This is a genomic window from Nocardioides ginsengisegetis, assembly GCF_014138045.1.
Classification (GTDB): domain Bacteria; phylum Actinomycetota; class Actinomycetes; order Propionibacteriales; family Nocardioidaceae; genus Nocardioides; species Nocardioides ginsengisegetis.
This window is the reverse complement of sequence record NZ_JACGXA010000001.1, coordinates 1,535,001-1,648,699: the sequence shown is the minus strand read 5'-3', so window position 1 is coordinate 1,648,699 and position 113,699 is coordinate 1,535,001. Positions and strand designations below refer to the sequence as shown.

The 113,699-nt window shown below is 69.3% G+C and carries 114 protein-coding genes, 1 tRNA gene, 2 rRNA genes and 1 riboswitch (2 of these 118 cut by a window edge); of the genes, 56 read left to right on the top strand and 61 right to left on the bottom strand.

Features of this window, described 5'->3' with window-relative positions; translation table 11 throughout:
• The 5 genes in view from FB382_RS07815 to FB382_RS07795 are tightly spaced (at most 1 nt apart) and all read right to left on the bottom strand, a layout consistent with a single transcriptional unit that may run on beyond the window.
• Positions 1–1,099: the 5' portion of a CaiB/BaiF CoA transferase family protein gene (locus FB382_RS07815; RefSeq protein ID WP_182538146.1), read on the bottom strand. Its footprint begins 68 nt before the window's first position; only the first 1,099 of its 1,167 coding nucleotides appear in the window; it begins with the start codon at positions 1,097–1,099; its stop codon lies off the left edge, out of view.
• Position 1,100: 1 nt separating this feature from the next.
• Positions 1,101–2,090 carry an HpcH/HpaI aldolase/citrate lyase family protein gene (locus FB382_RS07810; protein WP_182538144.1) on the bottom strand — a complete coding sequence of 330 codons (990 nt, stop codon included), beginning with the start codon at positions 2,088–2,090 and terminating at the stop codon, positions 1,101–1,103.
• Complete coding sequence (locus tag FB382_RS23080; RefSeq protein WP_182538142.1) at positions 2,083–2,574, bottom strand: MaoC family dehydratase; 492 nt, start codon at positions 2,572–2,574, stop codon at positions 2,083–2,085. The genes FB382_RS07810 and FB382_RS23080 overlap by 8 nt, the downstream gene beginning before the upstream one ends.
• Positions 2,571–3,758: an acyl-CoA dehydrogenase family protein gene (locus FB382_RS07800; RefSeq protein ID WP_182538140.1), complete on the bottom strand. Its 1,188-nt coding sequence runs from the start codon at positions 3,756–3,758 to the stop codon at positions 2,571–2,573. Before FB382_RS07800 ends, FB382_RS23080 begins: the two co-directional genes overlap by 4 nt.
• Positions 3,755–4,240, bottom strand: coding sequence for a MaoC family dehydratase (locus FB382_RS07795; protein WP_220481292.1), 486 nt, complete (start codon positions 4,238–4,240; stop codon positions 3,755–3,757). Before FB382_RS07795 ends, FB382_RS07800 begins: the two co-directional genes overlap by 4 nt.
• A 146-nt stretch (positions 4,241–4,386) precedes the next feature.
• On the opposite strand from FB382_RS07795, the gene FB382_RS22835 reads away from it, so the two are divergent.
• Positions 4,387–5,001, top strand: a complete 615-nt coding sequence (locus FB382_RS22835) for a TetR/AcrR family transcriptional regulator (protein ID WP_182538136.1) — start codon at positions 4,387–4,389, stop codon at positions 4,999–5,001.
• A 264-nt stretch (positions 5,002–5,265) separates the two neighbouring features.
• On the opposite strand, the gene FB382_RS07785 is transcribed toward FB382_RS22835, so the two are convergent.
• Genes FB382_RS07785 through paaA form a run of 8 tightly spaced genes read right to left on the bottom strand, consistent with a single transcriptional unit; the run spans position 5,266 to position 11,756 of the window.
• On the bottom strand, positions 5,266–6,090 hold the full coding sequence (locus tag FB382_RS07785; protein WP_182538134.1) for a 3-hydroxyacyl-CoA dehydrogenase family protein: 825 nt from the start codon (positions 6,088–6,090) through the stop codon (positions 5,266–5,268).
• Positions 6,087–6,824, bottom strand: a complete 738-nt coding sequence (locus FB382_RS07780) for an enoyl-CoA hydratase/isomerase family protein (protein WP_182538133.1) — start codon at positions 6,822–6,824, stop codon at positions 6,087–6,089. The genes FB382_RS07785 and FB382_RS07780 overlap by 4 nt, the downstream gene beginning before the upstream one ends.
• Positions 6,821–7,987: a thiolase family protein gene (locus FB382_RS07775; RefSeq protein ID WP_182538131.1), complete on the bottom strand. Its 1,167-nt coding sequence runs from the start codon at positions 7,985–7,987 to the stop codon at positions 6,821–6,823. Before FB382_RS07775 ends, FB382_RS07780 begins: the two co-directional genes overlap by 4 nt.
• A 24-nt stretch (positions 7,988–8,011) precedes the next feature.
• Complete coding sequence (paaE, locus tag FB382_RS07770; protein WP_182538129.1) at positions 8,012–9,082, bottom strand: 1,2-phenylacetyl-CoA epoxidase subunit PaaE; 1,071 nt, start codon at positions 9,080–9,082, stop codon at positions 8,012–8,014.
• On the bottom strand, positions 9,082–9,582 hold the full coding sequence (gene paaD / locus FB382_RS07765) for a 1,2-phenylacetyl-CoA epoxidase subunit PaaD (RefSeq protein ID WP_343055525.1): 501 nt from the start codon (positions 9,580–9,582) through the stop codon (positions 9,082–9,084). The genes paaE and paaD overlap by 1 nt, the downstream gene beginning before the upstream one ends.
• Positions 9,579–10,514 (bottom strand): 1,2-phenylacetyl-CoA epoxidase subunit PaaC, encoded by a 936-nt coding sequence (gene paaC, locus FB382_RS07760; protein WP_182538127.1) that lies wholly within the window; start codon positions 10,512–10,514, stop codon positions 9,579–9,581. Before paaC ends, paaD begins: the two co-directional genes overlap by 4 nt.
• Positions 10,515–10,521: 7 nt before the next feature.
• Positions 10,522–10,824, bottom strand: a complete 303-nt coding sequence (gene paaB, locus FB382_RS07755; RefSeq protein ID WP_425490060.1) for a 1,2-phenylacetyl-CoA epoxidase subunit PaaB — start codon at positions 10,822–10,824, stop codon at positions 10,522–10,524.
• Entirely contained in the window at positions 10,821–11,756 is a 936-nt protein-coding gene (paaA, locus tag FB382_RS07750; protein ID WP_182538125.1) for a 1,2-phenylacetyl-CoA epoxidase subunit PaaA, read from the bottom strand. Before paaA ends, paaB begins: the two co-directional genes overlap by 4 nt.
• An 89-nt stretch (positions 11,757–11,845) precedes the next feature.
• On the opposite strand from paaA, the gene paaZ reads away from it, so the two are divergent.
• On the top strand, positions 11,846–13,876 hold the full coding sequence (gene paaZ, locus FB382_RS07745; protein ID WP_182538123.1) for a phenylacetic acid degradation bifunctional protein PaaZ: 2,031 nt from the start codon (positions 11,846–11,848) through the stop codon (positions 13,874–13,876).
• Positions 13,873–14,175, top strand: a complete 303-nt coding sequence (locus tag FB382_RS07740; protein WP_182538121.1) for an EthD family reductase — start codon at positions 13,873–13,875, stop codon at positions 14,173–14,175. The genes paaZ and FB382_RS07740 overlap by 4 nt, the downstream gene beginning before the upstream one ends.
• Before the next feature lie 34 nt (positions 14,176–14,209).
• Here the strand turns inward: FB382_RS07740 and FB382_RS07735 are convergent, their stop codons facing one another.
• From FB382_RS07735 to pdhA, 6 genes are read right to left on the bottom strand one after another with little or no spacing between them, the layout of a single operon-like run.
• Positions 14,210–14,956: a lipoate--protein ligase family protein gene (locus tag FB382_RS07735; RefSeq protein WP_343055524.1), complete on the bottom strand. Its 747-nt coding sequence runs from the start codon at positions 14,954–14,956 to the stop codon at positions 14,210–14,212.
• A 45-nt stretch (positions 14,957–15,001) separates the two neighbouring features.
• Positions 15,002–15,793, bottom strand: a complete 792-nt coding sequence (locus FB382_RS07730; protein ID WP_182538118.1) for an enoyl-CoA hydratase/isomerase family protein — start codon at positions 15,791–15,793, stop codon at positions 15,002–15,004.
• A 16-nt stretch (positions 15,794–15,809) separates the two neighbouring features.
• Positions 15,810–17,186, bottom strand: coding sequence for a dihydrolipoyl dehydrogenase (gene lpdA / locus FB382_RS07725; RefSeq protein WP_182538116.1), 1,377 nt, complete (start codon positions 17,184–17,186; stop codon positions 15,810–15,812).
• Positions 17,186–18,484 carry a dihydrolipoamide acetyltransferase family protein gene (locus tag FB382_RS07720; protein WP_182538114.1) on the bottom strand — a complete coding sequence of 433 codons (1,299 nt, stop codon included), beginning with the start codon at positions 18,482–18,484 and terminating at the stop codon, positions 17,186–17,188. Before FB382_RS07720 ends, lpdA begins: the two co-directional genes overlap by 1 nt.
• On the bottom strand, positions 18,484–19,470 hold the full coding sequence (locus tag FB382_RS07715; RefSeq protein ID WP_182541409.1) for an alpha-ketoacid dehydrogenase subunit beta: 987 nt from the start codon (positions 19,468–19,470) through the stop codon (positions 18,484–18,486). Before FB382_RS07715 ends, FB382_RS07720 begins: the two co-directional genes overlap by 1 nt.
• Before the next feature lie 14 nt (positions 19,471–19,484).
• Positions 19,485–20,570, bottom strand: a complete 1,086-nt coding sequence (gene pdhA / locus FB382_RS07710) for a pyruvate dehydrogenase (acetyl-transferring) E1 component subunit alpha (RefSeq protein WP_182538112.1) — start codon at positions 20,568–20,570, stop codon at positions 19,485–19,487.
• 130 nt (positions 20,571–20,700) lie between these two features.
• Here pdhA and FB382_RS07705 point away from each other — a divergent pair, with 130 nt between their 5' ends.
• Both FB382_RS07705 and FB382_RS07700 read left to right on the top strand, forming a co-directional pair.
• Complete coding sequence (locus tag FB382_RS07705; RefSeq protein WP_343055523.1) at positions 20,701–21,150, top strand: Lrp/AsnC family transcriptional regulator; 450 nt, start codon at positions 20,701–20,703, stop codon at positions 21,148–21,150.
• Between the two features lie 531 nt (positions 21,151–21,681).
• Entirely contained in the window at positions 21,682–21,846 is a 165-nt protein-coding gene (locus tag FB382_RS07700; protein ID WP_182538108.1) for a hypothetical protein, read from the top strand.
• A gap of 453 nt (positions 21,847–22,299) precedes the next feature.
• Here FB382_RS07700 and thiC read toward each other — a convergent pair whose 3' ends face one another.
• The 7 genes from thiC to FB382_RS07665 all read right to left on the bottom strand — a co-directional run bounded on the left by thiC (position 22,300) and on the right by FB382_RS07665 (position 27,891).
• Positions 22,300–23,991, bottom strand: coding sequence for a phosphomethylpyrimidine synthase ThiC (thiC, locus tag FB382_RS07695; RefSeq protein WP_182538106.1), 1,692 nt, complete (start codon positions 23,989–23,991; stop codon positions 22,300–22,302).
• On the bottom strand, positions 23,988–24,770 hold the full coding sequence (gene thiD / locus FB382_RS07690; RefSeq protein ID WP_182538104.1) for a bifunctional hydroxymethylpyrimidine kinase/phosphomethylpyrimidine kinase: 783 nt from the start codon (positions 24,768–24,770) through the stop codon (positions 23,988–23,990). Before thiD ends, thiC begins: the two co-directional genes overlap by 4 nt.
• The gene (locus FB382_RS07685; protein WP_182538102.1) at positions 24,767–25,327 is read right to left on the bottom strand and encodes a thiamine phosphate synthase; all 561 of its coding nucleotides are present in this window, start codon (positions 25,325–25,327) and stop codon (positions 24,767–24,769) included. Before FB382_RS07685 ends, thiD begins: the two co-directional genes overlap by 4 nt.
• Entirely contained in the window at positions 25,324–26,088 is a 765-nt protein-coding gene (locus tag FB382_RS07680) for a thiazole synthase (protein ID WP_182538100.1), read from the bottom strand. The genes FB382_RS07685 and FB382_RS07680 overlap by 4 nt, the downstream gene beginning before the upstream one ends.
• The gene (thiS, locus tag FB382_RS07675; protein ID WP_182538097.1) at positions 26,085–26,273 is read right to left on the bottom strand and encodes a sulfur carrier protein ThiS; all 189 of its coding nucleotides are present in this window, start codon (positions 26,271–26,273) and stop codon (positions 26,085–26,087) included. The genes FB382_RS07680 and thiS overlap by 4 nt, the downstream gene beginning before the upstream one ends.
• On the bottom strand, positions 26,270–27,298 hold the full coding sequence (locus tag FB382_RS07670; protein WP_182538095.1) for an FAD-dependent oxidoreductase: 1,029 nt from the start codon (positions 27,296–27,298) through the stop codon (positions 26,270–26,272). The genes thiS and FB382_RS07670 overlap by 4 nt, the downstream gene beginning before the upstream one ends.
• On the bottom strand, positions 27,298–27,891 hold the full coding sequence (locus FB382_RS07665) for a thiamine phosphate synthase (protein ID WP_182538093.1): 594 nt from the start codon (positions 27,889–27,891) through the stop codon (positions 27,298–27,300). The genes FB382_RS07670 and FB382_RS07665 overlap by 1 nt, the downstream gene beginning before the upstream one ends.
• Positions 27,888–27,997: riboswitch (TPP riboswitch) on the bottom strand. It overlaps the preceding gene by 4 nt.
• Positions 27,998–28,253: 256 nt before the next feature.
• Between FB382_RS07665 and FB382_RS07660 the strand changes: the two genes are divergently transcribed.
• From FB382_RS07660 to FB382_RS07650, 3 genes are all read left to right on the top strand, one after another.
• The gene (locus FB382_RS07660) at positions 28,254–28,454 is read left to right on the top strand and encodes a hypothetical protein (RefSeq protein ID WP_182538091.1); all 201 of its coding nucleotides are present in this window, start codon (positions 28,254–28,256) and stop codon (positions 28,452–28,454) included.
• A 12-nt stretch (positions 28,455–28,466) separates the two neighbouring features.
• On the top strand, positions 28,467–28,715 hold the full coding sequence (locus FB382_RS07655) for a hypothetical protein (RefSeq protein WP_182538089.1): 249 nt from the start codon (positions 28,467–28,469) through the stop codon (positions 28,713–28,715).
• A gap of 155 nt (positions 28,716–28,870) precedes the next feature.
• The gene (locus FB382_RS07650; protein WP_182538087.1) at positions 28,871–29,068 is read left to right on the top strand and encodes a hypothetical protein; all 198 of its coding nucleotides are present in this window, start codon (positions 28,871–28,873) and stop codon (positions 29,066–29,068) included.
• Between the two features lie 1,637 nt (positions 29,069–30,705).
• Here FB382_RS07650 and mobF read toward each other — a convergent pair.
• Entirely contained in the window at positions 30,706–34,233 is a 3,528-nt protein-coding gene (gene mobF, locus FB382_RS07645; RefSeq protein ID WP_343055522.1) for a MobF family relaxase, read from the bottom strand.
• 282 nt (positions 34,234–34,515) lie between these two features.
• Here mobF and FB382_RS07640 point away from each other — a divergent pair, with 282 nt between their 5' ends.
• The 26 genes from FB382_RS07640 (at position 34,516) to FB382_RS07515 (ending at position 58,398) form a co-directional block, all read left to right on the top strand.
• Complete coding sequence (locus tag FB382_RS07640; protein ID WP_182538085.1) at positions 34,516–35,133, top strand: hypothetical protein; 618 nt, start codon at positions 34,516–34,518, stop codon at positions 35,131–35,133.
• On the top strand, positions 35,118–36,077 hold the full coding sequence (locus tag FB382_RS07635) for a hypothetical protein (protein ID WP_182538083.1): 960 nt from the start codon (positions 35,118–35,120) through the stop codon (positions 36,075–36,077). The genes FB382_RS07640 and FB382_RS07635 overlap by 16 nt, the downstream gene beginning before the upstream one ends.
• A gap of 94 nt (positions 36,078–36,171) precedes the next feature.
• Positions 36,172–36,777, top strand: a complete 606-nt coding sequence (locus tag FB382_RS07630) for an SAF domain-containing protein (RefSeq protein ID WP_343055521.1) — start codon at positions 36,172–36,174, stop codon at positions 36,775–36,777.
• Positions 36,777–37,541, top strand: a complete 765-nt coding sequence (locus tag FB382_RS07625; RefSeq protein ID WP_182538079.1) for a CpaE/TadZ family protein — start codon at positions 36,777–36,779, stop codon at positions 37,539–37,541. Before FB382_RS07630 ends, FB382_RS07625 begins: the two co-directional genes overlap by 1 nt.
• Positions 37,538–39,001: a TadA family conjugal transfer-associated ATPase gene (locus tag FB382_RS07620; protein WP_182538077.1), complete on the top strand. Its 1,464-nt coding sequence runs from the start codon at positions 37,538–37,540 to the stop codon at positions 38,999–39,001. The genes FB382_RS07625 and FB382_RS07620 overlap by 4 nt, the downstream gene beginning before the upstream one ends.
• Positions 38,998–39,855: a type II secretion system F family protein gene (locus tag FB382_RS07615; protein WP_182538075.1), complete on the top strand. Its 858-nt coding sequence runs from the start codon at positions 38,998–39,000 to the stop codon at positions 39,853–39,855. Before FB382_RS07620 ends, FB382_RS07615 begins: the two co-directional genes overlap by 4 nt.
• Positions 39,852–40,754, top strand: a complete 903-nt coding sequence (locus FB382_RS07610; RefSeq protein ID WP_182538073.1) for a type II secretion system F family protein — start codon at positions 39,852–39,854, stop codon at positions 40,752–40,754. Before FB382_RS07615 ends, FB382_RS07610 begins: the two co-directional genes overlap by 4 nt.
• A 54-nt stretch (positions 40,755–40,808) precedes the next feature.
• Complete coding sequence (locus FB382_RS07605) at positions 40,809–40,994, top strand: hypothetical protein (RefSeq protein ID WP_182538071.1); 186 nt, start codon at positions 40,809–40,811, stop codon at positions 40,992–40,994.
• Positions 40,963–41,370: a TadE family protein gene (locus FB382_RS07600; protein ID WP_182538069.1), complete on the top strand. Its 408-nt coding sequence runs from the start codon at positions 40,963–40,965 to the stop codon at positions 41,368–41,370. The genes FB382_RS07605 and FB382_RS07600 overlap by 32 nt, the downstream gene beginning before the upstream one ends.
• 5 nt (positions 41,371–41,375) lie before the next feature.
• Entirely contained in the window at positions 41,376–41,804 is a 429-nt protein-coding gene (locus FB382_RS07595) for a TadE/TadG family type IV pilus assembly protein (RefSeq protein WP_343055520.1), read from the top strand.
• Positions 41,801–42,223: a TadE/TadG family type IV pilus assembly protein gene (locus FB382_RS07590; RefSeq protein WP_182538067.1), complete on the top strand. Its 423-nt coding sequence runs from the start codon at positions 41,801–41,803 to the stop codon at positions 42,221–42,223. Before FB382_RS07595 ends, FB382_RS07590 begins: the two co-directional genes overlap by 4 nt.
• Entirely contained in the window at positions 42,220–45,282 is a 3,063-nt protein-coding gene (locus tag FB382_RS07585) for a LysM peptidoglycan-binding domain-containing protein (protein WP_182538065.1), read from the top strand. The genes FB382_RS07590 and FB382_RS07585 overlap by 4 nt, the downstream gene beginning before the upstream one ends.
• A gap of 189 nt (positions 45,283–45,471) precedes the next feature.
• The gene (locus FB382_RS07580) at positions 45,472–46,377 is read left to right on the top strand and encodes a bifunctional DNA primase/polymerase (protein ID WP_182538063.1); all 906 of its coding nucleotides are present in this window, start codon (positions 45,472–45,474) and stop codon (positions 46,375–46,377) included.
• Complete coding sequence (locus FB382_RS07575; RefSeq protein ID WP_182538061.1) at positions 46,374–46,655, top strand: hypothetical protein; 282 nt, start codon at positions 46,374–46,376, stop codon at positions 46,653–46,655. Before FB382_RS07580 ends, FB382_RS07575 begins: the two co-directional genes overlap by 4 nt.
• Entirely contained in the window at positions 46,652–47,488 is an 837-nt protein-coding gene (locus FB382_RS07570; protein WP_182538059.1) for a serine/arginine repetitive matrix protein 2, read from the top strand. The genes FB382_RS07575 and FB382_RS07570 overlap by 4 nt, the downstream gene beginning before the upstream one ends.
• The gene (locus FB382_RS07565; protein ID WP_182538057.1) at positions 47,481–48,431 is read left to right on the top strand and encodes a ParB N-terminal domain-containing protein; all 951 of its coding nucleotides are present in this window, start codon (positions 47,481–47,483) and stop codon (positions 48,429–48,431) included. The genes FB382_RS07570 and FB382_RS07565 overlap by 8 nt, the downstream gene beginning before the upstream one ends.
• A gap of 90 nt (positions 48,432–48,521) precedes the next feature.
• On the top strand, positions 48,522–49,133 hold the full coding sequence (locus FB382_RS07560) for a cell wall protein (protein ID WP_220481291.1): 612 nt from the start codon (positions 48,522–48,524) through the stop codon (positions 49,131–49,133).
• Between the two features lie 3 nt (positions 49,134–49,136).
• Entirely contained in the window at positions 49,137–50,735 is a 1,599-nt protein-coding gene (locus FB382_RS07555) for a M23 family metallopeptidase (RefSeq protein WP_182538054.1), read from the top strand.
• A 33-nt stretch (positions 50,736–50,768) separates the two neighbouring features.
• A complete protein-coding gene (locus tag FB382_RS07550) occupies positions 50,769–51,059 on the top strand; it encodes a DUF6112 family protein (protein ID WP_182538052.1) in 291 nt (96 codons plus the stop codon).
• Between the two features lie 61 nt (positions 51,060–51,120).
• Complete coding sequence (locus FB382_RS07545; RefSeq protein WP_182538051.1) at positions 51,121–51,426, top strand: DUF6112 family protein; 306 nt, start codon at positions 51,121–51,123, stop codon at positions 51,424–51,426.
• Between the two features lie 24 nt (positions 51,427–51,450).
• Entirely contained in the window at positions 51,451–52,743 is a 1,293-nt protein-coding gene (locus FB382_RS07540) for a TrbL/VirB6 family protein (RefSeq protein WP_182538050.1), read from the top strand.
• Positions 52,744–52,748: 5 nt separating this feature from the next.
• Positions 52,749–54,215, top strand: coding sequence for an SCO6880 family protein (locus FB382_RS07535; protein ID WP_182541405.1), 1,467 nt, complete (start codon positions 52,749–52,751; stop codon positions 54,213–54,215).
• Positions 54,216–54,230: 15 nt separating this feature from the next.
• Complete coding sequence (locus FB382_RS07530; protein WP_182538049.1) at positions 54,231–54,638, top strand: hypothetical protein; 408 nt, start codon at positions 54,231–54,233, stop codon at positions 54,636–54,638.
• Between the two features lie 101 nt (positions 54,639–54,739).
• Positions 54,740–56,122 carry an ATP-binding protein gene (locus FB382_RS07525; protein ID WP_425490059.1) on the top strand — a complete coding sequence of 461 codons (1,383 nt, stop codon included), beginning with the start codon at positions 54,740–54,742 and terminating at the stop codon, positions 56,120–56,122.
• Between the two features lie 30 nt (positions 56,123–56,152).
• On the top strand, positions 56,153–56,638 hold the full coding sequence (locus FB382_RS07520; RefSeq protein ID WP_182538048.1) for a hypothetical protein: 486 nt from the start codon (positions 56,153–56,155) through the stop codon (positions 56,636–56,638).
• A gap of 32 nt (positions 56,639–56,670) precedes the next feature.
• Positions 56,671–58,398 carry a type IV secretory system conjugative DNA transfer family protein gene (locus FB382_RS07515; RefSeq protein ID WP_343055518.1) on the top strand — a complete coding sequence of 576 codons (1,728 nt, stop codon included), beginning with the start codon at positions 56,671–56,673 and terminating at the stop codon, positions 58,396–58,398.
• A gap of 158 nt (positions 58,399–58,556) precedes the next feature.
• Here the strand turns inward: FB382_RS07515 and FB382_RS07510 are convergent, their stop codons facing one another.
• Positions 58,557–59,600, bottom strand: a complete 1,044-nt coding sequence (locus tag FB382_RS07510; RefSeq protein WP_182538046.1) for a hypothetical protein — start codon at positions 59,598–59,600, stop codon at positions 58,557–58,559.
• A 6-nt stretch (positions 59,601–59,606) separates the two neighbouring features.
• Positions 59,607–60,728 carry a hypothetical protein gene (locus tag FB382_RS07505; protein WP_220481290.1) on the bottom strand — a complete coding sequence of 374 codons (1,122 nt, stop codon included), beginning with the start codon at positions 60,726–60,728 and terminating at the stop codon, positions 59,607–59,609.
• A gap of 445 nt (positions 60,729–61,173) precedes the next feature.
• Here FB382_RS07505 and FB382_RS07500 point away from each other — a divergent pair, with 445 nt between their 5' ends.
• The 5 genes from FB382_RS07500 (at position 61,174) to FB382_RS07480 (ending at position 64,320) form a co-directional block, all read left to right on the top strand.
• A complete protein-coding gene (locus FB382_RS07500) occupies positions 61,174–61,473 on the top strand; it encodes a hypothetical protein (RefSeq protein ID WP_182538043.1) in 300 nt (99 codons plus the stop codon).
• A 209-nt stretch (positions 61,474–61,682) separates the two neighbouring features.
• Positions 61,683–62,093 (top strand): single-stranded DNA-binding protein, encoded by a 411-nt coding sequence (locus tag FB382_RS07495; RefSeq protein WP_182538042.1) that lies wholly within the window; start codon positions 61,683–61,685, stop codon positions 62,091–62,093.
• Between the two features lie 6 nt (positions 62,094–62,099).
• Positions 62,100–62,597: a hypothetical protein gene (locus tag FB382_RS07490; RefSeq protein WP_182538041.1), complete on the top strand. Its 498-nt coding sequence runs from the start codon at positions 62,100–62,102 to the stop codon at positions 62,595–62,597.
• Between the two features lie 112 nt (positions 62,598–62,709).
• The gene (locus tag FB382_RS07485; protein WP_182538040.1) at positions 62,710–63,012 is read left to right on the top strand and encodes a hypothetical protein; all 303 of its coding nucleotides are present in this window, start codon (positions 62,710–62,712) and stop codon (positions 63,010–63,012) included.
• A gap of 9 nt (positions 63,013–63,021) precedes the next feature.
• Positions 63,022–64,320 carry a hypothetical protein gene (locus FB382_RS07480; RefSeq protein ID WP_182538039.1) on the top strand — a complete coding sequence of 433 codons (1,299 nt, stop codon included), beginning with the start codon at positions 63,022–63,024 and terminating at the stop codon, positions 64,318–64,320.
• A 26-nt stretch (positions 64,321–64,346) separates the two neighbouring features.
• Here the strand turns inward: FB382_RS07480 and FB382_RS07475 are convergent, their stop codons facing one another.
• Both FB382_RS07475 and FB382_RS07470 read right to left on the bottom strand, forming a co-directional pair.
• Positions 64,347–65,540, bottom strand: a complete 1,194-nt coding sequence (locus tag FB382_RS07475) for a tyrosine-type recombinase/integrase (RefSeq protein WP_182538038.1) — start codon at positions 65,538–65,540, stop codon at positions 64,347–64,349.
• A 6-nt stretch (positions 65,541–65,546) separates the two neighbouring features.
• Entirely contained in the window at positions 65,547–65,777 is a 231-nt protein-coding gene (locus FB382_RS07470; protein WP_182538037.1) for a helix-turn-helix transcriptional regulator, read from the bottom strand.
• Between the two features lie 452 nt (positions 65,778–66,229).
• Here FB382_RS07470 and FB382_RS07465 point away from each other — a divergent pair, with 452 nt between their 5' ends.
• Positions 66,230–66,448 (top strand): helix-turn-helix transcriptional regulator, encoded by a 219-nt coding sequence (locus FB382_RS07465; protein WP_182538036.1) that lies wholly within the window; start codon positions 66,230–66,232, stop codon positions 66,446–66,448.
• A 3-nt stretch (positions 66,449–66,451) separates the two neighbouring features.
• A complete protein-coding gene (locus FB382_RS07460) occupies positions 66,452–67,633 on the top strand; it encodes a tyrosine-type recombinase/integrase (RefSeq protein ID WP_182538035.1) in 1,182 nt (393 codons plus the stop codon).
• A 103-nt stretch (positions 67,634–67,736) separates the two neighbouring features.
• On the opposite strand, the gene FB382_RS07455 is transcribed toward FB382_RS07460, so the two are convergent.
• A tRNA-Pro gene (locus FB382_RS07455) sits at positions 67,737–67,810 on the bottom strand.
• Positions 67,811–68,052: 242 nt separating this feature from the next.
• Between FB382_RS07455 and FB382_RS07450 the strand changes: the two genes are divergently transcribed.
• The 13 genes from FB382_RS07450 (at position 68,053) to FB382_RS07390 (ending at position 80,440) form a co-directional block, all read left to right on the top strand.
• A complete protein-coding gene (locus FB382_RS07450; RefSeq protein ID WP_182538034.1) occupies positions 68,053–68,466 on the top strand; it encodes a TadE family protein in 414 nt (137 codons plus the stop codon).
• Position 68,467: 1 nt separating this feature from the next.
• Entirely contained in the window at positions 68,468–70,096 is a 1,629-nt protein-coding gene (locus FB382_RS07445) for a TadE/TadG family type IV pilus assembly protein (RefSeq protein WP_182538033.1), read from the top strand.
• 49 nt (positions 70,097–70,145) lie between these two features.
• The gene (gene cpaB, locus FB382_RS07440; protein ID WP_182538031.1) at positions 70,146–70,919 is read left to right on the top strand and encodes a Flp pilus assembly protein CpaB; all 774 of its coding nucleotides are present in this window, start codon (positions 70,146–70,148) and stop codon (positions 70,917–70,919) included.
• Entirely contained in the window at positions 70,916–72,109 is a 1,194-nt protein-coding gene (locus tag FB382_RS07435) for a CpaE/TadZ family protein (protein ID WP_182538029.1), read from the top strand. The genes cpaB and FB382_RS07435 overlap by 4 nt, the downstream gene beginning before the upstream one ends.
• A 1-nt stretch (position 72,110) precedes the next feature.
• On the top strand, positions 72,111–73,511 hold the full coding sequence (locus tag FB382_RS07430) for a TadA family conjugal transfer-associated ATPase (RefSeq protein ID WP_182538027.1): 1,401 nt from the start codon (positions 72,111–72,113) through the stop codon (positions 73,509–73,511).
• Positions 73,508–75,409 carry a type II secretion system F family protein gene (locus FB382_RS07425; protein ID WP_182538024.1) on the top strand — a complete coding sequence of 634 codons (1,902 nt, stop codon included), beginning with the start codon at positions 73,508–73,510 and terminating at the stop codon, positions 75,407–75,409. Before FB382_RS07430 ends, FB382_RS07425 begins: the two co-directional genes overlap by 4 nt.
• Position 75,410: 1 nt before the next feature.
• A complete protein-coding gene (locus tag FB382_RS07420) occupies positions 75,411–76,343 on the top strand; it encodes a type II secretion system F family protein (protein WP_182538022.1) in 933 nt (310 codons plus the stop codon).
• Entirely contained in the window at positions 76,340–77,953 is a 1,614-nt protein-coding gene (locus tag FB382_RS22830; protein WP_182538020.1) for a histidine kinase, read from the top strand. The genes FB382_RS07420 and FB382_RS22830 overlap by 4 nt, the downstream gene beginning before the upstream one ends.
• The gene (locus tag FB382_RS07410) at positions 77,925–78,569 is read left to right on the top strand and encodes a response regulator transcription factor (RefSeq protein ID WP_182538018.1); all 645 of its coding nucleotides are present in this window, start codon (positions 77,925–77,927) and stop codon (positions 78,567–78,569) included. The genes FB382_RS22830 and FB382_RS07410 overlap by 29 nt, the downstream gene beginning before the upstream one ends.
• A 275-nt stretch (positions 78,570–78,844) precedes the next feature.
• Positions 78,845–79,042: a Flp family type IVb pilin gene (locus FB382_RS07405; protein WP_246377118.1), complete on the top strand. Its 198-nt coding sequence runs from the start codon at positions 78,845–78,847 to the stop codon at positions 79,040–79,042.
• Between the two features lie 275 nt (positions 79,043–79,317).
• Positions 79,318–79,515 carry a Flp family type IVb pilin gene (locus FB382_RS07400; RefSeq protein WP_182538016.1) on the top strand — a complete coding sequence of 66 codons (198 nt, stop codon included), beginning with the start codon at positions 79,318–79,320 and terminating at the stop codon, positions 79,513–79,515.
• Positions 79,516–79,820: 305 nt separating this feature from the next.
• Positions 79,821–80,018: a Flp family type IVb pilin gene (locus FB382_RS07395; protein ID WP_246377116.1), complete on the top strand. Its 198-nt coding sequence runs from the start codon at positions 79,821–79,823 to the stop codon at positions 80,016–80,018.
• 224 nt (positions 80,019–80,242) lie between these two features.
• A complete protein-coding gene (locus tag FB382_RS07390; RefSeq protein ID WP_182538014.1) occupies positions 80,243–80,440 on the top strand; it encodes a Flp family type IVb pilin in 198 nt (65 codons plus the stop codon).
• 10 nt (positions 80,441–80,450) lie between these two features.
• Here FB382_RS07390 and FB382_RS07385 read toward each other — a convergent pair whose 3' ends face one another.
• From FB382_RS07385 to FB382_RS07300, 18 genes are all read right to left on the bottom strand, one after another.
• Entirely contained in the window at positions 80,451–81,401 is a 951-nt protein-coding gene (locus FB382_RS07385) for a hypothetical protein (RefSeq protein WP_182538012.1), read from the bottom strand.
• 3 nt (positions 81,402–81,404) lie between these two features.
• Positions 81,405–82,796, bottom strand: coding sequence for a ribosome biogenesis GTPase Der (gene der, locus FB382_RS07380; protein WP_246377115.1), 1,392 nt, complete (start codon positions 82,794–82,796; stop codon positions 81,405–81,407).
• A complete protein-coding gene (locus FB382_RS07375) occupies positions 82,793–83,566 on the bottom strand; it encodes a lysophospholipid acyltransferase family protein (RefSeq protein ID WP_343055517.1) in 774 nt (257 codons plus the stop codon). Before FB382_RS07375 ends, der begins: the two co-directional genes overlap by 4 nt.
• A complete protein-coding gene (gene cmk, locus FB382_RS07370; RefSeq protein ID WP_182538010.1) occupies positions 83,563–84,255 on the bottom strand; it encodes a (d)CMP kinase in 693 nt (230 codons plus the stop codon). The genes FB382_RS07375 and cmk overlap by 4 nt, the downstream gene beginning before the upstream one ends.
• Before the next feature lie 58 nt (positions 84,256–84,313).
• Positions 84,314–85,393 (bottom strand): prephenate dehydrogenase, encoded by a 1,080-nt coding sequence (locus FB382_RS07365; protein WP_182538008.1) that lies wholly within the window; start codon positions 85,391–85,393, stop codon positions 84,314–84,316.
• Positions 85,386–85,790, bottom strand: coding sequence for a chorismate mutase (aroH, locus tag FB382_RS07360; RefSeq protein ID WP_182538005.1), 405 nt, complete (start codon positions 85,788–85,790; stop codon positions 85,386–85,388). The genes FB382_RS07365 and aroH overlap by 8 nt, the downstream gene beginning before the upstream one ends.
• Positions 85,791–85,903: 113 nt before the next feature.
• A complete protein-coding gene (locus FB382_RS07355) occupies positions 85,904–88,150 on the bottom strand; it encodes a spermidine synthase (RefSeq protein WP_182538003.1) in 2,247 nt (748 codons plus the stop codon).
• A 153-nt stretch (positions 88,151–88,303) separates the two neighbouring features.
• Positions 88,304–89,074 (bottom strand): pseudouridine synthase, encoded by a 771-nt coding sequence (locus tag FB382_RS07350; RefSeq protein ID WP_182538001.1) that lies wholly within the window; start codon positions 89,072–89,074, stop codon positions 88,304–88,306.
• Complete coding sequence (scpB, locus tag FB382_RS07345) at positions 89,071–89,736, bottom strand: SMC-Scp complex subunit ScpB (protein WP_182537999.1); 666 nt, start codon at positions 89,734–89,736, stop codon at positions 89,071–89,073. The genes FB382_RS07350 and scpB overlap by 4 nt, the downstream gene beginning before the upstream one ends.
• Positions 89,733–90,596 carry a segregation and condensation protein A gene (locus tag FB382_RS07340; RefSeq protein ID WP_182537997.1) on the bottom strand — a complete coding sequence of 288 codons (864 nt, stop codon included), beginning with the start codon at positions 90,594–90,596 and terminating at the stop codon, positions 89,733–89,735. Before FB382_RS07340 ends, scpB begins: the two co-directional genes overlap by 4 nt.
• A complete protein-coding gene (locus tag FB382_RS07335; RefSeq protein ID WP_425490133.1) occupies positions 90,593–90,937 on the bottom strand; it encodes a hypothetical protein in 345 nt (114 codons plus the stop codon). Before FB382_RS07335 ends, FB382_RS07340 begins: the two co-directional genes overlap by 4 nt.
• 2 nt (positions 90,938–90,939) lie before the next feature.
• Positions 90,940–91,755 (bottom strand): ParA family protein, encoded by an 816-nt coding sequence (locus tag FB382_RS07330; RefSeq protein ID WP_246377721.1) that lies wholly within the window; start codon positions 91,753–91,755, stop codon positions 90,940–90,942.
• 456 nt (positions 91,756–92,211) lie between these two features.
• Complete coding sequence (locus tag FB382_RS07325; protein WP_182537993.1) at positions 92,212–92,511, bottom strand: GNAT family N-acetyltransferase; 300 nt, start codon at positions 92,509–92,511, stop codon at positions 92,212–92,214.
• 14 nt (positions 92,512–92,525) lie between these two features.
• Positions 92,526–95,060, bottom strand: a complete 2,535-nt coding sequence (locus tag FB382_RS07320) for a DUF3516 domain-containing protein (protein ID WP_182537991.1) — start codon at positions 95,058–95,060, stop codon at positions 92,526–92,528.
• The gene (locus FB382_RS07315) at positions 95,057–96,013 is read right to left on the bottom strand and encodes a site-specific tyrosine recombinase XerD (protein WP_182541399.1); all 957 of its coding nucleotides are present in this window, start codon (positions 96,011–96,013) and stop codon (positions 95,057–95,059) included. Before FB382_RS07315 ends, FB382_RS07320 begins: the two co-directional genes overlap by 4 nt.
• Complete coding sequence (gene ald / locus FB382_RS07310) at positions 96,010–97,134, bottom strand: alanine dehydrogenase (RefSeq protein WP_182537989.1); 1,125 nt, start codon at positions 97,132–97,134, stop codon at positions 96,010–96,012. The genes FB382_RS07315 and ald overlap by 4 nt, the downstream gene beginning before the upstream one ends.
• A gap of 80 nt (positions 97,135–97,214) precedes the next feature.
• The gene (locus FB382_RS07305) at positions 97,215–98,069 is read right to left on the bottom strand and encodes an MBL fold metallo-hydrolase (protein ID WP_182537987.1); all 855 of its coding nucleotides are present in this window, start codon (positions 98,067–98,069) and stop codon (positions 97,215–97,217) included.
• 95 nt (positions 98,070–98,164) lie between these two features.
• On the bottom strand, positions 98,165–98,767 hold the full coding sequence (locus tag FB382_RS07300) for an NUDIX domain-containing protein (protein WP_182537985.1): 603 nt from the start codon (positions 98,765–98,767) through the stop codon (positions 98,165–98,167).
• A 63-nt stretch (positions 98,768–98,830) separates the two neighbouring features.
• On the opposite strand from FB382_RS07300, the gene pepN reads away from it, so the two are divergent.
• Complete coding sequence (gene pepN / locus FB382_RS07295; protein WP_220481289.1) at positions 98,831–101,290, top strand: aminopeptidase N; 2,460 nt, start codon at positions 98,831–98,833, stop codon at positions 101,288–101,290.
• A 104-nt stretch (positions 101,291–101,394) separates the two neighbouring features.
• Here pepN and pyrG read toward each other — a convergent pair whose 3' ends face one another.
• From pyrG to FB382_RS07255, 8 genes are all read right to left on the bottom strand, one after another.
• Positions 101,395–103,086 carry a CTP synthase gene (pyrG, locus tag FB382_RS07290; protein WP_182537983.1) on the bottom strand — a complete coding sequence of 564 codons (1,692 nt, stop codon included), beginning with the start codon at positions 103,084–103,086 and terminating at the stop codon, positions 101,395–101,397.
• 11 nt (positions 103,087–103,097) lie between these two features.
• Positions 103,098–103,964 (bottom strand): copper transporter, encoded by an 867-nt coding sequence (locus tag FB382_RS07285; protein WP_182537981.1) that lies wholly within the window; start codon positions 103,962–103,964, stop codon positions 103,098–103,100.
• Positions 103,961–105,151: a putative cytokinetic ring protein SteA gene (gene steA, locus FB382_RS07280; RefSeq protein WP_182537979.1), complete on the bottom strand. Its 1,191-nt coding sequence runs from the start codon at positions 105,149–105,151 to the stop codon at positions 103,961–103,963. The genes FB382_RS07285 and steA overlap by 4 nt, the downstream gene beginning before the upstream one ends.
• Positions 105,152–105,221: 70 nt before the next feature.
• Positions 105,222–106,982, bottom strand: a complete 1,761-nt coding sequence (gene recN / locus FB382_RS07275) for a DNA repair protein RecN (protein WP_182537977.1) — start codon at positions 106,980–106,982, stop codon at positions 105,222–105,224.
• Positions 106,975–107,958, bottom strand: coding sequence for an NAD kinase (locus FB382_RS07270; protein WP_343055516.1), 984 nt, complete (start codon positions 107,956–107,958; stop codon positions 106,975–106,977). The genes recN and FB382_RS07270 overlap by 8 nt, the downstream gene beginning before the upstream one ends.
• Positions 107,955–108,794, bottom strand: a complete 840-nt coding sequence (locus FB382_RS07265; protein WP_182537976.1) for a TlyA family rRNA (cytidine-2'-O)-methyltransferase — start codon at positions 108,792–108,794, stop codon at positions 107,955–107,957. The genes FB382_RS07270 and FB382_RS07265 overlap by 4 nt, the downstream gene beginning before the upstream one ends.
• A gap of 6 nt (positions 108,795–108,800) precedes the next feature.
• Complete coding sequence (locus FB382_RS07260; protein ID WP_182537974.1) at positions 108,801–108,992, bottom strand: hypothetical protein; 192 nt, start codon at positions 108,990–108,992, stop codon at positions 108,801–108,803.
• 30 nt (positions 108,993–109,022) lie between these two features.
• Positions 109,023–110,024, bottom strand: coding sequence for an HAD-IIA family hydrolase (locus FB382_RS07255; RefSeq protein ID WP_182537972.1), 1,002 nt, complete (start codon positions 110,022–110,024; stop codon positions 109,023–109,025).
• A gap of 47 nt (positions 110,025–110,071) precedes the next feature.
• Here FB382_RS07255 and FB382_RS07250 point away from each other — a divergent pair, with 47 nt between their 5' ends.
• On the top strand, positions 110,072–111,196 hold the full coding sequence (locus FB382_RS07250; RefSeq protein WP_182537969.1) for a DUF1015 family protein: 1,125 nt from the start codon (positions 110,072–110,074) through the stop codon (positions 111,194–111,196).
• Here FB382_RS07250 and FB382_RS07245 read toward each other — a convergent pair.
• The 3 genes from FB382_RS07245 to FB382_RS07235 all read right to left on the bottom strand — a co-directional run.
• Positions 111,171–111,548 carry a single-stranded DNA-binding protein gene (locus tag FB382_RS07245; protein ID WP_182537968.1) on the bottom strand — a complete coding sequence of 126 codons (378 nt, stop codon included), beginning with the start codon at positions 111,546–111,548 and terminating at the stop codon, positions 111,171–111,173. The two genes, FB382_RS07250 and FB382_RS07245, sit on opposite strands and share 26 nt — an antisense overlap.
• A gap of 174 nt (positions 111,549–111,722) precedes the next feature.
• Positions 111,723–111,839, bottom strand: a 5S ribosomal RNA gene (rrf, locus tag FB382_RS07240).
• Positions 111,840–111,994: 155 nt separating this feature from the next.
• Positions 111,995–113,699 (bottom strand): 23S ribosomal RNA (locus FB382_RS07235); it runs 1,425 nt beyond the window's last position.

Here is a 113,699-nt window from a genome sequence, read left to right as displayed (position 1 = left end):
GACAGCCGGCGACCACCGCCGAGAGGCCGGAACCCGGATCGATCAGTTCGACCAACATCCCGCGTGCCTTGAAGTAGGGGTCCTGGAAGATGTCTGCGGCGCTGTTGACCCGTCCGATCGGCACTCTCCCCCCGAGCAGCTTCAACGCTTCGGCTGTCGTAACCGTGCCCGCCCAGGCGGAGATCGCTGCACGCACTGTCGCGGCGTTCTCGGTACGCGCGGAGTTCGACGGATAAGCGGCGCTCAGGTCGGCCCGCCCGATGGCTAGGGTCAGTTCCGCCCAGAACTTCTCGGTGGTAGCTGCGAGGGCGATCCACCCATCCGACGTCTCGTAGGCGCCGAACGGCTCGAAGTACGGGTGGGTATTCCCTTGTCGTATCGGGACCTCTCCCGCGTACGAGTACTGATGCACGATGCGCTCGGTCATGCTCAGAACCGAGTCCAACATCGAAACTTCGACGAACTCGCCGACACCCGACTCGCGCGCGCGTACCACCGCCGCAAGGACGCCTATCGCGAGGTGCGCTCCGGGCAGAATGTCCCCGATCCCGACGCCAACCTTCTGCGGGGGGCCGTCGGCCTCCCCAGTCATCCACTGAACGCCACCCATCGCCTGGGCGACGATGTCGAAAGCCGGCCAGTCGTCGTATGGTGTTTCGCCGAACCGCGGATCGCCGAAGCCGCGCACTGCTCCATAAACGAGCTGTGGGTTGCGCCCGCGCATCCGTTCGTAGGACAGCCCGAACCGGTCCATCACACCTGACCGGAAGTTCTCCAAGACGATGTCTGCGGTTCCGACCAGATCCATGACCGCAGCAATTCCGTCAGGCGTCTTGAGATCCACCACGAATCCCCGCTTGTTCCGGTTCACGCTCATGAAGTAGCCACCGAGTTCGGTGTCCTCATGCCCGGCGTGGAACGGACCTGCAGTCCTGATGATGTCGCCTGTAGGCGGCTCAACCTTGACGACGTCGGCACCGAGATCGGCGAACAACATGGAGCAGTACGGACCGGCCAGCATCTGCGTGAAGTCGATGACACGGAGCCCCTCGAGTGGCCGTGACGTGTGCCGCCCCTCGCGCTCCCGAAGACTCTTCATCTCAGCGACTCAAGGTCGCGGCATGCGCCTCGGCCTGACCCTCGGGAGTGAAGTAGGTGGTGCGACGGAGCTTCGCGACCCTGCCTTTGAGAGCGACCGGGAGGGCCATCTTCCTCGAAGCCTCATCGATCATTTCGTCCCCCAACATGACCGCACCACGGGCACCTCCTGCAGCGGACGTGAAATAATCGTACGCGTCGAGGATGTACTCCGCGCGGTCGTAGTCCGATTGTCGCGGCGAGTACACCTCGTTCGCCACATCGATCTGGGCCGGGTGCAGCACCCACTTTCCATCGAAACCCAAGGCGGCCGAACGTATTGCGGTCTCGCGATAGCCATCGACGTCCTTGATACGGCCGAATGGGCCATCGATCGCCTGCTTGCCGTGGGCTCGGGCAGCCATAAGGATTCGCATCAGGATGTAGTGATACGCGTCGGCCTCGTACCCCTCGGGCTGCGCACCGACGACCAGACTGCGCATGTTGAGGCTGGCCATGAAGTCCGCCGGCCCGAAAACAATGGTCTCGACCCGCGGCGACGCGGCCGCAATCTCATCGACGTTGATGAGGCCCTTTGCGTTCTCGATCTGAGCTTCGATGCCGATACGGCCGATCTCGAGGCTCTGCGCCTTCTCGATCTGGGTGAGGAGAAGATCGAGCCACGCCACCTGGGCAGCGGATTCGACCTTGGGGAGCATGATGCAGTCCAGCTGGGAGCCGGCGCCCTCGACGACTCCTACGACGTCCTGGTAGGCCCATTCAGTCCTGACATCGTTGACTCGGACGACTTTGGTCGGCGCCTTCCACTCACGCTCAACAAGAGCCGCGACAACCCGTTCGCGAGCCTCTGCCTTGGCGATCGGCGCGACGGAATCCTCGAGGTCGAGGAAGATCTGATCCACGTCCAAGCCAGACGCCTTGGCGATCATCTTGTCGCTTGAGCCGGGCACTGCCAAACAGGATCGTCGGAGCCGGGTGATCGATTCAGGCATCTGGAGCCTCTTCCGTATGGTCAATGAGCGGATTCCGTCGACGGACCCGAAGACTTCGATCGGCCTCGAAGACGGCCTCGCCATGCTGGTTGACACCCCAGTGGTGGCAACGCACGACACCGGAATCCGACCTGTCCGCGTCGACATCAGTTATCTCGGTGTAGGCGTAGAGCGTGTCTCCGTGAACGACTGGAGACTGCAACCGCATCCCGGTCAGGCCAATCTCTTGGATGCAGTTCTCGGACACGTCCTGACTCGCGAGGCCGATCACGATGGACGCTGTCACTCCCCCGAACACGACGCGTTCTCCGACTGGGTGCGTCTTCATAGCGTGCTCATCAAAATGGGCCGATGCAGTGTTCACCACCAGGTTGGTGATCAGGACGTTCTCGAGCTCGCTGACCGTCTTGCCACGCGCGTGTCGGAATTGTCGACCTACTGAGTAGTCCTCGAAATACGTACCGACCGCAGTAAGGCCATTCATCGGCCGGTCCCAGGAGCCTTGCCCAGAACGTCGTCCGACAAGATCTTCAGCTGGATTTCGGACGTCCCTTCGAAGATCTTCGTGAGTCGGGCCTCCCGCCAGTACCGCTGGGCAGCGAAGTCCGTGGTGTAACCCGCCCCCCCGTGGATCTGAAGACCCTCACTGGTGACCTTTTCAGCCATCTCCGAGGCGATGTACTTGGCGGCGGAGGCGAGCGCTCCACATTTCTCGCCAGCGTCGATTGCACGAGCGGCCGCGTAGGTGAGCTGTCGAGCCGCCTCGATCTGGGCAGCCATATCGCCGATCTTGAAACGAAGTGCCTGGAACTCTGAGATCGGATGCCCGAATTGGAGACGGCGCTGAGCGAAAGTCACTGCATCTTCCAGGGCGGCGCTTGCGAGCCCGACGGCGCGCGCCGCCGTGTGAACCCGGGCGAGTTCCAGACTCGACATTCCAGCGTAGAAGCCCTTGCCTTCATCTCCGAGAAGGGCATCGGCAGGTACACGGAAGTTGTCGAAGACCAGCTCGAAGGTGTCCCACCCGGTGTAGCCGATCTTGCGAGCCGCTGCGGCGTGGATACCCGACGGGAATCCGCCGGGCTCCTTCTCTACGAAAAACGCGCTGATTCCAAGGTGCCGCTTGTCCTCCGTCGGAGGCGCTGATGTCCGGGCGAACACGACGATGTAATCCGCTCTGTCAGCGTTGGTGCACCACATCTTGGCGCCGTTGATGACCCACTCGCTCCCGTCGAGGACGGCGCGACAGGTGATGCTCGCGGCATCGGATCCGGTGTCCGGCTCAGAGAGGGAGAACGCACCGAGATATTCGCCCATGACGGCACGATGCATGTACTTCGCGCGTTTCTCGACGCTCAGTCCTCGAGGCAACATGCTGCTACGGATGATGCTGGACACACTCATCCACGCGCGTGCGAGCTCCTCGGTCACAAGGATGTACTCGAGCGCACCGAGCCCCAGCCCACCGTCTTCGACCGAAGTCATGATCGCGAAGAACCCGACCTCACCCATTCTCTGGATCAAGGTTGGCGGGATCTTGCCACCGATCGGGTCCAACTCGTTCGCCAGCGGGAGGACCTCATCCATCGCGAACTGTCGAGCGAGCCGCTGAATATGCTGCTGCTCCTCAGTCAGTTGGGTCGTTCGTCCCCACGTGGTCGCGCTCATGACGTGGTCGTACTTCCCACGATGTTGGTCCTGGTGAACGCCAGCACCTTGTTCCCGTGCTGGTTGAAGCCCCGTGTGCGCCAGGTGACGACTCCCGAACCCGGACGGCTCTCGGACGGGCGCATGCCAACGACTTCGCTCCGTGCGACCAGGGTGTCTCCGGCAGTCACGGTTTCGTAGTAGGCGAGGTCATCGATCCCGAGGAACGCGCCCTCGACGCTACCCTCGCTCAGGTCCTCGACCGACAGTCCGAGAACCGTCAGAAACGCGAGATACGGATTGAGGGGGCGCACGTGGTGACCCCGCTCAGCGGCGAACTCGGCATTCAAGTAGATCGGGTTGTAGTTCAAGGTGAGGCAACCGAACGCTGTCCCGTCGGACTCGCCGAGTGTCCGCCCCCAATGATGCACGAACGTTTGGCCGAGAGTGAAGTCCGCAAACACTCGCCCCTTCCGCGCAGGAGTGATGTCGGCGAACGTCAACTTTGTCATCGCAGCTCTAGTACCTGTCTCCTATGCGTCTACCTATTTACTTCGAGGCCATATTATTCGATCTCGATTGATTTGGCAACGCTCCGGGAACAGTCCTCATCACTCCTGAACCGCGCCCCCTATGGGAGGGTGGATGGGTGACTAACCAGCCCTCAACCCAGTTCGCTAATCGCGGCCGTGGCAGGCCGGGGTACGACCAGGCAACCGTGCTAAGGCACGCGATCGACCTGTTCAACCGACAGGGCTACGAGGGCACGAGCATGGGTGACCTCGCCAAGGAGCTTGGCTTCACCAAGTCCGCGATCTATCACCATGTTCCGAGCAAGGAGCACCTGCTGGAGCAGGCGCTCAACGAGGCACTCCATGGGCTCACCGACATGATTGAGGCCACCCGGACAAACGCGGAGGGCACGGCGCATGACCGGCTTCGCCTCGCAGTCCGGGGCAGCGTCGAGATTCTCGTCGCCCACCTCCCGGCGGTGACGCTGCTGCTTCGGGTTCGAGGCAACACAGCCGTAGAGCTCGAGGCACTGCGCCGACGCCGAGAGCTCGACGACAAACTGGCCGAGCTGGTCACTGCCGCGGTGGGCGAGGGGGGACTTCGCGACGACATTCCGGCCGATCTCACCAGCAAGCTGCTCTTCGGCATGGTGAACTCGCTCATCGAGTGGGTCCGGCCAGATGGCCGCTATGAACCCGGTGTTATCGCCGATGCGGTCACAGCTATCGCCTTCGACGGCCTCAGCCGATAGCCAGGCTGCGCCCACGGGACTCCGCGTTGAGCTTGTCGCCCACCCGCACCGTGACGTAGATCCCTGAGCGGCAGGCTACGTCGATCGCAGAGCCGGCGAGCGGGACGATCACGCCGCCATGGCCCAGGTCGTAACGCCTCTACACGTCGTCTCGATGACCATCGCGATGTGAGCCCGGCCGGGTGCGATGCTTTCGAAGCGTCATGCCGAGCGCCTTGCTCGAGAAGTCCGTCGACCACATCTTGTCGCCGAAGTCCGGGTTGCTCACCACTTGTAGAACCCCTCTCCCGTCTTGCGGCCGAGTTGGCCTGCGGCGACCTTGTCGCGGAGGATCTGCGGCGGCGCGAAGCGTGGTCCGAGCTCGCGCTCGAGGTACTCCGCGATGGCCAAGCGCACGTCGAGGCCGACGATGTCTGTCGTCCTCAACGGCCCGACGGGGTGCCTGTAGCCGAGCGTCATCGCGGTGTCGATGTCGTGGGCGGAGGCGACGTTCTCGTCGAGCATGCGCATGGCCTCCAGGGCGAGCCCGACGCCCAGGCGGCTGCTGGCGAAGCCCGGCGAGTCCTTGACCGTGATGGCGGTCTTGCCCAGCAACTCGACCCAACCCTGTGCCTGCTCGACGAGAGCGGGGTCGGTCTGGGTGCCGACGACGACCTCGACGAGGTCGCTGGCAGGCACCGGGTTGAAGAAGTGCAGGCCGATGAACTGCTTCGGCTTCTTTAACGCGAGTGCGAGCTCGTCGATCGAGAGCGAGCTCGTGTTCGTGGCCACGAACGCCTGGGGCGCGACCCGCTCGATGGTGGCAAGCACCTCGATCTTGAGCCCGGGCAGCTCTGGGACGGCCTCGATCACCAAGCCTGCTTGGGACAGCGCGGCCGGGTCCGTGGCGACCGTCAACGACCCCGCAACATCGATGCCACGCTCCTTGGCCTTGGCCAGACTCGTCTCGACGCGGTTGGCGGCGGCCAGGGCTGCGGCTTGGCCGGTCTCGATGACCGTCACGTCGCCTCCGGCGACGAGGAATGCATGCGCGATACCGGCACCCATCCGTCCTCCGCCGTATACACCGACCTGGTTGGGGATAGTCATGACTTCACCTTCTTGCGGTCCAGGAATGCCTTCATGCGCTCGTGCTTGTCCTCCGTCTCGAAGAGCACCGCCTGGGCAATATCGTCGATCAGCGGGTGGGCGTCGGGCGGTGCGTGGAACAACGATTTGGTCAGCCGGATGGCCAACGGTGCCTGGGCGACGATCCGGTCTGCCAGTCGGTGCCCGGCGGTTTCCACGTCCTCAGCGACTTCGTTGAGGAGGTGGCAGGCCAGCGCCTCGTCGGCATCGAGGATGCGGCCGGCCAGCAGGATTTCCTTGGCCAGGGGTTCTCCGACGAGTTCCTTGAGCCGCCACCCGGCGCCGGCAGCGGCGAGAATCCCCAGCCCTGGCTCGGGGTTGCCGATCTTGGTCGTCGGTGTGCCGATGCGGAAGTCGCAGGCGTACGCGAGCTCGGCTCCGCCGCCGAGGGCGTAGCCATCGATGAGCCCGATGACGGGCATCGGTAGCCGCCTGATGCGGTCGAAGATGCCGGAGTTGATGCCGCGCAGGGCGTCGTCGCGGCGGCGCTTGGAGAGCTGGGCGATGTCGGCTCCGGCGGCGAACGTTCCGCCCGTTCCGCGGATCATGGCCACCTTTGGCTCGGTTTCGAGCCGATGACACACGTCGTGCAGAGCCTCGACCATGTCCAAGTCGATGGCGTTGCGGGCCTCCGGCCGGTTGAGTAGGACGAAGAATCTGTCCGCGGTCTCGGTGACCAGCACCGGGTCGGTCATGGTCGCTCCAGGAGAAGCGCCGTGCCTTGGCCCACACCAACGCACATCGTGGCCAGGCCGCGCCGCGCGTCCGACCGCTCGAGACGGCCGAGGAGCGTGATGGCTAGGCGGGCACCCGAAGCGCCCAGCGGGTGGCCGAGCGCGATGGCGCCGCCGTCTGCGTTCACGATGTCGTCCTCGAGTCCGAGTTCGCGGATGCAGGCGATCGACTGGGAGGCGAAGGCCTCGTTGAGCTCGACCGCGTCCAGGTCACCGACGCTCCAGCCGGTGCGCTCCAGTACCTTGCGGGTCGCCGGAACCGGTCCGATCCCCATGATCTCGGGAGCGACCCCCGCACTTGCGCCGGCGACGAGACGAGCCCGGGGCGAGAGACCGTGCTTCTCGGCGAGACGCTCGCTCACCACGACCACCGCGGCGGCACCGTCGTTCAGGGAGCTTGAGTTCCCTGCGGTGATGACACCGTCGGCGTGGTTCACCGGGTGGAGTCCGGCTAGCCGATCGAGACTGGTGTCGGCACGCGGACCCTCGTCCTCGATGAGCTCACCGGCAGGCACGATCTCCTGGGCGAAGCGACCGTTCTTCCGAGCATCGACCGCCCGCTGGTGGGACCGCAGTGCGAACGCGTCGAGCTCCTCACGGGTCAGTTTCCACAGCTCAGCGATACGCTCGGCGGTCTGAGGCATCGACCGCGTCGTCTCGGCTCCGAAGGCCGGGTTGGTGAAGCGCCACCCAATCGACGTGTCGTAGGACGCACCTGGCTTGGCCCATGCCTTCGACGGCTTCTCCGCCACCCACGGCGCTCGGGTCATCGACTCGACACCGCCGGCCACAACGACGTCCGCGTCACCGGCGGCGATCATCTGCCGAGCGATGATGATGGCGGTCAGCCCACTGGCGCACAGCCGGTTGACCGTGAAGCCCGGGATGGAGTTCGGCAACCCGGCCAGCAAGGTTGCCATCCGAGCGACGTTGCGGTTGTCCTCGCCAGCCTGGTTGGCGCCACCGAACACGACCTCGTCGATCAACTCGGGGTCGATTCCCGCTCGGGTCACCGCCTCGCTGACGACGAGCGCGGCGAGGTCGTCGGGGCGGACGCCGGCCAGCCCGCCGCCGTACCGGCCGATGGGCGTGCGGACTCCGTCGAGGATGAAGGCCTCGGACATGATTCTCCTACTGAGGATTGGCGATCAGGCGTCGAAGTCGACGGTGACGTTGTCGCTGACCGGGAACGACTGGCAGGTGAGGATGAACCCTTGCTCTACCTCGGTGGGCTCGAGGGCGTAGTTGCGGACCATGTCGACCTCGCCATGGCGCACATTGGCCCGGCAGGTGCCGCAGACCCCGCCCTTGCAGGCGAACGGCAGATCGGTTCTCGACTCCTGGGCCGCGTCGAGGATGGTCTTCTCGCGTGGCATGGGCGTGGTGGTGCTGCGGCCGTCGAGTACGACGGTCACGTCACTCGTGACGCCCTCGACGACCTTGTCGGCGTGACGCAGCTGTGGCGGCGGTTCGTCGACGAAGAAGAGCTCGAAGTGCACCTTCTGGGGCGCCACCCCAAGGTCGGTCAGGACCTCTCTGGCGTCGGCGGTCATCGCGAACGGCCCGCACAGCCAGACGTGGTCGACCGCTGCCAGCGGCACGAGGGCCGTCAGGATAATGCGGAGCTTCTCCGCGTCGAGCCGTCCGGAGAAGAGCTCTACGTCGCGGGGTTCCCGTGAGAGAACGTGCATGAGGTCGAACTGCGAGCCGTAGCGGTTCTTGAGGTCGGCCAGGTCCTCGGCGAACATCACTGAACTTGTCGTGCGGTTGCCGTAGAGCAGGGTCAGCTGAGTGTTCGGGTTGGCTAGGACCGACGTGGCGATCGACAGCATCGGGGTGATGCCCGAACCGGCGGCGATGCACAGATGCCTCTCACCCGCGTCCGGTATGGCCCGGAAATTGCCACTGGGAGTCTGGACTTCCACGACGTCTCCGGGGCGTACATCGTGCACGAGCCAGGATGAGAAGAGGCCGTCAGGTATCGCGCGCACGCCGATCCGTGGACGCTCACCGACGCCGGAACAGATCGAGTAGGTGCGCCGGTGTTCGACGTCGTCGATGATGCGCCGCAGCGTGAGCGACTGGCCGGCTGCGAAGTCGAACGCTGCAACGAGTTCCGGGGGGACGTCGAACGTGACCGCTGCAGCGTCGACGGTGAGCGGCTCGATGGCGGCCACGGTCAGTGAGTGGAACCCGGCCCGGGTGAGCGTCTCGGTCATCAGATCTCTTTCACATGGTCGAACGGCTCGAGGCATGCACGGCACTGGTACATCGCCTTGCACGCTGTACTCCCGAACTCGGAGGTCAGCGACACGTCGTCCGACTGGCAGCGCGGGCAGCTCACCTCTCGGCGGATTGGGAGCAGTGAGAGCAGCACCGGGCCGCTCGGCGCGACGCCCGGAGGTGAGATGCCGTGCTCAGCCAGGGCGTTGCGGCCTCGTTGGGTGATCCAGTCCGATGTCCAGGCCGGATGCAGCGACACCTTGACCGTAATATCATCGAACCCCGAGGCTTGAAGGCGGTGCACCAGGTCGTCACGCATGGTGGCCATGGCCGGGCAGCCAGAGTACGTCGGCGTGATCGAGACGACTAGCCGGCCGTCCGCGCCCACGGCGACATCGCGCAGTACGCCGAGGTCCGCGAGGGTGAGCATCGGCATCTCGGGGTCGGTGACGGTGGCCGCGACAGCGCGGGCCCGCTCGAGCGCCTCCACGCTCACCACTGGCCCATCGGGTGTGCGCGTGCAACGACCTGCAGCTCTGCCAGGAGCTTGCTCAGCGCCTCGGTGTGCAGGCCGTCGCGGCCCTTGCGGCGCTGGATGCCCGCCAAGGGAAGGACCTCAGGACGCGGGACGCCACTCATCGCGAAGACCTGCTCCAGGATCAGGTCGACCTCATCGGCAACGGACGAAGGGTCGACCCCCACGCTCGCCTCGACCGCGTGGGGCTCGAAGAGCTCCGACTTGAGCGACCACAGCCCCTCGAGGGCCGTGAGCAGCCGGCGTCGCGACTCATCTGTCCCCTGCGCGAGCGTGAGGAACCAGCGGCCGGCGAAGTCGCGGTGATACGTCAACTCCTTCACACCCTTGGCCGCCACGGCGGAGAGCACGGCGTCGGGGCTTGCGGTGAGCCGCTCCAAGATCGCGAGCCGGAACGTCGAGAAGATGAGCAGCCTTGCGGTGGTCTCGGCGAAGTCACCGTTCTCCACCTCGACCAACCGGACATTGCGGAACTCCTGGTCGCCGCGGAAGAACGCCAGGGCATCCTCCGGGGGAACCGGGGATCCCTCAGGCATGGCCGGCACAATCGACGGGTCGGCTGCGGCGGCCCGCGCGTAGAGGAGCCGGGCTTGGCCCAAGAGGTCGAGCGCGATGTTGGAGAGCGCGATGTCCTCTTCCAGGTCGGGTGCACGGCTGCACCACTGCGACAGGCGCTGCGACGCGATGAGCGCGTCGTCGGCAAGCATCACGCAGTACGTCGCCAGCTCAGCCGGGTCGACACCGTCGGGCACGGTCGTGTCGACGCCCGCCAGCGGGTCCTCGAAGTCGGTACCGAAGGCCCAGTGTGCGTCGTTGACCAATAGCCCGTCGTACACCGACTCGTGAGGCTCGTGGTGCACCGGGTTGGCGTCGGAGTTGTTCAGGTTCGTCATCAGGCGCTCACATGTGGGGGACGTTGTCGGGGATGTCGTAGAAGGTCGGATGCCTGTAGACCTTGTCGCCGCTGGGGGCGAACAACGGATCCTTCTCGTCCGGGCTCGACGCAGCGATGGCGTTGGAGCGCACCACCCAGATGCTGACGCCTTCATTGCGACGGGTGTAGACGTCGCGAGCATGGTGCAGCGCCATCTGGTCGTCGGCGGCATGCAGGGATCCGACGTGGACGTGGTTGAGCCCTCGCTTACCACGGACGAACACCTCGTACAGCGGCCACTCTGCTTCGATCTTCAAGATGTCGCTCACTGCTCTGTTCCCTTCGCGGCAAACGCCATGGCGGCCTCGCGGACCCAAACCCCGTCGTCGTATGCCTTCTTGCGGTGATCGATGCGCTGCTTGTTGCACGGGCCGTTGCCCTGCACGACATCCCAGAACTCTTCCCAGTCGGGCGCCCCGAAGTCGTAGGAACCGCGTTCGTCGTTCCACGTGATCGACGGGTCGGGCAGCGTCACCCCCAGGGCGTCTGCCTGCGGCACAGTCATGTCGACCATGCGCTGTCTCAGCTCGTCGTTGGTGTTGCGCTTGATCCCCCAGGCCATCGACTGGGCGGAGTTGGGCGAGTCGTCGTCGGGCGGGCCGAACATCATGAGGGCGGGCCACCAGAAGCGGTTGACCGACTCCTGCACCATCGCGCGCTGCTCGTCAGTGCCACGCATCATGGTCGCCAGCAGCTCGAAGCCCTGGCGCTGGTGGAAGGACTCCTCCTTGCAAATCCGGATCATCGACCGTCCGTAGGGTCCATACGACGTGCGGCACAGCGGCACCTGGTTGCAGATCGCAGCGCCGTCGACGAGCCAGCCGATCGTGCCCACGTCGACGTACGAGAGGGCCGGGTAGTTGAAGATGGAGGAGTACTTCTGCGACCCGTCGATCAGTCGGCGCGTCAGCTCGTCGCGGGAGACGCCGAGGGTCTCGCAGGCGGAGTAGAGGTAGAGCCCGTGACCGGCCTCGTCCTGCACCTTCGCGAGCAGGATCGCCTTGCGGCGTAGGGAGGGCGCGCGGGTCACCCAAGTGCCCTCAGGCTGCATCCCGATGATCTCCGAATGGGCGTGCTGGGCGATCTGCCGAATCAACGTCTTGCGATAGCCCTCCGGCATCCAGTCTCGCGGCTCGATGCGGTCGTTGTGGCCGATGGTGGCCTCAAACCCCGCCAGCAACTCTGCCTCGTCGACTGGCATCTTTCCTCCTATTGCCTATTTACTGACCGATCGGTCTGTAATAGTGTTGCACGCGATCGCCAACCCTGGCAATGAGAGGAATTGAACTTGTGAGCGCACTTCTGGAGAGTTATACGGCCGGGACTTGGTTCCACGCCGAGGCCGACGGCGAGGCCCTGCTGGACGCCTCCACCGGCGAGGAGGTCGCCCGTATCTCGAGCTCTGGACTCGATCTCACTGCGATGGTGGAGCATGCGCGCAACGTCGGCGGGCCAGCAGTTCGCGACCTGACTTTCCACGAGCGAGCAGGGCTCCTGAAGGCACTCGCCAAGCACCTGTCCGCTCACAAGGGCGAGTTCTACGCGCTCTCGACGCGCACCGGTGCAACCAAGACCGACTCCATGATCGACATCGATGGCGGCTTGGGCACGGTCTTCAGCTATGCCAGCAAGGGCACGCGCGAACTGCCCAACGACACGATCGTCCTCGACGGCCCGGTTGAGCAGTTGGGCCGTGGCGGCCAGTTCATGGGCCAGCACATCTACACGTCCCGCCCGGGCGTCGCGGTGCAGATCAACGCGTTCAACTTCCCCGTCTGGGGCATGCTCGAGAAGTTGGCACCCGCGTTCCTCGCCGGCCTGCCGAGCATCGTCAAGCCGGCCAGCCAGACGGCATACGTCACCGAGCTCGTCGTACGCCGGATCATAGAGTCCGGCATCCTCCCCGAGGGATCGCTCCAACTGCTCTGCGGAGGCGCCGGATCGTTACTCGACGAGCTAGGCGTCCAGGACTCCGTCGCGTTCACGGGCTCCGCGCGCACCGCCGGCATCCTGCGTAACCACCCCTCGGTGCTGCACGGAGGGGTCACGCTCGGCGTCGAGGCCGACTCACTGAACTGCTCGATCCTCGGTCCCGATGTCAACGTCCACGACCCCGAGTTCGACTTTTTCGTAAAGGGCGTGGTCGCCGAGATGACGGCCAAGGCTGGCCAGAAGTGCACGGCGATCCGCCGCGTCATCGTTCCCGAACCGATCGCCGACCAGGTCATCGAGGCGATCAGCGCACGCCTCGCCAAAATCACCATCGGCAACCCCGCCGAAGAGGGCATCCGGATGGGGCCGCTCGCCTCCCTCTCCCAGCGCGACGAGGTCGCCAAGGCCGTCGAGGCGCTGCGCAACTCGGCCGAGATCGTCTACGAAGGCGACACACCTGACCTCCCGGGTGCGTTCATGGCGCCCGTCCTGCTGAGAGCGCGAGCCGGCGCGACCGAGCTGCATGACGTCGAGCCGTTCGGCCCGGTCAGCACCGTCATCACCTACCACTCGATCGAGGAGGCCGTCGCTCTCGCCGCGCGCGGAAAGGGCAGCCTGGTCGGTTCGCTGGTCACCAACGATCCCACCGTGGCGCGCGAGGCCACCCTCGGGCTCGCCCCGTGGCACGGCCGAATCCTGGTCCTCAACCGCGCCGACGCGGCCGAGTCCACCGGTCACGGCTCTCCGCTGCCGATGCTCGTTCACGGTGGCCCGGGCCGGGCCGGCGGGGGCGAGGAGCTCGGTGGCATCCGAGGCGTGCTGCACCACATGCAGCGCACCGCGATCCAAGCCTCGCCGGACATGGTAACCGCGATCACCGGTCGCTGGACCACGGGTTCTCTGCGCGTGCTCGGCAGCACTCACCCGTTCCGCAGGAGCTTGGCAGAGATGAGGATCGGCGACAGTGTCGAGACCGACACACGCACCATCTCGCTCGAGGACATCGACCACTTCGCGGAGTTCACCGGCGACACGTTCTACGCCCACACCGACCCCGAGGCGGCCGCCGCAAGCCCCCTGTTCGGCGGCATCGTCGCGCACGGCTACCTCGTCGTGTCCCTGGCAGCCGGTCTCTTCGTCGAGCCCAACCCTGGGCCGGTGCTCGCCAACTTCGGCGTCGACAACCTACGCTTTCTCACGCCCGTGAGGGCCGGTGACACGATCCAGGTGCATCTCACAGTCAAGCAGATCACTCCCCGCTCCTCGGCGGACTACGGCGAGGTCCGATGGGACGCGGTCGTCACCAACCAGGACGACCAGCCCGTCGCGACGTACGACGTGCTGACCCTTGTGGCGAAGACGTGGCCCCAGAATGAAGGAAGCGCATGACCCACCGCCTCACCATCCAGTACGACACGCCTGCCGACCCCGAGGCATTCGACAAGCGGTACTTCGAGCAACACGTCCCCCTGGTTAGGCCACTGCCCGGGCTGCGCGGCGTGTCGTTCTCGAAACCACGCGGGCTCGGCGGCGTAGCTCCCTACCTGGTGGCTGAGCTCGACTTCGATGACGCGAACGCCCTCAAGGCCGCGTTGAAGTCGCCGGAGATGGCTGCGGTCGGCGCCGACGCGGAAACCCTCCCGGCCACGCGAGTAATGTTCACCGGGGAGGTCGTCGGCGCTGACTGATGAGCGCCGACCATTCCGCAGGTGAAGGCGCAGGTCATTCCGTCGCGTGGTCGGCGAACAACTGGAGGGCTAGGTCGATGGTGGCACCGTCGCGCGCGGCGGGTGTCGCCATTGTGTCGCCAACGATCGCTCGCGCCACCATGCTCTCGACAAGATCGATACCAAGTCCGGGCGCCTCCGTCGTGAGAGAGCCGACCGAGCCCTCGTCAAAATCCTGATCCAAGTGACGGTAGACCTCACTCAAGACCTCTTTGATCGGCTCGTCGTCCCCGACCACGATGAGTGAGCTGAACAGCCACCCGTCGCGGACCACACGTTGCGCTGTTCCGACGAGTTTCACGACCCCGCGAGCGTTGACGCTTTGTGCCCCCGCGCAGTACTCCCCCGGCACGGCGCCGACGCGTGCATCGATACCCCACTCGCGAAACATGTCGGCGAACATGGTCCCGAAAGAGATGAACCTCTGTTCCTGCCCCGCGACGGCGTTGATCTCGTGCCTCGTGTGATCGACCACGAGCGCAGCTTCGGTATAGGCGACGGCCCGGCCACCTGTTGGGCGCAGCACAGGCGTGAACCCACGCTCCAGGGCGCTCCCGACAGCACGCTTGAATCCGGGTAGTCGCTCATCCCGGCGTCCGAACGCCACAACGGGACTGGTTGGCCGATAGATGCGGACCGTTTCGTCGGCCCGGTCTTGGGAGACCCGCCTTAAGGTCGCATGGGCGAACGCCAGCTCCAGGGCTTGGTTGCCGCCGGTGAGTGGCCCGGAGAGGAATCGCACGTTGCCATCATCCCCGACAGCGAGAGGACGCGAAGCGACTGGCGACTACCGGCCTTCGAAGACGGGCTTCCGCTTAGCGAGGAACGCCGCGACCCCGTTCCGATGGTCTTTGCTCTGGCCGACTCGCGCCTGGGCCGCCGCCTCGGACTGGAGCGTCTCGGCAATGGTCTCGTTGAACGACTGGGCAATCAGATGTTTGGTCTCCGCGTACGCAATCGTTGGGCCAACTGCGAGTCGCTGCGCCAGGGCGCGGGCGACGTCGCCCACCTCCTCCGCCGGCACCACCCGTCCAGCGATTCCCCACTGAACGGCATCATCGGCGCTGAACGGCTCCGCGAGCAGGATGAGTTCCTTGGCGCGAGACTCGCCCACAGAGCGTGCGAGCGTGCTGGCCAGTCCTGAGTCGCAGGTCAAGCCGATCCCCGTGAAAGCCGTACTCATCATCGCTTCGGCCGACAGAACGCGGAGGTCGCACGCGAGCGCAAGGGCCAGGCCGGCCCCGACGCAGGTGCCGTTCACGGCCGCGATGACCGGCTTCTCCATGGCCGCCAGGGCAGTCACGATCGGAGCGTAGTGCTGGCCGATTGTCTCGAATGCTGTTGCCGGATCTGTCTTGAGCGCTTCGGCGTGCTCCGCGAGGTCTTGTCCCACACAGAAGGCCAAGCCAGCACCTGTCAGCACAACCGCTCGCACGGTCGCATCCGCCGCGACACGGCTGAGCTCATCGCGCAAGGCTTCCTTGGTGAGGCGATCCAGGGCATTGCGTTGCGCTGGTCGATTGATCACCACGGTGGCCACTGCGCCGGCTATGTCAACGACGACCGGACTCTCCTGCATTCTCGATCCCTTTCGGTCAGTTGTGCGCGTGAAGGGGCTTGCCCGCTAGTGCGAGATGGGCCTCACCGAGCGCCTCACCTTGAGTCGGGTGCGCATGGATCAGCCGCGCAACGTCGCTCGGAAAGGCTTCCCAGCCACAGATCATTTGGGCCTCGCTGATCAGCTCGCCCACACCCTCGCCGACCATGTGGACGCCGACCACCGGCCCGCCGGTCTTCCTGACCAGCTTGATCTGCCCCTGTGCCCGCATGATCTGGCTTTTGCCGTTGCCGCCGAGATCGTAGGTCTGGGTCTCGACGTCATCCCCGTAGCGCGCGCGGGCTGCAACCTCGGTGAGTCCGACCGAGGCGACCTCTGGATTGCTGTAGGTGACTCGCGGCACCAGTTCATCCTGGACGGGAACAGGGTCCAGCCCTGCGATTTCCTCGGCGACGAACACTCCGTGGGCGAAGCCGCGGTGCGCGAGCTGGAGTCCGGCGACCACGTCGCCCACGGCGTACACACCATCGACGTCAGTGCTAAGGCGCTCGTCGGTGACAACGAAGTCCCGGTTGAGCCGCACACCGTGCTGCTCGAGACCGATATCAGCCGTGGTGGGCGTGCGACCCACGGCCACGAGCATCAGGTCTGCTTCAACCGAGTCTCCTCGGGAAACGTGAACCAGTACACCAGCTTCGGTGTCCTCGTGCTTCGCGTACGCCGTGTCCGTTCGTACGTTGATTCCGCGTCTCCGGAAGGCGCGTTCGAGCACGAGCGACGAGCTCTCCTCTTCGCCGGGGACAAGTCGAGGAAGCGCCTCGATCACCGTCACGGCAGCGCCGAACGACCGCCAAGCGCTGGCGAACTCGCAGCCGATTACTCCGCCACCCAGGATCACGACGGCCTCTGGGACCCGGTCGAGCTTGAGGGCGTGTTCGGAGCTAAGGGTTCGTACGCCGTCGAGCTCCAGACCTGGGAGTGTCCGGGTGGTAGAGCCGGTCGCGATCACCAAGTTCCGACCGGTGACTGTCTCCCCCCCGACTGCCACTGAGCGGGGGCCCACAACTCGGCCAGCACCGGCGATGATCTCGATGCCACGTCCTGAAATGAGGCCGGTCAGTCCCTTGAACAGCCGACTGACCACGGCGTCCTTGTAGCGGTGCACGGCCCCCATTTCGACATGGTCGAAGGTGGCGTGCACTCCGAACTGAATGGCGTCGCGGGCGGAGTCCGCAATCTCGGCAGCGTGCAGCAGCGCTTTGGTCGGGATGCACCCGGAGTGCAGGCAAGTTCCGCCCACCTTGTCCTGCTCTACGAGCGCTACCGACAGCCCCAGCTGGGCTGCTCGGAGAGCGCAGGCATAGCCTCCCGACCCGCCTCCCAGGACGACGACGTCAAAGGTCCTCACTGTCATCACAGCCTCGCCATCGCGGCGATCGGGTTTTCGATCGCGTCCGCGACACTGCGCATGAACCCCGCGGCGGTACCGCCGTCGCACACCCGGTGGTCGAACACGAAGCTCATCTGAGTGATCTTGCGGACACTGATCTCGCCATCGACGACCCAGGCTCGATCGATGATGCGGCCGAAACCAAGGATCGCGACCTGCGGGTGGTTGATGATCGCGGCGCTACCGTCGACGCGGAACCCGCCATAGTTGTTGAGAGTGAACGTTCCCGAGGACAGTTCCGCTGCCGTTGCTCGACCCTCGCGCGCGGTTGCCGTCAGGCGGCGGATCTCGGAGTCGAGCTCCGACGTCGTCATGGTGCCCGCACCGATGACCGCCGGCACGACCAGCCCACGCTCGCCCTGGACCGCGATGGCCAAGTTGATTCCTTCGAGTTCGACAATCTCCTGACGATCGACATCCAGTCGCGCGTTGAGGACCGGGTACTCCTTCAGGGCCGCCACGACGAACCGGGCGAGGTGGGCAAGAATCCCCGGGCCCGGATCGCCGGGCAGGCGACTACTCTCGCGCAGTTCCCAGAGGCGCGTCGCATCCACATCGACCCACACGGTCGCCTCCGGGATCTCAGATCGACTGCGGCTCAGTGCCGCGGACACTGCCTTGCGGAATCCATTGAGCGGAATCCGTCGTTCGGCCGCGTTCTCTGCGCCTGGCGGGACAGTGCTTCGGACAATGGGGGCGGCGAGCTGGCGCTCGACGTCAGCCCTGGTGATGACTCCGCCCCGCCCCGTGGGCGTGACGCTCTCGAGATCGAGCCCGTTCACTCTCGCAAAGTTCCGGACGAGTGGGGAGATCACAAGACGCGAGCCGCGAGCCGCCTGTTCGCGGCGCTCGGACACAGGGCTCAGAGTAGGGGTGCGCGAACGACGGCTGCGAGCTCTTGAAGGTCCGCCGGAAGTGCCGTACCCGATAAGAACGTTTCCCGAGCCACCCCCCTCCTCCTCGCGATAGGCAACAGCAGCGATCGAAGCGCTGGAAACGGCCGCCGGCTCACGCTCGGGCACGAACTCGGCGACCGTGATCAGGGGCTTACCGACGTCGAGGGTCGAACCCTCTGCGGCATGCAACGTGGCGACTAGACCGGCGTACGGTGAGGGGACCTCAACGAGGGACTTCGCAGTCTCCACCTCGACGATGCTTTGGTCGACTGACACGACATCACCCTCGGCGACAAGCCAGCGAACGATCTCAGCTTCGGTGAGGCCCTCGCCCAGGTCGGGAAGAAAAAAGGTCTGGTCAGCCATCAGTCGTCCCACTGGAGGTCGTCGACAGCGTCGAGCACTCGATCGACGCCAGGGAGCTGAAAGTGCTCGAGCTTTGGCGGCGGGTACGGGATGTCGAATCCGACGACTCGGCGAATCGGCGAAGCCAGTGAGTGGAAACAGCGCTCAGTCACACGCGCGACGATCTCCGACGAGACGCTCGCGAAACCCGAGGCCTCCGCGACCACCACCGCGCGTCCCGTCGAACGAACCGCCGCGCAGACGGTCTCGTCGTCGAACGGCACGATCGACCTCACGTCGACGACCTGCAGGCTGCGCCCTTCTTGGGCGGCCACGTCAGCTGCCTCGAGCGCGACGGGCACTGCGGGTCCGTACGCGATGAGCGTGGCATCCGTGCCCTCGCGGCGTACGACGGCCCTGCCGATCCCGGGCACCGACGAGTCGCCCAAGGTGACCTCTTCCTTGCTCCAGTAGAGCTTCTTCGGCTCGAGGAAGATGACCGGATCAGGTGAAGCGATGGCCTCCCGAAGCAGCGAGTAGGCGTCGCTCGGTGTCGAGGGTGCGACCACATGGAGGCCAGGCGTGTGGGCGTAGTAGGCCTCGGAGGAGTCGCAGTGGTGCTCGACACCGCCGATGCCCCCTGCATAGGGAACTCGGATGACGATCGGCAACGACATCCGACCGCGGGTCCGGTTGCGCATCTTGGCGACGTGGCTGACGATCTGCTCGAACGCGGGGTATGCAAAGGCATCGAACTGCATCTCAACGACCGGGCGCATGCCGTTCATGGCCATTCCAATGGCCATTCCGACGATCCCCGCTTCCGCGAGGGGAGTGTCGAAGCAACGATCCTCGCCCAGATCAGCAGTGATCCCGTCGGTGACGCGGAAGACGCCGCCGAGCTGACCGACATCCTCCCCAAACATCAAGACAGTTGGGTCGTCGGCCATCGCGTCACGCAGCGCCCGATTGAGCGCCTGCGCCATCGTGAGCTTCACGTGCTCCATCTCGTTCACGGTCATCAGTGCGCTCCTTCTCGGCTCAGCTCGTCGGCGACTACCGCCATCTGCTCCACGAGTTGCGGCGTGGGCTCGGCGTACACATGCGCGAACAGGGCGAACGGATCCGGTTCGACATCGCGATTGAGGCCGTCACGCACGTGCGTGGCGAGTTGCTCCGCGCGCGCGGCAAACTCCGCCAGCTGCTCGTCGGTAAGGAGGCCCCGGTCGCGGAGGTGCGTCTCAAGCCGCGTGATCGGGTCTCGCCCGGCCCAGGCCTGCACCTCCTCGTCCTCGCGGTAACGCGTGGCGTCGTCGGCATTGGTGTGGGCCTGCATCCGATAGGTGTGCGCCTCGACCAACTGCGGCCCGTCCCCGGCACGCGCACTCGCGACGGCATCGCCAAGCACGGCGAGCAGTGCTGCCAGGTCGTTCCCATCGACTCGCTGGCCCGGGATTCCGTAACCGATCCCCTTATGGGCAAGGGACGGTGCCACCGACTGACGTGCGAGAGGGACGCTAATCGCGTACTCGTTGTTCTGAATGAAGAACACCACGGGCGTCTTGAAGACAGCCGCGAAGTTGAGGGCCTCGTGGAAGTCGCCCTCGCTCGTTGCCCCGTCCCCAGTCATCGCCATGACGACCGTGGGCTCGCCGCGGAGCTGAGCCGCGTGCGCTACGCCGACCGCGTGCAGCAGTTGGGTAGCGAGGGGCGTGGTCGCGGGGGCAACCTTGTGCTCGTAGGGGTCGTATCCGGAATGCCAGTCACCCTTCAGCAGGGTCAGCACTTCGACCGGGTCGACACCGCGACCCACCACAGCCACGGTGTCTCGGTACGTCGGGAAGAGCCAGTCCCCTTCGGTCAGTACTTGAGCAGCGGCGACCTGACACGCCTCCTGGCCGTGCGACGACGGGTACACGGCCAGCCGCCCCTGCCGCACCAGCGCATACGCCTGGTCGTTGAGCCGCCTGCCCGTAATCAAGCCGTCGAACGCCCTGACGAGCGCCTCGTCAGCGGGCGCGGGGTACCTCAGCGACTCCACCGAATGGCCGTGCGCGTCGACAAGCGTGACAGGTTCGGCGGACGGAAGGAGATGGTCGTGTGTCATGCAAGAATGGTCCCCTTCTTGCCATTCAGATTCCATATCGGCCTGGAATGCGAGAATATGTAGCCTATAGTGGCCAGTTTAAGAGCCGAACATCCAAAAACGGTTCGTGCTAGAACGAAGGATGAGACGAGTGGCCAACAGCTTGGACACCACTGACGAGCGGATCCTCGCTGAGCTCACCAGGGATGGGCGCATGTCCATGCGGACCCTTGCCGAGACCCTGCACATCTCGCGAGCCAACGCCTACGCTCGCGTCGAGCGCTTAACCAGGGACGGTGTAATCCGAGGCTTCCGGGCCGACGTCGACCCCGTCGCGAGCGGGCTGGGAACGACCGCCTACGTCACCCTGAGCCTTCGTCAGGCGGACTGGCGCGAGGTCCGCGAACGACTGTGCGCCCTCGAAGGCATCGTGCACATTGGGCTCGTCGGCGGTGAGTTCGACGTTATCCTGCTCGTCAGGGCGCGAGACAATGGCGACCTCCGGAGGTTGGTGCTCGACGAGATCCAGGGCATGCCCGGGGTGCGCAGCACACGCACGTTGCTGGTTTTCGAGGAGCCACAGCCGCTAGTCCGAAGCTAGGCAGCGCACCGCGTCAAAGTGTCCTGACGGCGTTGCCGCCGCTGTGGCTCCGCGCATCTGAACGTCGGACTCACTCCCGATCACTTTCACCGATTGGGCGATCGCCGGCATCCTCTGCCCGGACGCCTCCCTCAACAGCTCGCGCATCCTCAATGTCTCCGATTCCCGCGAACCGCCCACTCTCGGAGCGGAGCGTGACCCATGTCACCTACTGCCCAGTAGGACTGCCCCCACCGCGGCGAGTCACTAGCGTGACTGGCACTGAAGGTTCAGGACCCACCAGCCACCACGCGCTGACCGAGCCGGCCTTCGTGGACACGGACACGGCTCGGGACGGCTCCGGTCACTGCGGACACCACGGCGATCCCGGGGCACTGCGGACGTCCGATGACCAGTTCGCGGCGACACTGCAGCCTACTGACGGTCACTACCTGCGCGGCGTACGCCGCCTCCGAGCAGATATCCGGGTCCCTCATGTCCGCACCACCCCACGCCCCGACCACGTCGCCTTGCGAGATCTGCTGGGCGGAGGTGGCCACTCACCTCTATGGGTTCCATCGCGAGTGGCACCGGGCCCAGACCGTGGGGCATGCGTCGATCGAGGAGCGGATCCTGCGTCGGGCGACCGTCGCTGCCACCGACGTCGTCCGCGACCGGTTGGCCGCACTGGCCGAGACGACGGGGACCCCGTCGTGATCCGGCTGCGCTGCCTGACCGCGGTGGTCACCTCAGTCGTCGTACCCGCCGGAGGTCATCTCGTCGACCTCAGTCGGCGCGCGGTGTCGTCGGGCTGGCAGTCGCGCCCTGCACTCCAGCGACGACCGGGCTGGTCTCCTCGACCCGACGAGTGCCTGTACGGCGACTGGCTCGGGTGAGACCCATGCCCGGCTGGAGCGCGCGCGACGACGGATCGGCAACGGTTCAAGGGGTTCCGTGGTCTGGACACGCGTCTCACGTACTCGCCAGTCAACTAGAGACACCGACGCCATCCCCCTAGCCTCGGCGTGCTCGCCCCACCGGCTTGGTCCCCGACCCCCGTGGTGTGCTGATGACGGTGGGGCGAGTGCGCCGACGGAGTTCTGCCTTCCGTCGTGATCGCTCGAGTCGTCCCGCCCCGTTCGCCCGGGGCGGGACGACCTGCGACAGCAGTCAGCGACCGGCCGCCGGGGCTTGCTCGTCGACGTAGATCGTGCCGCCGAGCTCGAGGAACTCCGCCGACTTCTCCGCGAACCGGTCCCGGACGTCCTGGCTGATCCGCATGGAGCAGAACTTCGGGCCGCACATGGAGCAGAAGTGCGCGGTCTTGGCGCCCTCGGCGGGCAGCGTTTCGTCGTGGAAAGACTGGGCGGTCTGCGGGTCGAGGGACAGCGCGAACTGGTCGTTCCAGCGGAATTCGAAGCGGGCCTTGGACAACGCGTCGTCCCAGTCCCTGGCGTGGGGGTGGCCCTTGGCGACGTCGGCGGCGTGCGCGGCGAGCTTGTAGGTGATGACGCCGGTCTTGACGTCGTCGCGGTCCGGGAGGCCGAGGTGCTCCTTGGGGGTGACGTAGCAGAGCATCGCGGTGCCGTGCATGGCGATGGTGGCCGCGCCGATGGCGCTGGTGATGTGGTCGTAGCCGGGCGCGACGTCGGTGGCGAGCGGCCCGAGGGTGTAGAACGGCGCGCCGTGGCACCAGTCCTGCTGGAGCCGGACGTTCTCCTCCACGAGGTGCAAGGGGACGTGGCCGGGGCCCTCGACCATGACCTGGACGTCGTGGGCCCAGGCGCGCTCGGTCAGCTCGGCCAGGGTGCGGAGCTCGGCGAACTGGGCCGCGTCGTTGGCGTCGGCGACAGATCCGGGACGCAGCCCGTCGCCGAGGCTGAAGCTCACGTCGTAGGCCGCGAAGATCTCGCAGAGCTCGTCGAAGTGGGTGTAGAGGAAGTTCTCCTCGTGGTGGGCCAGGCACCAGCCGGCCATGATCGAGCCGCCGCGGGAGACGATGCCGGTGACCCGCTCGGCGGTCAGCGGCACGTGGCGCAGCAGCACGCCGGCGTGGATGGTCATGTAGTCGACGCCCTGCTCGCACTGCTCGATGACGGTGTCGCGGAAGATCTCCCAGGTGAGCTTGTCGGCCTCGCCGTCGACCTTCTCCAGCGCCTGGTAGATCGGGACGGTGCCGATCGGGACCGGGCTGTTGCGCAGGATCCACTCGCGGGTGGTGTGGATGTCGTCGCCGGTGGAGAGGTCCATGACGGTGTCGGCGCCCCAGGTCACCGCCCAGGTCAGCTTGTCGACCTCCTCGGCGATGCTGGAGGTGACCGCGGAGTTGCCGATGTTGGCGTTGATCTTCACCAGGAACGCCTTGCCGATGACCATCGGCTCGGCCTCGGGGTGGTTGACGTTTGCGGGGATGATCGCGCGGCCGGCGGCCACCTCGGAGCGGACCAGCTCGACCTCGCAGCCCTCGCGGCGGGCGACGTACTGCATCTCGGCGGTGACGATCCCGGCGCGGGCGTAGTGCATCTGGGTGACGGTGGCGCCGTCGACCGCGCGGCGGGGCGGGTTGCGGGTGCCGCGCCACTCGTCGCGGGCTGCGCCGCGGCGTACGGCGGAGCGGCCGTTGTCGTGCAGCTGCGCCTCGCGGCCGGCGTAGGTGGTGGTGTCGCCGCGGCCCTCGATCCAGCCGGCCCGGAGCGGTGGGAGGCCGACCTCGGGGTCGCTGCCGGGGCCGGCGGTGCAGTAGCGGTCGAAGGTCTCGCCGTTGGTGAGGGCGACGCGGGTGACGGGCACCCGCATGTCGCCGTGCTCGCCGGGGTCGCCGTGGTCGACCAGGACGCGGGTGTGCGCGGGGTGGACATTCATGCGGGTTCTCCTGTGGGGGTTGTGTGGGCGACGGGTCCCCGGCCGCGGCCGAGGGTCCAGCGCCTGCTGACGTCGAGCTGCCGGACCGTGAAGAGCCCGGCGTGGTGGACCGCTGCGTCGAGGTCGGCGCCGCGGGCGAGGTGGGCGGCGAGCGCTGCGCTGAACGTGCAGCCGGTGCCGTGGTCGTTGGTCGTGGGGACGGCGCGGTGGGTGCGGGCGACCGGGCGCTGGCCGGGCAGGGCGAGCCAGTCGGTGCAGGTGCCGCGGGTGCCGCCGCCGGTGAGGACGACGGCCGGGCCGGTGTCGGCGAGGGCGGCCGCGGCGGTCGCGGGGTCGGTGGCCCGGCCGAGCAGGACCGCGGCCTCGTGGGCGTTGGGGGTGATGACGGTGGCGGCGGGGAGGAGGTGGGCCCGGTAGGCGGCCACGACGTGCTCGTCGCCGAGCACGACGCCGCTGGTGGCGACCAGCACGGGATCGACGACGAGCGGGCGTCCGGCGAGCCAGCGGGCCAGGAGCTCGACGACCTCGGGGCTGCCGAGCATGCCGGTCTTGACGGCCGCCACGGGGAGGTCGTCGAGGACGGCGTCGAGCTGGGCCTCGACGCTGGCCAGCGGCACCGGGTGCACGTCGCGGATGCCGGTGGTGTCCTGGGCGGTGACGGCGGTGACCACGCAGGCGCCGTGCAGCCCCAGCGCCGCGAACGTCGCCAGGTCGGCCGCGATCCCGGCCGCTCCCCCGGAGTCGGTGCCGGCGACGGTCAGGGCGACGGCGGGGGTCATGCCAGCTCCGCGAGCAGGCGGGCCACGACGTCGGCGGGGTCGGCGGCGCGCATGACGGCTCCCATGACCGCGACCCCGTGGGCGCCGGCCTCGACGGCCGCCCGGGTGTTGCCGGCGTCGATCCCACCGAGGGCGAAGACCGGGATGCCCGAGTCGTCGGTGAAGGCGTCGGGCGGCAGCGGCGGTCCGTGGCCGGGCTTGCTGGCGGTGGCGGCGTACGGCGAGAGGGTCGCCCACGCGGCGCCGTCGGCGACCGCGCGTCGTACGTCGTCGGCGGAGTGGCAGGACCGGCCGTGCCAGCCGTCCACACGTTCTTGGTGCGCCGCGAGGTGGAGCCCGTGGGCGGCAGGGTCGACGATCCGCGAGGAGATGACGGTGAGGCCGTCCAGCTCGGCGACCCGGGCGAGGAGGGCGCGGCGGTCGCGGGGGCCGAGGTCGTGCTCGCGGACGACGACAGCCTCCAGCCCTGCCTCGACGCACTCCGCGATCGTGCGCGACAGCGACCGGCCCTTGCTGAGCTGGGCCCGATCGGTGAGCAGGAGCAGGCGGGTCCTCACACGAGCTCCCGGCCCGGGCTCGAGGCGCGGGCGGTGGGCCGCTTCGGGATCCGGCCGGCGCCTCGGGCGGCGTGGCCGGCCTCGACCGCCAGGGCCAGCGCGCGGCCCATCGCGACCGGGTCGTCGGCGCGGGTGATCGCGCTGGCGGCGAGCACCGCGTCGCAGCCGAGCTCCATGGCCAGGGCGGCGTCGCTGGCGGTGCCGACGCCGGCGTCCAGCACGACGGGTACGTCGACCGCCGCGACGACCGCCTCGATCGCGTGCGGGTTGAGGATGCCCAGCCCGGAGCCGATCGGGGCACCCAGCGGCATCACCGCGGCACAGCCGACGTCCTCGAGCCGACGGGCGAGCACCGGGTCGTCGGTCGTGTAGGGCAGCACCGTGAACCCGTCGCGGACCAGGGTCGCGGCCGCGTCGAGCAGCTCGACCGCGTCGGGCAGCAGGCTGCGCTCATCGCCGATCACCTCGAGCTTGACCCAGTCGGTGCCGAGCGCCTCACGGGCCAGTCGCGCGGTCAGCACGGCCTCACGGGCGCTCAGGCAGCCCGCGGTGTTGGGCAGCAGCCGCACCCCGGCCCGAGTGAGGGTGTCGAGCAGGCTGCCGTCGCGGGTGGCCGACGTACGGCGGACCGAGACGGTGACGAGGCCGGGCCGCGCGGCGGCGAGGAGCGGCTCCAGCAGCGCCGGGCGGAGCAGGCCGCCGGTGCCGAGGAAGAGCCGAGAGGTGAGCGGGACGCCGGCGATCTCCAGCACGTCGGTCATCCGCCCTGCACCGCCGTGACGACCTCGACGACGTCGCCGTCGCGGAGGAGGGTGACGGTGTGCCGGTCGCGTGGCACTACCTCGCCGTTGACGGCGACGGCGATGCCGCGCCGCCCCCGGACGAGGTCGGCGACGGTGCTCCCGTTGGCGACGACGGCCGGCTGGCCGTTGCGGATGATGTTCACGCGGGTGCTCCTCGGGTCGGGGCGGAGGGGACGGGCAGGACGCGGCGCGGCTCGAGCGCGGGGTGGACGGCGCCGCAGTCGAGGTGGTCGGCGACGAGTCGGGCGGTGAGCGGGGCGAGCAGCACGCCGTGCCGGAAGTGGCCGGCGGCGAGCACGACGGCGGGGTCGTGGGTGGGGCCGACGAGGGGCAGGTGGTCGGCGGTGGCGGGCCGGTCCCGGGCGAGGACCTCGATCAGCTCGGCCCGGTCCAGGCCCGGCACCAGCTCACGGGCCGCCTCGAGCAGCCGGGCGACCCCGCCCAGGGTCGCGACCGGGGGCGCGTCGTGCTCCTCCGAGGTCGCGCCGATGACGACCTCACCTCCGGGCCGCGGCACGACGTAGACCGGGACGCCGTGCACCCAGCCGCGCACCGTGCGGACCGGTGGGTCGTCGGTGCGGGCCCGGACGACCTCGCCGCGGACGCCGTGCACGAGGTGGGTCCAGGGTGCGGGCAGCCGGGCGCCGGTGGCGACGACGGTGACGTCCGGGGTCGTGGCGTCGGCCTCCGCCCGGACCAGCACCCGCGCCAGCAGCGCCGCGACGACGGCCCGTGGATCGACGCTGTGGTCACCGGGCAGCAGCGCTCCCCCGGCGACGCGGGCGGACAAGGTGGGCTCGAGGCGGCGCACGGCGGCCGCGGACAGCAGGTCGCCGCGCACGTCGTGCGACGCCAGCAGCGCCACCTGCCGCTCGACGTCCTGGAGGTCACCGGCGTCGCGTCCCACCAGCAACGTGCCCGTCGTCGTGAGCGGTACGCCGAGGCGTCCGGCCCAGCCCGGCCATAGCGCGAGGCTTGCCATCCCGAGGCGGAGGATCTCCTCCTCGCCGTGCCACACCTCGCTCGAGGGGCTGAGCATCCCCGCCGCGGCATGGCTGGCACCCAGCCCCGGCGCGGGGTCGACCACCTCGACCTCGTGGCCCCGGACGAGGAGCTCGTCGGCGCAGGCCAGGCCGATGATCCCGGCCCCGAGGACCCGCACCCGCATCAGGCGACCGCTGCCACGAGCTCCTTCGCGGCGGCGACCGGGTCGGGCGGCCGCCAGATCGAGCCGATCACGGCGACCCCGTGGGCACCGGCCGCGCGGGCGAGCGCGGCACCGGCCGCGTCGATGCCGCCGATGGCGACCAGCGGCAGCACTCCGGTGGCTGCGGCGACCGCGGCAACGCCCAGCGGCTCGGGCAGGCCCGCCTTGGAGTCGGAGGCGAAGACGGGACCGAAGCCGGCGTAGTCGGCGCCCTGCTCGCGGGCGGCCACGACCTCGGCCCGGGACCGACAGGTCGCGCCGACGACGAGGCCGGGCGCGATCCGGCGCGCGTCGGCCACCGGCAGGTCCGACGCACCGAGGTGCACGCCCGCGGCCCCCGCGGCCAGGGCCACGTCGACCCGGTCGTCGACGACCACGAGGGCGCCGTACTCCTCGACCGCGGCGCGGACCGCGCGGGTCAGGGCCAGCAGGGCGCGGTCGTCGACCGCCTTGGCGCGGACCTGGAAGCCCCCGACGCCGGCCCGGGCGAGGGCCGGCAGCAGGGACAGGTCGTCGGTGGCGTCGACCAGACAGAACAGGCGTGGCAACAGCACGGAACGCTCCTCGCTTCCTTCGCCGGCATGACCCGGATCAGGTTCGACGGTCGGAGCGGAACAGCTCCCTCTCAGCTCGCTGCCGCGAACTCCCGTGGTGGTGGTTCGCAAAACGTAGCGCAACCGATGGCGAGGCGATGTGACCTGTCCGATTCGCGGATCTCCCGCCTACCAAAACACGACCGTGGCATTGCCGCGGCGAGATTCAACCCTGGTCCCGCAGCGAACTCGACGTGCCCAACGCCCTCGAGCCGGGCACGTCTCCGTAGCGAAGTACGTAGTTCTCCGGTCGCGCCCAAAGCCCGCTGGGCGTTCAGTGGGAGCAGTCCCCCACACACCCCGACGCGGAAGGCGAGGCAGTCATGAACATCGATCCGTCCGACACCAGCATGGCCAGGCAGCTGCGCTCGATCCTGCTCGAGCTTGCCCGCCGCGAGGACAGTCGCGCGGCCGACGAGGCTGCGGCCACGCCGTACGGGTCCCCCGGTCCGGCCACCATCCTCGGCCACCGCTCCGCCGCGATGCTGCTGCGCGCAGAGGCCGACCACCTCCTTGCGGGCTGAGGAGGCGTCCCCATGTTCGTGCTGCCGGAAAACGAGAAGTACCTGCGCGACGCGTTCGGCTCTGCACTCCGTGACGGGGCCTGCGTTCTCGACGCCGACCACGAGGTCGGGTACGTCCGCCTGGAGTACGGCACACGACGCGGACCTGACTCGACATACTGGGACGGCTGGTTCACCGTCGCCCGCACCCGCCGCGGCCACCCGCTCCGCGGGAAGGTGATGAACGGGCACCTCGTCCAGCTCATCGGCGGTGCGGCATGACTCGGCACTCCAGTGCCGTGCCCGACGATGCGGCGCCCGCTGAGCCCTGCCACTGTCGTGGCGATTCAGGGCACACCCGTCGCTGGACCAGACCATGCCTGTGCAGCAAATCACCTACTCATGGGTATGCAATGGATCGCAATAGATTCCAGGCCGTGCCCAACCTCGTCAGCGACCAGCGCCTGCAGTGCGCGGTCTGTTCGGCGATGGTGCCCGAACTCCTGATGCCGCTGCACAGCGCATGGCACGAGGACGACGGGGACAGGAACGTCCGCACGCCCGTCACAACGCTCCACCACGAGCCCGGAACCCCAGCAGTCCACGCGCCGCTGCGACGCAGCGTCGGACGCTAGCCCCGGGCCCCACCAGCTGCGGTGTGCCGTCACGACCTCTCTCGAGGCGGCACACCGCAATCCACCCACCCGATCTGCCGCACTTGGTCGCAGGAACCGATGATGATCCGTGCCCGCTGCCTCATCCAGGTCGTCTCGACCATCGGGTGGCCCTTGTTAAGCACCGTGGCCGCCGGCATCGCGCGACGCGTCGGCGTCGACCGTCCTGACGCGCTGACGGTCAGCCCCCACTCTCCGCCTTCATAGCGGGCACCCGACGCGAGTCACCCGCGTCGCCCCGCGGATCCCGGCCCTCATGCCACGTTCGGGGAAGATCACTTAGGTCGCTGGAACCTGCACCCAGCAAATCTCGCACAACTTCACGCCCCCGGCTCATCGGCGATGGCCGCTACCGGTGGCACGGACACCCACACGCAGCCGTGCCCGTCAGGGCCGTTCGATAGAAGGTGCAGTAGAAGTGCTCGCCGTCGGCGCACTCAACCGACGCCTGGAAGTGTGGTCGTTCATTCGTCACGATCGGGTCCTACTGCAGGGAGTCAAGATGGTCGGGTCCCGAGATCGAGGTTCCGAGACCCCGATGGCGCACCGGATGGAGCAACACGCCAGCTTCCCGCGTACTCGTCGGTAGCTAGACGCCTTGTGGCGGGCTTCACACGACCTACCGGCGCCTATCCTCGAGCGCCCCCGCCGACACCCCGGTCACCGACCGAGCCAGCTCGATCAAGATCGTGTACCGCCAGGCGTGCCCCGCCCTCGAGGACTCCCGCACCTCGACGAAGCACCGCTTGCAGTTGACGTTCCCTCAGCCAGGTCCAGCGGCCGAAGCACACGGTTGGGTCGCTCGTGCCACTGTCGATGCAGCTTGACCTCATCGACGCTCGCTCCACGTGTTCGCATGTCATGTCTACCCCGGCGCGTTCTCTGTCGAGAATGCTGGTGGCCCCCGACCACAAGCAGTCGATGCAATGGGGTCACAACCCAAGTTCGGGTTCTGGGGACTCCCTAGATCGGTGGAGAATTCGGGTGACTCTCCCCTTGGATCCAGGGGACGCAGGGCTGCGACAACACGCGCCCTGGCACCGCGATGCCCGAGCACGCTAGTGACTCAGGATGCTATTGACCCGCCCCGCCTATCTCCCTCCCCTGCGTGCCTACGACGCTGAGGGGAGCGACGACGGAGCCGCTGCTCTCGTCGTGATTACACGGGGCCGTCCCGTCCCGTCACCAGGGCGGACGGCCTCGTGGTGACGTCGGCATTGCCAAGACGAACTCCGTGGCGTCGAACTGCCCGTGACAGTGCCGACAGTTGGCGATGTCCCCAGGACGACGAACCCCTGTGGTCGAGCTCGATCCCTAGAAGCGCTAATGGCTGAGACGGGGGTGGCCAATTCCTCGCCCGACGGCAAGCACGCGTGGCTCCGGATGTACGCCGGCAAGTTGAACAGTTGAGATTGCCGAATGTTGGCGCACAGACGCCGATGATCTGGTGGGTTTGCGCCCCGGAGCATCGGAAGCCACTGCTGTGGATCCGGGTCGCGGTGCGGCGCGGCGGTCTGGCGATGGCACATGAGGACCGCGCGATGCGCCCTGTAGGCCATGGCGGCACCGGCCTTCACGGGGAAGCCCCCTTCTGTGGACTACTCGAGGCCCGCCGCGGGGGCGGCGTTCGCCTGAGTTTCGTGGCTGGACCCTGGGGTGCCCGTCCGCCCCGGCAGCCTGTCCGCTTTTCTGGTAGGGAGCCGCGCCCTCCGCTGCGCATCCCTTCCGGCCGTCCCGCCCAACGGCCCGGTCGTAGCGATGACATAGCGGTCTCGGTAGGCAGCGACGGTGGTGAGTGCCGCTCTCCAAAGACCCCACTCAACCGCATCCAACGGGTCAATGCCGAGGCCACGACCCCCGTCCGCCAGCAGACGAGCCCGAAGGGCTATGAGTAGTCTTCGCTGTTCCAGTGCGTGTCGGTGTTCGCCTTCCATCGGCCCGAGAGCCTCGGGAATGAGGCCAGCGATGAGCCGCGGCGGTGGTGAGGCGGGATCTGGCGAACTCGGACTCGCGGCTGTGTCGACTCGATAGCGGATGACGGCGGCCATGTCGTCGGCGTCGTCGAGTGGGTGCTGTGTGACGACCCGGGGCAGGAGCTGTTCGAGGTTGTGGTGGTGGGCCTCGGCCTGGCGGAGGGCGGCGGTCAAGGGCCCAAAGGCTGTTGACGAGGCCGCGGCGCGGAGCTGTTTCGGGGTGAGTCCCGAGCGCCGGAGGAGGTCGACGAGCCTGTCACGTTGGGCGGCACTGGCGACGGTCTCGTACTCTGCCGCGAGCTGAGCAATCGAGGTCCAGGTCTCTTGCTCGATCTGCATGATCTGGTGCGCCGACAGCTCGGCGCCCGAGTGCTGTAGGACCCCGAAAATGACCGTCCCCGCGTTGCCGCCCTCAACGTCCGCGGTGGGGTGGGTGTCGTCGGGCCGGTCGAGGGCAACGTAGGCGATGTTGGAGTCTCGGCCACGGGTCATGGAAACGTAGAGGTTCTCTCGGGTTGTCGATGCGGAGGCGACGACGTGTGCGGTGTCGACGGTGATGCCTTGTGCGCGGTGGGCGGTGACCGCGTAACCGAGTTCGACGTGCTGGGCGACGTACTCTGGCGGGAGCACGACAGTCGCCGACAGCCGGTGCCAGGTGCGACGGACCGCGAGTGAACCGTCCTTGCGAACGGCGGTCACTGTCCAGCGGTCACCGTTGCGGACCCAGCCGCCGTTGAGGGCCCGGAGACGGCGGTCGTTCTTGCGGGTGATCACGAGGTCACCGGCAGAGGCGTGTGCTCCCTTGGCGAGCTCGACCTCGGGCCCGCAGGCGTCGTCGTAGGTGAGGATTCGGTCGGCCCGGGCGCGGGCGTTCAGGGCGAGGACCGAGCTGGTGGCGTCGGTGACCAGGATGCTGTCGAGTCCCCTACGGACGTCAGCACACCAGGCGGTGTAGGCCGCGTCGAGCATCTGGTCGGTCGTTCCGTCGCGGAGACGCCCGTGGTTGGCATAGGTGTCGATGACCTCGACTTCTCCGCGGCGCAGCGCCGTGGTCGCGTGCTTCTCCCACGCGTGAGTGAAGCGGTGGATTTCTCTCAGGACGGGAACGTCGCTGCCCCGGGCTTCGACGAGCATCGAGAACGCGCCACCGGCATCGACGGACTGCAGTTGGGCGTCGTCGCCGACCAGCAAGACCTTGGCGCCGGCGTTGACAGCGAGGCCAGTGATCCGGTCCAGGGTGCGGGTGTCGGCCAGGCTCGCCTCATCGATGATCACCAGTTGACCGGTCGCAAAGCCGACTCTCCCTCGGTCGTGGTCGTGGAGCCACTTGGCGGTGTTGTCGCACTCGATGCCTAGGTCGTCGGCCAGTGCCTGCGCGGCGGCCGCTGAGGGCGCGAGCCCGATCACGCTCCCCCGCCCGTACGTCCTGACCCAGGCTCGGGCGAGGGCACGCATCGCCGTCGTCTTCCCGGTGCCGGCGGGGCCGACCAGCAGGTCGAGCCGACGCCCCGTCGCCGCGACCCGAGCGATGGCCTCGGCCTGGTCCCGGCTCAGCCGGCCACGCGCGACGCTTCGGCGGGTGGCGGCCGTGACCGACTCCAGTTCCAGACGTGGCGCAGCCTGCTTCCCCGTCGGCTCGGCCGCCCTGGCCAACAGCCGGTCCTCGAGGGCCAGGATCTCGGTCGAGGAGTAAATCGTGGCATGGCGCGGCCGGAACACCGACGTGCCGTCGTCCCGCCGGAAGGCGGCGGGGCTGAGCGCGAGCTCGGGCGGTGTCAGCGCCACGGAGGCTGCTTCCGCGGCTTCGACAATCAGGCCGACGACCTTCTCGCGGTCCCCCGCGTTGCGGAACCGCCAGCCCATCGTCTGCCTCGAGGCCGACGCCCACAGGTTCCAGTGCCGCCAGGTGGACCGCTGGGTGCTGACCTCGGCCACCACCTGCCGCGCCACCTCGTGGATCCGATCCAACGGGATAGCGTCGACCTCGACGACCCCCGGTGCCGCACCGGAGGCGACGGCACGCGCCCACCGGGCCGGGTCACCGCCAATGATTGTGTCTGTCCGCTGGCGCCACTCCCTGGTCAGGTCGGCCAGGGACCGGATCTCCTTCTCGGGCCTGGTCGCCAGCGTCGCCTGGGCACGGAGCTGGACGATGGTCGCGTTCGAGGGCGCTCGGCCGTGCCGCTCCGCGTACTCCCCGATGAGGCGGTCCTTCTCCTTCTCGATCTCGCGGGTCCGGCTGGAGAACTCCCCGATCAGCCCCTCGGGCACCCCGGCGATCTCCCACTGCAGGTTCCGGTCCACCCCCCGGTCACGCGCCTCCCAACCCACGCCGAACGTGCCGGTCAGCCGGTCGGCGAGCACCGCGTTGTAGTGCGCCGACAACGCGGTCACCGCCGCGTGCACCGGGCGACTGTCCAGGCTGCGCCACCGGCCATCCAGCAGGGCCTGGACCTTGTTCGCGATCACCACATGGGTGTGCAACTGCGGGTCCCCGGCCCGGGAGTCGTAGTGGTCGAACGCCGCCGCCACCACACCCGCGACACCGACCTGGGCGACCGCGCCATCAGTGTTCGCGAAACCCGTCCGGGTGGCGGCGACCTCACGCTCGAAGTAGTCCAGCACCTCAGCCACCGCCGCGTGGTGGGCCTCCACGATCATCGCCTGCAGGTCGGCATCCGCAACGGCCCACAGTACGGAGACCGACTTCGGGACACTGAAGGTGAAGTCGAAACCGGCCACCGGACGCCTGCCGCTCGCTGCCGACTCCTCCGCCTCGATCCGGGCGACCTCGGCGTCGCGTTCCTCACCGCGGACATCGTCCGGAATCTCGGCGGCCCGGGCTGCGATCCGTGTATCCGTGGCCGGGTAGTCGGGGAACGCCCGACCCAGCTGCTCCCCGGTCACCGGGTCTCGTCCCAGACCGATCAACAGGGCCAGCTGCGACTCGTGGACCTGCGCGCCCGGCTTCAGCTGACCGTCCCCCAAGCCACTAAGTCCCGACCCGAGCCAACGCCCAGGCGGGGTGCCGGCCTCGGCGTAGTACCGAGTCAGCGGCGTAGCGAGCCCCCGGTTGCCGTCACCGGCCACCACGCTGCGCAGGAGGTATCGGTAGCCACTGCCGGCTGACATCTTGCGCATCGACACCGTCACGACTCACCCCATTCACAGGCCCAAGGTGCGCACCGTTGTCCACACCCCTCGATCTGCCAACCGTGTGCTGGCGAGATGACTGGTAGACCGAAGGACTTGGGAAGAGGTTCGTACCTGAGTTCCGGTAGCACTCGGAACAGGTGACTGAAGTCAGGAGTCGCCGTTGCGGAAACAGGTGAATCGGTGGCTCAATGGAACCTGGCCGGCGCTTCGAGGCCGTCTCGCAGCGTCGTTCGTGTCCTTCCCAAGCCGTTGGCTTCGGAAGGTGGTGGGCACTCGGGCATGACGAACGTACGAATCCTCGCGATCTCTGCGACCGTGGCACTCCTGCTGGTCGCAGGGACGGGCTGCGCCGACAACGCAGGCGATCCAGCGTCGACCACACCGACTGCGTCGAGCTCTTCCACGGCCCCCTCCAGCGTCGCACCTGTCTCGGACTCGGACACCGCCGCCGCGGCAGCCTCGTCAGTGGTCCGCGCGTACTTCGCGGTTGTTGACCATCTACGCCAGCATCCAAGCAAGTCGTTGGGCACGTTGGCCTCGGCCGCGACCAGTTCTCAGCTCGCAGCTCAGCGGCGGCTGGTCAGCACTGAGCGTTCCAAGGGTCTCCATCAAGTCGGCGACACGCGAGTCGCCGAACTCACTGTGCAGACCGTCAATCTGGACAACTCTGACCCGGCTGCGGGCAAGGTCCCGACAGTCACGATCGATGTCTGCTGGGACGTCACGGACGTCGACATTGTCGACGCGACGGGCAAGTCTGTCGTATCCCCCGGCCGCCCTTCCACGGGCTGGACGCGCTACACGGTCGCCAATTACCACTGGGCAAAGAACCCGTCGAACGGCTGGCGCATCGCCACTGGCCAGGACCTCAAGCAGACGCCATGCGCGCCCTCCTGACCCGCGCCGTCATCGCCTCGCTCGCCATCACGAGCCTGATCGTTGGCGGTCAAGGTTCGGCTGCCGCCGACATGGTGTGCCAGCAGACCGACCCCGCGACGGGGCAGTGCCTGATCTGGGTCGAGGTTCCAGGCACCCCAGGCACCCCAGGCGATCCTGGGGGCGGCGGGCCGAAAGGCACCGGGCCCGGGGCGTCGTGCTACTGGGACCCCGCCAAGCAGGGACTCAGCCAGCCTCCTGCCGGACCGGTGCCCTGCACGTCGGAGTTCGGTTACTGGTCCAACACGTACAACTGCTACATCAAGGCGATGGACCCACAGCCGCCTGCCGACGATCCGGCATGGCAGGGGCACGACCCAGGCGACGGGGCGGTCTACACGTGCTATCAGCCACAGACCGGGATCATCATCAATCTGTGGGCTCAGGATCCGCCCCCGAACTCAGGTATCGGTCCGACGCCACAGCAGGTGGCCCAGATCGCCATCGATTCGATGCGACTCAGTGCCATCAACATCGGCATCGCGCCCGAACCCGGACCGAACAGCATCGGCCTCGTCGGGATGCCAGTGTGGATGTGGGCGAACAATCCCGACAACCACACCTATGGGCCCGCCACGGCCTCGGCGAGCGCCGGTGGAATCAGAGTCACGGCGACGGCTCGAGTCGAACAGATCACCTGGGACATGGGCGACGGCAGCGAGGTCGTGTGCCGGACCCCTGGCACGCCGTACAAGCCGAGTTTCGGCAACCGACGGTCACCGGACTGCGGACACATCTACGACAAGTCCAGCGCACATGAGCCGGGTGGGCAGTACGTCGTCACGGCGACCTCGGACTGGGTGATCACGTGGTCCGGAGCAGGGCAGACCGGGACGATCCGGCTGAACGGCTTGAGCCGTTCGGTCGCCATCACGGTGGGCGAGGCGCAGGTGCTCGTGGAATAGCGAGCCGCGTGAGGGGCGAACGAGGATGACCAACACAACGACGCGAGACGACAGGACGATCGACCTGGGGTCGAGGTCCGCCGCGAATCCCACCGTGCCACCCCCCAAACTTCGTCGTCGGCCGTCCCTGCTCGCCGGCGCGGTCGGGTCCATCTGTCTCGGTGCCCTTCTCGGGGCCTGGGCCTGGACGTCGACCACGAACACCCAGGAGGTGCTGGCAGCTCGGCACACCATCGAGCGCGGCACGGTGATCACGGCCCAGGACCTCGAGCGAGTGCGCATCAATGCCGATCCCGCGCTGGCACCGCTCCCCGGCTCGTCGTACGACGACATCGTCGGGCAGCGTGCCGCCCTCGATATCTCCGCGGGCACCCTGTTGACCGCGGAGTCGACCGCCGAGGCGGTGCTTCCTCCCAGTGGCATGTCCGTGGTCGGAGTCGCTCTCACCCCCGCGCAGGCGCCCGGCGTCGAGCTCCGGGACGGCGACCGGGTCCGGATCGTGGTCACCCCGGGTGAGGGGGCCGCCGCCCCGTCGGGGTCCCCCACCTTCAGCGAGGCGGAGGTAGTCGGTAGCCACGTCGACCAGGCGACGGGACAGCTTGTTGTCGACCTCCTCGTCCCCCACGTCGATGCCGCCGTCCTGGCCGCGCGAGTGGCAACCGGGAATGTCGCGCTTGTCCTCGACTCCGGGGAGCGCTGATGGCGGTCATCGCGCTGTGTTCGGCCTCGGGCTCCCCCGGGGTCACCACGACGGCGGTTGGTTTGGCACTGCTGTGGCCCCGCCCGGTTCTCCTGGTCGAGGCAGACCCGACCGGCGGCTCCGGGCTCCTCGCCGGCTACTTCCGCGGCGCGAAGGAGTACGGCGTGGGCCTTCTCGAGCTGGCGCTCTCCCCACTCGATGTTGCCGAAACGCTTCCCCAAGCGGTGCAGCCGATCGAGGGCTCACATGCGTCGTACGTCGCTGGCACCCGGTCCCACGCCCAGGCAGCCGGATTGCGCGACCTCTGGCCCCCGCTCGCGGCAGCACTCTCCGACCTCGACGAGCAGGGCCAGGACGTGATCGTCGACGGCGGGCGGCTCGGCCTAGCGGGCTCCCCAGAAGTCATCCTGGCCGCAGCAGATCTCACCGTGCTGATGACACGGTCGACCCTTCCGGCCCTGGCCGCAGCCCGTTCGCGCGCTGCGAGCATCCGCCGAGACCACCTCTGGCATGACCCGGCGGTGCTACTTGTCGGTGAGGGACAGCCCTACCGTTCCCACGAGGTCGCGAAGGTCCTCGGCCTCCCTGTCATCGCCGACGTGGCTGACGATCCCGAATCCGCAGCCGTCTTCTCCCGGGGCGCGACTCCCGGCAAGACCTTCCCGTCCGGGGTGCTGACCCGCAGCCTCCACGCCACGATCGCATCCCTCCAGGCCCAGATCGCACGTGGCCGCTTCGCCCTACTTGCGCGGGCCACACCATGACGAGCCAGCGCTGGACCGAAGCAACCGACCTGCGACGGCTTCCGCTCTTCGCCGACGAGCACACAGTCCCGCAGCCACACCGTCTCGACTATGCCGTTGCGGTCAGCGCCGAACCTGCCACCGACTCCGCGGACATCGACTGGGCCCTGGTCGCAGCCATCCGCGCACAAGCATCCGAGCAGCTGAGCCGGGCCGTCGCTGCGGACCGTGGCCGACTCGACAAGGCAACCCAGGAGGAGCTCGGACGTTCCATCGTGCTCGATCTGGTCGACTCCTCGATGGCCGAGCGCGTCAACGCCGGGGAGTCGGCGTGGACCCTCGCGGAACAGGAGGCTGTGGCTCGAGCGGTCTTCGATTCCCTCTTCCGCCTCGGGCGACTGCAGCCGCTGGTGGACGACGACCGGATCGAGAACATCATCATTGCCGGACATGACAAGGTCCGGCTCGAGCTCATCGACGGCTCGCTGACACCTGGCCCCGCCGTCGCGGACTCAGACGAGGAGCTCATCGACTTCCTCGTCTTCCTCGCCTCTCGCAGCGAGGTCAACGCTCGCGGCTTCTCCGAGGCGCAGCCGCGTCTCCATCTGCGACTCGATGGCGGGGCTCGGCTGGCGGCGGCTGCGTGGGTAACCCCGCGCCCCTCGGTCGTCATCCGCCGGCACCGGCTCATGACGGTCACCCTCGACGACCTCGTGGCGCGCGACATGCTGACCTCGGTGGCCGCTTCTTTCCTGCGTGCAGCCGTCCGCGCGCGGAAGTCGATCGTGGTCTCAGGCAGCCAGGGCGCGGGCAAGACCACACTGGTGCGAGCCCTGTGCGCCGAGATCGATCCCGCAGAGGCCATCGGCACCTTCGAGACCGAGTACGAACTGCACCTCCACCAGCTCGACCGGCACGAGATCGTGCACGCGTGGGAGGCACGCCCCGGCTCCGGGGAGCGCGGGAGCGACGGTCGCCAGGCGGGCGAGTTCACCCTCGACGAAGCCCTGGTCGACTCCTTCCGGTTCAACCTGTCGCGCCAGATCGTCGGCGAGGTCCGCGGCCGCGAGATCTGGGCCATGATCAAGGCAATGGAGTCCGGCACCGGCTCCATCTCGACGACACACGCCTCGGATGCGGCGGCCGCCGTCCGCAAGCTCGTCACCTGCGCCATGGAGGCCGGGCCGCACATCACCCAGGCGCTGGCCACGAGCAAGCTCGCCGCAACCGTCGACCTCATCGTCCACCTCGACATGAACACGACGACCCAGGGCCGCACCTCCCAGCGCCGTCGCCGAGTGGCCGAGATCATCGCGCTCACCCCGGGCGAACGCGAGACCGGATACGCGACGACGCAGGTCTTCCGGACCGCTGCAAGCGGAGTCGCGGTGCCGGCGGTCCTGCCCGACGACTACCGCCCTCTCGTCACCCACGGCTTCGACCTCGCCGGCTACCTCGCGGCTGACGGTGCCGGGTCATGATTCCGCTGATCCCAGCCCTCGCCGGAGCGTTGATGGTCGCCGGGCTGATCGGCCTGGTCGCTGGCCTACGCCCCGCACCGGCCGTCGAGTCTGCGCCGACCGGTTCCCGGAGCGTGACGCGGCTGCGTACGACGTCTCGCCGCACAAAACTGTCACTCCTGGTCGGCTTCGGTCTCGGCTTGATCGCCTGGCTCATCACGGGGTGGCCCCTGGCCGTCCTCCTCACGCCGGTCGCAGCAGTTGGACTGCCGACGCTCCTGACCGCGCCTCGGGCCGCCGACCGGATCGAGCGGCTCGAGGCGATGGAGGAATGGACCCGAGCCCTGGCCGGCGTCCTGACCGTCGGCGTCGGCCTGGAACAGGCGCTGGTCGCCACCCTTCGCTCCACACCGGCTCCCATCGCACCAGAAGTCGGACGACTTGTGGCGCGCTTGCGGGCGCGCTGGGCGACCGAAGACGCGCTGCGGGCCTTTGCCGACGAACTCGATGACCCCACCGGTGACCTCCTGGCCGCGAACCTGGTGCTGGGCGCGAGGCGCCGGGGCGCTGGGTTGGCCAGCGTCCTGGAAGGCCTGGCCGAGTCGGTCTCGGCCGACGTACGCGCTCGTCGACAGGTCGAGGCGGACCGGGAGAAGCCCCGTGCCACCGCCCGGTGGGTCACGCTCATCAGCGCGTCGGTGTTGGTGCTGCTGGCGGTGTCGGGCACCTACGTCGAACCGTATCGGTCATCGTTCGGCCAGCTGACCCTGGTGGTGCTGCTCTCGGCCTACTTTGCGACCCTGGTCTGGATGCGGCGGATGGCGATGGGGCGGCCACTCCCCCGGTTCCTCAAGCCGCGCGAGGTGTCGCCATGACGACCGGCCTCCAGGTGATGCTCCTCGCCGGAGGGCTGGTCGGCCTCGGCGTGGCCCTCCTCGTGATCCGTCTCGTACCCGCGCAGCCAGACCTCGCCGACGCGCTGGCTCGCCTGACACCGGCCCGTCCGAGCCTGCCGAGTGCCACCGCCGGCCCGGTGGTCGGGAAGGAGAGGCTCGGTGTTTGGGCGATACGCGTGCTGCCGCCGGGCCTCTGGGTGCGAACGCCACACCGGGAGCTGGCTGTCCTGCGGATCCCGCTAGCGCGTTTCTACGGCGAGAAGCTCACCTTCGCTGCCATTGGCCTGGTCTTGGCTCCGCTGCTCGCCTGGTTCTTCGACCTCCTCGGCCTGGGTCTGCCGATCGCGATCCCCGCGCTGGCGTCGCTGGGCCTTGCCGCGACGATGTTCTTCCTGCCCAACTACAACGCGATCGACGAGGCCCGCAAGGCCCGGCTCGAGTTCACCCGCGCCCTGGGTGCCTACATCGACCTGGTGGCCCTCGAGCGCCACAACGGGTCCGGGGTGCGGCAGTCCATGGAGGCCGCCGCCCAGGTCGGGGACTCGTGGGTCTTCCAGCGGCTCAGCGAGGAGCTGACCCGATCGCGGTGGTCGGGCCTGCCGCCGTGGGACGCCCTGCACATGCTCGCCGAGGAGCTCAGCCTCCCCGACCTCGACGACTTCGCCAACATCATGCGGCTCTCCGGCGAGGAGGGCGCGGGGGTGTACACCACGCTGCGCGCGCGGTCCTCCGCCATGCGGAGCGCGATGTTGAACGACGAGATCGCCGAGGCCAACGCGGCCGGTGAGCGGATGACGATCCCCGGCTCACTGCTCGGCGTCATCTTCATGGCCCTGCTGGTGGCGCCCTCCCTGCTCCGGATGTTCAGCAGCACCTGACCCGCGGGACGACCCGACGACGACGAGGACAAAGAGGATGACGAAAGGAAGCACATGAACCGACCACTCACCGCCCTGGTGACCATCCAGCTCGCCCTGGAAGTCCGCAGGCTGCGAAACGAACGAGGTTCGGTCACCACCGAGCACGTGCTCTGGGCGGTCGCCGTCATCGCGATCGTCGCCATCGTCGTCGCAGCGGTGAAGGCATATGTCACGAGCCAGGCCGGCAACCTCAAGTAGGCGGCCCGACGACCGCGGCTCGGTCTCGATCGAGCTCGTGATCCTCCTGCCCGTCCTCTTCGCGGTGATGTTCCTCGGGATGCAGGCCGCGCTGTACTTCCACGCTCGCACCGTCGCCATCGCCGCGGCACAAGAAGGGGCACGCGCGGCAGGAGCGGAGCACGGCGAGGCCGCCGAAGGCACCCGGGCCGCCGACGCCTTCGTCGCCGAGGCGGGTGGAGACGACGTCCTGCGGGACGCCACGGCCACCGCGGACCGCACCACGACGACGGCCACCGTGACCGTGCGCGGCATCAGCCTGAGCGTGATCCCCGGCTGGAACCCGGTCGTGCATCAGAGCGCAACCGTTCCCGTCGAGAGGGTGACGGCCCCGTGACGTTTGTGAGGTCAGCACGAGACGACCGGGGCTCAGCCGCCATCGAGGCCGTGATCGGTGTCCCGACCTTCATGCTCTTTGTCGGCCTGATCATCCTCGGGGGCCGCACGGCGACCGCCCACCAGGCGCTCGAGTCTGCGGCCGCGGACGGTGCCAGGTCTGCGTCCCTCGAGCGGACGGCGAGCGACGCGGCGAGGGCCGCCGAACAGGCTGCACGGTCCAGCCTGGCCAACCAGCAGATCCACTGCGCTCGGGTCGATGTCGAGGTCGACTCCTCCGGCTTCCAGACGGCCGTCGGCCGGGACGCGTCGGTATCGGTGAGCGTCACCTGCCGACTCGACCTCTCCGATCTCTCGATTCCCGGAGTGCCCGGCACCCGAACCCTGCACGCGACCGTGTCCAGTCCGATCGACACCTGGCGGGAGCGATCATGAGCCCACGTCGTGACGAGCGCGGCTCGGTGACGGTCTGGCTGGCCCTGGCGAGCTTCGTGATGATGGCGCTGGTCGGTCTCGCCGTGGATCTGGGCGGCCAGGTGCACACCCAGCAGCGCGCCCACGATCTCGCGGCTCAGGCCGCCCGCGCGGGCGGGGAGCAGGTGCAGGCGGCTCCGGCCATCGAGGGCAGGTACGTGCGCATCGACGTTGCGGCCGCCCGCAGGGCCGCGCAGGCGTACCTCACCGCGGCCGGGGTCGAGGGCACGGTGTCGATCCTCGGGGGCGACACGATCACCGTCACCGTCACAGACGACTACACACCGCAGTTCCTCGTCTTCCTGGGCATCAAGCGCCTCGACGTCAGCGGCACGGCGTCGGCCCGGCTCGTCCGCACCCTCGGAGGGACAGAACAATGAGCACCCTCAGGTGCCGCATCATCGGCCTGTGCGCCACGCTCGCGCTGCTCGTGATGGTGGTCGCAACCCCAGTCGTGCTCGTCGCGATCCGTGCCGTCCCAAGCCCGGGTGACTTCTCACCGAACCGCCTGACCAGCCCCGACGACGGCACTCTGGCCGTCGCTGTGATCGGCGTGGTGGCGTGGCTCGCCTGGCTTGTCTTCACCACGGCCGTCGCCCTCGAGCTCGCGGCGCGCACCCGCCGCATCCGCGTCCCGCACCTTCCCGGCCTGGCGATTCCGCAACTGGCGGCGGGCCGACTCGTCGCGCTCGCGTCACTGTTGTTCGTTGCCGTGCCCACCGGTAGCCAGGTTCCCCTGCCTACCCCGACGGTCGCGGTCGTCCCGGTCCACACCACGCTCGAGCAGCCGCGGATCAACCACATCGACACCGTCACACCGACTGTCAGACTGGCAGCGGCCCCATTGCTGGCTGAGGTTCAGGCACAGACGGACGAGACGATCCCCTACACAGTGAGGCGCGGTGACAGCCTCTGGAAGATCGCCCAGCAGCAGCTCGGCGAAGGCCGCAGGTACGACGAGATCGTCGCCCTGAACGAGGCCGTCCTGCACGGGCGCCCCGACTTCATCACAGCCGGCACCGTGCTGCGGATCCCCCACGTCACGCCCTCCGCCGAGCAGGAGACGTACGTCGTCCAGCGGGGAGACACGCTGTCCGAGATCGCCGAGGTCCAGCTCGGCGACGCGTCGGCATACCCAACGATCTTCGAAGCGTCACGCGAGATCGAGCAGCCGGACGGCGGACGCCTCACGGATCCCGATCTGATCCGACCCGGCTGGCGCCTGACGATCCCTGGCCATGCTGACGGGGACGAACCCGACGAGCAGCGCCCCGCCGACCCGTCAGCTGCGATCCACGCCGACCCGACGGCCCCCATCGACCGGGAGGACCCGCCGCCGACCTCGCCAGCGCCCACCGATGGCCCGACGAACCTCGCCGACACCGACGGAACCAGCACGCCCGGCTGGCTCCTACCCGGGCTCGCGGGTGCCGGCGCAATCCTCGCCGGCTCGCTCCTGATCGTGCTGCGGCAACACCGGCGTACCCAGCAGCGCTACCGACGTCCCGGCAGGATCATCGTCTCCACACCGCCTGAGCTCCGCCCGGTCGAGAAGTCCGCTCATCACGCCGGGTCGCTGACGGCGCCGCGGATCGACGTCCTGGACAAGGCCCTGCGCCACCTCTCAACCGCCTGCGCCATGCAGCCGCGACTCCTGGACGCCGAGTTGGGCACAGACAGCATCACCCTGCACCTGGGCAAACCTGCCGTGCTCCCCCAGCCTTGGCATGGGGAACGAACCTCGTGGTCAGCCCGGCTCGACAGCGACTTCGGGACCGACAGCAGTCACCCAGCGCCGTACCCCCTGCTTGTCAGCCTTGGCCAGAGCGACGACGGTGCCCTGAGCCTGGTCAACCTCGAGGAGCTCCGCTCCATCACCGTGACGGGTGATGCCGCCGTGGCCGCGGGGCTCGGGAGGCATCTCGCCGCGGAGCTCTCCCTCAACCCATGGTCGGTCCTCGTCGAGATCGACACGTTCGGCATCGCCGCCGAGCTGGCCACGATCGACCCACTGCGCCTGCACCATCACGACGGCCCTGATGCCGCGTTCCTGGAACGGCTGAGTCGCGACCTCGCGGCCGAAGGCGGGACCGAGGAGCCGGACCGCTTCCGGGCACTCCTGACGACGGCTGAGCAGGATCCACACGCCTTTGGGGAGATCGCGAAGATCCTCACCGCAGGCGTCGGCCGTCCCGGGGGCGCGGTCGTGACCATCGGCGGCGAAGCCTCCGACGACACCGTCGAGATGCACGTGACAAGCATCGGGCGGCTCGTGATCAAGGCACTCGAGCTCGACCTGGTCGCGGCAGGACTGACCGCTGAGGAAGCCACCGCCTGCGCGGCGATCGTCGACCTCACCCGCCAGGTCGACGACGAAGCCATCCCGAGCACCCCCGAGGCAGACGGGGGGCCACCGCTCACCGACCAGGCCGGGGCCATTCGGCTCCCGGCAGCCGAACCGCGACCCCCAGGCCCTGCTGGGCCGGCGTCACTGCTCCCGCTCGCGGCGACGACCTACGAGCAGAAGGCGGCGACCACCACCGCAGACGTGGAACAGCTCGCCCCGGTGGTTCCGCCAGATACAGCCAGCAGAGTTGCCGACAGGGATCCCGACCTGGACGGCGACCTCACTGTGTGGGCGGATCCGAACTCGCGGATCCCGCGCCTCACCCTGCTCGGCCCGGTCAACGCGCGCACCGCCGGTGACGCCACCGCCGTTGCGCGACGCAAACCGTTCTACGTCGAGCTCCTTGCCTACCTCGCCCTCCACCCCAACGGAGTCACCACACCGCAGGTCTGCGATGCCTTCGGACTCAAGCCGGACCGGGCACGAACCGACCTGGCCGTCGTACGCCGCTGGCTCGGCATAGACGGACGGACCGGCGAGCTGCACCTGCCGAGCGCACGCGCCCGCGCCGGTCACCACGACCGCGGCACCGCCGTGTACCAGCTCCAGGGCGTCCTGACAGACATGGACCTGTTCCGACGGCTGCGCGCCCGCGGACAGAGCCGCGGCGAGGACGGTATCGCCGACCTCGTCACCGCTCTCGACCTCGTCTCCGGCGAACCCTTCACCGAACTCCGGCCCGCGGGTTGGAGCTGGCTCCTGGACGGCGACCGCCTCGACCACATCATGACCTGCGCCATCGTCGACGTGGCCCACATCGTCACCACCCATGCGCTGTCGGTCGACGACTTCGAGCTCGCCCGGCGGACGGCCGAGACCGCCTACCGGGCGGCGCCGGACGACGAAACCAGTCGACTTGACCTGATCCAGGTCGCCGCCGCCACCGGCCACGCCGACCTGGCCGAGCGCCAGCTGATCGACGACATCTTCAACAGGAGTGACGACGGCCTCGGACCGGTTGCCGTGCCTGACCGGACCGCGCACATCGCCGGGGGCCATGGATGGGCTCGGAGGACGCGCGCCTCGCGTTGAGGACACCGGACAAGCTCGTCGTCGAATGATCGCCGTCATGCGATTCCACGCCCTGTGAGGTTGGTTCTTTGGCGGCCCCAGGAATCAGTTGGGGAACCCTCCTGACCTGCGCAAACACGCCATACCCCCACAGATCCGGCGACGTTGGGGGTAGGAAGTCGGTGATGTTCAGGCGCAAGCGTCGACGGCATGACCCACCCGACACAGCCCCCGCCACACTGGTCCACCTCGACCATGCTCCGCGTGTCCAGCGAGGCCGACCTGCGCACAGCCGCCCTGCGGTATGCGCGGCTCGGGATCCCGGTCTTCCCCTGCGTGCCTGGCGGCAAGGTGCCCCTGACACCCAGCGGGTTCCACGACGCCAGCTCATCCGAACCTGTCGTCGACTCGTGGTGGCAGCGCACCCCGGACGCGAACATAGGTCTGCCAACCGGCACCGTGTCCGGCGTACTCGTCGTCGACGTGGACGTCCACCCGGGTGGTTCCGGGTTCGAGGCGTTTGAGCGCGCGGGCTCCGCCGGGCTCGCGAGCGCCTGGGGTTGGCTGGTGCGCACGCCGTCCGGAGGGCTGCACGCCTACTACCCGCCGTCGGGACACCGCGAGCAGCGCTCATGGCACGTGCCAGGCGCTCACGTCGACTTCCGTGGCGACGGCGGCTACGTCGTCGTCCCCCCGTCCCGGATTCCGATTGACGGCCGCGGCGCCACCTACACCGTCATCGCGGTCGCCCAGCACCAACCGCGACCCATTGACGGAGCGGGACTCCGGCAGTTCCTCGAACCCCCTCGCCCGTTGGCGCCCAACACCTCGCTGCCCCGCGTCGGTAGCCGGCCAGACAAGCTGTCCGCGTGGGTGGCCAGCCGCCCGGAGGGCGCGAGGAACCACGGACTCTTCTGGGCCGCCTGCCGGATGGTCGAGAGCGGTCACGAGCTGGGCACCACCCTGGCCGTCCTCGGCGACGCGGCACGGTCCTCCGGCCTCCCTCAGCGTGAGGCGGAGACGACGATTCGCTCGGCGTACCGGATCGCCTCGCGACTCTCCCCCGCGAGCAGCCCACACCCGACTCGGGCGGCTGAGCAGGTGATCGGGCTGTGAACACAGACGCCTACTACGAACGCCGCCTCCCCCAGCCCACGTCGGCCCCGGACCCGGGGCTGACCGAGGCCGAGCTCCTCGCCCTCGGCGACCCCACAGTGATGGGCGCCTCGGCCTTGCATCCCCCGCCGACCCAGTCGACGGGGCAACGATCGATCGTCTGGGTGAGGCCCAGCGACCTCGCCACCACCGGGATCACCCCGCTCCTGGAGCGTTCCGCCCCGCAGCTGGCCCGCCACCGGCCACCGCGCCTGACGCAGGAGGGAGTCGGGAGATGAGCGCCGACTTCCGCCGCGCCGAGGGACTGCGGACCCTGCTGCTGCGGCTTGAGGACGAGGGTCCTGATGCGTGGCGTCACGACGCCGAGGCCGCGGACCTCATGCGGTTCACGATCGAGAAGTACGGCGCTCTCGCGCGCAAGCACGGGCTGCAGCCGGAGGACGCCGCCGTGGCCGCGTTCGAGGTCATGCGCACCCGGGCGGTGCGAACGGCACTCGATCCCTGGGCCGTCGTGACGCGCGCCGTTCAGGTGACCCTGATCGCCGAAGAGCGAGCCAACGGGCTGCTCTGCTCGACCTCCCGGGCACGCCGGCTCGCGCAGAGCGGACAGCACGATGCCGAGCGACTGTCCGAGAGAGAGACCCCGCTGTACGAGTTCCACCCCGCGTTCCGGGTCCCGGCCGCACAGGACGCCATCGAACTCGACAACCCGGCCCTGCCGACCGAGGACCAGACGGGTGCGTACCAGGCCGTGGACACCACGATCGCGCTCTTCGTGGCGCTCGGTTGGCCACCCGACACCGCCCGCGCGGCGCTCGAGTACGTCAGCGCTCGCCTGATCGAGGCGGGTTCTCGCTCCAACGCCCACGAGGTGCTGCGCCGCGACCAACACGCCCGCGCCCTCCTCGACCTCGACCGCCGGGCGTGGGCGACGTTGTTGCGCGTCGTGCTCGGAAGTCCGAACAAGGATCTCGAACACACCGCCGCCGGCCGAGGACTCCTGCTCCGCCTCCTGATCGACGAAAAGCTCGACGAGCTCCTCGCCGACGACGAGCTGGTCGCGTCGATCCATGGCAGCGGTGCCCGCGGGGCAGGGAGCGCTCATGCCTGACGGGGGCCACATCGAGCTCGAGCGGAGCGTGGAGTCGATCGCTGTCGGCGTTCGCCACCGTCAGGACCTCGGCGACCTTGCTCCTCTCGTCGCATCGATCGACAGGCTCGGGCTGCTCCAGCCAATCACCATCGCGCCGGACGGCACCCTTCTCTGCGGTCGCCGCCGTCTGGAGGCCATCCGGCTGCTGAGGTGGCAGAGCGTCAAGGTGTGGGTGCGTTCGGGCCTGTCCGATGAGCTCAACAGTCTCCTGGCGCAGCAGGACGACAACCTGCTGCACAAGCCGCTGTCCGTGCTCGAGGCAGCGAGCCTCTACCGAGAACTCAAGGTGGTGCTCGCCGAGGACGCCGCCCGGCGGCAGCGCGCGACCCAATTCGGCGCCCCCAATCCCGCGGAAGCACCCGGTGGTGCCGAATCGGCACCACCGTCCCCACCCGGGAAGTCCCGCAGGCAGGCCGCGGAGCTGGTCACCGGAACGGCGGCCTACAACCGACTCGAGCAGGTCAACGGGCTCGAGGACATCGCGGCCGACGAGACCCAACCCGCCCCCGTTCGCGGACTCGCGGCCACGGCCCTGCACAGCATCCGCGACGGCTCGGCCGTGAACCCGTGGTTCAACGAAGTCAGGGAGATCCGCGACGACGGCAGAGCGATGACCGACGACGAGCTCGAGCGTCTGGCGCAGCAGGCGCTACAGCGGATCGACAATCCCGTCAGGCGGCGGCCCGTCTCTGCGGCACGCCACAAGCGATCCACGCGAGCTTTCGTGCACACCTGGACCGACATGGACGGCTGGTCATCGGCGTACGACGCAACCGAGATCGGCGCCGCGTTGACCGACCAGGAGTGGGCGCTGTTCGACCGGGTGCTCCAGGAGACGGTCAGCTTCCACCAGGCCGCACAGCGTCGGCGCACGGCGCCCCCGGCGACCGCGGCCGGGTGAGCTCCGATGCTCAGCCGCCCCAGTGACGGGTCCCTGCGATGGCGTCGTCTGCGCATCGCCGGAGTGACCGTGGCGGCGGTCGCAGCAGCGGTGGGCACCTGGCTGGCCATCACGAGCCGGCCCTCGAACCCGCCGCCCGGATCCGCGCCGCCACCCGCCCTCGAATCCGCCATCGACCCCGTCACGCCGATCCCGCACCCTGCCGGAGTCGCTGAGTCCCTCAAGCCGTTGGCGAAAACGAGTAGCCCGGCTCGGTTCGCGGAGGCCGTGGCGCACGCGCTGTTCGACTGGGACACGACATGGCCGGCCCCGGTGAGCGACTACACCGGGCGGCTGTTGGCCGTTGCCGATCCCACGGGCGAGGAGTCCCCCGGTCTGGTCGCCGACATCGCGTCCTACCTACCCACGACCGGCTCATGGGTGTTCCTCAAGCAGTACTACACACGCCAGTGGCTTGAGGTCTCCTCGGTCACCGTCCCCGAGCTGTGGACCCAAGCTCTCGCCGAGGCAGGCCCGGGCAGCCTGGCGCCGGGCACGACCGCGTACACGATCCGGGCAGTTCGCCACCGCGCCGGAGTCTGGGAGGACGAGCCCGTCAGCTCCGCCCACGACGTCGCCTTCACGATCTTCATGGTCTGCGAACCGTCCTATCCGGCCTGCCACCTGTTGAGGCTGTCGCGTCTCGACGAGCCGCTGGACTGACCGATGTCGAAGGCAGCCGTCGGCCTCGGCCTGCTGGTGCTCCTCTTCGGCCCGGCATCGGCCCTGCTCAGCCTCGCCGCGGTGCTCAACCCGGCGGCCCAGGCCTCATGCCGGCCGAAGACCGCCATCACCGTCGGGGCTGTGCCCGACCATCTCCTGGCCACAACCACGGGCGGTGTTGCCGTCCGACTCCAGCGGACCCAACTGCAGCGCGCCGCCACGACCGTGTCCGTCGGTCTGGCCGCCGGCGCCGGTCGCGACGGAGTCGAGGTCGCGCTCATGGCGGCCCTGACGGAGTCGTCACTGCGGATGCTGTCCAACGCCGCGGCGTACCCCGAGTCGGCCACGCTGCCCAACGATGGCGACGGCTCCGACCACGATTCTCTGGGGATGTTCCAGATGCGGCCCAGCACTGGCTGGGGAACGGTCCGGCAGCTGATGGAGCCCGACTACCAGGCGCGTGCCTTCTTCGGTGGCCTCGGCGGTCCGAACCACGGGTCGCCTCGCGGTCTCCTCGATATTCCTGGCTGGCGGCAGTTGGCGCCTGCGGCGGCGGCCCAGGCCGTCGAGGTGTCGGCTTACCCCGACCGGTACGCCACATACGAGCCTGTCGCTGAGGCGATCCTTCGGGCCCTCACCAGCAGTGCAGGTGGTGGTCCGCTCCCTGGTGGTGAATCCACACGGGTCGTCTTCCCCTTGCCGGCCGGGACGTGGCATCGGACCGACGCATTTGGGCCGCGCACCGACCCCGTGACCGGCCAACCAAGCCTGCACACCGGTGTCGACTACGCCGCGCCGGCGGGCACGCCCATCCTTGCGGTCGCCGACGGACGCGTCGTGTTCGCTGGCGCCGTCCCTTCCGGCTATGCCCACCTGATCCTGATCCAGCACCGGCTCGGCGGCCGTGAGGTCGTCTCGGGCTACGCCCACATGTACGCCGAAGGCATCGGTGTCCGCGAAGGACAGTCAGTCACTGCGGGCCAGCAGATCGGTGTCGTCGGGGCGGACGGAAAGGCCACCGGACCTCACCTGCACTTCGAGATCCGACCTGGTGGGCCGGACGCTACGCCGATCGACCCCGAGCCCTGGCTCGCGTCGCACGGTGCCGCGAACCTCTCGGGGGCAGCGACGGCACCAGCCGCCGGCTGTCCTGGCTCCTCGATGGCGGACGCGACGGCCTACCCGGGCGGCAACCCCGACCGGATGGTCGACGACCCCACGTCGAACGGACAGATCACCGCGCGCACCGCCTATGTGCTCGCGCAGGTGCGTCGTCGATTCCCGAGCACTTCCTGGGCGTGCTGGAGGGCCGGCAGCTCGCGATCCGAACATCCACAGGGGCGTGCCTGTGACGGCACCTTCGGCAACTCGATCGGTCAGGCAGCCACCGGCCACGCCCTCGAGCTGGGCTGGCAGGTCACCAACTGGCTCAAGGAGAACGCCCGCACCCTCGGGATCGAGTACCTCATCTGGCAGGGGCGGATCTGGTCGGTCGCCCGGGCCTCCGAGGGCTGGCGACCCTACGACGGCGGGGGCCTCCACGATCCCCACACCGTGACGGGAGGTCATTACGACCACCTCCACTGGACCTGCGCCCGGTAGCCCACTCGGGTCCCCCGTGAGCACCTCCACCGCATGAAGGACATCTCGTTCCCCGGCGCCTCCGTAGGCCCGAACTTCGATGCGGTGGGTGGATCCGTCGAGCTGCATCGAATCGTGGGAGCCCTGCTGACCTACGGCGTGCTCATCGCCGTGCTGATGATCGTCGTCTGTGCCGTCGGATGGGCGATCGGTTCCGCGAGCGGCAGCTGGCAGACCGCGGCCAGGGCAAAGACCGGCCTGTTCGTCTCGTTGTTCGGTGCAGTCCTGACCGGCGGTGCACTGGCCTGGGCGAACTGGCTGCTCCATCTCGGCGCAACCCTGTGACGCCGGACGCCACGACGTACCTGCCTCTCGGCACCCGTCGTTCCGCAGTGGAGGAGTGAGCATGTCGACCTACAGCCTGGTGGCCCTGCTACCGCTGGATGTCCGGATCAACCCGAACTCCGACGGCCTACCCGGCATCGGCCAACTGCGGTCGATCGTCGGAGCAGCAATGACGATCGGACTGATCCTGGCTGTCCTTGCCTTGATCATCTCGGCCATCGCTTGGGCGCTCGGAGCGAACTCCTCGAACCCGCACCTGGCGGGCCGGGGCAAGTTCGGCGTGCTCGTCGGCCTTGCCGCCGCGATCATCTGCGGTGCCTCCGTGGGCCTCGTGAACTTCTTCTGGAACGTCGGCCAGTCGGTCTGACCAGCTCGAGGAAGGGACTCAGAGATGGGCGTCTGCGACGTTCCGGTGGTCGCGCATGTGTGCGACTCCGCGGGAGAGGCCGCCGCGAGCCTTGTGACGGCACCGTTCGACTGGCTGGCCGAGGGCATGGGCAACGCCGCGAGGTGGATGTTCGAGAGCGTCTGGCAGGTCTTCGACAGCACCACCATGGTCGACATCACCAGCGGCGACTTCACCAGCGTCTACAACATCTTGTTCGGCGTCGCCGTGTTCGTCATGGTGGGTTTCTTCGTACTCCAGGTGATCGGCGGCATGGTCCGCCGCGAGCCCGCCGCTCTCAACCGCGCGGCGCTGGGGCTGGCCAAGTCGATCCTCGGATCGTTCGTGGCCCTGACCCTGCTCACCGCGGCGCTCCAGGTCACCGACCAACTCTGCGTCGGGATCGTGCACGCGGCCGGGACAAACATGGAGCAGATGGGCGGTCGAATCTCGCTCATGGCCGCGGGACTGACGGACCTGAACGTTGCCGCGCCGGGCGCCGGGGCGATCATCACGATCTTCATCTCGGGCCTCGCCATCGGCGCCGCGGTCCTGGTGTGGATCAGCCTGCTCGTGCGCAAGGCCCTGCTCTTGATCGCGATCGTGTTCGCGCCGATCGCGCTCGCGGGCTCTAGTTGGGATCACACCCGGGCCTGGGTGAGCCGGTGGGCGTCGTTCGTCATCGCATTGATTCTCTCCAAAGTGGTCGTCGTCGTGATCTTCCTGCTGGCTACCGCCCAGGTGTCGGCACCGATCGACGCAGACCTGCAATCGGTCAGTCAGCCCATCACCGGAGTCGTCCTCATGCTGATCGCCGGGTTCGCGCCGTACCTGGCCTACAAGGCGATCAGCTTCATGGGCTTCGACACGCATCACGCGACGTCGGCCGAGCAGGAGGCAAAGCACGCCCTGAATCGTCCGCTGCCCATCCGGATCGGCGGACGCGGGGGAATCGACCCGCACAAGGTGTTGGGCGGTTCAGCACACGGTTCCGGGGACGGCGTCGGGAGCCGAGCCGCCACGCCCTCGCCGCCCTCGGTGGGAAGCAGTGGGCCCGGGGCTACCGCGATGCCCTCAGGATCAGCCGCGAGCGCCCCCGCCGCTGCCGGCGGCCGCGCCGCCGGTGCGGTCGTGGCCAAAGAGGCCGCGACCGCAGGTCCCCGGACGGGCGCCCACCTGGGCGCGGCCGCCGCTCATCAGTCCGAAGCAGCCAGCGGGTCCCAGCCAGCCCCCTCGCTACCCCTTCCGCACGCGGCGGACCCTGCCCTCGCGCCTGCCAGCGCCCCGAGGGATGCGTGAACGAGATGGCTCAATCGCTACCAGGACCGTCGGACTACGCCCTCACCCCGATCAAGTTCTCCCGGCTCACCCAGCGGGGCGTGATCCTGGGGTTGTCTGCATCGCAGCTCGTCGTCGTTGGGATCGGTGCGGCATCCCTTGTCCTCTGCCTGTACGCCAGCGGAGGCTCCGCCCTCCTTGCCGCGACGCCCGTGATGGTGATCTGCAGCGTCCTGGCGTGGGTCGGCGTAGGTGGCCGGACGTTGGTCCAGTGGCTGCCCGCCGCGGCGCATTGGCTGTGGCGCTCCTCCGGTGGGCAGCTGCAGTATCGGCGGCGGATCGCCACGCCCCGCCCGGCGGGAACCCTGGCGCTCCCGGGCGACGCCGCTCGACTGCGTCAGTGGCTTGATCGCGAGACCGGAGCCGTAATGGTCCACGACCCCCATCAGGGGACTCTCACGGCGATCGTCGAGGTGTCCCATCCCGCTTTCATCCTCCTCGATCCCGCCGAACAGGAACGCCGGGTCGTCGGCTGGGGCCGGGTTCTCGCCACCACGTGCCGCTCCGGGCGCCTTGCGTCCCTGCAGCTGCTGGAACGCACGCTCCCTGATTCCGGGAAGGGCCTTGCGGAATGGTGGTCCCGTCACGGGACGCACGACGGCACCTGGACGTCGACGACGTACGCCGAGCTCATCGACCGTGCCGGCCCCGCCGGAGAACGGCATGCCACCACGATTTCCCTGTCACTCGACATGAAGCGCGCCAGCCGTGCAATCCGTGCCGCCGGGGGCGGCAACCGGGGCGCCGCCGCTGTCCTGCGACAGGAAATGGCCACCATGCTCGCTGCCCTGCGCTCAGCAGACCTGACGCCCTCGGGCTGGCTCACCCCAGGTGAACTCGCGCTGATCCTGCGATCGGCGTACGACCCGGCCGTCGCCGGTGCCCTCGAACGCCACGGCGACCTCGGACGCGACCTGGCCACGGCCGGCCCGGTTGCCGTCACCGAGAGTTGGGGCAGCCTCCGCAGCGACTCCGCCCACCACTGTGTCCTGTGGATCAGCGAGTGGCCCCGCACCCTGGTCTATCCAGGGTTCCTGGCTCCAGTTCTGCTCTCCTCGGGGCTACGGCGAACCTTCTCCCTCCTCTACACCCCGATCCGAACCGATCAAGCCGCCCGAGACATCCGCCGGAAGAAGACGGAGTACATCTCCGACGCGGCCCAACGCCAACGCATCGGCAAGATCGAAGACGCCCAACAGTCGGCCGAGTTCCAGGACGTGCTCCAACAAGAAGCCGACCTCACCGCAGGTCACGGCATCCTGCGAGCAACCGGGCTGGTAGCCGTCAGCGCAGACGATCCCGACGAGCTCGAGCGGGCCCTGTCGGCGATCGAACAGGCCGCGATCCAGGCCTCATGCGAGACCCGGCGGCTCTGGGGCCAACAGGCTCAATCATTTGCCGCCGCGGCACTTCCGTTGTGCCGACCCGTATGAAACGGAGGAGGACCGATGACGACCATCCACTCAACGTCCGTGAACACCGAGGGTCCCGGCGAGGCGCTGCAGGACCTGGCGCGCAGGGTGCAGTCGATCCATGACCCGAGGGAGATCTCCAGCGTGCTCGGCTCGGTCTCAGCTGGGCTTGCCGTTCTGGCGCAAGCGCTCCATCAGCTGGGGCAGTTCCACGACGGGCCAGCGCGAGAGCGAGCCTGGACGAACGGAAGTTCACGGACGGGGACGGCGGCGTCATACCGGGTTTCGTGGGAGCTGCATCGCGCCGCGGAGATCATCCATCAGGTCTCCACCGGCCTGGATCGTGCGCATGAGGTCGAGGCAACCATCACGTACGCAACCGAACATTCCGCTGAGTTGCCCGATGTCGCTCGAGCGGTGCCGGAGCGGGGATTGCTGTTGTGACCCGCTGGCAGGACACCCGACTGCACTCCGCCGTCCTCGTCTCACCCAACCGGGAACGACGCCGCGACCGAAGGTCGCGCCGAGCAACAGCCCAGGCTCTCGTGACCCAGGACCGGGAAGCTCGCCGAACTGCAGAGAAGGCGAAGTCCGAGGAGCTCTCGGCCGAACGGCGCGCGACCGTCGCACTCCCCCGCTCCGGTGAAACCGGCCCGGCTGCGCTGCGGACACCCGGCCGCCTCCGACTCCCCCGCCATCAGGACACCTCCGCCACCCTCGCCGGCGCCTACCCATTTCTGGCCGAGGGCGGACTCGGCAGCGATGGGGTATTCGTCGGCCAAGACCTCTACAGCGGCGGTTCCTTCGTCTACGACCCGTGGGTGCTCTACTCCTCCGGCCTGATCACCGCCCCGAACGTCGTGCTCGCCGGGATAGTCGGCTCCGGCAAGTCCGCCCTCGCGAAAAGCCTCTACACCCGCTCTATCCCGTTCGGGCGGCGCGTCTACGTGCCGGGTGACCCAAAGGGCGAGCACACCGCCGTCGCCGAGGCTGTCGGCGGCAAAGCGATCGCTCTTGGCCACGGCATGGCGAATCGTCTCAACCCGCTCGACGAAGGACATCGCCCACGTGGCGTGGACGACGCACAGTGGACAGGGCAAGTCACCGCACGACGGCGAGCCCTGATCGGTGCACTCGCGGAAAGCGTGCTCGACAGGACCCTGACCCCGCTCGAGCACACCGCCGTCGACGTGGCGCTGAGCAACGCGGTGCGCGAGGCCGACGCACCCGTCCTGCCCATGGTGGTCGATCGACTACTCCAACCCCCACCGGCCGACGACCCGGGCGGTCGGCTCGCCGAGGACGGCCGCTTGGTGGGGCATGCCCTGCGCCGACTGGTCGCCGGCGATCTCGCCGGGCTGTTCGACGGGCCCAGCACGGTCCGGTTCGACCCGAGCCTTCCGATGATCTCCCTCGACCTCTCCCGCGTCACCGAGAACGCCACCCTGATCTCGGTGCTCATGACCTGCGCCTCGGCGTGGATGGAGTCCGCCCTGCTCGATCCCGACGGAGGGCAGCGGTGGGTTGTTTACGACGAAGCGTGGCGGCTCATGTCGCATCCCGCGCTGCTGAAGAGGATGGATGCGCACTGGCGGCTTGCGCGGCACTACGGCATCGCGAACCTGCTGATCTTCCACAAGCTTTCCGACCTCGACAACGTCGGTGACCAAGGCTCCGCGATGCGAGCACTTGCCACGTCACTGCTCGCCAACGCCGAGACCCGGGTGGTGTACCGGCAGGAGTCCGACCAGCTCGGATCGACCGCTGCAGTCCTCGGCCTGACCGGCACGGAACAACAACTGCTTCCCACCCTCGGCACGGGCCAGGGGTTGTGGCGGATCAAGCACCGCACGTTCGTCGTCCAGCACCAGCTGCACCCCTCGGAGCTCGAGTTGTTCGACACCACCGGCCGCATGACCGGGGGCTGACACCCACCTGTCTCCGCAAAGGAGGAGGCCATGAACGCCGGCAATATGCACCGAACGTACGGCGCCACCCGAGGAGAATCGGGGGTCCCGGTGGTGATGCCGCAGGTCGAGGTCGGCTTCGGCGCCGACGGCTCGGCACGCGTCACGGTGGAGCAGTCGCCCTACGACGACGGTCCTGTGAGCCGCAACGACCTGGAAGGTCTCCTCGGCGAGATCGCGACAACTCATGGCCCCATCCGAGTGCTCGTCACCGAATCCGACGGCTCGCAGTTCACCGACATCGTGCTACCTGGGACAACGCGTCATGGCACGGCGCCACCAACTCCGGGCGCCGATGGGAGCGGCTTCCTGCCGGATGAGGACATCGCAGTGGCCTTCATCGTCGCCCACCGACAAGCAGACGCAGCCGGCCACGCGAGACTTCGACTGCCCCCTGCGGCTGTGCAGGGCATGGCCGGATCCGTCGTCCTGATCGGCCGCACGTCCGGCAGGTGCATCATCTGCGAGATGGCGTGAGACGGCGCAGTGGTCCCGTCGATGACGGGCTGGTGAACCTCGGGCTCCTCGTCCTCGGATTCGTTGGCGCCGTCGCGGCTGTGCTCAGGGCAGCCGGCGAACTCGCCGCCTGGTTGTCCGGAACCAAGCCACCCTCCGGCGGGTTGGCAGCCGGAACGCGGGCCCTCGTCGATCCCGCGCACCCGGACATCGCCTTCGGAACTACTGGGATGTCGCCCGTCGTGTTCTGGTCAGTGTTGGCTGCGTTGCTCACCTTCGTTGCCGGGTGCGCGAGCGTTGCCTGGCGGTTGATCAACCGGATCCGCAGATACAACCGACGCGATCCTCGCCGCATCATGGGTGTGGCGACGGCTCACGACGTCATCCAGACGGCGTCGAAACGAGCCCTGCTCGCTCGAGCGACGAGTCTGCGTCCCAGCCTGTCCAAGCCACGGGCCGAGGACGTCGGTTACCTCTTGGGGAGGTCTCGCGGACACGAGGTGTGGAGTTCCGTGGAGGACTCCACCCTGATCCTCGGCCCTCCTCGCTCCGGCAAGGGACTTCACTTGGTGATCAACGCGATCCTCGACGCGCCCGGTGCCGTGATCACCACCGCAACTCGACCGGACAACATTACGGCCACTCTTCGGGCGCGGGAGCGTGTCGGCCCGGTGGCCGTGTTCGACCCCCAGCGACTGGCCGAGGGAATGCCCGCGGGGCTGCGCTGGTCCCCGGTGAGGGGATGCGATGACCCGCTCACCGCCATGATCCGAGCCGCCGGGCTCGCGTCCGCCACGGGCCTCTCCGCCGGCGGTGTGGAGTCCGGCGGGTTCTGGGAAGGCAAGACCCGCACCGCGCTGCAGGCCCTCCTGCACGCCGCCGCCCTCGACCGGCGTACGGCGCGCGACCTCTTCAGCTGGACCCTGTCACCGTCGGCCGCTGGCGACGCAGTCGCGATCCTCGCCAGCAACCCGTCCTCCGCAGTGGGCTGGGGCGACTCGCTGGAGTCGATCATCTACAGCGACCCGCGCACCCGCGACTCGATCTGGATGGGCGTCTCCCTGGCCCTGTCCTGCCTCGGGGACCCACGGGTGCTCGACGCGGTGAGTCCACGCCCCGAAGAAGAGTTCGACCCGCGCGAATTTCTGACCGGCAACGGCACGCTGTACTTCTTGGCGACCGGGGCAGGCGCTGGCGCCTCATGGTCACTCGTAGCCGCGTTCATCGAGGACCTCGTCGAGACAGCGCGCCACCTCGGTGCCGCCTCGCCAGGCGCCCGACTCGATCCGCCGGTGCTCCTCGCGCTAGACGAGATCGGCAACCTGTCGCCCCTGCCCTCGTTGCCCGTGCTGATGGCCGAGGGCGGTGGTACTGGCATCACCACCATGCCGATCCTGCAATCGCTGTCCCAGGCTCGCCACAAGTGGGGCGATCACGCCGCCAGCGCAATCTGGGATGCCTCCATCGTCAAGGTCATCCTCGGCGGGAGCTCGTCCGCTCGCGACCTCCACGACCTCTCAACGCTCATCGGCGAGCGCGACGAGCGAACCGACACGATCTCCATCGGTGATGACGGCTCGCGCTCCTGGCAGCGATCTACGCGCCGCCTCCCGATCATGCCCCCAGAAGCGATCCGCACCCTCCCGTTCGGGACTGGCCTGGTTCTCCTTCGGAGCACTCCTCCACTGGTTACCGACCTTCGACCCTGGACGACACGCGACGACGCACGCAGGCTCACAAGTGGTCGCGCCAGCCTCGAAGAGGGACTCCGGCGGCGTTGACCAGTGGGCGGCGACGACCAGCGGACGGAAACTGAACCAACGGCTCTTCGGGGACGCATTTCCGACGCATTAAGGTGCCGCCCCACTCCGCCCAGAATGGGCCACGCCGGAAGAGGCGAAGCGCGCATCCGCGCGACGACAAGGCCAAAGGACCACACCTAGAAGAGCATCCCCTGCTGGGTCTGGTCTGCGCGAGCGGTGCGAGTCGCACGTGCCCGCACGACGGGCTTGGCGTTCTTGGCGGCCTTAATGGCGATGATCCGGTGGATGTCGCGCTCGCCCTGAAGCCGCAGCGTCGCGCGGGAGACAGTCCATGTGCCGTCGCGGTTGTCGGCTGCCAGCCCGGCACGCGCAAGCAACGCGAGAGCCGCCTTGACCTCGCTGGCGCGGCCCGTGCCGAACTGGTCGCGCAGCGTCTGAGCGATGTCCGCAGGGGTGACCTCGATGGGTTCAGCGCCAGCGCCGCCGTACTCGGTGGGCCAGTGCGCGGTCCACAGGTGAGTGGCCAAGTACAGCGGCTTGATGGGGTCGTTCATGAACTTCCGCCTGGCCTTGATGTGGTTGAACCGATCAGCGGTGACGTTGTTGACCCGGGTGAGGAAGTGCCCGATCGTGCTCGGGTCGTCGGCCTCCGGCAGCACGCCGTTGGCAGGGTCCGGGAGGTGCTGGAGCGTATACCGGTACTCGTCACGGTCCGCCGAGCGGCTGAACTGTGCGATGACCGGCGCCTTCCGCGGGTTGTAGTCGTGATCGGCGTTGAGGTAGCGGTCCTTGATGATGCGCTGGACGGCGGCCAGCCCGACATCACTGGGCACCAGTTGCAACACGTCAAGGTCGCTGACCTCCACGAGCGTGCCTGCCTCGTCGATGGGCAGCTGCGTTAACTCGGCGTACTTCCCGATCTGTCGGCACGCCTTGTCGATGCTGTTGTCGTGCATGGCCAACTTGCTGATCTCGCCGACCAGACCAGTGCCGTCCTTGAAGACGACCGTGAAGTCAGGGGTGAGCGTGACCTCGCTTCCGTCCTCCACGGTCACCTTGATCCTCGGGAACCGTTCGAAGTGACGAACCGTGTCAGCGATCTCGGTGACCTGCGTGAACAGCCACTCGAAGGCGCACACAACATCGACGTACTGGTCGTAGATGTTGAAGTCATCGAGCAGATCTTGCAGTGCGATCGCACCGCTCTTGGCCCCCGCCACTGTCTGTCAGCCGACTAGGTCGAAGATCGACACCGGCTTCGGTGGAGCGGACTCGCGTAGGTCGTCCGCCTCGAAGTAGGTCCCCAGGTCTTGGGCGATGCGTGTGAGTGACCCCATGCTGGCTCGGAAGCCTGGGTGAATCTCGATCGCGTCGGGCTGGGTGACGAACAGGTCGTAGTTCGAGCCGTCGCGGTTGTCGGTCACGACGACGTGCAGGTATGGGTTGCGGTGCACAACTGCGAACGAGATGTCGCTGGTGCCCTCCAGCATGTGGATGACCTCACCGGTCGCCTTGGGGTCGGTGAACAACGGCGCGGCCAGCCGCACCTCGATGGGCTGCTTGGGCGGTTCGTGGACGACCCGTGCGCGGTTCGAAAGTAGTTCGCGTCGACGCGATGCAGCGAGTGCCAGGCGGGACAGGACGCGGTTCTCGAACACCTCGAACTCGCCGCGGTAGAACGTGGCCCCGGCGATGCGCCGCAGCAGGACGTCCATCACGTCGCCCACGTGCAGGTGCAGGGTCCGCAGGGCAACACCTTGCGACTCGGCCTCCTCCACGATCTCGCGGTGGTCCGGCCGTAGGTCGCCGCCCATCAGCGCCCGGAAGCCTCGGTTCCACGACGATCGGTCCGCCCGCACACGCCCGGACGCGCGCTGGACCTCGACCTCGTCGTGCTCAGACAGCGCAGCCCCGATGGCCACGTAGTCGTCGTGGTCCAAGAAGCAGCGCACCACTTGTGGGGCGGCCTTGCTCACCCATCGGTCGACCTTGTCCCATCGGGGATCCGTCGACGGGATGGAACCGATCAGGTGGAAGACCCCCTCGAAGGCCGTGGGCCACGCCGACAGCACAAACGGCCCGCGGTCATCCTCAACCCGCAGCACGGACACCCCACCAACTGTCAGCGCCGACGACAGGAGGTTCGTCGGGTGGATGACGTCCAAAGGGTTGGAGTCCTCGACGAGGATTGTCTCGACCACTACGTGCTCGCGCGGCTTGCCCTCACAGGCGTCAACGAGGTCGCGCAGCGGCTGCAAGTGCCCCTCGTTGGCCTGCTTCCACAGAAGCGCGTCGAACCGTGCAAGACCGCTGGTGTCTACGACGTGCATCGGTCCCGACGTGCCCATCGCGCTCACCCCCGTTGGTCGGTCCCAGGTCCGTATCGGGTCCAACCGGTCCCGGCTTGACCGACCCTAGCGTTCTCTCGATGCGACGGCAGCAGGATCTGTCGCCACCAACCCAAGCTACGTCTGACCGCCGACACCAACGGATCTGCCGCGAGGAGTGCGTCACTCCGCCGCAACGGGGCGCACTCACTGTGGCCGGGCAGGAGTCGTCCCCGGCCCCTGCCGGGCGCTCGGAGGATGCGCGCAGCAGAGGCCAGCGAGGGGGCCAGGGCGGAGCAACGCCGTGACCCCCCGGTCATCAAGCTGATGGGTACCCGTGGGTAACGGAAGCCGCTGTGACCTGCTTCACCTGCGAGGCGCGGAGTGGCCCAGATCAGTAGGTCCAAGGGGCGGGCTACTCCCCGGTAGGCCGTGCCGTTCGAGCGCCAGAACCTAGCCTCCGAATGTGGTCGACCTCAGGCATCCCAGTTGCGATGTGTGCCGAGCCATCGTTCCCAGGAACCTGATGCGCTTCCATCGGGTGTGGCACGAGACCCAGGCTGATGGATCTACTCGGTTCTTTGATCAGGACGTCAATCCCGACATCGCCCAGGTCCTTGAAGCGGTGGCGGCTCTTCGGGCGGTTCCTCCCGTCTCGGCCAGGGCGGAATTCGTTGAGGACCTACGAGCGCGGCTCATGGCCGAGGCGCTCGAGACCACGCCCCGCTCGCTGTCCGTCCTGACGGCCGGGTCCGAAGGCGAGTAGCGAGGCGGCGGCCCAAGCCACAGCCTCGTCCCCATCAACAGTGACGTGTGTTGGGTGAGGCCAGGGCACTGGTCGGCCCCGACCAGCCTGTGATCCCGCGCAGTGAACGTCCGCTCCTCGAGCGTGCACCGGCTGACTGGGGTGGTGGCGCGTACCTGTCTCCCGAGAGCGGTGGCTACCCGCGGCCCCGCCCAGCACCGGGAGTCCAGATGTCGATCCCCACCCAGATGAGCTTGGCCGGCTTCATCGCCACCGCCCCCGCCCTGCACTTCTCCAAGACCGGGAATCCTCGCTTCCACGCCCGCGTGGGATGCGAGCACTACCGCAAGGAGGTCGACGGCACCTTCACCAAGCTCGACCCGACCTTCCATGACCTGGTCATCTTCAACGACACGGCGCTCTCGGCCTACGAGAGGTTCAGGAAGGGCGACTCGTTCCTGGCCAGCGGCTACGTCCACGAGTACGAGGTCGAGTCCGACGACACGACGCTGATCCGGGACGAGTTCGTCGCCAGGCGCATCGGCCACGACACCCAACGCACTAGGTACGAGGTCCGCCGCCGCGACGTCGCGCCCACCGGCGCGACCCTGGCGACGCCTCCCCCGGCTGTCGGCGTTTGAGCCGTCGTGTCCCTGACCGGCCCAGCCACCCATCGTGAGTTCCCGGCGGGCGGCCGGGACATCCCCGACAGTCCGATCAACTGGTTGCTGCTGAGCGCCGACGAGGCGCGCTCGGAGCTGCTGGACCTCGACCGCTGGGTCACCTTCCTTCGCGTCGCCTACGGCCTGCCGCCCACGATCGTGCCGCCGTCGTGGCACCGCCACGACGAGCTCATCTGGGAGCTGTCGGCGCTGCACCTGCACTGGCTGAACAGCTACCACCCCGATGCTCCGCTGTCCGCGCCGAACCATTGGCACCAGGACTTCGCTGCGGCGCGGGTGCGCCTGCGCGAGTGGGTCGCGACGAATGGCGCTCGCCTGGACCGGGACCGGCCGACGCGAGTGACCCCGTGGCCCGGTGAACGGCCCGCGGCGGTCGGCGGCGAGGTCGAGGTCGTCGACCGCGCCGAGGACTTCCGCCGGTTCCTCGAGGAGGACTTCGAGAAGCGCCGCAACCGGAGCTGAGGACCCACAGAGGTGCCTGTGGCGCACCTGTCCACAGGACCCACCACGCGTGCCGGCCACCCGGCCGAGCGCGCCCGACCCTGAGGCATCCACCCGTTCGAAGGGATCCGTCATGTTGCTCGCCCACGCGGTCGCCCTCGCCGAAGCGCGCGCCTACCTGGCCGCCCTGGCCGACCAAACCGACACGCTCGAGGCCTCGCAGGCCTACGAGCGCACCCTGCACTACCTCGACTCGATCCACCCGGACGTGCTGCCGACACTCGACGTCGGCGGCGCGATCACCGACCGCACCGGACTTCAGGTGGTGGCTGAGTCGGCGGTGGAGGAACTCGTCGACCACGGCGTGGACGCCCTGCAGGTCGAGCTCCTGCTCGCCATGCTCGACGACGCTCGCGCCCTCGACGCCCCGGTATGAGGCCGAGCGATGTACGGCGAGAACGCCGGCGCCCTCCGCACGGAGCTGTCGACGCTGCTCCGCCAGCACCGGATCCAGCAACGCATCGGCGGTCCCGGGATCCACACGGTGCCCGTGACCACCACTGACGCGGAGCGCGAGCAGATGGGCCGGCTCATCCAGCGCTACCGCTATGGCGTGCTCACGTGGTGCCGGCAGGCCCTGACCTTCCCCGGTCCCGACGTCGGCGTGAGCCGGCGGGGCCGGGCTGCCGCCCAGGACGTCGAGCTACGGCGTCGACTCGAGGCCACCTTCGTCGCGTCCGGCGCATCGCTCCCGACGTTGGCCGAGCTCACGACGCCGCACCGGTTCGCCCTCGTCGACTCCTGGCGGCTCGCCGCCCGGGCCGCCGCACTCGGCGAACACGATCTCGCCGGCGACATGGCACCCGGCCAACTCGACATCAACCAACGCCTGACCATCGTGAAGGACACCGCCGAGATCATCCGGGGTCTGATCGTGCTGGACCGGCGCTACGACAACGTCCCCGGCTGGGAGTCACTGGTCGGCAGTACCAGGCTCGAACGGGCGGCCGATGCGTGCGCCTTCCTCACCGCCGAGGACTACACAGTCGACCGCCGAGGTTGGCGCCCGCCAGCGACGACCCTCGACGGCCCCGTCCGACCGGGAATCGCCGGAGTCATCCAGGCCGAGCACAACGTGCTGATCCACCTGAACCGCTTCCCGAACGCATTGAACTTCAGGCGGCTCCTCGACTCCCAGCGCGAGCTCTCCACCCTGCTGGCCGCACGAGCCACAGGTGCCGAGCCCGGACTGTCCGCTCGGTGGCATCGCCGCGGAGAGACCTACCGGGCCCTCCAGCGCCAGGCACGCAGCCTCGGCGGGTACGTCGGCGCGGGCAACCAGGCTGTTGCGGAGGCCGCCAACGCAATCAGCCGACTCCAGCGACTTCCCCGCGACACCACGCTCGGCCAGCGCACCATCCGTGACATCTCGACGCTGTTCGACGCGATTGACCTGCGGCTGGCCGACACCTTCGAGAATGGATCCCGGGAGCGGCTCTACTTCGTGGCCACCAGGCTCCCCCGCATCGTCGACAACGACGGACAGGCGATCCACGCCGTCCGCACGCGCTACGTGCCCATCACCGAGCCGATCCACGCCGACCTCCGACGCCTCGTCCGCGACCAGCTGCGCCCCCGGGCCCGCCAGACCGACACCCCGTCAGGCGCCACCGGCAGCCGCCGCGAGCTGAGCGAGGCAATCCAGCACCGTCCACCGTCACGGGCGCCTGGCATCGACCTGTGACCCCGGCTCGGGCTGACGGGGGAACCTTATCCGTCCTCCCGCTGCCACCTGGGCGCCAGCGACTCCAGGATCTCGGCCGTCACCGGATTCACCTTCTCGTCCGGCTCGATGTAGTGCTGCTTGGTGATCTGGGAGGAGGTGTGGCCCAGCATCTCCGCCGCCAGGTCGGCGCCTCCGGCCCGGTCGAGCACCGTGGCAACCGTCCGGCGGAACGAGTGCGGCGTGACCCCAGGGATTCCCGCCTCGGCCAGGATGACCCGGAGCCGGCGACGTACGTTGTTGGTGGTCAGCGGTGTGCCGTTGCGGCTGGCGAAGATCAGGCCCTCAGGGTCCTGGTGGGCCAGGAGGACCAGCCGCTGACGAAGCACCTCGGCGGTGAAGCTCGGCACCGACACCGTCCGCGTCGACTTCGCGGTCTTCGGCGCCGGCTGTCGGTGCGTCGGCTTCCCGGTGGGCGACACGATCGTGCCGCAGATTCGCACCGTCGCCGGCGCGCTCGTCACGTCGACGTCGCACCTGCGGATCGCCAGCACCTCTCCGATCCGGGCCGAGGTCCCGAGCATGACCTCGATGATGGCCTCGAGCTGGCCGTCGGGCTTCGGCCCCGACAGGCCGGTCCCTCGACGCCACTCGCGGACCGCCCGCCGGATCGACTCCACCTGGGAGGCGGTCAGGGCCATCGCGGTCGACGGCGGTCTGCGGAGCCGGCTGGTGTCGCGGACCGGGTTCTTCGGGATCGCGTCGTACCGGACCGCCAGCCCGAAGACCAGGCTCAGCACCGTGCGGGCCTGCTTGGCGTAGCTGTAGCTCTTGTTGGCGGCCAGCGACTTGATGAACTGGTCGACCTTGCGGACTGTGATCTCCCGCAGCGTGAAGTGCTCGAACGCCGGTAGGACCACCTGGCGCATGTTGCGCTCGTACAGCGCCCGGGTGCTCGGGGCCAGCCGGCCCTCCAGGTCCAGGTCCTCCAGCCAGACCTCGACGAGTCTGGCGAAGGTCGAGTCGCGGGTCAGCTCCCCCGACGCGACCTGGCTGGCGCGTTGGGCCAGCACCGCCTTGAGGGCCCGTTCGGCCGCCTTGTGACTCGCCCCGCTGGCCGAGACCCGGCGTACCTGCCCGTCGTCGTCGCGGTAGCGGGTCCGCGCCCGGACCCGGCCGCTGGCTGTCCTGACGTAGCTGACCTCGCCGAACGTCCCGATCGGGATGCGCGGCCTAGCCATCGCGGGTCACCGACCGGGTGTGCCGCGCCCCGGTTCCGGCTCGCGCTGTTGGGCCAGCCAGGCGTGGACGTCGCTGAGGAAGAACCGGAGCTGGCGTCCGACGTGGACCGCCCGGGGTCCTCGGCCCGCGGTGCGCCAGTCGTAGAGCGTCTTCACCGGCACGTGCAGGTAGTCCGAGAGCTCCTCGAGGCTGATCAGCGGCTCGAGGGCGCTCGTCGTGGGCGTTGTGGTCTCCATGCCCCGAAGGTGGGCGCGGGTTCCCGGTCGACCCGGGGACTCTCGGAACCGGTCGGCGCTCGGAGCGCGGATCGGGCCGCAAACCCGTTTCTGGACCGGGTTTGTGGACAGTTTTTGGACACGGGATCAAATCTCAAATGCTTTCAGGCCCGGAATCCGTGGATTCCGGGCCTGAACTTTGTAGCGGGGGCAGGATTTGAACCTGCGACCTCTGGCTAAGAGCGCAAAACACAGCAACTTCGATCGCAACCCGACAACCGACGTCCGGCAGCAGCAGAGGGCGCCGCGAGCGCCTCGCCGGTCGGGTCCCGTGGACACCGCTGGCCCGCGTGGCACCTGCGTTCGCTCCAGAGAGTCGAATACGGATCAATTCTCCACAGCCTGCGCGGTGTGGGCTGCACACCTTCGGTTACGAGGGCAAACCTGTCCTCGTGATCACGAAGGAGCACACGATGAGTACCACCGTCGACACCAGCCACGAGAGCATGATCCTCACCATCGACGAGGCGGCGGCCTACCTCGCAATCCCGAAGGCGACGCTGTACACCTGGCGGACCCGCCGGGCCGGGTTCGGACCACGCGCCGTGAAGATGGGCGGTTGCCTTCGGTACCGGCGCGCGGACCTCGACGCCTGGATCGTCGAGCACCTCGAGCCCGCGGCAGGCGAGTAGGCCATGGCCAGGCCACCACTCCCCCTCGGCACCTGGGGGACCATCACCACCGAGAAGATCCGCGACGGCAGCTATCGAGCACTGACCCGGTTCCGTGACACCGACGGCAACACTCGTCGCGTCACTGCGACTGGTCCTAGCAAGGCGGCTGCGGAGCGAGCGCTTCGAGACGTCCTGGGCACGCGCACCGCGCCAGCAGGTGAGCTCCTCACGGCAGAGACCCGGCTGATCGACCTCGCCAACCTGTGGATCACTGGTCTCGAGGCCGAAGGACGGATCGAGCAGACCACCATCAACGAGTACCGCCGGGTGCTGGACAACCTGGTGTTACCCAGTGTCGGTGGGCTGAAGCTCCGCGAGGCCACCACGGGGCGGCTGGACCGGCTCCTGCTGAGGTTGCGCGATCAGAGCGTGAACCGACAACGCAAGGCCAAGGTCGTCCTCGGGGCCATGCTCGACCTCGCGGTCCGACACGACGCGATCCCGATGAACCCGGCCCGCGGGACGAGCCGGGTTCACCGGCCCAAGCAGGAGACCAAGGCCCTGCGGGTCGAGGACCTGGTCGAGATCCGCGCAGCCGTACGCCGGTGGGTCAACGCCGACCGCCCCGGACCCAAGGCCACCGGCGACATGGCCGACATCATCGACCTGATGCTTGCCACCGGTTGTCGCATCGGCGAGATCCTGGCGTTGCGCTGGAGCGACCTGAATCTCGACGGGGATCTGCCCACCCTGTCGGTGTCGGGGACGATCAAGACCGAGACCGGCAAAGGCACCTACCGGAAGGCCACACCGAAGACGGACACCAGCCGGCGGACGGTCGTACTCCCCCGGTTCGCTGCCGACCTGCTCCGGGTACGCCGGGAGTTCGCGACTCCGAACGAGAACGACGCCGTCTTCGCGACCCGCAACGGCACCTGGCATCAGGTGGTCAACATCGAGCGGCGGTGGCGGCAGATCCGCAAGGACACCGGTTACGAATGGGTCACCCCGCACACGTTCCGCAAGACGGTGGCGACGCTGATCTCCGAGGCAGCGACGTCCGAGCTCGCCTCGCGCCAGCTCGGCCACTCCTCGAGCCAGGTCACCCGAGACCACTACATCGCCAAGCCACCGGTTTCGGCCGACCTCTCGAAGGTCCTCGAGCGGCTCAGTGAGAGCGACCATGCGAGTTCGGATTCGTAGGCCGTGAATCGTTTACGACTAGTAAACGACCATTCTGGGCATCCACGTCAAAACCAAAACCGCCTCTGATCTGCGTTTCCGCAGGTCAGAGGCGGTTTTTCGGTCGGGCTGACAGGATTTGAACCTGCGACCCCTTGACCCCCAGTCAAGTGCGCTACCAAGCTGCGCCACAGCCCGAAGGCTCCGTGGTGTCGACTCGCTCGACCACGAATGCGACTGAACCTTAACGCAGGCCGAACAGAGACACGGAATCGGGCTCGGCGTGCCGGACCTCCGGCCGCCGCCGACTGGTCTGTACGCCGTCGGGCCGGACGGACCACCCCGTCACCCAGATTGGGGATCGCTCTCCCAACCCTCCTCTGAGGCACCCCTCGCTGTCCCTACCTTTCGCTGGGGCTGAAAGATCGAGGGGGGAACCGATGGGGACCATGCAGCGCCGGCGCCACGCCGAGCGAGGAGCCGCAGCAGTGGAGTTCGGGCTGGTCGCCCTGCTCCTCGTGACCTTGCTGTTCGGCATCATCCAGTTCGGCTTCTGGTTCTGGGCCTGGCAGTCCGCGGGTCACGCCGCACGGGAGGCCTCGCGGATCGCCGCGGTCACGCCCTGCGACACCGCGAAGATCACCACCACCGGCACCAACGACCTCAACGGCACACCCAAGAACACCACGCCCACCGTCACGGTGACCAAGGGCTCACCGGTCAAGGTGGGCGACACGATCACCGTGCGCGTCCAGTTCACGACCCTCAACCTGGGCTTCTTCCCGGGCTACACCGGCAACATCGACAAGAGCTCGACCTCGCGGGTCGAGAACGTGCCGGCCGGGGGTTGCTGACATGACCGCTCGACGCAAGCAGGACGAGCGCGGCGCGGTCGCCATCCTCGTCGCCATCCTGGCCACAGTGCTCCTCGCCGTCGGTGCCATGGCCGTGGACATCGGCGAGGCCTACGCCAAGAAGTCGCTCCTCCAGACAGACGTCGACCTGGCGGTGCTGGCCGCCGCGGCGCAGCTCACGACCGGCGGCAACACGTGCAACCCCGAGGTGGTCCAGGCCGCGACCGACTACCTGAGCAAGCCCGAGAACATGGTGCCCGGGCAGTACGCCCTCAACCTCGGCGGCTCGCCCGGTGACCTCGACGGCTACATCTCGTGCAACAACTGGAAGGTCACGCTGTGGGCTCCACGGAGCCACATCGAGTACACGCTCGCCAAGACCATCCCCGGCGCCCCGAACGGCATCGACGTCACCTCGACCGCCGCTGCGCAGATCAAGTCCGCGGGCCAGCTCGCGACGCTGCCGTTCTTCGCGGTCAAGGGCTGCGACTCGGGCCAACAGAGCATCCGCAACGACAGCCAGACCCCGGCCACGCCGGCGCTGACGCCGCCCTCGGGGAACCCGACGCTCAACGCCACGTTCACGATCAGTCCGACCGCCGTGGCGTCCGGGCTCAGCTCGCAGAACATCACCATCACCGGCAACGGGTTCAACGGCGTGACCCAGGTGTGGTTCAGCAACGCAGCAGGCGCGTCGATCGTCTCGCCGACCACGTTCAGCCCACCCCTGAACAACTCCACCACGACGTTCACGGTCGGTGTGCCCTCAGCGGTGCTGGCGGTCGACGACACCTGGTACGTCCGGGTGAAGACCGCCAGCAAGTGGTCGCCGGAGTCCAGCGCCCAGACGTTCAGCGTCGGCCCGCCCAAGCTCTACTGCGACGCCAAGAACGAGGGCAACTTCGGCACCCTCGACATCCCCCGGACCGACACCAACAGCAACGTCCTGGAGTGGAACATGATCAAGGGCATCCAGCCGACGCTGGCCATCCACCCGCTCCCCAACGGCGAGTGCAGCGGCCAGCCGGGCAGTGTGGAGTCCACCAAGACCCCCGTCAACGGCACCAACTGCGTCTCGACCGAGCCGGGCCTGAAGATCGCCGAGACCAACCAGGGCCTGATCACCGGAGCCGGCGGACTCAAGGGCCGCCTGGACGCGGACTCCACGAGCAACTGCAGTCGCAACGGCAACAGCGCGCGGACCACGACGCAGATCAAGGGCATCAACATCAACGACGACCTGCTGACCTGCTTCATCATCAATGGCGCCTCGATCAACGACCTGGTCGCGGGCAACTCGGTGGGGACGGGCGCACTGTCGTCGGACATCTTCAAGTCACCCCGGTTCTTCTGGCTCCCGGTCCTGGACACCGACCCGAGCACGGGCAAGAAGTCCTGGCCGATCATCGGCTTCCGTCCCGGCTTCATCTCGGACCAGTCCCTCAGCGCCACCCATGCCGGTCCGGGCTCGATCTCCGCCCTCGACGGCCTCGAGCAGGACTCGTCCGGCATCCGGGAGCTCAAGGTCATCCTCTTCGACGTCAAGGCGCTGCCGGAGTTCGCTCCGACCGTCGGCGGCGAGTCCGACTACACCGGCTCGGGCCCCAAGGCTCTCGTCCTCGTCGAGTGACGACGCGACCACCTGACCGACACCACTTCACCCGACAAGGACAACCACCATGGCACGACGAACCATCCTCTTCTGCGTCGCATTCGTGATCGCGGCGCTCGGGACCACGATGGTGGTCCTCTACGTCCAGGGCATCGACGCCCGCGCCACCGAGGGCCAGGCCCTCGTCGAGGTCCTGACGGCCACCGACGTGGTCAAGGCCGGCGAGAGCGTGTCCGACGCCGAGTCCGCCGGCAAGTTCGAGAAGACCCGCGTCGTCCGCGACGACGTCGTCGAGGGGGCCCTCAGCTCCACGACGTCGATCGCCGACGAGGTCGCGCTCGGCACGATCTACCCGGGCCAGCAGATCATCGGCCAGCAGTTCGGGTCGGCGCAGACGGTCGACACCCTGACCATCCCCGACGACAAGCTGGCCGTGAGCGTCGAGCTGACCGACCCGGCCCGCGTCGCCGGCTTCGTCTACCCGGGCTCGTCCGTCGCCATCTTCGCCTCGGCCGACCCGGAGCTCTACAAGGCGGACGGCACCACCCAGAAGCTCTCGCCCGTCACCCGCCTCCTGCTCGCCCAGGTGGAGGTCATCGGCGTCGGGGACACCTCGGTCTCCCCCACGACCACGACCAGCAAGGGCAGCAAGACCACGGAGCAGATCCCGCGCACGATCCTGACCATCGCCGTGACCCAGGCCCAGGCCGAAAAGGTCATCTACGCCGCCCGCAACGGCGACCTGTCCTTCGCGCTCCGCACGGCCAAGTCCAAGGTCGTCGACGGTCCCGGAGTCACCGCCCGCGACATCATGCCCGAGGTCTTCGGGGGCGTGCGATGACCGTCCTCGTCGAGCAGGACCCGACCCTCGTCGACCTGCTGCGCGCCGCAGTCAGCGACGGTGTCTCGGTGCTGGCCGGCGTCGACCAGGTGGAGGACCACCTGCGCCGGCACCGCGGCGAGCACGTGGTGGTCCTGGGGCCCTCGGTGTCCGACGTGGACGCCGCCGCGTTCGCGGAGCAGAACCGGGTCCTGCGCCCCTCGCTCGGCGTCATCCTCGTCCGGCCGGCCGTCGACAGCACCGTGCTGGCCGACGCGCTCCGCAGCGGCATGAGCCAGGTCGTCGAGACCCGCGACGGCATCGGCCTCCAGGACGCCGTACGCCGGGCCCAGGAGCTCGCCCTCGCCATGGACGAGGGCCGCCGGCAGCACGTCGAGCCGAACGCCAAGGGCTCGCTGGTCACCGTCTTCTCGACCAAGGGCGGCGTCGGCAAGAGCCTCGTCGCGACCAACGTCGGGGCGGCCCTGGCCGACCAGGGCCACCGGGTCTGTGTCGTCGACCTCGACGTGCACGGCGGCGACGTCGCGATCATGCTCCAGCTCACTCCCCAGCACACGCTGGCGGACCTGGCGCGGATGCACGGCGCGCTCGACGCAGCCGGCGTCGAGTCCCTGCTCACCCAGCACTCGGAGCGGTTGTTCGTCCTGGCCGCGCCGGTCCAGCTCGGCTCCACCGTCCCGGCCGAGTCGATCGGCTCGGTGCTCGCGATCCTGAAGGGCCTCTTCGACATCGTGGTGGTCGACACCTCGGGTGCGTTCGACGACTACGGGCTCCACGCCTTCGACCACAGCGAGCTGCTGGTCCTGGTCGGCACCCTGGACATCCCCGCCCTCAAGAGCCTCAAGCTCGCGGTCGGCACGCTGGACCTGCTCAACTTCCCGCGCGACCGCTGGCGCCTGCTCCTCAACCGGGCCGACGCCAAGGTCGGGCTCTCGATCCAGGAGTTCGAGGACACGCTCGGCCTCAAGGTGACGGCCAGCGTGCCGTCCAACCGTGACGTGCTCGCCGCCGTCAACCGCGGAGAACCGATCGTGCTCGCCAAGAGCACCCACGAGGTCAGCAAGGTCCTGTCCTCCTTCGCGACCGGGCTCGCCCGCGACCTCTCCCTGAACCCCGAGGCAGCCGAGCCGCCTCGCCGCTCCCACCGCGCCATGCTGCGACGCGGATCCCGTTCCGAGAAGGTGGCCTGACATGACACTCTCCGACCGGCTCCTGGCCGCCCAGCGAGACAGGGAGAACGCCCTGACCCCGAGCGGCAACGAGACCTCCAGCCAGGCGGCCTCCGGCGCATCCCGTCGCCAGGCTCGCGTGACGGACCCGTTCGTCGAGCTCAAGCGGCTCGTGCACACCCAGCTCGTCAGCGCCCTCGGGCCGAAGCTCTACGACGTGGACATGACGCCGACCGAGCTCGAGCAGCAGGTCCGCACGGCCCTGCACAGCGCGATCGCCGCGACCAACCAGCCGATGTCCGGCACCGACCGCTCCCGGATCACCCAGGAGATCGCCGATGACATCCTCGGCTACGGGCCCCTCGAGCCCTACCTGCGCGATCCGGACCTCACCGAGGTCATGGTCAACCGCTCGGACGAGATCTACGTCGAGAGCAACGGCCGGATCACCCGCGTCGACGCCGCCTTCGCCGACGAGGCACACCTGCGCCGCACCATCGACAAGATCGTCGCCCGCATCGGCCGTCGCGTCGACGAGACCAGCCCCATGGTCGACGCCCGGCTCCCCGACGGCAGCCGCGTCAACGCCATCATCCCGCCGCTCGCCCTGGACGGCTCGATGCTGACGATCCGCAAGTTCGCCGCCGACCCCTACACGGTCGACGACCTCATCTCCTTCGACACCCTGACCCGGCCGGCCGCCGACCTGCTGGCCGCGTGCGTCCTGGGCCGGCTCAACATCCTGGTGTCGGGCGGCACCGGCGCCGGCAAGACGACGACGCTGAACGTCCTCTCGTCCTTCATCCCGGCGGACGAGCGGATCGTGACCATCGAGGACGCCGCGGAGCTGCGACTCCACCAGGACCACGTGCTGCGTCTGGAGGCCCGCCCCTCGAACATCGAGGGCAAGGGCGCGGTGACGATCCGGGACCTGGTCCGCAACTCGCTGCGCATGCGCCCCGACCGCATCATCGTCGGCGAGATCCGCGACGGTGCGGCCCTCGACATGCTGCAGGCGATGAACACCGGCCACGACGGCTCGCTGTCCACCGTGCACGCCAACAGCCCGCGCGACGCACTCTCTCGCGTGGAGACGATGGTGATGATGGCCGGCATGGAGCTGCCGGTCCGGGCGATCCGCGAGCAGTCGAGCAGCGCCATCGACCTGATCATCCAGCAGAACCGGCTCAAGGACGGCTCGCGTCGGCTCACCGCGATCACCGAGGTCATCGGCATGGAGGGCGACATCGTCACCCTGCAGGACGTCTTCCTGTTCGACTACAGCGCCGGGTACGACGAGCACGGCGTCGCCCGTGGCCACCTGCGCAGCACCGGGCTCCGCCCGCGGTTCCTGGACCGTCTGGCCGAGCACAACGTCCAGGTCAACCCCGAGGTCTTCGCCAGCGCCGGAGTCGTCCGATGAATCGCACCGCCCTCTCCCGGGTCTCGGCCGCGTTCGGGACCCTGGCCCTGGGCGTCGCCCTCGGCCTGGTCCCGGCCACGCCGGCCCACGGCGCGGATGCCGGCTCCGGGATCACGATCGACCACGTCGAGGTCGCCGACGACGGCACCGTGTCGGTGCTGGTCGGGGTCCGAGCCGGGACGGCCGCTCCCGACCTCGGCAGCATCCACGTCTCCCTTGACGGCGCGGACGTCGACGCGGTCGGACAGTCCGTCGAGGAGGGCCAGCTCACCCGCACCACGGTGCTCGCCCTGGACGCCAGCCACAGCATGAAGGGGCAGGGCATCGCCCAGGCCAAGGCCGCAGCGACGGCGTTCCTCGACGCGGCCCCGGCCGACGTCCGCATCGGCCTGCTCACCTTCTCCAGGGGCGTCCAGAACGTCATGGCACCCACGACGGACCGGGCCGGCCTGGCCGCCGCGATCAACGGCATCGGGCTCACCCGCGGCACCCGCATCTACGACGCCGTCATCAAAGCCGTGAGCCTGTCCGGCACCGAGGGTGCTCGCAACGTCCTGCTGCTCACCGACGGCAAGGACGAGGGTGGCGGCTCGACCCTGCAGTCGGCCCTCGCCGCAGCGAAGGGCAAGGGCGTCGCCGTGGACGTCGTCGCGCTCGACCAGGCGCCCGCCGACCGGGCCCTCCTCGCCCAGATCTCTTCCGCGAGTGGTGGCGAGGTCGTGGAGGCCTCCAGCCCCGCCTCGCTGGCGCGGGTCTTCGAGGCCGAGGCTGCCGCACTCGCCCACCAGGTGCTCGTCACCTTCCCCGAGCCGGTCCACGCGCCGGCCGGGACCACGCTCGACGTCTCCCTCTCGGTCGGCGGCACGACGTACGACGACTCGGCGTTCCTCTCCCTCGGCCACCTCGGGGACAGCGGCCCCACGGTGGTGGACCCGGGGAACCCGTTGGTCGGGCGCACTGCGCTGCTCGTGGGCGGGGTCGTGCTCGGGCTGGGCCTGACCATGCTGCTCGCCCTGCTGCTCATGGGCCAGCACGGCCCGACGCGGACCCAGAAGCGGCTCTCGGAGTACTTCGGCGAGACCACTCGGACGACCTCCAGTGCGGCCGGCCTCAGGGAGACAGCGGTCAACTTCGCCGGGACCGTCGTCAAGGGTGACTTCGAGACCCGCCTCGCGCAGAAGCTGGCCGGCGCCGGGATCGCGCTGACGGCCTCGGAGTGGGTGCTCATGCACGCCGGGATCGCCGCCCTGGCCGGTTTCGTCGGCTTCGTCCTGGGCGGACCGGTCTCGATGGTCGTGCTGCTCATCGTGGGTGCGCTGCTGCCCGCCTTCGCGCTGAAGTTCAAGCACTCCCGCCGGATGAGCGCCTTCGGGGCCCAGCTGCCCGAGACCCTGACGCTCATCGCGGGCAGCCTGTCCGCCGGAATGTCCATGCCGCAGGCCGTCGACACCGTGGTCCGCGAGGGTCACGAGCCCATGGCCTCCGAGCTGCGTCGGGCGTTGATCGAGCACCGGCTGGGCATCGGGATCGAGGACGCACTCGACGGCGTCGCCGACCGGATGTGCAGCGAGGACTTCGGTTGGGTCGTGATGGCGATCCGCATCCAGCACGACGTCGGCGGCAACCTGTCCGAGGTCCTCGGGACCGTCGCGGACACCCTCCGTGAGCGCGAGTACCTCAAGCGGCAGGTCCGGACGCTGAGCGCCGAGGGTCGCCTCTCGGCCTGGATCCTGGGGGCGCTGCCCATCGTGATGTTCCTCTACATGCTGATGGCGAACCGCGAGTTCATCCGTCCGCTCTACACCCAGACCCTCGGTTGGGCGATGCTCGGTGCCGCCGCGCTGCTGCTCGCCACGGGGTCCTGGTTCATGGCCAAGCTCGCGAAGGTCGAGGTCTGACATGTCCGCCAACGTCATGCTGTTCGCCGGGGCGGGGCTCGTGCTCACTGCCCTCACCATGGCCCTGTCCATGGTCGGGGTCCTCTCCACGGAGCGACGTGGGGTGGGCCGCTCCCTGGCCGCCATCCAGGCACTCGACTCGGCGCCCGCAACGCTCAAGACGGAGCTCGAGCAGCCCTTCTCGAGCCGCGTGGTCGCTCCGCTCGGCGAGAAGCTCGTCGGGATCGGCCGCAAGCTCGTCCGAGCCGGCACTGCCGAGCGGATCCAGCGGCGCCTCGACATCGCCGGCAACCCCATCGGCTGGGACGTCGCCCGGATCATCGGCCTCAAGGTCGCCGCGATGGCCGGTCTGGGCGGCTTCGGCCTGTTCTACAGCGTCACCTCGGGGGCCGCGCCGCTCAAGCTGCTCGTCATCACCGTGGGCGCGGCCTGCTTCGGCTACCTGCTGCCCAACGTCCTGCTCTACAACGCCGGCCAGAAGCGCGAGACCCTGATGCGCTGCGCGCTGCCGGACGCCTTGGACCTGCTCACGATCTCGGTGGAGGCAGGCCTCGGCTTCGACGCCGCCGTGATGCAGGTGGCCCGCAACACCCGCGGCCCGCTCGCCCAGGAGTTCTCCCGGTTGCTCCAGGAGATGCAGATCGGCGTGGGCCGCTCGGACGCGATGCGCGCCATGGCCGAGCGCAGCACCATCGCCGAGCTGAAGACGTTCTGCATGGCCATGGTCCAGGCCGACAGCCTCGGCATCCCCGTCGCGAAGGTCCTCCGTGTCCAGAGCAAGGAGATGCGGGTCAAGCGTCGCCAGCGGGCCGAGGAGAAGGCCCAGCAGGTGCCGGTCAAGATCATGATCCCGCTCGTGCTGTTCATCCTGCCGTCGCTCTTCACCGTGATCGGTGGCCCCGCGGCACTCCACATCATGGACGCGATCAAGTGAGAACCGTCGCCGACGCCAGCCCCTGGCGAGTCACCACCGCGGTCCGGGTCTTCGCCCTGGCCACCGCGGTCGGTCAGCTCGTCAGCGCCGACACCCTGGGCATCGTCGGCGTGGTCGCTCTGCAGCTGGGCTGCGTGGCCGCGGTGTGCTCAGCCCTGGAGCTGACGCCGCTGGGCCGTCGGCTGCCGTGGGTGACGGTGCTCGAGGGTGTCGCGGTGGTCGGTCTCCTGGGACTGGCCAACGGGCCGGTGGAGCCGCTCCTGGTCTACCTCGCGGTCCCGACGGTGGTCGCCGGCGTGCGTCACGGCGCCCTCGCCACGGTCAACACCTCGCTCTCCACCGCGATGGCGCTCCTGGCCATCCAGGCGCTCACGTGGTCACACGTCGAGACCGGTCCGACGCTGGGATCGGTCCTGCCCTGGCTCGTCCTGGGCCTGGGGGCCGGGATGCTCGCGTCGCACCAGACGCAGTCCGTGCGGCGCCTCGAGGCGGTGCGCGCGCCCTACGCCGCCGCCAACCGGCTGGTCGGCACCCTCCACTCGGCAGCCACCGACCTGCCGCAGGACCTCGACGTCATCCTCCACTCGCGGGCGCTGGAGTGCACCATCCGCCCACTCGTCGGCGCCGACGCCTCGGCCGTGCTGGTCCGCTCGGGCCTGATGACGCTGGAGACCCTCACGTCGTACGGCGACCTGGGCGTGGTCGACGACGAGCTCGCCCGCCGCTGCATGTCCGCGATGCGCGCCGAGCAGCGGGGCACCATCGTCGCGCTCCCTCTGCGGGTCGGCGAGCACGTCTTCGGCGCCCTGCTCCTGACCTGCCACCGGCCGCTGGCCAACGCGGTGCTCGCCTCGATCCAGGAGCAGGTCGACGAGCGGGCCATCCTGCTCGACACCGCCGTGCTGCTCGACGGCGTCCGATCCCTGGCCACCAACGAGGAGCGCAACCGCCTCGCCCGTGACATCCACGACGGGGTCGCCCAGCAGATCGTCGCCCTCGGCTACCTCGCCGACGACCTCGCCGCGCTCAGCCACGACCCGGACACCCGTCAGGGCGCCGAGGACCTGCGGGTCGAGGTGACCCGCCTCGTCAACGCCTTGCGCTTCTCCGTCTTCGACCTGCGGCAGGACGTCGCCGACGCCGGCAGCCTGTCCGGTGCCCTCTCCGACTACGCGGGTCAGCTCGGCACCCACAGCGACCTGCGGATCCACCTCACCCTCGACGAGCGGGGGTCGCGACTGACCCGACGCACCGAGGAGGAGCTGCTCCGGATCGCCCAGGAGGCGATCGCCAACGTTCACAAGCACGCACACGCCGTCAACGTGTGGGTGCGGCTGGAGGTCCACGGCACCGACGCGACGCTCGTCGTCGCGGACGACGGTGTGGGCGGAGCGACGTCGCGACCTGGCCACTACGGACTGCACACGATGCGCGAGCGCGCGTTGCGCATCGACGCCGACCTCGAGGTCGGCCCCCGGTGCGACGGCGGGACCGTCGTGACCCTGATGACTCGCCGCGAGGCACCCACGGGCTCGGGCCCGGACAGCACCACCACCCCGAGAACCGACGGAAGGCACTCCCATGGCGATCACCATCTTGCTGGTCGATGACCACGACCTCATCCGGCAGGGGCTCGCGCACGCCTGCGAGCGCGACGCACGGATGACCGTCGCCGGGCAGGCGGGCGACGTCGCCTCCGCCCTCGCGGCGTGGCGCACGCTGCGGCCCGACGTGGTCGTCACCGACCTCCAGCTGCCGGACGGCACCGGCCTCGACCTGATCCGCGCCATCCGCGAGGAGAGCGCCGACACAGGGCTGGTGATGCTGACGATGCACACGGGCGACGCGCAGATCCTGGCCGCCCTCGAAGCCGGGGCGTCCGCGTTCCTCGGGAAGGAGTCGCGCGGGGCCGAGGTCGTCTCGGCGGTGGCACACGCCGCCAAGGCCCCGCGCAGCTTCCTGTGCTCGGGACTGGCCGGTGCCGTGATGCGCCGTGCCACCGTCGCCGCAGGCCGTCTGACCCCGCGCGAGCAGCAGGTCCTCGAGCTGCTCGCCGAAGGCCTGGGCTCGGCCGAGATCGGCGCCCGTCTCTACCTCGGAGAGTCGACCGTCAAGACCCACATCGGGCGGATCTACCACAAGCTGGGCGTCACCAACCGCGCCCAGGCCCTCGTTGCCGCGATGCGGCTGGGACTGCTCTTCGAGCAGCTCTCCACCGCCGGCTGAGCAGCGGTCAACGGCCCCCGGAAACGAGCCGCGCACCCCTGGTGGGGTGCGCGGCTCCTCTGCGTCCGGGTGGTGTGTCGAGCAGCCACCGAGGACCTCCTACGTTGGGCGTCGAAGGGGCCCCGACAGCGTCTCAGGATTGGCCCGAAGTGACTACTTCCGGCGAGACGAGGACAGGACTTCCGGGCTCCTGGCAGATCGGACCATGGAGATGTGAACGGGTTCCAGTGGGGGGCTCGGAAGCAACGCCAGTCAACTGTCCGAAGGGGAATCCAATGATCGACAAGCTGCAGCTCATGACCCTGATGCTCATCAACGACCTCAAGACGCCGCGTCGCAACGACAAGGGCGCCACCGCCGTCGAGTACGGCCTGCTGGTCTCGCTGATCGCCGCCGTGATCATCGTCGCCGTGTCCACGCTCGGCGGCAAGATCAACACCGCCTTCGGCGTGATCAACACCAACCTGAAGTGACCTGAGGTCACCCAGACCGGGGGGAAGGGCCGGCGCCGCACACCGTGCGGCGCCGGCCTTGTGCTGTGCCGGCAGGGCCGGTGCCAGGGCACTGAGCAGGGACCGAGACGGATGGAAGCGCGGAGGGCCCTGTCCGCGCCCGCGGAGTGGTTCGAACGGACTACGACCGCCGAGACGAGGACGGGACTTCCGGGCTCCCGGCCGCTCGCACCATGGAGATGTGAACGGGTTCCACAGGGGGCTCGGAGACCGACACCATTCCGAAGGGGAATCCAATGATCGACAAGCTGCAGCTCATGACCCTGATGCTCATCAACGACCTCAAGACGCCGCGTCGCAACGACAAGGGCGCCACCGCCGTCGAGTACGGGCTGCTGGTGGCCCTCATCGCCGCCGTCATCATCGTCGCCGTGTCCACGCTCGGCGGCAAGATCAACACCGCCTTCGGCGTGATCAACACCAACCTGAAGTGACCTGAGGTCACCCAGACCGGGGGGAAGGGCCGGCGTCGCACACCGTGCGGCGCCGGCCTTGTGCTGTGCCGGCAGGGGCGGTGCCGGCAGCGGCGGTGCCAGGGCGCGAACGGGCTCCGACGATCGGCACCGGACTCGCCCCGTGCGACACCCGGGCAGTGGTCCGAACGGACTACGACCGCCGAGACGAGGACGGGACTTCCAGGGCCCCGGCAGATCGCAACATGGATATGCGAACGGGCTCCACCAAGGGGGGCTCGGGAGAACGACACAGACCGCCAGCACAGACACACAAGGGGAATCCGATGATCGAGAAGCTGCAGTTCATGACCCTGATGTTCATCAACGACCTCAAGACGCCGCGCCGTGACGACAAGGGTGCCACCGCCGTCGAGTACGGCCTGCTCGTGGCCCTCATCGCCGCCGTCATCATCGTCGCCGTGTCCACGCTCGGAGGCAAGATCAACGACGCCTTCGGCGTGATCAACACCAACATGAAGTGACCTGAGGTCACCCAGACCGGGGGGAGGGGCCGGCGCCGCACACCGTGCGGCGCCGGCCCCGTTTTCCGTGCAGGCACTCGCGGCCCGGTCCCTGGTCACAACGGGCCATGCCGGCTGAGACGAGGATGGGACTCCCCGGGCTCCCGGCGGCACGACCATGGAAGGTGCCGGCATGGTCCAAGGGGGACGCCACACTCAGGGCCGGCACACGTAAGGGGACTCCGATGGTCGAGAAGATCGTGCTCTGGTCACTGACGGCCCTGCTCGGCGGCCCGTCGTCCGCCCGCGACCAGCGAGGCGCAAGCGCGGTCGAGTACGGCCTGTTCCTGGCCCTCATCGCCGCCGTCATCATCGTCACGGTCACGACCATGGGCATCAAGGTCGGCAACGCGTACGACTCCGTGGTCACGCTCTGGCCCTGAGACCGGCGGGTCAGTGCGTCGCGGCGCTGTCGTCGGTGACCTTCAGCGACGAGGTGTCCACGGCCACGAACGCGGTGGCGGGGATGCGCTTCAGGTCGGCGACGAGGCGATCGGGCCAGTGCCGGTTCTGCTCACCCTGGAAGAACCAGGGCGAGCCGTTGTCGGCCAGCACCAGGCCGTACTTCTTCATGGCCCGGACGACGGCTCGAGCGCCCGCGGAGAAGTTGTCGGGTGTGAACGAGGCCTTCAACCGGAACCGGGCTCCCATCGGCGGGTAGCGCAGGCTGTCCTTCGAGCCGGCGTCGTGCCTGGCCGGCCACAGGTGGTGCCTGCTGGTCACGTCGGTGGTGAAGCGGATCGCGTGGTCCACGCGTCGGGCCCTCACCTCGTTCCAGCGCAACAGGCCCGGCAGGATCGGTAGCCCGGCCGCGTCGGCCGACGTCCAGCCGTCCGGACGCAGGCGGTCGGAGCCGAGTGACCACACCGCACCCGAACCGGCCTTCCAGTGACCGTCCCTGACCCGCGTGGCCCAGGTCTCGTAGAGCTTGCAGGCACCGCGGTCCACGACGATCGCGTGCATGTCTCCCCCGCTGTTGCGGCCGCCCTCGATGCGGGTGTCGGAGCCGAACGGGTAGCGGACCCGGTCGCTCTCCGACGCGTAGGTGAAGCGCACCGGCACCCTGGGGTGCGAGTGCGCCACGACCGTGACCGGGATCCCGTAGTTGGGGCCGTCGCCGTACGACGAACCGAAGTCGGGGTGCAGGTCGACACCGGTCGACATGTGCGAGAGCCACTGCCGGCTCCGTGCGTGCACGGGCAGGCCGCGGATGTCGGCGTGCCAGTAGTTGTCGGCCGGGAACACCCGGCACGACGTGCCGCCCACCGGCTTGGCCTGGCTCGCAGGCATCGTCGCGGTCGTCAGCGTGACGACCGTCAGGGCAAGGACTGCGAGCCGGTGCATGGCCTACCTCTTCCGCTTCTCCCGCGGCCGCTGCTGCAGGACGATGGGGGTGCCCACGAAGCCGAACTCCTCGCGGAGGCGACGCTCGATGTAGCGCTCGTAGGACGCGTCGAGCTTGCCGCTCGTGAACAGGATGAAGACCGGCGGGGCCGTGCCGGCCTGCGTCGCGAAGAGCACCCTGGGCTGCTTGCCGCCCCGCACGGGGTGCGGGTGCTCGGCCACGAGGCGGCCGAGGAACGCGTTCAGCGCACCCGTGCCGATCCGGGTCTCCCAGCCCTCCAGGGCCTTGTCGAGCGCCGGCACGAGGCGGTCGACGTGCCACCCGGTGCTGGCGGTGATGTTGATGCGCGGCGCCCACTGGACCTGCACGAGCTCGCGCTCGATCTCGCGCTCGAGGTAGTAGCGGCGCTCGTCGTCGACGAGGTCCCACTTGTTGAACGCGATGACGAGGGCCCGGCCCGCCTCCCGGATCGTCTGGATGATCCGGATGTCCTGCTCGGAGATGGACTGGCCACCGTCGATGACGAGCACGGCGACCTCGGCGCGGTCGATCGCGGTGGTGGTGCGCAGCGAGGCGTAGTACTCGTGGCCGGACGCCTCCTTGACCCGCTTGCGGATGCCGGCGGTGTCGATGAAGCGCCAGGTCCGGCCGCCGAGCTCGATCAGCTCGTCGACGGGGTCCACCGTCGTGCCCGCGGCGTTGTCGACGACGACGCGGTCCTCCTTGGCCAGCTTGTTGAGCAACGAGGACTTGCCGACGTTGGGCTTGCCGACGATGGCGATCCGTCGCGGGCCGCCGACCTCGTGCTCGCGCTCCGGGGGCGGCTCGGGCAGCGCGGCGAGGACGGCGTCGAGCATGTCACCCGAGCCGCGACCGTGGAGGGCCGAGACCGGGTAGGGCTCGCCCAGGCCGAGGTTCCACAGGCCGTAGGCCTCGGCCTCGGTCCGCTGGTCGTCGACCTTGTTGGCGGCGAGCACGACGGGCTTCCCGGAGGCGCGCAGGATCCGCACGACCGCCTCGTCGGAGTCGGTGATGCCGACCGTGGCGTCGACGACGAACAGCACCGCGTCGGCGAGGGTCACGGCGACCTCGGCCTGGGCGGCGATGCTCAGCGCCAGGCCCCGGGCGTCCGGGTCCCAGCCGCCGGTGTCGACGACGGTGAAGGCGCGGCCGTTCCAGTTGGCGTCGTACGAGACGCGGTCGCGGGTGACACCCGGGACGTCCTCGACGACAGCCTCACGGCGGCCGATGATCCGGTTGACCAGCGTCGACTTGCCGACGTTGGGACGACCGACGACGGCCAGCACCGGGACCGGGCCGAGCGCCTCGCCGCCGGTCTCGCCGACCGCCGGCTCGGTGTCGGCGGACTCGGTGGGGGTGGTCCCCTCGCTCATGATGCTCCTTGCTCGGTGACCCCGGTGGCGGGGTCGGGTTCGACGTCGTGGATGGGCAGCGGACCAGGCAACGAACGGCCGGTCGACGCGCGGGCGTGGTCCAGGTGGGCCACGAGGTGCTCACGGAGCAACACCGAGGCACGCTCGACTTGTTCCCGGGTGCGGGGCCAGGGCTGCGCGTCGAGGGTGATCGGGGCGCCGAAGACCATGTCGACGACACCGCCGCGGGCCGGCAGCGAGTTGGTGCCGCCGCCCGGTTCACGGCTGCCGAGCATGACGACCGGCACGACCGGCGCCCCGGACACGAGGGCGAAGTACGCCGCGCCGCGGTGGAAGCGCTGGAGCTCACCCCCGCCGCGTCGCCCCTCGGGGTAGATGCCGACGGCCCGGCCGTCGCGCAGGACGCGGAGGCAGGTCTTCACCGCCGCCGGGTCGGTGTGGAAGCGGTCCAGGGGGATCTGCCCGGACGCGTGCAGGAAGCGCCCGAGCCGGCCGCGGAACATCTCGACCTTGGTCAGGGCGTGCACCGGTCGGGGGGCGAAGATCGCCAGCAACGGTCCGTCGACAGCGCCCACGTGGTTGGAGGCGAAGATGACCGGTCCGGTCGTGGGGACCACGTCCGTGCCGTGCAGGCGCACGCCGAATCGGCGCCGGATGGCCCATCGGGCCAGCGGGCGCAGCGGCGAGTAGAGGAAGGTGCGGACCGGGGGCCGCGTCGCGTCGGTGCGGGGCAGTGCGCGGTGGTCCTGGTCGAGGAGGGTGGGCGTCACGCGGATGCCTCCACCGCCTCCACGAGGTCGACGACCAGCCCGATGACCTCGTCGAGGGAGTACGGCGTCGTGTCGAGGTGCACGGCCCCCTCGGCCATCGTCAGCGGGGAGACGGTGCGGCCGGAATCGATCTTGTCGCGGGCGAGCAGCGACTGCTGGGTCGCGGCGACGTCGGAGCCGCCCTCCTCGGCAGCGCGACGCAGGGCGCGTGCCTCGGGGTCGGCGGTGAGGTAGACCTTCACCGGAGCGTCGGGGGCCACGACGGACCCGATGTCACGGCCCTCGACGACGATCCCGCCGTCGGCGGCGATGATCGAGCGCTGCAGGTCAAGCAGGACCGCGCGCACCTCGGGGACGGCGCTCACCGGGGACACCGCCCCCGTGACGGCCTCGCCGCGGATCGCCTCCGCCACGTCCACCCCGTCCACGGTGATGGTCGGTGCCAGGGGGTCGGTGCCGGACTCGATCCGGGCCTCTCGCGCGCGGGCGGCGACAGCGGAGGGGTCGCTCACGTCGACGCCGTTCTCCAGCATCCACCAGGTCATGCCGCGGTACATCGCCCCCGTGTCCAGGTAGCGCAGTCCGAGCCTGGCCGCGACGCCACGCGACGTGCTGCTCTTGCCCGAGCCGGACGGTCCGTCGATCGCCACCACGAGCGGCACGAGCGGGGCGGGGGCACTGCTGGACACGCGGAACCTGCTTTCGGGAAGACACCTGTCCGACGACAGGAAATGTGCAGCCCGCAGCCTACCGGTGGGTCACCCATCCGCGAGATTCCAGCGAGGCCAGCAGGTGGTCGGCGCGGGCCTCCTCGACCAGCAGTTCCACGAGACCCACCGGGCGGCCCGGGTCGTGGTCGATGTGGATGTCCTCGATGTTGACCTCGCTCGCCCCGGCGTCGGCGAAGAGCCGGGCCAGCTCGCCCGGGTGGTCCGGGACCGAGACGAAGACCGAGCGCTGCGGTCTGGGTGGCCCACCGTGCTTGCCGGGGATCGCCTGGGTGCCGGCCTGGCCGCGCGCGAGGAGGGCGCCCAGCTGGTCCCGCTCCCCCGTCGTGACGGCCTCGATGAGGAGCTCCAGCTGCCCGCGCACCTCGGAGAGCAGGCCGAGCACAGCGGGGGCGTTGCCCTCGATGATCTGCTCCCAGAGCGCGGGGTCGCCGCCGGCCACGCGGGTCACGTCCCGGACGCCCTGTCCGGAGAGTGCGAGGTGGTCCGCCGGCGCGTCGGCGAGCCGTCCGGCCACCAGCACGGCCAGCAGGTGCGGCACGTGCGAGATCCGCGCCACCGCGCGGTCGTGCTCGTCGGGCGCCATCGGCACCGGGGTGGCGCCGCAGGCCTCGGCCAGTGCCGTCACCGCTGCGACCGCCCCGGGATCGGCGTCCGGGTGCGGGGTGACGGCCCAGGGACGACCGTCGAAGAGAGACGACGAGGCGGCCAGCGGACCGGAGCGCTCGGAGCCGGCCATCGGGTGCGAGCCGACGTACCGGCCGCGACCCGGGTGCTGGCCCACGGCGGCGAGCGGGGCGCTCTTCACACTGCCGACGTCGGTCACGACCGCCTCGGGGTACGTCGCCAGGGCGGCACCGATCTCGGCACCCAGCAAGTCGGGTGGCACGCAGACGACGACCAGCGCGGGAGCGCCCTGCCCAGGGGCGGGAACGCCGGCACCGAGCTGGGAGGCAGTGCGGACGTTCTCGGCGACGAGATCGCGCAGCCAGACCTCGACACCCTGGCGGTGCAGGGCGAGACCGATCGAGGTCCCGAGCAGGCCGGTCCCGACCACGAGCACCGGACCCCGCACGGCCGTGGCGATCGCCTCAGCCATCGGCAGGCTCGTCCGCGCTGTCCGGCACGGCCCGGACCCGGGTCAGGTCGGAGCGCAGGGCGGCGGCGCCGTGCAGGTAGACGTGGGTGATGTCGGCGCGCGGGAGGTCGGTCTCCACGTGAGCCATCATCCGCACGACCCGGGGCATCGAACCCGCGATCTCCAGCTCCCGCGCACAGATCAGCGGCACGTCGCCGAAGCCCAGTCGGCGGGCGGCGTACGCCGGGAACTCGCTGACCAGGTCGGAGGTGGCGGTGAAGATCACCGAGATGAAGTCGTCGACCTCGAGGCCGTTGGACGTCATCACATCGGTCACCATCTCCGCCACGCGCTCCAGCATGTGGTCCCGGGTGTCCGAGTCGAGCTGGGTCGCACCGCGCACCGCTCTCACTGCCACGTCATCTCCTGGTCGCCACGTCCGTCTGCACTGACCGGACAACCCTAACGAGGCGGCACTGGTGCGACCGACCGCCGGTCGCCACATGGGCGCGTGGTGGCCCTGGTGGTGGCCTAACGGAGCACGGACAGCACCGATGAGTAGTCATCGGTCCAGGCCACGCTCCGCCCGCTGAGTGCGGACCACCCCGGCCGCTGGGCCAGTGCCTCGAGGGTGTCGTTGTCGGGTCCCATCACGACCCAGACCGCTCGGACCCCGCCCGCCGCCGTGGAGGTGCCCGTGCGCACGAGGGCGGTCCAGCCCAGGGAGGCTGCCGCCGCCTGCAGGACGGGTCGCAGGTCGAAGGTGCGGTTGGTGATGTGGAAGGCAAGGGATCCGCGGTCCGTGAGCTTGTCGGCGTACATCTCGATGGCCTCCTGCGTGAGCAGGTGCACCGGGATGGCGTCGGAGCTGAAGGCGTCGAGGACGAGCAGGTCGAAGGATCCATCGGGTTCGCGCGAGAGACCGAGACGCCCGTCCCCGGTCACCGTGGAGATGGCGGCCCGACTGTCGTGCAGGTAGCTGAAGTACCTCGGGTCCTCGGCGATCCGGACGACCTCGGGGTCGATCTCGAAGAACGTGAAGTGCTGTCCGGCCCGGCCGTAGGCGGCCAGGGTGCCCGCGCCCAACCCCACCGCGCCCACCGACTCGAGGCCGAGCTCGTCGGCGACCGCGAAGACATCGCCCAGCGGGCCGTCCTTCGCGTAGTACGTCGTGGGCACGTCCCTCCGTGTCGGGTCGAGGAACTGCGTGCCGTGGACGGTCGTCCCGTGCACGAACGTGTGGGTGGTCCCGTCGTCGAGCACCCGGTAGGTGCCGTAGAACGTGCGGGTCTGCTCGATCACCCCGTGCCTGCCGATCGCGGCGTTCGAGCCGCAGAGCACGAGGACGGCGGCGAGCGCGAGCGCCGGGTGCTGCGTGAGGAGCCAACCCAGGGCGCCCGTGGCCAGCAAGAGCGCCGTGACCCCGAGGAGGCCGCTCGGCAGCTGGGTGATCCCGACACGCAGCCCGAACACCGCCACGCCGACCGCGATCAGGACGCAGGCGGCCCGCACCAGGTTGGCGCGAACCTGCCTGGAGATGAACCCGCCCCGGGGGGCGGCGACGCCGATGAGGAGCAGCGGCACCGCCGACAACGCGATCGGGTACTCCAGCACGCTGGAGAAGATGGCGGGTGCCAGCAGGCCGTTCAGGAGGCCGCCCAGGACACCACCGACCGCCACCACCAGGTAGAACAGCGTCAGCTGGTCTGCGTCGGGGCGGTCGACGGCCAGACGTGCGTGGGCGGCGTAGGCCACGGTCACGAGCATCAGCATGCTCGTGGTGATGCTGACTGAGATGGGCAGCGAGGCCCCGCCCAGGGACACCAGGGCCTCCACGAGCCCCAGTGCCACCGCCAGCCTCGTCGCGGTGGCCGGGATCGCCCGCGAACGGCGCGCGAAGGCCAGCACGAAGGATCCGAGGTAGAGGGCCAGCGGCACGACCCACAGCAGCGGAATCGCTGCGACGTCGGTGGACAGGTGCGTGGTCACGCCGAGCATCAGCGTGGAGGGCAGCATGGCCAGCAGCGCCCACACCAGCATCCGCCTCGTGGACGGACGCACCCGGCCGGGCGGCCGGAGCGTCTCATGAGCGGCGGGCGGCGACGGAGCGGACCGGCGCTTTCCGGCCACCAGGGCACACGTGGCGGTGAGCACGAGGAACACCCCATAGGCGATCGACCACCAGACCCGCTGCTCGGCGAGGGTCAGGCGCGGCTCGACCCACAGGGGGTAGGCCAGGAGCCCGACGAAGCTGCCGAAGTTGCTCGCCGCGAAGAGGAAGTACGGGTCGTCGGACCTCGGGCCCGACGTCCACGAGTACCACTTCTGCAGCAGCGGGCCCGTCGTGGCCACGGCGACGAAGGGCAGGCCAATGAGCAGCACCAGCGTGCGGATCAGCCAGAGTGCCGGCGTCGCGCCGCTCGGTGGTGCGGCATCGGCAGGAACGGCCAGCGGGAGCACGACGAGGGGCAGCACCAGGGCCACGAGGTGCGCCCGTGGCTGCCACGTCCTGCCGAGCCGCGTGGTCGACCAGTGGCAGTAGCCGTAGGCCAGCAGCAGCAGGGACTGGAAGAAGAGGGAGCAGGTGCTCCACACGGTCGCCGATCCGCCGTACGAGGGCAGCAGGAGCTTGGCGACGAGCGGCTCGACGACGAAGAGCAGGCCGGCACCGAGGAACGCCGTGATGGTGAAGAGCACGGCCGTCAGCCCCGTGGCACGCTCCGTCGCCGGTGGCGGCGCGGCAACGCCCTGCCTCGCGACACTCTGGTCGATGGCCATGACGTCCTCACTCCCCCACGTGATCGCTCCACGACCACGCTAGGAGCGGTCCAGCGCCCTCGGGCACGAACCGGCCGGAATGAGCCGAACGGATGGCGGCCCACGAGACGATCGGAGGACGCCCCGTCCGGTCCACCGAGCCGGAGCCCAGACTCAGAGCTGGGCGCTGTCCAGCAGCTCGCCGAGCTCGGCGAGCGTCAGCTCGCGCATCTCGCCCGACCGCAGCCGCCCGAGCGAGACCGGCCCGATGGCCGTGCGGGTCAGCCGGCGCACGGGGAAGCCGACGTGGTCGAGCATCCGTCGGACGATCCGGTTGCGGCCCTCGTGGATGACCAGCTCGATGATCGTCCGGCCGGGCGCGTTCTTGCCGTGCGCACCGCTGACGATCCGGGCCTGGGACACGGTGACCGGGCCGTCGTCGAGGGTGACCCCCTCGAGCAGCTTCTTGACGGTGCCGCGGTACATCTCGCCCTCGACCTCGGCGACGTACGTCTTGTCCACCTCGTACGACGGGTGCGCCATGCGGTTGGCGAAGTCGCCGTCGTTGGTGAGCAGGATCAGCCCACTCGTGTCGGTGTCGAGGCGGCCGACGTGGAAGAGCCGCTCGGGACGGTCCGCGACCAGGTCGGACAGGTTCCGGCGGCCCTCGGGGTCCGACATCGTCGAGACGACACCGCGCGGCTTGTTCAGCACGAGGTAGACGTGGGGCGAGATCGGCGGGAGCCGCTTGCCGTCGACCCGGATCACGGCGGTGGCCGGGTCGACCTTGGTGCCGAGCCGGGTCACGACCTCGCCGTCCACGACCACGAGCCCCTCGAGCATGAGCTCCTCGCACTTGCGGCGGGAGGCGACGCCGGACTGCGCCAGCAGCTTCTGCAGGCGGATCAGTCCGTCGTCGTCGAGCTGGAGGCCGGAGTCGTTCACTCCCCGACCGTATCGCCGGTCGAGGTCGCTTCCGAAGTCGGCGACGCCTCGGCGGTCGTCCCGTGGGACGCCACGCGCTCGAGCTCGTCCTCGAAGTCGTCCATGTCCGGGAGGTACGGCGCCAGCTCGGGCAGGTCGTCCAGCGACGTGACACCGATCCGCTCGAGGAAGTAGCTCGTCGTGCGGTAGAGGTTGGCGCCGGTCTCGTGGTCCTGCCCGGCCTCCTCGACCAGCCCGCGCGTGAGCAGCGTGCGCATGACGCCGTCCACGTTGACCCCGCGGATCGCGGAGACGCGTGCCCGCGACACGGGCTGCTTGTAGGCGACGACCGCCAGGGTCTCCAGCGCCGCCTGGGTCAGGCGCGCCTGCTGCCCCTCGAGGACGAAGCCCTCGACGACGGCGGCGTACTCCTCACACGTGTAGTAGCGCCAGCCGCCCGCGACGTTGCGCAGCTCGAAGCCGCGGCCCTGCTCGGTGTACTCCGCCGCCAGCGCCGACAGGGCGGCCTCGACCTCGCCGACGGGGTAGCCCACGGCCGTGGCCAGGCCGACGGAGTCCAGCGGCTGGTCGGCGACCATCAGCACGGCCTCCAGGGAGGGTCGCAGGTCCGCGACGGGCACGGCGAGCATCTCGCCCTCGTCGGTGGTGGACACCTCGGTCATGCGTCTGCTCCCTCAACGTCGGGCTCTGGTGTGGGCTCCGGCTCGGCCGGGGCGCCCTCGAACTCGTCGATCTCGAACTCCTCCTCGTCGCTGCCGGTCCAGCGGACCGTCAGCTCGCCGAGCGGGGTGACCTGGTCGAAGGCGACCGCCCCCTCGCGGAAGAGCTCCAGCAGCGACAGGAACCGCGCCACCGTGGTCAGCGTGTCCGGGGAGTCGCCGCACAGCGAGCGGAAGGTCAGCGTCCCGCTGTGCTTGAGCCGCTCCACGACGATGGCGGCCTGCTCGCGGACACTGACCTGGTTGGCGTGGATGTGCTGGAGGGAGACCTCCAGCACGGGCTTGGGCTCCATCGCCTTCGAGGCGAGCGCCGCGAACTGCTCCAGCCCGATGCCGATCAGCACCTCGGGGAGGAGCGTGGCGAAGCGCTCCTCGAGACCCACCGCCCGCGGGTGCCGCTTGGTCTCGTCGGCCAGCCGGCCCTCGAGGACCGCGGCGACCAGCTTGAAGGCGCGGTACTGGAGGAGCCGGGCGAAGAGCAGGTCGCGGGCCTCGAGGAGCGCGAGATCCTCCTCGTCCTCCACGTCGCCGGAGGGCAGCAGCCGCGCGGCCTTGAGGTCGAGCAGCGTCGAGGCGACCAGCAGGAACGACGTCGTCTGCTCGAGGTCCCACACCGGCCCGCCGGCCTTGACGTGGGCGATGAACTCGTCGGTCACCTGCGACAGCGACACCTCGGTGATGTCGAGCTTGTGCTTGGAGATCAGGCTGAGCAGGAGGTCGAAGGGACCCTCGAAGTTCTCCAGCCGCACCTCGAACCCGGGCGTCTGCTCGACGTCGCTCCCGGCGTCCCTGGCGGCGGTCATTCCTCGGTCAACCGCCGCACCAGGGAGCTGTCGTCGCCGCGCTCCTCGAAGTCGGCCAGCACCAGTGCCACCGCCTCGCGGACCAGCCGCCCGCGGTCGACGGCGAGCCCGTGCGTACGGCGCAGCAGCAGCCGTGCGTGCTCGATCTCCAGCAGCTCGTCGGAGGTGACGTAGACCGTCATCTTCTCGTCGTGCCGCACCCGGCCGCTGGGCTTCTTGGCCGCCCCGGTGTCGGCAGCGGCGTCAGGAGTCGCATCGGTGCCGGACTCCTCCGGCGCGTCCGGAACCGCCCGGACCTTGGCCCCCTGGGTGGGACGGAACAGGTCGTCGGCGGCCGGCAGGCTCACCCGTCGAGACAACCCGCCAGCACCTCCCGCGCCAGCTGGCGGTACGACGACGCGCCGGCCGAGGCAGTGGCGTACGACGTGATCGGCTCCCCGGCCACGGTCGAGTCGGAGAACTTGATGGTGCGGCGGATGACGGTGTGGAACACCTTGTCGCCCCACGCCTGCACCAAGCGCTCCATGACCTCGCGGCTGTGCAGCGTGCGGCCGTCGTACATCGTGCCGAGCACGCCGTCGATCTCGAGCTTGGGGTTGAGCCGCTCGCGCACCTTGTCGATGGTGGTCTTGAGCAGGGCCACGCCGCGCAGCGCGAAGTACTCGCACTCCAGCGGCACGATGACGCCGTCGGAGGCGGTGAGGGCGTTGACGGTCAGCAGGCCGAGCGAGGGCTGGCAGTCGATGAGGATGACGTCGTAGCGCTCCATGGCCGGGCCGAGCACCCGCTGCAGGGTCTGCTCACGGGCGACCTCGTGGACCAGCTGCACCTCGGCGGCCGAGAGGTCGATGTTGGAGGGCAGCAGGTCCATCCCCGGAACGCCGGAGGGGACGACGACGTCGTCGAGAGTGACGTCGCGCTCCATGAGCAGGTTGTAGACCGTCAGGTCCATCTCGTGCGGGTTGAGCCCCAGGCCGACCGAGAGCGAGCCCTGCGGGTCGAAGTCGACCAACAGCACCTTGCGGCCGTACTCCGCGAGCGAGGCACCCAGGTTGATGGTGGTCGTGGTCTTGCCGACGCCGCCCTTCTGGTTGCACATCGACACGACGCGCGCGCGGCCGCGGGTGCCGACCGGCTGGGGCTCGGGGAAGTCGGGCATCGGGCGCCCGGTGGGGCCGATCTCCTGCTCCTTGGTGGTCGTGGGGCGCTCGAACGGGAGGGGGTCGCTCACGGTGGCCGTTTCTGTGGGGGAAGGGACGGGCGTGCGGACGAGAGGAGGCATCTCGTGGGCTGCTCCAGCAGCGAGGCCGGGGCCACCGGGCAGTCCGGTGTGGCCGGGGAATCCGGGGAACGAACCGCCTGTGCCCATGTGCTGCTCCTCGCCCTTGAGCAATTGTCGACTCGGCGACAACTGCCGAGCACGCGGGCGACACTAGACCCGACCTCCGACGCGAACAACACGAACCCCGATTCCCCCAGCCTGCAGGGGAAATCTGTTGATGACGTGTGTAGCCGTCCACGCTCAACTGCACAGGACGAGCGCTGCCTGTGGACAAGTCTGTGCACAACTTCGGGGTGTCGCGGTTGCGCCACGCCGTCGACGGGCCGTGGAAAGTCAGTGCGGGTGGACGAGGTCCTGGTAGTCGGGGTGCTTGTCGATCCACTTCTTGATGTAGGGGCAGCGCGGCACGACGCGGTACTTCCCCGACGCGCGTACGTCGTCGAGGGCTGTGCGCGCCAGCTGACCGGCGACGCCCTGCCCCTCGAACGCGTCGGCGACCTCGGTGTGGGTGAAGACGATCCGCTCGTCGTCGATCTCGTACTCGGCGAACCCGGCCAGCTCACCCCCGACGTACGCCTCGTAGCGGCTCTCGGACTCGTTGAGGGCGATCTCGGCCACGGCCTTGTGCGACATGCGGTCGAGCCTACCTAGAGGCGGTGCATCGCCTCGGTGAGCAGCACGAGCTCCCCCGCCTCGTCGGAGGCGTCGAGGTCGACCACCCCGTCGATCACCCAGTCGTGGTGCCCCTCGGGGTCGTGGAGCGTCTGCCGGACCTTCCAGCGGCGACCCTCGACCGTCACCTGCAGCAGGGACGGCCCCCGCGCGTCGGAGTCGACCAGCAGCCGGTCGTGCTCGGCGTAGTAGTCCTCGATCGCGGCGTCCCACAACGACCGGGTCATCACGACCTCCAGCGGCGGGTCGGTGCGGTCCGCGGCCTGCCGCTCGAGCCGCATCAGCCCGTCCAGGTCGTCGCTCTCCACCAGCTCGACCCGGCGGAACATGGCGTTGCGCACCATCACCCGGAACGGCCGCTCCTGGGCGGAGATCGGGCGGGGCGTGGGCGGTGGCGCGTGGTGCGCCACGTCGGGCCGCACGTGCCCGGGGTCGGTGAGCGCCTCCCACTCGTCGAGCAGCGAGGAGTCGGTCTGCCGGATCGTCTCCCCCAGCCACTCCGACAGGTCGTCCAGCTCGGGGGTGCGGTGCGCCTCGGGCACGGTCTGCCGGATCGTCCGGTAGGCGTCGGTGAGGTAGCGCAGCACCAGCCCCTCGGACCGGGCGAGCTGGTAGCGCCCGACGAAGTCGGTGAAGCTCATCCCCTGCTCCCACATCTCGCGCACGATCGACTTCGGGGCCAGCGCGTCCTCGGGCAGCCAGGGGTGCGTCCCGCGATAGATCTCGTACGTCGCTCCCAGCAGCTCGGCGAGGGGCTGGGGCCAGGTGATCTCGTCCAGGAGCGCCATCCGCTCCTCGTACTCCAGCCCGTCGGCCTTCATCTCGGCGACGGCCTCGCCCCGCGCGGTGAACTGCTGGGCCATCAGGATCTGCCGCGGCCCCTCCAGCACGGCCTCGACCACCGAGACGATGTCGAGGGTGTAGGTCTCAGACTCCGGGTCCAGCACGTCGAAGGCGGCCAGGGCGAAGTGGGCGAGCAGCTGGTTGAGCGCGAAGTCGTCGGGGAGGTCGACGGCCAGCACGAACCGGCGGCCGTGCTCGTCGACCTCGTCGAGCCGGGTGAGCACGCCGGAGCGCTGCAGGGACCGGGCGAGCCGGAGGGCACGCCGGGACAGACGCAGCTGGCCCCGCCGGTCCTCGTGGTTGTCGGTGAGCAGCCGGCGCAGGACCGGGAACGCGTCCTCCTCGCGGGCCAGCACGTTGATGAGCATCGAGTTGTCGACCTTCATCCGGCTGACCAGAGCCTCGGGCTCCCCCGCGACCAGCTTGTCGTAGGTCTGCTCGGTCCACACGACGGTGCCCTCGGGCGGCTTCCTCAGCTGCGCCTTGGAGTTCTTCTTGCCGGCCGCCTGGCGGGCGGCCACCTTCGCCTTGGCCTTCTCGTTCTCGATGACGTGCTCGGGCGCCTGCACCACGACGTACCCGGCGGTGTCGTAGCCGGCGCGGCCGGCGCGCCCGGCGATCTGCATGAACTCCCGCGTCCGCAGGATCCGAGACCGGTTGCCGTCGAACTTCGCCAGCCCGGTGAACAGCACGGTCCGGATCGGCACGTTGATGCCGACACCGAGGGTGTCGGTGCCGCAGATGACGCGCAGCACCCCCGCCTGGGCGAGCTGCTCGACGAGCCGCCGGTAGCGCGGCAGCATGCCGGCGTGGTGGACGCCGATCCCCCGGCGCAGCAGCTTGCCGAGCGTCTTGCCGAAGCCCGCGCCGAACCGGAAGCCGGCGAGCCGCTCGGACATGCCTTCCGGCTTCTTGATCCACGTCACGTTCAGCAGCGACGTGGCGTGCTCGACGGCGTCCTTCTGCGTGAAGTGCACGACGTAGACCGGCGCCTGGTTGGTGGTGACGAGCTCCTCCAGCGTCTCTGGCAGCGGCGTCATGGCCCACGAGAACGTCAGCGGCACCGGGCGCTCGGCGTCGTCCACGACAGCGGTGGCGCGCCCGTTGCGGCGCGTCAGGTCGTCCACGAACGGCGTGACGTCGCCGAGCGTCGCGGACATCAGCAGGAACTGCGCCTGCGGCAGCGTCAGCAACGGCACCTGCCAGGCCCAGCCGCGGTCAGGCTCGGCGTAGAAGTGGAACTCGTCCATGACGACGAGGCCGACGTCCCCGTCGGCCCCCTCGCGGAGGGCGATGTTGGCCAGCACCTCGGCGGTGCAGCAGATGATCGGGGCATCGGCGTTGACCGACGCGTCGCCGGTCAGCATGCCGACGTTGTCGGCGCCGAAGACCTCGCACAGCGCGAAGAACTTCTCGCTCACCAGCGCCTTGATGGGAGCGGTGTAGAAGCTCACCCGGTCCGAGGCGAGCGCGGCAGCGTGGGCCGCGATCGCGACCATCGACTTCCCGGAGCCCGTGGGGGTCGCGAGGATGACGTTGCTGCCGGCCAGCAGCTCGAAGACCGCTTCGTCCTGGTGCGGGTAGAGCTCGAGGCCCTGTCCGTCGACCCAGCCCGTGAACGCGTCGTAGACCGCGTCGGCGTCGCCGGTCCGCGGGACCCAGCTCACTCGCGCGCCCGGGGGTGCGCGGTCGCGAAGACCTCGCGCAGGTTGTCGACGGTCACCAGGGTGTAGACCTGCGTGGTCGTCACCGACGCGTGCCCCAGGAGCTCCTGGACGACGCGTACGTCGGCGCCGCCGTCGAGCAGGTGGGTGGCGAAGGAGTGGCGCAGCGTGTGGGGCGAGACGTCGCGCGTCACCCCGGCCTTCTCGGCGGCCTTGACGAGCACCGCCCAGGCCGACTGCCGGGACAGGCGGCCGCCGCGGGCGTTGAGGAACAACGCACCCCCCGGGCCGAGCTTCCCCGTGTTCGAGACTGCCGAGACCAGCTCCGGCCGGCCCCGCACGAGGTAGGCGTCGACCGCCTCCCGCGCGTAGGACCCGACGGGCACGATGCGCTCCTTGCTGCCCTTGCCGCGCAGCAGCACGGTCCCGTCGACCCCGGACGCACCCCAGTCGAGGTCGTCCACGTCGAGCCCGACGGCCTCGGAGATCCGCGCGCCGGTGCCGTAGAGCACCTCGAGCAGGGCCCGGTCGCGCAGCGCCAGCGTGGTGCCCGCCGCCCCGGCCGCCTCGAGGATGGCCTCGACGTCGGAGAGCGGCAGCGCCTTGGGCAGCCGCTTGGCGGGTGCCGGCGGCTTGACCGCGCTCGCCGGGTCGGCCGTGGCCAGCCCGTCGCGCACGGCGAACTTGTGGAAGCCGCGGACGGCCACCACCGTGCGGGCCGCCGACGTGGAGCTCAGCGGCGGGTGCTCGGCGTCGCCCTCGCGCAGCCGCATGAGGAAGCCGGACACCGTCGCCTCGGAGATGCCTCCGAGGTCGTCGATGCCGGCCGCCGCGAGGTACTGCTGGTAGCGCCGCAGGTCACGGCGGTACGACGTCAGCGTGTTGGCGGCCAGCCCTCGCTCGACCGAGAGGTGGTCGAGATAGGTGCGGACCGCCCGCTGCAGGTTGCTGGTCAGGCGAGCACCTTGTCGAGCGACACCACGTCGATGTCGACGGCCTCGCCGACCGGACCGTTGGTCAGGTCACCCGCGTGGGTGTTCAGGCCCAGCGCCAGCGACTGGTCGTCGCGGCACGCCTGGGCCCAGCCCTTGTTGGCCAGCGCCACGGCGTACGGCATCGTCGCGTTGGTCAGCGCGTAGGTCGAGGTGTTCGGCACCGCGCCGGGCATGTTCGCCACGCAGTAGAACGTCGAGTTGTGCACCTGGTAGGTCGGGTCCGCGTGCGTGGTCGCGTGGGTGTCCTCGAAGCAGCCACCCTGGTCGACCGCGATGTCGACCAGCACCGAGCCCGGCTTCATCGCCGCGACCAGGTCGTTGGTGACCAGCTTGGGCGCCTTGGCACCCGGGATCAGCACCGCACCGATGACCATGTCGGCCTCGGTGACCTGCTGCTCGATCGCCAGCTTCGACGAGGCCAGCCCGTGGACCCGGTTGTTGTAGCGCCAGAACGACATCCGCAGCTTGTCCAGGTCGGTGTCCAGCAGCGTCACGTCGGCACCCATGCCCAGCGCGATGTTCGCGGCGTTCTGCCCCGAGACGCCGGCGCCGATGATGACGACCTTGGCGTTCGCGACACCACCCACGCCACCCATCAGCACGCCCCGGCCGCCCTGGGCCTTGAGCAGCGAGTAGGCGCCGACCTGGGGCGCCAGGCAGCCGGCGACCTCCGACATCGGGTAGAGCAACGGCAGCCCGCCCGAGGGCAGCTGGACCGTCTCGTAGGCGATGCCGGTGACCTTGCGCTCGAGCAGCTCCTCGGTCAGCGGCTTGTCCGCGGCCAGGTGCAGGTAGGTGAAGAGGGTCAGGCCCTCCCGCATCCGGTGGTACTCCTCCGCCACGGGCTCCTTGACCTTGAGCACCATGTCGATCGAGCCGTCGGTGCCCCACGCAGCGTCGGCGTCCGGGACGATCGTGGCACCGGAAGCGACGTACTCCTCGTCGGTGATCGAGGAACCGACACCCGCGCCGGTCTCGATGAAGACCTCGTGACCGTGCGCGGTGAGCTCGTGCACGCCGATCGGCGTGATGGCCACCCGGTACTCGTGGTTCTTGACTTCCTTCGGAACGCCGACCTTCACCTGAGCTCCCTCGCATCCATGTCTGCCGCCACCTCGTTGAGACGACGCCGAGACATTACTCCGAGAGAGCCTCGGACGTGCTACCGACGTGCGCCGAGGTCGAGGACGAGGCCCTCGTAGGCGCCGAACACCTCGAGGTCGTCCCCGGCCACCTTGCGCGCGTGCTCCACGATCTCGTCGATCTGGTCGTCGGTGCGGCCCGGGTCGTGGTGGAAGAGGGCGTAGGCCCGAGCGCCGGCCTCGCGGGCCAGTTCGACGGCGTACTCGACGCTCGCGTGCCCCAGGAACTCCACTCCGGGGAACTGCGCGGCGAGGTGCTGGGAGTCGTGGATGAGCACGTCCACGCCGTCGGCGAGGGCCAGGGCAGCCTCGTGCCGCTCCCCCAGCCCGTCGGGACCGGGGCCGTAGGCGGTCGGGCTGTGGTCGGACAGGTAGGCGATCGAGGCGCCGTCGCGCGTCACCCGGTAGCCGAACGCGCGGCCGCCCTTGTGCGGGATCTCGCGGGCCAGCACGTCGTAGCCCTCGACGGCGTGGGTGCCCTCCTCGAGCCCGGTGAAGGACCAGCCGGGGCCGAGCACGGACGGGGTGACCGGGAAGTGCGGGGGCGAGATCGCCCGCTCGAGCACCCGCTCGGCGTCGTCACCCTGCTCCGGGATGTGGATCGCCACGCGGCTCCCGGCGGCGGTGCCGCCCGCGAAGAACGGCATGCCGTGCGTGTGGTCCCAGTGCAGGTGACCGACCAGGATCGAGCCGTCGAAGGGCTCGCCGCCGAGCAGCGGCGTCACCGCGATCAGGCCGGTGCCGGCGTCCAGCAGCAGGTGCGGGGGCTCTTGGCCCACCGACAGCGCGACGCACGACGTCTGTCCGCCGTAGCGCACGAAGGGCGCGCCGGGGGCAGGCGTCGAGCCGCGTACGCCGCAGAACGTCACCAGCACGTCGAGCCACCTCGTTCCCCCGTGTGTGGCCGAAACACTGGCACACCCCGACGACCGGCGCCATGAGCCGCGCCACGGTGGCGGTGTCTCACTGGTCACCCAGTGCCGGCGAGCCCCTTCGCCCGCGCGAACAGCACCGCCAGGGCCACCGGAGCGTCGGCGACCCGCCCGTCGAGCACGGCGGCCAGCACGTCGTCGTACGGCGCCCAGAAGGTCTCCATCTCGGCCTCCTCGTGCTCGGGCACGAAGTCCCCGCGGCCGACGGGCCGCAGGTCGCGAGCCAGGTAGAAGTGCATCTGCTCCTCGGAGATGCCCGGCGAGGACCAGGCAGAGGTCAGATGGGTCCACTCCCCTGCCGTGAGACCCGCCTCCTCGGCCAGCTCGCGCTTGGCCACCTCGACGGGGTCCTCCCCCTCGACGTCGCACAACCCGGCCGGAATCTCGACGAAGACCCGGCGGGCGGGGTGGCGGTACTGCCGGAGGCAGAAGACGCGCTCGTCCTCGTCCAGCGCCAGGATCACGACCGCTCCGGGGTGCTCGAGGACGACCCGCCGGAAGGGCTCCTCGGTGGGGTGTCCCGGACGTCGCAGCCAGTCCTGCCGGAGCGCCATGACCCACCCGTCGCGGTGCAGGTCCTCCGACCGGTCGATCGGCCAGGCGGCGGGCGCGTCGGCCAGGGAAGGGGGAGGCGTCGACATGGCCGTGACGCTACCGTGCCCTCCGACAGACCAACGGAGGACAGATCCCATGGAGGGACGCGCATGACCGAGGCCGGGAACGTGGACGCGAAGAGCCTGACCCGCGAGGAGGCCGAGGAGCGCGGCGCGCTCCTCGACGTCGATCGCTACGACATCGCCGTGGACCTGCGCGGGCTGTTCGAGGGCGAGGTGCTCGAGTCGGTCTCCCGCATCGCGTTCCGCTGCACGACACCCGGCGCCTCGACGTTCGTCGACTGCGCCGCCGAGGTCCGCAGCGCCACCCTCAACGGCCGCGAGCTCGACCTCTCGACGGTGGCCGAGGGGCGCATCCCGCTGCCCGACCTGGCCGCCGACAACGTCCTGCTCGTGCACGCCGCGCAGTCCGACACCGGCTCCGGCGCCGGCATCCTGCGCACCGTCGACCCCTCCGACAAGCTCGTCTACGTCTGGACGTCCTTCGAGCCCGACGACGCGCGCCGCGCGTGGGCGTGCTTCGACCAGCCGGACCTGAAGGCGCCGCACGCCTTCACCGTGTCGGCCCCCGAGTCGTGGACGGTCACCAGCAACGGGGCCCCCGACTCGGTCGAGGACCTCGACGACGGGGGCAGGGTGTGGCGGTTCCCGGACACGCCCCGGCTGTCGACGTACGTCGTGGTCGTCAACGCCGGCCCGTTCCACGAGATCCGCGAGCAGCGCGGCGGCCACAGCCTCGGCCTCTACTGCCGGCAGTCGCTCAAGCAGTACCTCGAGCGGGACGCCGCGGACCTCCTCGACACCACCGAGCGCGGCCTGGCGTTCTTCGGCGAGCGCTTCGGCCAGCCGTTCCCCCAGGAGCGCTACGACCAGGTCTTCGTCCCCGGCATGGGCGGCGCCATGGAGAACTGGGGCTGTGTCACCTGGACCGACTCGGTCCTGTTCCGCAGCGCACCGACCCACGGGCAGAAGGCGCTGGTCGCCTCGGTCCTGCTGCACGAGATGGCGCACATGTGGTTCGGCGACCTCGTGACGATGCAGTGGTGGGACGACCTGTGGCTCAACGAGGCGTTCGCGTCCTGGGCTGCCACCTGGGCCAGCGTCAACGCCACCCAGTACACCGATGGCTGGGCGACGTTCCTCGCCGCCAGCAAGCTCACCGGCTACCAGGTCGACATGGGCCCTGCCTCCCACCCGATCCGCGGCGACGTGCCGAACGTCGCCCAGGCGATGGCCAACTTCGACGCGATCACCTACGTCAAGGGCGAGAGCGTCCTCAAGCAGCTGGTGGCCTACGTGGGCGAGGACGCCTTTGTCGAGGGGCTGCGCGCCTACTTCCGCGACCACGCGTGGGGCAACACCCGCCTCCACGACCTCATGTCCGCCGTCGGCACCGCCGCCGGGCGTGACCTGTCGTCCTGGACGACCCAGTGGTTCGACCGCGCCGGCACCGACACCCTCGCGATGCGCGGGCGGGAGATCCTGGCCACCGGACCCGGCGGCGAGGACGCCCGCCCCCACCACCTCGAGATCGGCGTCTACCAGCGCAACGGCGAGGCGCTGGAGAAGGCCGGGACGGCGTACGTCGAGACCACGGGGCCCCGCACCGCCGTCGACGGGCTGCCCGAGGCGGACCTCTACCTGCTCAACGACTCGGACCTCGCGTTCGCGGCCGTGCGCCCCGACGAGCGGTCGCTGCGCGTCCTCCTGGAGTCCGCGGGCCAGCTGCCCGACCCGCTCTCGCGTGCCGTCGCGGTCTCGACCGCCTGGGACATGCTGGTCAAGGGCGAGTTGTCCACCGACGAGCTGCTCACCTGCGTCCTCGACGTGCTGGCCAGCGAGCGCAGCGCCGGCGTGGTCGAGCCGTTCCTCGCGATGGCGCTCCGTGCGGCCGACCAGTGGAGCGCACCGGTCGCCGTCCCCACCGCCCTCGCCCGGCTGGCAGCGGTCGCCGCTGAGCTCGCCGAGGACCCCGAGCACCGGGCGCCGGCGCTGCGCACGCTGGCCGCCTCGGCCACCTCCGAGGACCACTTCGCGCTGCTGGACAAGGCGGCCACCGAGGACAACGACCTGGCCTGGCGGGTGCTCGCCCGGCGCGCTGCCCTCGGGACGTACGACGCCGCCGAGGTCGAGGCGCTGCTGGAGCGCGACCCGGACCCGGAGGCAGCAGTCCGGGCGCTGGGCGTGACGGCCGCGCGTCCCGACGAGGCGGCCAAGGCCGAGGCGTGGGAGGCGATCTTCGAGAAGCGCTCGGTCCCCGTCGGTCCCATGATGGTGGGCGTCGCCCAGTCCTTCTGGCGCCCCGTGCAGGGCGAGCTGATGCTCCCGTGGACCCAGCGCTACCTCGACTGGGTCAGCGACGTGCAGACCGGCGGCGGGATGATGACCGTCGGCGGCACCCTGCGCGCGATGTTCCCGACCACCGGCGACCAGGAGTTCCTGGACCGCGCCCGGAAGATCGCCACCGACGAGGGCGTCGACCCGACGGTCCGGGCCACGCTCCTCACCGGGACCGACACCCTGGCCCGCGTGCTCCGCGCCCGCGGCTGATCGAGCGCCGTTTGGTCCCCAACGGCAGATTTTCGCCCGAATTTCTGCCGTTGGGGACCAAACGGCGATCCCCCCCGTCACCAGAGTGACGGGTGGGACACAGCTCAGTCCTCGTCGTCGACCTCGCGGCGCAGCCCGGTCTCGTCGATCGGGAAGCGCAGCTCCTTCTGGCGCTCGATCGCCGCTCCCACCAGGCCCTTGAAGAGCGGGTGGGGGCGAGTCGGGCGCGAGCGGAGCTCGGGGTGCGCCTGCGTCGCCACGTAGTAGGGGTGCACCTCGCGCGGCAGCTCCACGAACTCGACCAGGTCGAGGTCCGGGTTGACGCCGGAGAAGACCAGGCCGGCGGCCTCGAGCTGCTCGCGGTAGTCGTTGTTGACCTCGTAGCGGTGGCGGTGGCGCTCCTGGATGGTGGCCTCGCCGTAGGCCTCGCGCACCACCGAGCCCTCCTTGAGGTCGGCCGGGTAGAGGCCCAGGCGCATGGTGCCGCCGAGGTCACCCGCGCCGTCGACGAACGACTTCTGCTCCTCCATGGTCGCGATGACCGGCTCGGGGCAGTCGGGGTCGAACTCCGTGGACGCGGCCTTCTCGAGGCCGGCCATGTTGCGGGAGTACTCGATGACCATGCACTGCAGGCCCAGGCACAGGCCCAGCGTCGGGATGCCGTGGGTGCGGGCGTAGGTCAGGGCGCCGAGCTTGCCCTCGATGCCGCGGATGCCGAAGCCGCCGGGCACGCAGATGGCGTCGACGTCGCTGAGGTGGCGGGCGGCACCGGCCGGCGTCTCGCACTCGTCACTGGGGATCCAGCGGATCTGCACCTTGGCCTCGTGGGCGAACCCGCCTGCGCGGAGCGCCTCACCGACGGAGAGGTAGGCGTCGGGCAGGTCGATGTACTTGCCGACCAGCGCGACGGTCACCTCCTCCTTCGGGTGGTGCACGCGGCGGAGCAGGTCGTCCCACACGGTCCAGTCGACGTCGCGGAACGGCAGGTCGAGCCGGCGTACGACGTAGGCGTCGAGCCCCTCGCGGTGCAGCACCTTGGGGATGTCGTAGATCGACGGGGCGTCCGCGGCGGTGACCACGGCGTCCTCGTCGACGTCGCACATCAGCGAGATCTTCTTCTTGATCGAGGTGGGCAGCTCGCGGTCGGCGCGGCACACCACGGCGTCGGGCTGGATGCCGATCGAGCGCAGCGCGGCGACGGAGTGCTGGGTCGGCTTGGTCTTCAGCTCGCCCGAGGGGCCGATGTAGGGCACCAGCGAGACGTGGATGAAGAAGCAGTTGTCGCGACCGATGTCGTGGCGGACCTGGCGGGCCGCCTCGAGGAACGGCAGGGACTCGATGTCGCCGACGGTGCCGCCGATCTCGGTGATGACGACATCCACGTCCGGCCCGCCCATGGCGCGGATCCGGTCCTTGATCTCGTTGGTGATGTGCGGGATCACCTGGACGGTGTCGCCGAGGTAGTCGCCGCGGCGCTCCTTGGCGATCACCTCGGAGTAGACCTGACCGGTCGTGACATTGGCGATCTGACCGAGGTCGGTGTCCAGGAACCGCTCGTAGTGGCCGATGTCCAGGTCGGTCTCGGCACCGTCGTTGGTGACGAACACCTCTCCGTGCTGGAAGGGGTTCATCGTCCCGGGGTCGACGTTCAGGTAGGGGTCGAGCTTCTGCATGGTCACGCGGAGTCCGCGTGCCTTCAGCAGGCTACCCAGGCTGGACGCCGTGAGCCCCTTGCCGAGCGAGGAGGCGACGCCTCCGGTGACGAATACGTGCTTGGTGGGGCTGGCGATCTTCACGGGTCTCCATCCTACCCGAGAGGTACGGCTCCGTCCGATCCCGACGCACCGAACGCGCCACCTTGCACGTCCAGCGAGCGCGCCAGGGCGAGCACGGCGGTCACCTGACCGAGGGCGGAGTCGGCCCCGTCGACGGTGGCGACGTCGTCGGCGACCGGCTCCTGACGCAGGCCCTTGAGCTCACCGTCGACGCCGCTGCGGGCGTCGTCGGCCACGACGACACCGGTGGCCTTGCTGGCCAGCCCGGACAGGATCCCGCTCAGGATCGCCTCGTCGATGTCCTTGCCGAGCACCACGAGCACCAGCGGGGTCCGGGCGGACTCGCCCGGCGAGTTCATCAGCTGCGCACCAGCCAGGCTCTGCCGGATCGAGCTGACGTCGTCGGCGGCCAGCGGGCTGCCCGCGATGGCCAGACCGAGGAGCTGGCCGATGCGGTCGTACGTCGGTGCGTCGGAGGTCACGGTGCCGTCGTCGAGCTGGGTCATCACCTGGCTGCCCAGTGTGTCCACCAGGGACTTCTGGGAGGCGTCCACGAGCGTCGGCTGGGCGTCGTACGTGCCCGCGACCCGGCCGCCGGCCGCCTCGATCTGGGCGGCGAGGCCGCTGACGGTCTGGCCGTCGGCACCGGGCATCGTCAGGATCGACACCGGTCGGTCCTTGAGCCGATCGCCGTAGAGCGACGTCGCGGCGGCGGTGGCGAACGTGTCGCCGAACGATGCCGTCCGCTTGGCGTCCCTGGCCTTGGCGCTGGCCTTGGCTGCGGCGGGTGCGGCGTCACGGCCGAGCTCGCTGAGCGGTCCGCCGCCCAGCACCACGCCGACGGCGAGGGCGAGGAAGACGGCCACGAGCGAGACGACGTGGTGGCGGTAGGAGATCACGGGAGCAGTCCTTGCACGATCGGGGTGAGGGTGTCGGTCAGCTGTCCGGCCCATTCGTGGCCGACGGGGGTCACGCCCACCGCAGCCGCCAGGGCGACGAACCCGGCGAGCATCACCAGCAGCAGGTGGCGCGGGCGCACCCGCCCGGAGTAGAGGCGCGGCACCGCGGCGGCGTCCACGAGGCGGGGACCGACCTTGAGGCGGGTCAGGTAGGTGCTGGCGAGCCCGGATCGCTGTCGGTCCAGGAACTCGTCGAGCGTGGCGTGCATGCCCACGCCGATGATCACCGAGGCGTCGCCGGCGTCGGCCAGGATCAGGGCCGCGTCCTCGGTGGTGGCCCCCGACTCCAGCCGCAGCGGCCGGATACCGAGCCGTTCGAGGCCGTCGGTGGAGCCGCGCTCGGCGCCGCGGTCGAGCCGGACCACGACGTCCTTCGCGCCCTTGAGCACCTTGGCGGACGGCTGGTCGCCCGCGTTGGCGCCGGCGTCGACGACGACGATGTGGGGCTGGTAGCCGGCCTCGCGCAGCACGTCGGCGCCGCCCTCGACCCCGATCAGCACGGGGCCCTGCTCGCGCAGGAAGGGCCGGATCGCGGCGAGCTCGGCCGCGTGGTCGTGTCCCTTGACGACGACCACCACGGGGCGGTCGGTCATCCGGGTCGAGGGCCGGGGCAGGCCGCGGCCGTGCAGGAGGAGATCCTGCTCGCGGCGCAGGAACTCCGCGCTGTTGTGGGTGAAGGTCTCCAGCTGGGTGGCGAGGCCGGTGCGGGCGGCCGCCATCTGCTCCTGGACGCTCTCGGCGTCGACCTCCCGGCCGGCGGCGACGGGCTCCTCCTCGTCTCCGACGAAGACCTCGCCGTGGTGGAGCCGCACGGTGCCGCCGTCGCGGATCGCGGCCAGGCCATGGGCGCCGATCCCCTCGACGAGCGGGATCCCCGCCCCGGCGAGCACCTCGGGCCCCAGGTTGGGGTAGCGCCCGGAGATCATCGGCGAGGCGTTCACGACCGCGACGACGCCGGCGTCGAGCAGCGCCTGGGCGGTCGAGCGGTCCATGTCGACGTGGTCGAGGACGGCGAGGTCGCCGGGACGCAGCCGCGCCAGCAGCGCACGGGTGCGACGCTCCACGCGGGCGGTGCCGACGATTCCGGGCAGGGCTTCGGGGACGCGCGTGCGTGCGGGGAGCTTCATGACCGGCTCATTCTCTCAACCGGTCTGGACCTCCCCCGGCAACCGCGGGGCCCGGGCGCGTCGGTCGGACTCAGCCCAGGGCGCGGGCCGGCTGGGCCACGTCGAGGAGCTCGCGCGCGTGCGCCAATGCGGTGTCGGAGTCGGCCAGCCCGGCCAGCATCCGGCTCAGCTCGCGCTCGCGGGCCTCGGGGTCCAGGACGGTCAGGCCCGAGCTCGTGACGGTCCCGTCGTGCGACTTCTCCACGACCACGTGCCGGTCGGCGTAGGCCGCGACCTGCGGCAGGTGGGTGACCACCAGGACCTGAGCGTTCCTTGCGAGCTGTGCCAGCCGGCGCCCGACCTCGACGGCCGCCGCGCCGCCGACGCCCGCGTCGACCTCGTCGAAGACGAACGTCGGCACGGGGCTGGTGCCGGCGAGCGCGACCTCGAGCGCCAGCATCACCCGGGACAGCTCACCGCCGGACGCACCCTTGTTGAGCGGGCGGGGGTCCGAGCCGGTGTTGGCGGCCAGGAGGAACTCCACCTCGTCGATGCCGGAGGGGGCGAACCTCAGCCACCGCTGGCCCACCTTCAACGGTCCGCGTGCCGTGGCGGAGCCGGCCTCGGCGGCCGGCACCTCGTGCTGGACCACCGAGATGGTGAGCTGCGCATGCGGCATCGCCAGCAGCGTCAGCTCGGCGCTGACCTGCTGGGCCAGCTTCTTCGCCGACGTCGACCTCGCGGTCGACAGGGCATCTGCGGCGTGGGCGAGCTCGGTGCGCAGCTGCTGCTGCTCGGCACGGAGCTGCTCGATCCGCTCATCGGTGTTGTCGAGGTCGAGCAGCCGACGGGCCGACTGCTCCGACCAGGCCAGCACCTCGTCGATGGTGTCGCCGTACTTCCTGGTGAGCGCCGTCAGGGCCGCCCGCCGCTCGGACACGGTCGCGAGCCGGGCCGGGTCGGTGTCCACGCGCGAGGCGTAGGACGCGACGTCGGCGGCCACGTCGGAGAGCAGGTAGGTGATCTCGGCCAGCCGGTCGGCGAGCTCGCCCGCCTCGCTGTCGTGCTCGCGGACCCCGTCGAGGAGGGTGCGCGCGGCCGAGGTCGTCGCCAGCGCGTCGGGGTTGTCCTGATCGCTCGAGAGCGCCTCACGGGCCTGCTCGGCGGCGGTGCGGAGCGTGTCGGCGAAGCCCAGTCGGGTCTCCTCGGCCGCCAGGGTGGCGTCCTCCCCCGGCTCCGGGGACACCGCCTCGATCTCACCGAGGCCGAATCGCAGGAGATCGGCCTCGCGGGCGCGTTCCCGTGCCGTGGCCACCACCTCCTCGAGCTCGCGCTCGGTCGCCTCGAGGCGGCGGAACAGGTCGCCGTAGGCGGCGACCAGCTTGGCGGTCTTCGCGCCGCCGAAGCGGTCCAGGGCGTCCCGCTGGGCACGCTGCTGGAGCAGCCGGTGCTGGTCGGACTGGCCGTGCACCGCGACGAGCGGCTCGGCCAGCTCGGCGAGCGAGGAGACCGGCACCGCGGCGCCACCGACGAAGGCGCGGGAGCGACCCTCGCTGGACACGTTGCGGGCCAGGACGACGCGGTCGTCCTCGACCTCGCCGCCGGCCTCCTCGACCGCAGCGGCGAACGCCGCCAGGTCACCGACCCGCACGACGCCCTCGACCCGGGCGGTCTTGGCACCGGAGCGCACCGCTCCACTGTCGGCGCGCCCGCCCAGCAGCAGCCCGAGGGCGGTCACGATCATGGTCTTGCCGGCGCCGGTCTCACCCGTGATCACGGTCAGCCCGGGGCCGAGCTCCAGGGTCGAGGAGTCGATGACGCCGAGCGACCCGATGCGGATCTCCTCAAGCATCCTCGCCCTCCCCGTTGCGGCGGCGGCGCTCGCTGGCGCCCCGCCAGCCCTGGACGGGGAGGCCGAACTTCGCGACCAGACGGTCGGTGAACGGCGCCTCGTGGAGGCGGACCAGGCGCACCGGGCTGGCGCCGCGGCGCACCTCGATCCGCGCGCCGGGCGGCAGGTCGACGGTGCGGCGGCCGTCGCACCACAACACGCCGGCGCCCGGGGTCTGGGCGATCAGCTCCACGGCCAGCACGGACGTCGGCGCGACCACCATGGGCCGGGCGAACAGTGCGTGCGCGCTGATCGGGACGATCAGCAGCGCCTCGACGCCGGGCCACACGATCGGCCCACCCGCGCTGAAGTTGTAGGCGGTCGAGCCGGTCGGCGTCGCACACACGACGCCGTCGCAGCCCCACCGGGACAGGGGGCGGCCGTCGATCTCCACGACGACCTCGAGCATCCGCTCGCGGGCCGCCTTCTCCACGCTCGCCTCGTTGAGCGCGAACGTGCTGGTCACCAGCTCGCCGTCACGGTAGACGTTGACGTCGAGGGTGAGCCGGTCCTCCGAGGTGTAGCGCCGGTGCACGATCGCGTCGATCGTCGACTCGACGTGGTCGTACTCCGCCTCGGCCAGGAAGCCGACGTGCCCCAGGTTGACCCCGAGCACGGGTGTGCCGCTGCCGTGCGTGATCTCGGCAGCGCGCAGGATCGTGCCGTCGCCGCCGATCACCAGGGCCAGCTCGCAGTCGTCCCCCGCGTGCCGCTCACCGTCGGTGAGCTCGATCGCGGGGTCGAGGTCGTCGGGGTCGATGTCGAGGTCGCGCGCCTCCGCGGCCAGCAGCCGGACGACGATGCCGTGTCCGGTCAGGGCCTTGCAGAAGGCTCGGGCCACCTCGCGCGCGTCGTCGCGGCCGGTGTGCGCGAGCAGCAGGACGCGACGGGTCCCGGCGTCACCGGACGCTGGTGCGGGGATGCTCGTCTCGCTCACGGGTCCACCTTCTCACCCAGCGCCCCCAACGGATCGGCAGCCACCACGACACGGTGGATGTCCTCCGGCTCGATCTCCGGCGGGCCCTTGCGCAGCCAGAGGAAGAACTCCACGTTGCCCGAGGGCCCGGGCAGCGGGCTCGTCGTCACCTGACGGGCGCCCCATCCCCGCGTGGCCGCGGCCGCGGCCACCGACTGCACAGCCTCGGCCCGCAGCTCGGGGTCCCGGACGACCCCGCCCTTGCCGACCCGGTCCTTGCCGACCTCGAACTGCGGCTTGACCATCAGGGCCAGGTCGGCGTCGTCGGCGGCCACGCCGAGCAGGGCGTCCAGGACCAGCTCGAGGGAGATGAAGGACAGGTCGCCCACCACGACCTCCACGGGTCCACCGATCAGCTCGGGGGTCAGATCGCGCACGTTCATCCGGTCGTGCACCACGACCCGGTCGTCGGACTGCAGCTTCCAGGCCAGCTGGCCGTAGCCCACGTCGACCGCCACCACCTGGCCGGCACCGCGGCGCAGCAGCACGTCGGTGAAGCCTCCGGTCGAGGCGCCCGCGTCGAGGCAGCGTCGACCAGCGACCCTGAACCCTTCCGGCTCGAAGGCGTCCAGCGCACCGGCCAGCTTGTGGCCACCGCGCGAGACGTAGTCGGGGCGGTCGGGGTCCTCGGCCACCACGATGGCGACGTCGGTGGTCACTCCGGTCGCCGGTTTGGTGGCCAGCGCTCCCGAGACCTTGACCCGCTTGGCGGCGATCAGCTCGCTGGCGTGCTCACGCGACCGGGCCAGGCCGCGACGGACCAGCTCGGCGTCCAGCCGGAGTCGACGAGGGGGCACGGCGGGTCAGGCGGGGTCGGTCGGCTGGTGGTCCAGCGCGCGCCGCAGCTGCTCGTGGGCGCTCTCGAACACCCCGACGTGCTCCTCGATCGGGCGCTCCTCGAGCCCCTCGACCGCGGCGATCACCTCGTCGACGTTCAGCTGGCCGGTGCGGACCCGCTCGGCCGCGGTGTCGCTGGTGTCCGGGTCCTCGCTCATGGCCCGAGGCTACCGCGCGCGGGCTCCCGCTCAGGGCAGGGGCGGCTCGACACCGTCGACGTCGACCGGCTCCCCGCCCGCGTCGAGGTACTGCCACGACGCGCTCGCCACGACCCGCCACCAGTCGTCGGCCGAACCGTCCCCCTCGACCGTCAACCTCCCCGACGCGACGCCCGCCGTCCACCCGCCCAGCGAGGCCCCCTGCTCCGCCGCCTCGGGGGCCGGGTGCGCCTCGTGCAGCCCGGCCAGGTCGGCCGCGACGTAGGTCGGTCGCTCCTCCGGCCGCGCGGCCACGAGCTCGGCGAGCCCCGTGACTCCGGTGAGGACCAGCAGCGAGTCGATCCCCACCTTGGTGGCGCCCTCGATGTCGGTGTCGAGCCGGTCGCCGACCATCAGGGGGCGGTCGCCCCCGACCCGCCGGATCGTCTCGTCCAGCAGCGGTCGCTCTGGTTTCCCGGCCACCACCGGATCCACCCCCGAGAAGGCGCGGATGGTCTCGACGAGGACCCCGTGACCGGGCGCGACGCCGTAGGCCGTGGGGATCGTCATGTCGGTGTTGCTGGCCACCCACCACAGGCCCTCACGCACCCGCACCGCGGCCCGCATGATGTCGCGCCACAGCACGTCCGGCCCGTAGCCGGTGACCACCGCCTTCGCGTCGTCGTCCCCGACCAGCACCGGCACGAGGCCCTCCTCGGCGAGCGCGGTCTCGAGCCCCGATGCCCCGAGCAGGACGACCCGGGCGCCCCTGCCCAAGCGATCGGCGAGCACCCGGGCGGCGGCCTGGGCCGAGGTGACGACGTCCGTCTCCTCAGCCGCGATGCCGAGCTCGCGGAGGTGCTCGGCCACGCGTCCCGGGGGCCGCGACGCGTTGTTGGTGATGAAGGCGAGGCGCATCCCAGCCTCGCGGGCGGCCGCCAGGTGCTCGGGTGCGCCGGACACCGCCTCACCCCCGACGTAGACCACTCCGTCCAGGTCGAGCATGGCCAGGTCGTAGGACGTGGCCAGTGGTTCCTCGGACCTGCCGAGCATGCGCGCCTCCTCGGGGTTTCGCGGTGCTCGCACCCTACGATGCTCCGATGGACGACAGCCGCGTGGTCACCCCGCCGTACCTCGCGGGCCCGCTCCGGCTGTTCCCCTTCACCGGACTGATGCTGTCCCCCAGCCGGATCGGCGATCCCTCCTCCGCGCGTGCGTTCGCGCGGCCATATCGTGACGTCTCCGCCCGGCTCGTCAGCTGGGAGGACAAGGGCTTCGTGCGGCACGACGACTCCCCCGCGGTCTACCTCCACGAGTACACCTCGGGCGGGATCACGATCCGCGGGCTGGTCGGCGCGCTGGACATCTCCCACCGCGCCCGCCGCGCGGCCGAGCGGGTCGTGTTCCCCCACGAGGGGGTCCACCCCGGCCAGGCCGACGAGCTCGCGGACCGGATGGACGAGATGAAGATGCACCCGGCCCCCATCCTGCTCGTCCACCGGGGACCCCAACAGCTGCGGACGCTCCTCGCTGGCGTGATGGCCACTCCGACCTATCAGGACTACACCGACCGGGCCGGGCAACGGCACCGGATCTGGGCCATCCGCGACGCCGAGACCCTCGCCGGGCTCGACGCGTCCCTGGCCGGCTCCCGCGCGATGATCGCCGACGGCCACCACCGGTATGCGGCCTACCTCCGCCTCCAACACGATCACCCGGGCGGCCCCGCCGACCACGGCCTGGCGATGCTCGTCGACCAGGACGACACCCCGCTCTACATGGGCGCCATCCACCGGGTCCTCGCCGGCACCACCCTGCAGGAGCTCGAGGCGGCGGCGGCGTCCATCGGCGCGCGCTGGCGCCCCTGCACCGCCACCGAAGCGATCGCCGCCCTCGGTCCGACCACGCTGGTCGCGACCGACGGCGAAAGCTGGGGCATCCTCGACATCGAGGTCCCGCGGCGCCGCGCCAGCATCGAGATCGTCCACGAGCGTCTCGTGCCGGCCCTCGCGAGCCCGCCGCACCGCGTGACCTACCACCACTCGCTCGACGACGCGCTCACGCACGTCTCCCCCGGCACCGGCGTGGCCCTGCTGCTGCCGGCACTCGACTTCGACCTCGTGCTCCGCGTGGTCGCCGCGGGTCGCCTACTCCCGGAGAAGGCGACCTCCTTCCAGCCGAAGCCCAGCGTCGGGGTGCTCATCCGCTCTCTGAGCGACGAATGACGCGACCACCGGTCACCTCAACCTCGACCCTGGACGCCGCACCGCCCGCGGTCTGGAAGAACCTGCGACGCAGGGCGCCGGTCACCTCGACCACGTCGCCCTCGCGCCAGCCGGCCACCGAGCGTCGGACCCGACCGCTCCAGGCCGCGCACTCGAGCGCGTCGACCGTCTGACGGGACCGACCGCGGTCCCCCGTGCGACCGACCACCACGCGGAACAGCCACACGCTGTCGCCGCTGGGCAGGACACGCTCCTCCGGTGCGGCCGAGATGCGCCCCACCAGACGCACTTCGTTGACGGACTCGACCGTCCCCGGGCCGTCGCCGGCCCTCTCCTTGATCTGTGCAGACATGCACATCACCTCCTGGTCCCAGCCAACGTCGTGGGACCGACGGTGCGCCGACCGACAGAGCTCGGGTGTGGAGACGACAAGCACGCGGGCGGCCTGTGCACGACAGGCGGCCCGGAAAAGGTCTGAAATTGGCAGCAGGGCCACCCCCGAAGGGGTGGCCCTGCGCAAAAGAATGTCCGGCGGCGTCCTACTCTCCCACAGCCTCTCGGTTGCAGTACCATCGGCGCTGAAAGGCTTAACTTCCGGGTTCGGGATGGGACCGGGTGTTTCCCTTTCGCTATGGCCGCCGTAACTCTAGCGGTAATCATCATGGATATTGCCTCATGATGACACCAAGCTTATTTGGTTAGATCGATGTGCACCTGGCACATCTGGATCTGATTCGTGGACGCGAACATCGCAGCAGCTAACAATTGTTAGTCGTTGTGGTTTCAGTAAAGTGAGTGTAAGACAAGCCCTCGGCCTATTAGTACCGGTCGGCTGGGCATTGCTGCTGTACACCTCCGGCCTATCAACCCAGTGTTCTGCTGGGGGCCTTACCCACTTACGTGGTGGGAAACCTCATCTTGAAACGTGCTTCCCGCTTAGATGCATTCAGCGGTTATCACTTCCGAACGTAGCCAACCAGCCGTGCTCCTGGCGGAACAACTGGCACACCAGAGGTTCGTCCATCCCGGTCCTCTCGTACTAGGGACAGCCTTTCTCAAGTTTCCTGCGCGCGCGGCGGATAGGGACCGAACTGTCTCACGACGTTCTAAACCCAGCTCGCGTGCCGCTTTAATGGGCGAACAGCCCAACCCTTGGGACCTACTCCAGCCCCAGGATGCGACGAGCCGACATCGAGGTGCCAAACCATCCCGTCGATATGGACTCTTGGGGAAGATCAGCCTGTTATCCCCGGGGTACCTTTTATCCGTTGAGCGACGCCGCTTCCACCTGCTGGCGCCGGATCACTAGTTCCGACTTTCGTCCCTGCTCGACATGTCTGTCTCACAGTCAAGCTCCCTTGTGCACTTACACTCAACACCTGATTGCCAACCAGGCTGAGGGAACCTTTGAGCGCCTCCGTTACATTTTAGGAGGCAACCGCCCCAGTTAAACTACCCATCAGGCACTGTCCCTGATCCAGATAATGGACCTAGGTTAGACATCTAGTACGACCAGAGTGGTATTTCAACGTTGACTCCACAAACACTGGCGTGAATGCTTCACAGTCTCCCACCTATCCTACACAAGCCGAACCAAACACCAATACCAAACTATAGTAAAGGTCCCGGGGTCTTTCCGTCCTGCCGCGCGTAACGAGCATCTTTACTCGTAGTGCAATTTCGCCGAGTCCACGGTTGAGACAGCGCCCAAGTCGTTACTCCATTCGTGCAGGTCGGAACTTACCCGACAAGGAATTTCGCTACCTTAGGATGGTTATAGTTACCACCGCCGTTTACTGGGGCTTAAGTTCTGAGCTTCGCTCCGAAGAGCTGACCCGTCCCCTTAACCTTCCAGCACCGGGCAGGAGTCAGTCCGTATACATCGTCTTACAACTTCGCACGGACCTGTGTTTTTAGTAAACAGTCGCTTGGGCCTGGTCTCTGCGGCCCTTCACGCTTCCCCAGCAAGTGGGTACACGATCCGGGCCCCCCTTCTCCCGAAGTTACGGGGGCATTTTGCCGAGTTCCTTAACCATGGTTATCTCGATCGCCTTGGTATTCTCTACCTGATCACCTGAGTCGGTTTGGGGTACGGGCGGCGCATAGCTCGCTAGAGGTTTTTCTCGACAGCATAGGATCATCCACTTCACCCATACGGGCTCCCCATCACATCTCAAGCTCGACATCAAAGTCAGAGATCCGGATTTGCCTAGATCTCGCCCTACATGCTTAGCCGTACACAACCATCGGTACGGTTGGACTACCTTCCTGCGTCACCCCATCGCTTGACTACTACCAGTTCGGGTCCCACGCTCTGCCACATCCGCTCACCCCGAAGGGATCGCTAAACGTGGTTTCGGATGGTTAGCATCACCAGGTTCGTCATGGGCGCTACTTTGCCGGTACGGGAATATCAACCCGTTGTCCATCGACTACGCCTGTCGGCCTCGCCTTAGGTCCCGACTTACCCAGGGCAGATTAGCTTGACCCTGGAACCCTTGAT

Bases quoted from the DNA above. Each gene is read 5' to 3' on its own strand.
- cpaB (WP_182538031.1), top strand. From the start codon at position 70,146: ATGGCACGACGAACCATCCTCTTCTGCGTCGCATTCGTGATCGCGGCG.
- FB382_RS07410 (WP_182538018.1), top strand. From the start codon at position 77,925: ATGGCGATCACCATCTTGCTGGTCGATGACCACGACCTCATCCGGCAG.
- FB382_RS07730 (WP_182538118.1), bottom strand. From the start codon at position 15,793: ATGCAGGAGAGTCCGGTCGTCGTTGACATAGCCGGCGCAGTGGCCACC.
- FB382_RS07495 (WP_182538042.1), top strand. From the start codon at position 61,683: ATGTCGATCCCCACCCAGATGAGCTTGGCCGGCTTCATCGCCACCGCC.
- der (WP_246377115.1), bottom strand. From the start codon at position 82,796: ATGAGCGAGGGGACCACCCCCACCGAGTCCGCCGACACCGAGCCGGCG.
- FB382_RS07365 (WP_182538008.1), bottom strand. From the start codon at position 85,393: ATGGCTGAGGCGATCGCCACGGCCGTGCGGGGTCCGGTGCTCGTGGTC.
- FB382_RS07255 (WP_182537972.1), bottom strand. From the start codon at position 110,024: ATGCTCGGCAGGTCCGAGGAACCACTGGCCACGTCCTACGACCTGGCC.
- FB382_RS07545 (WP_182538051.1), top strand. From the start codon at position 51,121: ATGTCGACCTACAGCCTGGTGGCCCTGCTACCGCTGGATGTCCGGATC.
- FB382_RS07585 (WP_182538065.1), top strand. From the start codon at position 42,220: ATGAGCACCCTCAGGTGCCGCATCATCGGCCTGTGCGCCACGCTCGCG.
- FB382_RS07740 (WP_182538121.1), top strand. From the start codon at position 13,873: ATGACCCACCGCCTCACCATCCAGTACGACACGCCTGCCGACCCCGAG.
- FB382_RS07330 (WP_246377721.1), bottom strand. From the start codon at position 91,755: ATGCCCGACTTCCCCGAGCCCCAGCCGGTCGGCACCCGCGGCCGCGCG.
- FB382_RS07435 (WP_182538029.1), top strand. From the start codon at position 70,916: ATGACCGTCCTCGTCGAGCAGGACCCGACCCTCGTCGACCTGCTGCGC.
- FB382_RS07810 (WP_182538144.1), bottom strand. From the start codon at position 2,090: ATGCCTGAATCGATCACCCGGCTCCGACGATCCTGTTTGGCAGTGCCC.
- FB382_RS07520 (WP_182538048.1), top strand. From the start codon at position 56,153: ATGAACGCCGGCAATATGCACCGAACGTACGGCGCCACCCGAGGAGAA.
- FB382_RS07800 (WP_182538140.1), bottom strand. From the start codon at position 3,758: ATGAGCGCGACCACGTGGGGACGAACGACCCAACTGACTGAGGAGCAG.
- FB382_RS07600 (WP_182538069.1), top strand. From the start codon at position 40,963: ATGTCACGAGCCAGGCCGGCAACCTCAAGTAGGCGGCCCGACGACCGC.
- FB382_RS07680 (WP_182538100.1), bottom strand. From the start codon at position 26,088: ATGACCGACGTGCTGGAGATCGCCGGCGTCCCGCTCACCTCTCGGCTC.
- FB382_RS07470 (WP_182538037.1), bottom strand. From the start codon at position 65,777: ATGGAGACCACAACGCCCACGACGAGCGCCCTCGAGCCGCTGATCAGC.
- FB382_RS07775 (WP_182538131.1), bottom strand. From the start codon at position 7,987: ATGTCCGAGGCCTTCATCCTCGACGGAGTCCGCACGCCCATCGGCCGG.
- FB382_RS07640 (WP_182538085.1), top strand. From the start codon at position 34,516: ATGACGAACGTACGAATCCTCGCGATCTCTGCGACCGTGGCACTCCTG.
- FB382_RS07300 (WP_182537985.1), bottom strand. From the start codon at position 98,767: ATGTCGACGCCTCCCCCTTCCCTGGCCGACGCGCCCGCCGCCTGGCCG.
- FB382_RS07390 (WP_182538014.1), top strand. From the start codon at position 80,243: ATGGTCGAGAAGATCGTGCTCTGGTCACTGACGGCCCTGCTCGGCGGC.
- FB382_RS07475 (WP_182538038.1), bottom strand. From the start codon at position 65,540: ATGGCTAGGCCGCGCATCCCGATCGGGACGTTCGGCGAGGTCAGCTAC.
- FB382_RS07715 (WP_182541409.1), bottom strand. From the start codon at position 19,470: ATGGAGCACGTGAAGCTCACGATGGCGCAGGCGCTCAATCGGGCGCTG.
- FB382_RS07450 (WP_182538034.1), top strand. From the start codon at position 68,053: ATGGGGACCATGCAGCGCCGGCGCCACGCCGAGCGAGGAGCCGCAGCA.
- FB382_RS07430 (WP_182538027.1), top strand. From the start codon at position 72,111: ATGACACTCTCCGACCGGCTCCTGGCCGCCCAGCGAGACAGGGAGAAC.
- pdhA (WP_182538112.1), bottom strand. From the start codon at position 20,570: ATGACACACGACCATCTCCTTCCGTCCGCCGAACCTGTCACGCTTGTC.
- FB382_RS07355 (WP_182538003.1), bottom strand. From the start codon at position 88,150: ATGGCCATCGACCAGAGTGTCGCGAGGCAGGGCGTTGCCGCGCCGCCA.
- FB382_RS07260 (WP_182537974.1), bottom strand. From the start codon at position 108,992: ATGAGCGAGGACCCGGACACCAGCGACACCGCGGCCGAGCGGGTCCGC.
- FB382_RS07250 (WP_182537969.1), top strand. From the start codon at position 110,072: ATGGACGACAGCCGCGTGGTCACCCCGCCGTACCTCGCGGGCCCGCTC.
- FB382_RS07445 (WP_182538033.1), top strand. From the start codon at position 68,468: ATGACCGCTCGACGCAAGCAGGACGAGCGCGGCGCGGTCGCCATCCTC.
- FB382_RS07480 (WP_182538039.1), top strand. From the start codon at position 63,022: ATGTACGGCGAGAACGCCGGCGCCCTCCGCACGGAGCTGTCGACGCTG.
- FB382_RS07720 (WP_182538114.1), bottom strand. From the start codon at position 18,484: ATGGCTGACCAGACCTTTTTTCTTCCCGACCTGGGCGAGGGCCTCACC.
- paaA (WP_182538125.1), bottom strand. From the start codon at position 11,756: ATGCCAGTCGACGAGGCAGAGTTGCTGGCGGGGTTTGAGGCCACCATC.
- paaC (WP_182538127.1), bottom strand. From the start codon at position 10,514: ATGACGAACCTGAACAACTCCGACGCCAACCCGGTGCACCACGAGCCT.
- FB382_RS07570 (WP_182538059.1), top strand. From the start codon at position 46,652: ATGAGCGCCGACTTCCGCCGCGCCGAGGGACTGCGGACCCTGCTGCTG.
- FB382_RS07460 (WP_182538035.1), top strand. From the start codon at position 66,452: ATGGCCAGGCCACCACTCCCCCTCGGCACCTGGGGGACCATCACCACC.
- FB382_RS07670 (WP_182538095.1), bottom strand. From the start codon at position 27,298: ATGCGGGTGCGGGTCCTCGGGGCCGGGATCATCGGCCTGGCCTGCGCC.
- FB382_RS07540 (WP_182538050.1), top strand. From the start codon at position 51,451: ATGGGCGTCTGCGACGTTCCGGTGGTCGCGCATGTGTGCGACTCCGCG.
- pepN (WP_220481289.1), top strand. From the start codon at position 98,831: ATGACCGAGGCCGGGAACGTGGACGCGAAGAGCCTGACCCGCGAGGAG.
- FB382_RS07395 (WP_246377116.1), top strand. From the start codon at position 79,821: ATGATCGAGAAGCTGCAGTTCATGACCCTGATGTTCATCAACGACCTC.
- FB382_RS07405 (WP_246377118.1), top strand. From the start codon at position 78,845: ATGATCGACAAGCTGCAGCTCATGACCCTGATGCTCATCAACGACCTC.
- FB382_RS07785 (WP_182538134.1), bottom strand. From the start codon at position 6,090: ATGACTATCCCCAACCAGGTCGGTGTATACGGCGGAGGACGGATGGGT.
- FB382_RS07550 (WP_182538052.1), top strand. From the start codon at position 50,769: ATGAAGGACATCTCGTTCCCCGGCGCCTCCGTAGGCCCGAACTTCGAT.
- FB382_RS07535 (WP_182541405.1), top strand. From the start codon at position 52,749: ATGGCTCAATCGCTACCAGGACCGTCGGACTACGCCCTCACCCCGATC.
- FB382_RS07635 (WP_182538083.1), top strand. From the start codon at position 35,118: ATGCGCGCCCTCCTGACCCGCGCCGTCATCGCCTCGCTCGCCATCACG.
- FB382_RS07625 (WP_182538079.1), top strand. From the start codon at position 36,777: ATGGCGGTCATCGCGCTGTGTTCGGCCTCGGGCTCCCCCGGGGTCACC.
- recN (WP_182537977.1), bottom strand. From the start codon at position 106,982: ATGCTTGAGGAGATCCGCATCGGGTCGCTCGGCGTCATCGACTCCTCG.
- FB382_RS23080 (WP_182538142.1), bottom strand. From the start codon at position 2,574: ATGAATGGCCTTACTGCGGTCGGTACGTATTTCGAGGACTACTCAGTA.
- steA (WP_182537979.1), bottom strand. From the start codon at position 105,151: ATGAAGCTCCCCGCACGCACGCGCGTCCCCGAAGCCCTGCCCGGAATC.
- thiD (WP_182538104.1), bottom strand. From the start codon at position 24,770: ATGACCCCCGCCGTCGCCCTGACCGTCGCCGGCACCGACTCCGGGGGA.
- thiC (WP_182538106.1), bottom strand. From the start codon at position 23,991: ATGAATGTCCACCCCGCGCACACCCGCGTCCTGGTCGACCACGGCGAC.
- FB382_RS07465 (WP_182538036.1), top strand. From the start codon at position 66,230: ATGAGTACCACCGTCGACACCAGCCACGAGAGCATGATCCTCACCATC.
- FB382_RS07655 (WP_182538089.1), top strand. From the start codon at position 28,467: ATGTTCGTGCTGCCGGAAAACGAGAAGTACCTGCGCGACGCGTTCGGC.
- FB382_RS07555 (WP_182538054.1), top strand. From the start codon at position 49,137: ATGTCGAAGGCAGCCGTCGGCCTCGGCCTGCTGGTGCTCCTCTTCGGC.
- FB382_RS07780 (WP_182538133.1), bottom strand. From the start codon at position 6,824: ATGACCGACCCGGTGCTGGTCACCGAGACCGCGGACAGATTCTTCGTC.
- FB382_RS07580 (WP_182538063.1), top strand. From the start codon at position 45,472: ATGACCCACCCGACACAGCCCCCGCCACACTGGTCCACCTCGACCATG.
- FB382_RS07400 (WP_182538016.1), top strand. From the start codon at position 79,318: ATGATCGACAAGCTGCAGCTCATGACCCTGATGCTCATCAACGACCTC.
- FB382_RS07505 (WP_220481290.1), bottom strand. From the start codon at position 60,728: ATGGGCACGTCGGGACCGATGCACGTCGTAGACACCAGCGGTCTTGCA.
- FB382_RS07620 (WP_182538077.1), top strand. From the start codon at position 37,538: ATGACGAGCCAGCGCTGGACCGAAGCAACCGACCTGCGACGGCTTCCG.
- FB382_RS07425 (WP_182538024.1), top strand. From the start codon at position 73,508: ATGAATCGCACCGCCCTCTCCCGGGTCTCGGCCGCGTTCGGGACCCTG.
- lpdA (WP_182538116.1), bottom strand. From the start codon at position 17,186: ATGACAGTGAGGACCTTTGACGTCGTCGTCCTGGGAGGCGGGTCGGGA.
- FB382_RS07605 (WP_182538071.1), top strand. From the start codon at position 40,809: ATGAACCGACCACTCACCGCCCTGGTGACCATCCAGCTCGCCCTGGAA.
- FB382_RS07485 (WP_182538040.1), top strand. From the start codon at position 62,710: ATGTTGCTCGCCCACGCGGTCGCCCTCGCCGAAGCGCGCGCCTACCTG.
- FB382_RS07420 (WP_182538022.1), top strand. From the start codon at position 75,411: ATGTCCGCCAACGTCATGCTGTTCGCCGGGGCGGGGCTCGTGCTCACT.
- FB382_RS07530 (WP_182538049.1), top strand. From the start codon at position 54,231: ATGACGACCATCCACTCAACGTCCGTGAACACCGAGGGTCCCGGCGAG.
- FB382_RS07385 (WP_182538012.1), bottom strand. From the start codon at position 81,401: ATGCACCGGCTCGCAGTCCTTGCCCTGACGGTCGTCACGCTGACGACC.
- FB382_RS07660 (WP_182538091.1), top strand. From the start codon at position 28,254: ATGAACATCGATCCGTCCGACACCAGCATGGCCAGGCAGCTGCGCTCG.
- FB382_RS07565 (WP_182538057.1), top strand. From the start codon at position 47,481: ATGCCTGACGGGGGCCACATCGAGCTCGAGCGGAGCGTGGAGTCGATC.
- scpB (WP_182537999.1), bottom strand. From the start codon at position 89,736: ATGACCGAGGTGTCCACCACCGACGAGGGCGAGATGCTCGCCGTGCCC.
- FB382_RS07590 (WP_182538067.1), top strand. From the start codon at position 41,801: ATGAGCCCACGTCGTGACGAGCGCGGCTCGGTGACGGTCTGGCTGGCC.
- FB382_RS07340 (WP_182537997.1), bottom strand. From the start codon at position 90,596: ATGACCGCCGCCAGGGACGCCGGGAGCGACGTCGAGCAGACGCCCGGG.
- FB382_RS07615 (WP_182538075.1), top strand. From the start codon at position 38,998: ATGATTCCGCTGATCCCAGCCCTCGCCGGAGCGTTGATGGTCGCCGGG.
- FB382_RS07325 (WP_182537993.1), bottom strand. From the start codon at position 92,511: ATGTCGCACAAGGCCGTGGCCGAGATCGCCCTCAACGAGTCCGAGAGC.
- FB382_RS07610 (WP_182538073.1), top strand. From the start codon at position 39,852: ATGACGACCGGCCTCCAGGTGATGCTCCTCGCCGGAGGGCTGGTCGGC.
- paaE (WP_182538129.1), bottom strand. From the start codon at position 9,082: ATGACCGAGACGCTCACCCGGGCCGGGTTCCACTCACTGACCGTGGCC.
- FB382_RS07245 (WP_182537968.1), bottom strand. From the start codon at position 111,548: ATGTCTGCACAGATCAAGGAGAGGGCCGGCGACGGCCCGGGGACGGTC.